The sequence below is a fragment of the Bartonella sp. 1-1C genome, from assembly GCF_002810325.1.
GTDB classification, from domain to species: domain Bacteria; phylum Pseudomonadota; class Alphaproteobacteria; order Rhizobiales; family Rhizobiaceae; genus Bartonella; species Bartonella rochalimae.
This window is the reverse complement of record NZ_CP019489.1, coordinates 1,094,388-1,200,000: the sequence shown is the minus strand read 5'-3', so window position 1 is coordinate 1,200,000 and position 105,613 is coordinate 1,094,388. Positions and strand designations below refer to the sequence as shown.

Below are 105,613 nucleotides of genomic sequence, written 5' to 3'. Positions count from 1 at the left end.
GCAGCCATCATTTAAAGAAAGCGTAACAGCTCACTGGTCTAAATAAGGGTCCTTGCGCCGAAAATGTAACGGGGCTCAAGCCATACACCGAAGCTGTGGATTTACTCTTATGAGTAAGTGGTAGCGGAGCGTTCCGTAAGCCTGTGAAGGGAGACTCGTGAGAGCTCTTGGAGGTATCGGAAGTGAGAATGCTGACATGAGTAACGATAAAGGGAGTGAGAGACTCCCTCGCCGAAAGTCCAAGGGTTCCTGCTTAAAGTTAATCTGAGCAGGGTGAGTCGGCCCCTAAGGCGAGGCCGAAAGGCGTAGTCGATGGGAACCACGTTAATATTCGTGGACCTGTGGGAAGTGACGGATTGCGTAAATTGTAAGGTCTTATTGGATTGATCTTGCAGTGAAGGAATCCCAGGAAATAGCTCCCACGTATAGACCGTACCCGAAACCGACACAGGTGGACAGGTAGAGAATACTAAGGCGCTTGAGAGAACTACGTTGAAGGAACTCGGCAAATTGCACGCGTAACTTCGGAAGAAGCGTGACCCTTTAGCGGGCAACCGTTAAAGGGTGGCACAGACCAGGGGGTAGCGACTGTTTACCAAAAACACAGGGCTCTGCGAAGTCGCAAGACGATGTATAGGGTCTGACGCCTGCCCGGTGCTGGAAGGTTAAGAGGAGATGTGCAAGCATTGAATTGAAGCCCCAGTAAACGGCGGCCGTAACTATAACGGTCCTAAGGTAGCGAAATTCCTTGTCGGGTAAGTTCCGACCTGCACGAATGGCGTAACGACTTCCCCGCTGTCTCCAACGTAGACTCAGTGAAATTGAATTCCCCGTGAAGATGCGGGGTTCCTGCGGTTAGACGGAAAGACCCCGTGCACCTTTACTATAGCTTTACACTGGCATTTGTGGCGATATGTGTAGGATAGGTGGTAGACTTTGAAGCAGGGGCGCAAGCCTTTGTGGAGTCGTCCTTGAAATACCACCCTTATCGACATGGATGTCTAACTGCGGTCCGTTATCCGGATCCAGGACAGTGTATGGTGGGTAGTTTGACTGGGGCGGTCGCCTCCTAAAGAGTAACGGAGGCGCGCGATGGTAGGCTCAGAACGGTCGGAAATCGTTTGTTGAGTGCAATGGCATAAGCCTGCCTGACTGTGAGACTGACAAGTCGAGCAGAGTCGAAAGACGGTCATAGTGATCCGGTGGTCCCGTGTGGAAGGGCCATCGCTCAACGGATAAAAGGTACGCCGGGGATAACAGGCTGATGACCCCCAAGAGTCCATATCGACGGGGTTGTTTGGCACCTCGATGTCGACTCATCGCATCCTGGGGCTGGAGCAGGTCCCAAGGGTATGGCTGTTCGCCATTTAAAGCGGTACGTGAGTTGGGTTCAGAACGTCGTGAGACAGTTCGGTCCCTATCTGCCGTGGGTGTAGGAATATTGACAGGATCTGTCCCTAGTACGAGAGGACCGGGATGGACGTATCTCTGGTGGACCTGTTGTGGCGCCAGCCGCATAGCAGGGTAGCTATATACGGACGGGATAACCGCTGAAGGCATCTAAGCGGGAAACCCACCTGAAAACGAGTATTCCCTGAGAACCGTGGTAGACCACCACGTTGATAGGTCAGGTGTGGAAGTATGGTAACATATGAAGCTTACTGATACTAATCGTTCGATAGGCTTGATCGTTCTCATTCCCTCTATTCATTTAAACAAACAGAACAAATTAAAATAGCAATAAGACAACTTCTCTTTTCTTTCTATGCTCTTCGCTGACTTGGTGGTTATGGCGGAGCGCCTGCACCCGATCCCATTCCGAACTCGGCCGTGAAACGTTCCAGCGCTGATGGTACTTTGTCTTAAGGCACGGGAGAGTAAGTCGCTGCCAGGTCTGCTAAGCGCATAGAAAGAACTCTTCAACACTCTTTAAAAAAAGATCTAAAAATCGTCGTGTTCTTTCTGCGACAATTCTTCGGTAACGCGGGGTGGAGCAGCCCGGTAGCTCGTCAGGCTCATAACCTGAAGGCCGCAGGTTCAAATCCTGCCCCCGCAACCAGTCTTGTATTAATAAAATAATCCTTAAAATAAGCTCGACAAGAGATCGGTAGGCGATCCAATACAAAAAAGGACTGCTTCCTCTTTGGAGCGGTGTTGTTGGGGAATAATAAAAAACCACTGGAAAAAGATCCTTCTTAGATGAGATGTCCATTTTGAAGGTATGGATGCATCATGAGGGAAAATATCTAGGCCGCTTCAAATCAATGTGCCAGACGTCAAGAGAGAAACGGGAAGAGGATCCGTCTCAGATGAGTGGTCCGTTTTGATGGCATGGATGCATCATGAGGGAAAATATCTAGGCCGCTTCAAATCAATGTGCCAGACGTCAAGAGAGAAACGGGAAGAGGATCCGTCTCAGATGAGTGGTCCGTTTTGATGGCATGGATGCATCATGAGGGAAAATATCTAGGCCGCTTCAAATTAATGTGCCAGACGTCAAGAGAGAAACGGGAAGAGGATCCGTCTCAGATGAGTGGTCCGTTTTGATGGCATGGTGCATCATGAGGGAAAATATCTAGGCTGCTTCAAAGAAAAAGGGTCTTTAATAAAAAAGCTGCACATGTGGTGCAGCTTTTGTAAAGCTGGTTTTGCTTTGTAGAGTTCTTATAGGCTGACAAGCCTTTTTTTGTTTCAAAATCGAAATTTTACAATGTGTAAGAATGAGAACGTCTCTTATGACCATAATATCCAGAAATGCTGGCAATTACTGCACCAAGAAGGCTCGCAAAAAAACTCCATAATCCAATCTTAGAAGCTGTGCTTATGGCCTTATCCGCAAGCTCAAAACTGTTTTTGGCTCCTTTCTGAACAGTACCATTCTGTGAGAGAGCTTCTACCTGTTTGTTCAGCGATTGAATAGCTTCTTTAGTTTTTTTGTTCGCTGTTTGATAAATATCAATCGCACGCTCTGCAGTATTTTCTGCTTCAGCTTGTGATAGCCCATTGTTTGTCAACTGATGGATAACATCGCGACGATCAATCTGGGTATTGAGCTTTTTAACACGATCCGAAAGGCGTTCGCCGAGTTGTTTAACCAAAAGACGATAGTTAGAAGGATCATTCTTAAAAGATGTGATGGTAGAACGGAGGTCTTTGACTGATTCTCTATAAGCGTTATAGAGATTGTCCGGATTGAGGGCTGGAATATCACTTTTATTTAAAAGTGCCTGTAAGTCATTGCTGAGTTTGTTAAAATCAAACAGAGCATTACCTTTATCGTTGAAAAAATCCTCAAAATTTTTACGGTCTGTGAGAGGAACAAGTTTGCCACCTTCTGAACCAAAATCACTGATCGCTTGTTTCGTTGTTGTTGCAACTCCTGAAACAGTCTTAGCGCCTAAATGAGCTGCGCCAGAAAGTAAAATTGCACTTTGAAGCGCCACAAAAAGCATAAAAAGAGCCCAAGTCAAAAAACCGTGAAGCGCTCCTGAGTGATCCGAAAAACGACCAGCAACATAACCTCCAAGACCAAAGCTTAGACAAAAAATAAAAATCGAACTCACTCCAACAGAGAGAAAACTCTTCTCTAGTGAAAAGGGAGAAAAAAAGGTCATTTGGTTTAAGCCTAAGGCGGCTAACAAAAATGAAAAACAAACCGATGTTGCTAAAAGCGTTAGTAATCCAGCAAAAATCGAGGACCAAGATAAAACAGACGGCCTATAGTGACAACTCTCCGTCTCTAAAGAAAATTCGCCTGTAAAATGTCGCTCTAAGGGATGCTTCGTTGGGATCCGCGTTTCCATATCTCTCTCTCCTTCAATAATTCTTGAAATTAAAATGAGAAAAAACAATGCAAGTTCCAAAAAAAATGAAAAAAACAATCATTTGGTAAAATCACTACTTTCATCCGAACACCCCAAAAAAATATTTTATGCTAAAATAGTCAAAAAATAGTCATGAAGTTTTTTTAAAAGAATTTCCAAATGGACGTGTATATTTTTGGCTATGCTCAAAAGATCGGTGGGGGTTCTGTGTAGAGATTTAGCTGTAAGTTGCGTTATTTAAATAAATAATAGAAAAATAGATGGTGCGGTTTTGTACCGAGCGGGAGTGTAGGGGGGAGAGTTTTGAGAGCTTTTTCCGTGATTGTATAGAGAAATCTACTTTTAGTAGTAGGTGTGATTTAGATTATTTAATTGCTTTCAGAACTAAGCATATTAAGTGTGAAGCTGTAATCAATAATTTTCAAGAGTAGTACAAATCCTAGCATTGTACTCAGTCTGTTGTGATTGCGCAATGGTTATGGGTCGATTAAACGAAAAGGAGGAGTTTTATGATGTATCAGATTGATTACAATAGTTATCGTTCTGTAAAAAGCTTTAATCGTCGTGTCTGTTTCCTCGTTATGCATTACACTGCAATTGATTTTAAACAGTCGGTTGCAATTCTCACAGGTACTAAGGTTAGTGCACATTATCTTGTTCCTGATCCTTTGGAGAAAACGTATATTGAAGCGGGATTTAAAGATATGCGTATTTTTAATTTGGTTTATGAAAATGAACGTGCATGGCATGCTGGTGTTAGCTCATGGGCTGGGAGAAGCAATCTTAATGATACATCTATTGGAATTGAAATAGTCAGTGTGGTGACTGATGATATGAATGGAATGCCTATATTTCCTCCCTATAATCCTATGCAAATTGATGCGGTTAAAGAGCTTGCATTAAATATTCTACAACGTTACCCTGATATTACGCCAACCAATGTTGTTGGTCATAGTGATATTGCTCCTGATAGAAAAAGCGATCCAGGTGCAGCTTTTCCATGGAAAGAGCTTTATACAGTAGGTATAGGAGCATGGTATGACGATGAATTGAAGAATTGCTATCAAGCGCAATTCTGTAAGAGTCTTCCTGTTAAAGCAGATATTATTGCTAAATTTAAGCGATATGGGTATGATACTTCAATTGTAAAAACAGAAGGTGGGTATAAGGCACTAATCCGAGCATTTCAGCTTCATTTCCGGCAAAACAATTATGATGGGATTTTGGATGCCGAAACAGCAGCGGTTCTTTATGCATTGGTAGACAAGTATTTTTCTTAAAATAGTTTAGTTCATTTTCATTAAAATATTTGCGATTACGATAATAGTGAGTTGAGGGTGTTGATTTATTGATATTTGGCGGAGAGAGAGGGATTTGAACCCCCGATAGAGTTGCCCCTATGCCGCATTTCGAGTGCGGTGCTTTCAACCACTCAGCCATCTCTCCATATCTTAGGATACAATAAATTTTATTTATCTCGCTTCATTTAATGACGGTGTGATAATCTCCAATTTCTTCGAATACAAGTTCTTTTTTGCTTTTTAATGGGCTTTTCTTGACATAGAATAGAAATTCTATCATATATATTTGCGTTTGAGCGTGAAGTAATTTGCGCATATTTGTGTTTTATAGGTGTTTTCTATACCTTTTGAAACCATTAAGACTGATAAAAAGCAGCCTATTTTCTCTGTTGATAAAGTAAAATAAGAGCTGGATCGAACGAAAGGATAAAAAATGTTCGCAGTCATTAAAACTGGTGGTAAGCAATATCGTGTTGCTGAAAACCAAGTCATAAAAGTTGAGAAAGTTATTGGTGATGTGGGGAGTGTTATTGAATTAAACAATATATTGATGCTCCATGAAGGCGATAACGTGACTGTTGGTACGCCTGTTGTTGCGGGTGCTTTGGTTAAGGCTGAAATTGTAGAGCAGAGCCGTGCACATAAAGTTATTGCATTCAAAAAACGTCGTCGTCAAAATTCAAAGCGTACTCGTGGTCATCGCCAAGAATTGACAACGTTGCGTATTTTAGAAGTTTTAAGTGATGCTTCTAAAGGACAAAAAATAGCTGAAAAGCCCGTTAACAAGAAAGTAAAAGAATCAAAAGAAACGAAAGATTCTGCTTCTCTTAGCAAAACTGCTAAAAAAACTACTGAAAAAAAGGCTACGACAAAAAAGGTAGCTTCCAAGACATTAAAAGGTGACAAGAATTAAAGGAAGACAGTTATGGCACATAAAAAAGCAGGAGGTTCTTCGCGCAATGGTCGCGATTCAGAATCAAAACGTCTTGGCATTAAAAAATTTGGTGGGGAAGCCGTTATTGCTGGAAACATTATTGTTCGTCAGCGCGGTACACGTTGGCATCCTGGTGATAATGTTGGTATTGGAAAAGATCACACTCTTTTTGCTCTTTCAAATGGAATAGTTTCTTTTCGCAAAAAAGCAAGTGACCGTTCTTATGTTTCAGTTATTCCTATGGCAGAAACTCCAAAATAAGCAAGATATAAACATATATAGGATTTAAGCTTGCACGTTATTTCTCTACAGGTAGAGTGTAAGTCTTTGGAGAGGTGGCCGAGTGGTTGAAGGCGCACGCCTGGAACGCGTGTATATGGGAAACCATATCGAGGGTTCGAATCCCTCTCTCTCCGCCAAATATCAATAAAATTATGTTTTATCTAAAAGCTAGGGAATTTTGATTTTACTCTGTTTTTTCTATCCTATTCTTCATTTTTAATGACTTCTCTTTGTTTTCTATTAGCCGTTTAAGTTTAACGCAATGCCATGCTCTTTTTTGTTTAACTAAAGCTTTCATTTCGAAACCGTAGTGCCCGCGTTAGTAGGATGTATTGCTCCTAATTTCTCAATTCCTGAACTGATTTTAAATATCTACTGCATTGCTTATTTTACGCAATAAATTGCCTAAATTTTCTTTAACGAGATTATTTCCGTTTTTCTTACGCATAAAATTTTACTTTCTAATAGAACCATTTTGTCAATTCAGTGTGCAGTACTCTGAATGCTCTACAGAAATATTTTTTGTAAAAGGTAAGAAGCTATAAAATAGTAGTCTTTAGTATATAAAATTGGAAGAGCATGTCTTATGTCTATAATAAAATTATGGAAAGTTTGAGGGGTAGTTACATCTTCTATATTGCTTGCATTCCTTGATGTTTTCACTTTGCTGAAGATATTAAAGGTGGTTTAGCTCTTGATAAGAGGGATTTGGTTATGAAATCATAGGTATTTCTTAGCTACATTCTTGGTGAATTGTTGGCCAATGTAATTTTTCAGCAGATTTTGCTGACGAGGATATCGAATGGTTTGATGTTGAACCTGTTAATTGAGAGCTTTTGTTAATAAAGCGGGGAAAAATCTGGTTTATATAGCTTGAGGCAGCTTCGGCTTACGATCAAAAAGAAATATTCCTCGTGCTGATTTTATCACCGGAAGCATTTTACATATTACGAAAAATACCAGTTATTTTTTCCATTGTAAGGGAGGACGTTTTGCTAGAATATCAGATTTTCTGTCTCATTAGTAGGAACAAGATTATAGACAATATAGGTGGTACATTGTGATCAATCACGTGCTTTCGATATAGAAAGTCTATCTTGAAAAGAGTAGAAATAGGCTCCTCTGTGATTATCAATGAAGTCCTCGTCAAGCTATCGATATTTTTTCCTTAATTTCTGAATGTATTTATATAAATGGTGCTAAAAAGATTCCATTATATTATATACTCTTTGAATGTCAGTACAAAATTGCGGTACCTTTTTAATCAGTTCACCATAAGAAGGCATAGTAATTGCTGCATCTATTGTCGATATTAGATCTGCTATTTGTGTTTTTGGGGTCATACCATTAGGAGAAGTAAGGAACTTTTTTGCATACTGAAACATTGGGTTTGTAGGTTCATTGGACGTTTTTTGCGCCAAAACGAAAATATTTTCTTTCCAGTTATAATTATAGCGTAGTGTGTGTATGTGTGTTGGTAAATTTGCCCATGCCATCTCTTTATTATAATCACCTTGTAATAAGTTTGCATAACGCCCACACAAAGTCATAAGTATGTGACGGTGGCGCACGGGATGAAATCTTGAAAAAAAATCATCGTAGCCACGAGAGTATATATATTCTGATGCTTTTTGCATCTTGTCAGCGTGTTCGGAATTTTCGTATTTTGTGCTTACATACTTTTCGTAGAGTGCATCATATTGATCTAAATTATCTACATTCGTACATCCAAATAATATTAAAGTAGATAATAAAATTATAAATTTGACGATGTGCAGCATAAGACTCCCCCTTTTTTTATTACATAATCGATTCGTTTAGCTGATACAATTATAAGTAGTTAGTTTTTAAAGGTGCAAATTGAGATATAAACACAATATTTAGTGTTTTGTGTTGATGTTGAGAGTATGCTTTATTTAGTTTTGAATGACATTATTACATTTAGTCGTGTTGTCTCCAAAATTGAGTGTATTAATTCTGTAATTTCTGAAAATACGGCTTTTTTATTATCTAAAGGGTGTATTGCTGATGTCAGAAATACATCTCAGACTCTAAAATACCCCTTAAGCGCAATCCTTCAAAAGCAGGAAGTGGTGGTGTCAAAAGCATTCCGAATAAAATGACGTATATTTTGAAAGAGATCGTAATTAAAATCGCTGAGAATGCAAAAAATAAGAAATGATGGAATTTCTTCATTTAGAAAAGCAAGCTGTCAGTTGCAAAGTCGTTTATTTATTGCTTCTTGGCAGGGTTTTACCGTTACGGGTTATGGGTGAGAATGGTCGTGCTATAAAGATGATAGGGCGTATAGAAATAGCTTCTTTGGTTAATGGTGACATGCCGAATTAAGATTGTTCTCAACCTTATTCCTATTTTACAGGTAAGGTATTGGTTTGTACGGCTTGGGGAAGTATAGAATTGGGTCGGATCAGATCCTTTGTTTGATAGCTGTTTAAAGGGCTATCAGTTTATGATGTGTGGATTTCTAGCACTATTCTGTGTGTTCGTCAGTTTTAGAATTCGCTTGATGAGAGTTTTTTGAAAGAAATTAAACGTGCGGTAGAAACCTATGATTTTTAAAGGGATTATTATAAGGGAGGTGAAGAATCAAATTAAGTCGAAGGATGATCGTATAGAAGATTTTCAGTTTTATGTGTTTGATCGTAATGTCGCGGCTATCAAATTGATAGGTTGATTTTTGCGGAGTTGGGTTGATGAGATCGAGTCTGTTAAGGATACAGCTTGGTAAACGCTGATAGCAACTTTGCATGAAGAAGGAGAAGTATAGCATGCAGAATTATAGAGCACATGGATCCTTTATGAGAATATGCTTCTATTGAGAGAAAGTTTCGCTTTTCCGAACGTGAGGCTGATGTGCATGCTGATCTTGCTTAGTGGATGTACAATTAAATGAATGCGCGTTCTATATTGATTCGTCTCTAATGTATCTGGAGAGAAAAACTTCATTGTTATAAATCTAGATTTGGCAAGACGAATTTTAGAGCATAAAAAACAAAGTGAATACTTATTTGTGCGAAAAGATGGTTTACAAATCAAGTGATCAAGGTTAATAAAAGACAGATTGATCATAATAAAGGCAGTTTTTAAGTTTAAATTCGATTTTTTATTGTTAATTAAGTAGCCTTATACAATTTATTGAGGAACGATATGGAAAGGAATTCAACCTTTAATCATACATTTGAAGAAGAAAGTGGTGTAAAAAGTACAACAAGGAACTCTGTTGAAAGTCGTAAAGAAATTGAGAGGTTATCAGAACGTGTTTCTGGAGATCCGAAGCTATTAGCTTCAGATCTGGATATGATACAGAGAAGTTTAGCTCTTGGTGAACATGATGTACAAGAGAAACGTTATATGGAGCATATCATAAAGTCTTTAAAGACTCGATTAAAGGAAAGATATCAAGTTAAAGACGATTCCAGTCTTTTAAAAGAAATTGATAATTATGTCAGTTTTGTTAGACAAGAGTGTAGTGAAAAGGCAGTTGCAGCAAAAAGTATAACAAGGAACTCTGTTGAAAGTCGCAAAGAAATTGAGAGGTTGTCAAAACGTATTTCCGGAGATTCAAAACTATTAGCTTCAGATCTGGATATGATACAGAGAAGTTTAGCTCTCGGTGAACGTGATGAACGAGATACAATTTATATGGCGCATATCATAAAGTCTTTAAAGGTTCGATTAAAGCAAGAGTATCAAGTTGAAGACGATTCCAGTCTTTTAAAAGAAATTGATAATTATGTCAGTTTTATTAGACAAGAGCATAGTGAAAAGGCAGTTGCGGCAAAAAATATAACAAGGAACTCTGTTGAAAGTCGCAAAGAAATTGAGAGGTTATCAAAACGTATTTCCGGAAGTTCGAAACTATTAGCTTCAGACCTAGATATGATACAGAGAAGTTTAGCTCTTGGTGAACATGACGTACGAGATACAATTTATATGGAGCATATCATAAAGTCTTTAAAGACTCGATTAAAGGAAAAGTATCAACTTAAAGACAATTCCAGTCTTTTGGAAGAAATTGATAATTATGTCAGTTTTGTTAGACAAGAGCATAGTGAAGAGGCATTTGCAGCAAAAAGTATAACAAGGAACTCTGTTGAAAGTCGCAAAGAAATTGAGAGGTTATCAAAACGTATTTCCGGACATTCGAAACTATTAGCTTCAGATTTAGATATGATACAGAGAAGTTTAGCTCTCGGTGAACGTGATGAACGAGATAAAATTTATATGGAGCATATCGTAAAGTCTTTAAAGAATCAATTAAAGGAATGTTATCAAGTTAAAGACGATTCCAGTCTTTTAAAAGAAATTGATAATTATGTTAGTTTTGTTAGACAAGAATATAGTGAAAACGGAGTAAAAATTTCTAGCCAAGGCGAGAAAAATGCACGCGTATCGGGAAATAGAGAACGCAAAGCTGGTAATTTCAAAATAAAAATGCCTTCTTTCTTTCGGTAAAAAGATAAGGCCCTACACTTTTTTATATTCATGGGGGGAATATTAGTTTAAAATATTTGTATCTATTTCGATTTTGATAATCTAAGGCGCAATAATTCTTTAAAGAAAGATCGATTTATAATTTGTTTTACAAAAGGGTAATGTGGAATCTTATTCCCTTACTTTGATTTTGTTTTCCCTCACCTTAAAAAAAGATATATAAAATCAATAAGTTATATGTTGCTAAAAAGTACATGGTGCCCAAAAGAGGATTCGAACCTCCACGCCTTGCGGCACAGGTACCTGAAACCTGCGCGTCTACCAATTCCGCCATTTGGGCTATAAAATTCATCTAAGGTTATGGAATTCTTCTGTCAATGTCATTGCACTTAAATTTTGTCAAATCTTTCAAAATAGTTTCATTTGCAGTCTCCTAGTGTAACTTTATATACTTTTTTAGATCTCTTATATTTTATGTGTTTTTGTAAAAATGAATTGAAAGATATGTATTTAATGAACTCTAAAATAGAGACCTGCTTCTATTCTAGAAATCGAATTCTTCAAGGGTATCAAGGAGAATGAAGCTGTGCAGAAAAATGGTAGAAATGCTTTGGAAGTCCGTATAAGATATCCTTAATGTATTAGGAGATATTGATATAGAAATTTTAAGTTTCGATCCTTTGCTTTACAAAGCCTTTTAGGATTTTATAGGTCAAATCAACCCTTTTTTTCACTAAGCAAGTCTAAAGTAAGTGATAATAATAATTATAGGGATTTGCTAAAAATATTAGCAGATCATTCAATAAAGCAAGACAAATTACAAAAATTATTAAGAAAACCAAAGAAGTACGTCAGAAAGGAAAATACTCCAAGTTCATTGTTTGGAAACGATGGCTGTGGTTTTAAAGTAAGGTTTATATTTTTTATAGTCATGGAGAGAGCTGTTATTGGACATATTCATTTGAAATAATTTTCTCTATATGCATTTTAGGAGTTTAAGGCGTAATGATTTCTTTTGATTTAATTGTTGAATCACTATTGAATTCATAAATAATAGGAATTCCGGTTTCTAATTCCTGCAACATGATTTCTTCATTATTGAGACCTTCAAGTGCCATAATAAGAGCACGAAGAGAATTACCGTGTGCTACGATAAGAACAGTCTGAGAACGTAAAATATGAGGTTGAATATGATGAAGATAATAGGGCCAAACACGTGCACCAGTATCGCGCAAACTTTCTCCATTAGGGGGAGCAATTGTGTAAGAACGACGCCAGATGTGCACTTGTTCGTCTCCCCATTTTTGACGTGCTTCATCTTTATTCAAACCAGATAAATCACCGTAGTCCCGTTCATTCAATGCTGTATTTTTCACTAAGTGCAGATTTGATTGCTCTAATTGTTCTAAAATATGTTCTGCAGTTTTTTGAGCTCGCTGTAAGACAGATGTATAAGCAATATCAAATTTAAATCCGGCTGCTTTTAAATTTTTCCCTGCTGCTATTGCTTCTTTATTGCCTTTTTCTGTCAACGCTGGATTTTTCCAGCCAGTGAAGCGATTTGCTAGGTTCCATTCGCTTTGTCCATGACGAATTAATACAAGTTTGCGTCCCACGTTGAAATTCCTATGATGATTGTTGATTATGAAAATTAATCTTTTAATCCTAGAACATCAAGCATTGAATAAAGGCCATTTTTACGTTCTTTTGCCCATAGTGCTGCTTTTAATGCGCCATGAGCAAAAATAGAACGTTTTTGCGCAAAGTGTGAAAGAACAACGCGTTCATTTAAACCTGCAAAAGTAACACTGTGATCGCCAATAACTGTTCCTCCTCGTGAGCAGATAAAGCCAATAGTGCCTTTTTTACGTTTACCTGTATAGCCATTGCGTTCGCTAATACTGACATCTTTAAGTGTAACATTGCGTCCTTTAGCTGCTGCATTGCCAAGAAGAATGGCGGTCCCAGAGGGAGCATCAACTTTTTCAGCATGATGCATTTCATAAATTTCAATATCAAAATCGTCAGCCTCTAACGCTTTAGCTGCTTTCTTTACGAGATTGGCTAAAAGATTAACGCCAAGACTCATATTTCCAGATTTGACAATGGTTGTGTGTTCTGCAAAGGCAGCAATTTGTTCTTCCTCTTTTTTATCAAATCCAGTCGTTCCAATAATGTGGATAAGACCTTTTTGGGCTGCATAATCTGCATAAATGATACTAGCTGCTGGTTGAGAAAAATCTAAAATACACTCTGCCTTAGAAAAGGCCTCTTCAAAATCATCAGTGATGCGAATGTTCAATGAGTTTGAACCAATCAATATGCTCGCATCTTTTCCTACAAAAGGTGATCCTTTGCGTACAATTGCAGCACTTAGTTTTACATCTTGCCTATCTTGGAGTGCTGTAATCAGTTCTCTTCCCATTTTTCCATTAGCACCAACGACTGCAAGGCGCATATTTTTCTCCTTATAATGTTCTACTTTTAAATTATAGGCAAAGTTTCTTTTTTTTTCCAACTGTTCTTTTATTTATATAAGGATAAGGAAACATCTTTATATAGTGTTTTATTACAGATTGCTGAGTTATTTATTCTCTTATTTTGTTATTTTAGTCGTTATAATGATATCCTAAATTTTCTTTTGAAAGATTATTATTTCCTTTTAAAAAAGGGAATCTTCATTTGATATTAAAGAGATAGAAGTTTCCAATCTTTTTAGAAAGAATGGTAGTGAAACAATGATGAGAGTTTCAGAGATAAGCTTTGCATAAAAGGTATAGGATTTTTTAAAGCGGATAGAATATTTATGTATTACAACGGATCTAAGCGAGAAAGTAATCTCTAGTTTAATAATTAATATATGTTTTCAATGATTGATTTGATTTATACTGTTGTTTTCACAAGCGCTTTTATTGGAAAATTGAAGAAAAACTTTCTTTATATGAAGGCAGTTTTTAAGAATGATATGCAATGGTTCAATAGATATCGCTTTTAAGATTAGACTATATGCTTCTAGTTAAAAGTCGAGATCAGTATAATGAGAACTAGGAGCAATTCCCCGAATGCGATCCATTAAAAGAGGTCGAAAAGAAGGACGAGATTTAATTCGCGTATACCATTCACGAGCTGCAGGAAAAAGTTTCCAGTCAATTTCTGCTAAAAAGTCAAGTACTGAAATAGAAGCTGCAGCTGCTAAATCGGCATAAGATAGTTCAGATCCAGCGAGCCAATCGCGGGATGCACAAAGCCACTCTAGGTAATTCATATGTGGCGGAATATTAGCGCGAGCATTGCGTAAAATTTGCGAGTTAGGTGCTCCACCACCAAGAGTTAATGGCATTTCACGTTTATAGATTCGTTCTCGTACAATATGGCGGGTCGCTTCATTTTCAAATTTGTTTAAAAACCAATCAACAAGGCGGCGTACTTCGGCTCGCTCTAAAGAAGTTTCGGGGAAAAATCTCTTTTCTTGCCGTAAACTACCACGTGTTTCATCTAAATACTCGTAGATTACAATGGCACCTGATAATGGAACTTCACGTTCAGCAAGAAGAACTGGTAAATGTCCTGCTGGATTAAGTGCAAGAAACTCACTCCTCCTCGCCCATTCATGTTCTTCAATGAGTTGAGTTGCCACAACATATTCTTCAAGAATAATGCGTATAAAACGGGAAGCGGAAGAGAGAGGATAATGGAAAAGTGTTAGCATAATTTATATGATCAGATAGAGTCGATGGATTCTTTCAAATAATAAAATATTTTATAAAAGCGTTTGGCTATAAGCACAAGACTATTAACCATTACCAGCTATATTTATAATACATTGATTAAAGATATATTGTTATGCAATGGCTTGTATAATAGCTGCGCGTAATTCTTCTAAACCAGAAGCTTTTTCTGCTGAAGTTACTAGAATTTCAGGATAAGCTGCTGGATGTTTAAGAAGTTTGGTTTTTGTCATTGTTATTAGAGCTTCAAGCGTATTGAATTTTATTTTATCACTTTTTGTTAAGACAATTTGATAAGAGACCGCTGCTTTGTCAAGGAGATTAAGGGTATCAGTATCGTTTTTTTTTATTCCATGGCGTGAGTCAATCAAAACATAAACCCGTTTGAGGGTTGTACGACCCCGTAAATAGTCAAAAATTAAATGTGTCCATGCATTAACGAGATTTTTAGGAGCTTTAGCAAAACCATAACCTGGCATATCTACAAATGCTACAGGAGGAAGATTGTGTGTTTGTTCATTAAAACCGTCGGGTATGAAATAATTTAATTCTTGGGTACGTCCTGGTGTATTAGACGTACGTGCTAAATTTTTTTGTTGAACTAACGCATTGATAAGAGAAGATTTTCCAACATTGGATCGTCCTGCAAATGCAATTTCTGGTGGTCCTTCGGGTGGTAGAAATTTCATTGTAGGTACCCCACGAATGAAAATCCAATTGCGGACAAAAAGTCCAGAAAGGTCAGGATATTGCATCATTTGTGTATTTCTTTTTTAGAATCTTTTTGCACAATAGCTTTCAGATTATCAAAAAATTCAATTTTGACGCCTTGACATTTCATGATGATACTTTGCTGAATAATTGATAATATATTGTTCCATGCCCAATAGATGACAAGGCCAGCTGGGAAAGAAGCGAGCATAATGGTGAAGATAATCGGCATCCATCTGAAAACGACAACTTGCGTTGGATCTTGAGGAAGCGGATTCATTTGCATTTGTAGGAACATTGTTATCCCCATAATTAAAGGCCATGCTCCTAGAATAAGAAACGTTGGTACTGCATAAGGTAATAAGCCAAATAAATTAAAAATAGAAGTTGGATCAGGTGCTGCTAAGTCTTGAATCCATCCAAAGAAAGGTGCGTGTCGCATTTCAATGGTAATATAAAGAACTTTATAGAGAGCAAAAAATATAGGGAATTGAATCAGTATGGGCCAGCAACCCGCAAAAGGATTAATTTTTTTAGTTTTATACAATTCTATGATTGCTTGTTGTTGTTTATTCCGATCATCTGCGTACTTTTCTTTAATTTCTAGCATCATTGGTTGTATAACTTTTAGACGCGCTATAGACTTATAAGATTTATGAGCAAGTGGGAATAAAAGTATCTTCAAAAGTACTGTGATAAGAAGGATAGCAACACCAAAATTTTCTGTATATTTATAAAGTATGTCAATAAGAGCAAACATCGGTTTGGTAATAAAATCGAACCAACCCCAATCAATGAGAAGACTAAATTTATTAATTTTTAATTGATTTTGATAGTGATTAATGATTTCAACTCGCTTTGCACCAGCAAAAAGACGGTTGGTAATAGTTTTTGTTTCATGGGGTGGAACTGTTAAGAGCGCACTTTGCAGATCGGATTGATAATGGGTATTTAGTCGATCAAAATAAACAAAACGGCTTGTATATTCTGTGTCTTGTGGAGGAATAACTGCTACAGCCCAGTATTTATCGGTTATACCAATCCACCCTCTTGTAATGTTAGGGAAAATCACACTTTTCTGACCATTTTGAGGATTAGGGCTAAGTTCTGCTAAAGCTGTGTATTTTTCAGTTTTAAGCGAGTCACCGGCAATACCAATCATACCTTCATGAAGTAAATAGGTTGCATTTGTATCTTCTGGTGGAGCAGCGCGTGCAATTCGAGCATAAGACGAAAGATATACAGGGCTACTACTTTCATTGCTAATAGAATCTTTAATGGTAAACATGTAATGTTCATCGACTGAAAAAGTGCGGTGAAAAATTTGTCCCTGTCCATTATTATAAACTAAGGTGATGGGTGTTGAGGGTGTTAATGTTGTATTATCACCTTCAAGTTGCCATTTTGTATTGGATTGTGGCAAGGCCTGTGCTGGTAAGGATGAACTCGTAAAACCGAATTCAGCAAAGTAAGTTGTTGGAAGCCCATTAGGATTCAACAGAATAATTTCAGGTGATTTTTTATCTACTTTGAGACGATATTTTTTGAGCAGAAGATCGTCAAATTTCCCACCAACAAGATTAATAGAGCCTTCAAGCTCATTGGTTTTGATCAAAACACGATTTGTTTTGGCTAATTCTGCTTTACGGACTTCAGGTGTTATAGGACGATTGGCTACAGGTACTGTGTCATCTGTCGATGCATTATGAGAAAAATATGGATCATTTGTGGGAAGTGCTGCATTATGGTTTGATAATTTTTGTGTAGTTATTTTTGATTCTTGTAATTTTGCTTGTTGAGGAACAATGTACAAAAAATGCCATGCAACGAAAACCACAAAAGATAGCCCAATGGCGATAAAAAAATTACGATTATATTCCATCTATATTATCCTACTGCCGTTGTGTTTTTCGTCTTATTCGTCGGCTTAATTCACTAATGAGAGACGTGAAAGGTACATGGAGAACATTACGGTGGCCAATAATAACGTAATCAGTTCCTGCTTCCATCTCATTTACTAGTCCAACTCGAACAGCTTCACGCAGACGTCTTTTAATACGGTTACGTTGGACAGCGTTGCCATTTTTTCGTGTGACAGTAAAGCCTACGCGTGCGGTAAGAGGAGCTTTAGTCTTTGCTGTTTGTTCACGGGGCTTTATTTCAAGTAAAAACAAAGGACCACGCCGCTTTTCTCCTGTACGTGCAGCCAAAAAATCTACTCTCTTGCGAATGCGACAAGGGTGCTTTTGTTTCATATAAAAGATTCTTTGCAGTTTTGCTAAATGCTTATTCTATAAATCTGTATATTTGATCTTTATATACAAAAGCAAATATTCTGGTTCATTGGTGAAATTTATAATTAAGCAGATAACCGCTTGCGGCCACGAGCACGCCGAGCTGCAATAATTTTACGTCCACTAGCGGTTGCCATACGAGCACGGAAACCATGACGACGTTTACGAATAAGTTTAGAGGGTTGGTAAGTACGTTTCATTTATTTAAATACCGTGGTGTACGGCCCTTCTTGGTTCTATTATATATTTGCTTGATAAATAAATTCATTTATCAAAAATTTTTAAAGTGAACACCGTTTTCAATAAAAGAAAATATGAAAAAAGTCAATTGTAGAGTATTTGTTAGAAATGTGAAAACAAACTGTTATTGAATGTGCATTGAGTTCGTCGTTTTATCGAGAAAATGATGATATAATTTGGATATGCAATAAATTCACGTGGATTTATAATGCGTCCTAAACGATCAAGAGTAGAGAGTTTAACAAGTTTTTCTACTTTTTCAGATAAAAGTTTATCAAATTTAAAGCAGCAGAAGGATTATCTTGTGCTCTATATTCACGTATCTTTTTGCGATCAGTATGTACTCTTTGCGTCCAAATAAGCTTCATAAAGTTTATCTATTTCTATTTAGTTTACTTTGTGTTTCTAAGCACCATTTTTCTGCTTCTGTTTCGATTTCTTCAGAAGATATTATGTGGCCTGCATTAGCAGACTTTATTCCAAGTTGCACCTGTTCCCTAAACCATAAATTATGTGCACTTTATTTCTTTTAAAATTAGAATTGAAAGTAGCTAAGCTTAAAGGTTGAAGTAAGGAAGATCGATCGTATTTTACTGATATGATGACAGGAGCTATAGACAAATATAAAAGTTTACAACGGTTCCTTAACATTACCGAGAAAGATGATACGATCATCTGTATGTAAATGGATAGGTTCAGGCGTAATACTGCAGATATGATTTATATATTGTTGATGTCTATTATAAATAAAGGCATTGCTTTTGGACAATGGTCTGAGTATCATAGATATTATAGGAAAGATGATTATTCAGGTCTTGGGTGCTGTGGCAGACGTTGAGCATATACATATTTTAAATGGATCAACAATGGAAGAATTGCTGCTATGGCAGCAAGGTTAAAATTCAGTTGAAAGCCTTGACGAAAAATAGAAATGGCTTTGTTTATAATTAGGCAAGGATTTTCTTCTAAAACTATTAAAGAAAAAAAGAGATATTTCTCGTTCTACTTAATTTTAAGATTCAAATGATAAATCTCTATAAATAAACTATAGAGATCTCTTATATTTGCAAACTACAGAGCAAAATTTTCGATGTAAAAGATAAATTTGTGACATGATTGTTGATTTTATTTCAAAGTAATGGCTAATACGTCTTTTGCTGTAACGTTACCACTCTGAAGGGTTACTACTACTGGTCTGTCTAAAATCATTGCGATTTTAGCTAGATCCAAAATAGCTTTTCCAGGTATGCTATTACAGTTCCATTTTCCTAATTGTTGATCACCTGGTGATGTTTTGTATATTATTGCTAAAGTGCAATAATATGTAGATACATCGGCCTTAACCCAACCTATATTGCAAATTATAAAGCGTTTTTTAATTTTGAAAATTTAAAATTATAGTGTTTCCAAGCGCTATTCCTCTGCTTCTGCTTAGATTTCTTCAGAAGATATTATATCGACTGCATTAACAGAATTTATTCCAAGTTACACTTGGTCCCTAAACCATAAATTATATGCACTTTTTTCTTTTTGTTCTTTTACGATATCACGCATATAATCTTGCAAAAGTTGTGCATCAGATTTATCATGTGCTTTTGCTGCTTTAGAGAATTCATTTTTTAATCCATCATCAACGCGAAAGGTAAATGTTGTTTTAGCCATTTCACTCTTACCTTGTATATTACAATATAATCAAAGGCGTAACACAACAATTAAAATGTAACACATTTTAAACATTAGAATATTGTCTAAGAACATGATCAATTATCTGTTAATTTATTTTTGTTTTTTGCATTATAATAAGCATTCAAAAGATTGAAATGTAAGATAAATTCTATATTGTTTTTGTATTAAGAAAGAAGGATTTTATTTTTCATAGCTTTATATTTTAAAATTGTTTGTTTTCAAATTATCGGATGCATTGTGCTTTTGAATACAGTATCATTATTTTTAATAAGAGAGAAATTAGGTAGGCGGTTAATTTGAAAATTTTTCATCCTTATTGCCGTATTATCTAGCATTTGTACAGAGAGGAAAGAGCGTGGTTTCTATTACACGCGAGGCTATCCGCAAAGAATTACATAAAGTTAAAGGCCCTAATTTTGAGAGTGATATTGTATCATTAGGACTTCTTTCAGAAATATTTATTGTTGATGGAAAGGTCTTCTTTTCGATTACTGTTCCTGATGGATGTCTGCAGGAATTTGAATCATTGCGTTGTGCTGCTGAAGAAGTTGTGTCTGCCATGGAAGGCGTTAAAAGCGTTATAGTTACGCTTACAGCAGAAAAAAAATCGAAGACATTTTCTTCTCAGGTCAATAAAAATACAACTGTTCATGGGCCAAAACGTAAAGTAGGTGGCGCTTTACTCAGGAAAACACCGATAGAAGGTGTGCGACATGTCCTTGCAGTTGCTTCTGGAAAAGGAGGCGTTGGTAAATCTATAATGGCAATGAATATTGCATTAGCTTTACAAGATGCTGGTTTTAAAACGGGTTTAATGGATGCAGATATTTATGGTCCCTCTCTGCCACGTTTGACGGGGCTTGTTAATCAACAACCAGAAATGATTCATGGTAAAAAGCTACAACCTCTTGAAAAATTTGGTCTCAAATTAATGTCGATGGGTTTTTTGATTGAAGAAGAAAAACCGATAGTATGGCGTGGGCCTATGGTAATGGCTGCGGTAACTCAATTACTGAGAGATGTTTTATGGGGGCCTCTTGATGTTTTGGTAGTTGATATGCCTCCAGGGACAGGAGATACCCAATTAACGCTTGTTCAACAAGTTCAGTTAACAGGGGCATTGATTGTTTCGACTCCACAAGATTTGGCTTTGATTGATGCGCGCAAGGCTATAGAAATGTTTATGAAAGTTGAAGTTCCTATTTTAGGAGTTATTGAGAATATGAGTTATTTTATTGCTCCTGATACTGGAAGACGCTATGATATTTTCGGCTATGGTGGAGCACGATCAGAAGCAGAAAGTCGGGGAATTCCTTTTTTGGCAGAAGTGCCACTTGATCCAGTTTTACGATCTTCTTCAGATGATGGGGTGCCAATTTTTGTTGCTGATCCTAGAGGAGAGCACGCCCAGCTTTATCGTACAATGATTCACCAAGTGAAAGATAAACTTTCTTGAATTTTTGTTTTTTTCGTATGATTCATTGAGACCGAATAATGATGAAATCTAACGGAGTATTTTTATGAGAGAGACAATGGATGGACGTCTTATTGTTGGGTTAGATGTTCCAGATATGAAGCAAGCAGAAAAAATAGTTACACAATTAGGTGATTATATCAGTTTTTATAAAATTGGTTATCAGTTTGTTTTTTCTGGAGGAATGGAATTCGTTAGAGATCTTATTCAAGCGCGAAAAAAAGTCTTTTTTGATATGAAACTCCTAGATATTGATTATACGATTGCGAAAGCTGTAGAAAATATTGCAAAATTGGGTGTTTCAATGCTAACGATTCATGCTTATCCAACAGCCATGCAAGCAGCTGTTTCAGCAGCTCAAGGAAGTGACTTATGTTTGTTGGGGGTGACGGTATTGACATCAATGGATGAAGTTGATCTGAAAAATGCCGGTTATAAAGAGAATTTAGCAGATTTGACAATTAAAAGAGCTGAACAAGCTCGAGAAGTAGGGATGGGTGGAATTGTTGCATCCGCCCGTGAAGCAGCCAATTTGCGGAAGATTATTGGAACTGATATGGCCTTAGTAACACCAGGGATTCGTCCCGCAGGAAGTGATAAAGGTGATCAAAAACGTGTGATGACTCCAAAGGAGGCATTAGATGCTGGTGCAAGCCATCTTGTGGTAGCACGTCCGATTGTTCAAGCGATTAATCCTTTAGCTGCAGCTCAAGCAATTTTAGCAGAAATGGTTGGTCATCATCAGTGAAAGCTATAGGTGTAATCTTGTAGAAAAAGAGAATACCTAGGATAAAGGAAGAGCATGAGTGAAAAGGCGTATTTTATAGGTGCTCACGCTTATTCTGCACCTGTTATCGAACAAGGGCTTTATTTGGTAGCAACCCCTATTGGCAATCTTGCAGATATAACCATTCGTGCTTTACAAGTCCTTGCAGGGGTTGATCTTTTAGCTTGTGAGGATACACGAGTAACGCGTGTTTTATTGGATCATTATGGTATTCGGAGAAAACTCTTTCTTTATCATGAGCATAATGCACAAAAAGCACGATTGAGGTTGTTAGCAGCATTGGCAGAAAATAAAACGGTGGCACTTGTATCAGATGCTGGAACTCCTCTTATTTCTGATCCTGGATTTAGATTGGTAGAAGAAGCACGGAAAGCAGGTCATAAAATTATTCCGATTCCTGGTGCATCAGCTCTTTTAGCAGCGCTTATAACGACAGGTCTTCCTACGGACAGTTTTTTCTTTGCAGGCTTTTTGAGTACGAAAAAAACGCAACGTCAGAAGCAGTTAGAACAATTAAAGGCTGTGCCTGCAACTTTAGTTTTTTATGAATCACCTCACCGCCTTTTAGAAGCGTTACAAGATATGGTTCTTATTTTTACAGCTGATCGTCCAGCGGCCATATGTCGTGAATTAACCAAAAAGTTTGAAACAGTGGATGTTTCTACTTTAGGAAATTTAGTTGAAAACTATCAAAAGAAAGATCGTATTCGTGGGGAAATTGTTGTACTGGTCGGAGAAGAAACCAATTCTTTCGAAGCAATAAGCCCTCATGAAATTAATAAGATATTGCTAGACTTAGCAAGTGTTCATCCTGCAGCCAAAGCAGCTGCTTTAGCTGCAAAAAAAACAGGGTATAAAAAACAGGAACTTTTTCAGTGTTTAACTCTTTTAAAGGGAAAAAGAGATGAATCAACAAAAACGTAGACAAGTCTCTTTTTATTGGGGTATTCGTGCAGAAAAATTGGCAGCTTGGTGGTTGCGTTTGAAAGGATTTCGTATTGTTAAAAGGCGATTTAAAACAAAATGTGGTGAAATTGATTTAATAGCAAGACGTGGAAATCTTGTTTTAATTGTTGAAGTCAAAGCACGTTCAACATTGGCCGAAGCAATGACTGCTGTTTGTCGAACAAGTGAAAAGCGTATTGAGGCAACAGCTGATATTTGGCTTGCTCAACAAAAGGATCGTTCCCTTTTATGCGTCCGTTTTGATTTGATTGCAATTTTGCCATGGTGTTGGCCTCATCATGTGCCGGCATTTTTTGAGCCTTCTCAATAAATATATTTCACCATAATTGCCAAAGCTATTCTGTCTTTATGCATATAGACTGAGAGAGAAGAAGAGATATTTCTCAAGATGAGGACAAGTATGGATGATTATGAAAAGTTTGCAACGGGATTACTCGTTGTTTTTGGAATGTTGATTATTAGTGGTTTAATGGCAGTGCATATTGTGACTATGAATAAACCAGGTTTTTTGTTTGCATTATTGGCGGCTATTATTGGTTGGTTTTCTGCTTTTTCAATTTTATTGGATAAACCTAAAATTTATTTAGGAATGATTATTCTTGCTATTTTATCTGTTGCTGCTTCTATTGGCTATTATATTCAATGAAACAGATCGCGCTAAAGTGATTTTTGTGTATGCTCGCCTATCCGTTAGGATGCATTGTATACACAGATAAAAGATTTTTAAAGATAAGAACAGAAAAAGAGTATGTTCATTTTTCATCACGCTATAATGTTTAGATTAAACTATAGAGGTTTTTATAGAACAAAGTTTGTTTTCGAAGAAATGATCCATTTTTATTGGAAAGAACTTTGCGTGAATCTTGGGTAGTAATAAGCTTTATTTATGATGACGAGGATGAGAAATAGAAATGAGAATTGGTTTTCTTGGGACAGGTACAATTAGTGCTGCAATGGTGGATGGTTTAATGGCAAGCACTTTTGATGTACAGTCAATTATCGTTTCTCCGCGTAATGAACAGAGGGCAGAGCATCTTGCGCGTATGTATGAGAAGGTGACAATTGCAGAAAATAACCAAAAATTATTGGACGTGAGTGATTGTGTTTTTCTGTGTTTGCCTAATCAAATTGCAGAAGAGGTCTTACGTGGTCTTTCTTTTCGTTCGAATCAGCTTGTTGTTTCTGTTCTTGCGATGGCACCAATGGCAGATGTTGAGGAATGGATCAATCATAAAGTTTATCGCGCTGTTCCATTGCCTTTTATTACAGAGTGCAAAAATGTAACACCAATCTATCCAGATCATCCATTTTTACGCAGGATGTTTAATGCGTTGGGGGGTGCGCTTATCCTTAATGAAGAAGATCAGTTTAATCTTTTTATGACGGCGGGTTCATTGATGGGGGTTTATTTTAATTTTATAGAAACAGCGCATCAGTGGTTGATAAATAAGGGATTAGATCCGTTTTATTCAGCAAATTTTCTTGCCATGATGTTTGGTAATCTTTCCGATGAAATGCGCAAGCAAATAGAAGGTAATCATTTAACAGCTGTTGATTTTTCTTCCTTTGAAAGAGAGTTTTCAACGAAAGGAGGAACCAATGAGTTTTTATCAAACTGCTTTTCTCATCAAGGAGGGCAACACGCTTTAACAATGGCTCTTGAGAAAACTTTGCAAAAAATAAAAGCTTGTTGATAAACTCAATAAAAACTTGATTAATCATTTTTTATTTGATACCAATAACTGCAGTGATAGGTTGAATTCTATTCTATTTATTCAATAGGCATGATGTCGTTCTGTCACTCGCTGCGTAGAACAGCATGTCCCTTTTTTATTTTTTCGTTATGGGGACGATATTATGGGTACAAGTTTACTTACAAATAAATCCGCAATGACTGCATTGCAAACTTTACGTAACATTGATGCTAATTTAGATCGGTCGAAAGATCGCGTTTCGACAGGCTTGCGTATCAATAATGCTTCTGAAAACACTGCATATTGGTCAATTTCATCAATGATGAGACATGACAGTAACACGATGAGTGCTATTGTAGATGCAATTAATCTGGGTAAAGAACAGGTTGGTATTGCTGATACAGCAATTGGTCTTACCAAAGAAGCTCTTGATGATATTCAAAAATCAATGGTTTCTGCTCGTGAAAAAGGGAGCGATGACATTGCTAAGATTCAGGACTCTATTTTAGGAAATATGAGAAATATTTCTAATGCAGTTCAATCAGCTTCTTTTGGTGGAAAGAATATTCTCTCCAATGGAGGTCAGACTGTTGGTATGGCAGCAGGGTATCGTCGTGAAGGTACAGCTGTTTATGTTGATATGATTGATGTTGGTGGTCCAGAATTGAATTTTGGTGTTATTGGTCCTGATGGTGCGATTGATATGTCTCAGGGTGTCTTGGCAGGTATCTTTGGAACCAGCAAGGGCGAAAGTGGAGAAGATGTCGTTGCGAAGGGAATTGAAGAATTCAGTACTGCGCATACTAAGTATAAGGAGTTAGAAGACGCCGTAACGAAGGCAAAGGCTGATCTTGCCAAGGCAGAAGCTGTGCTTGCTGCCAATCCTGAAGATGCGGCTGCTAAAAAAGCTGTAGAAGACGCTAAAACAGCTGTAAAAACTGCTGAAAAAGCTGTGGACGACGGCCAAAAAGAATACGGTGAAGCAAAAAGTGCATTCCAAACTGTGCTTAATGGTATGACTTTAGCTGATTTTACTGAATTGAAAGGTCTGGGCGAGTTGCACTCAGATATCCAACGTATGATTTTGACGAGCGTTCAGAATACAGTACGTGATGCAGTTAATGTAACTTTGACTGCAGGTTCTAAAATTGGAGCTGCTGTTAATTTGGTGAATATTCAGTTAAACTTTGTTAAAAAGTTGCTCGATAATATTGAAGTAGGTATTGGTGCACTTGTTGATGCTGACATGAATGCAGAATCTGCTAAATTGGCTGCTTTGCAAGTTCAGCAACAGCTTGGTATTCAGGCTCTTTCCATAGCTAATCAGGGAAGCCAGAATATTTTAGCCTTGTTTCGTAATTAGTAATTTATTGAGTATAGTTTAGTAAATGTAGAGTAGAAAGGCTATGCGTTGCATAGCCTTTTTTAGGTTTTTAAAAGAGAGTCAGTGATGAAGTTAGGTTAATTTACGAGCAATTATCCAAGGCTTATATTTGAAGATATGATGTACAATGTTTTTCGCTTTGTTTTAGGAGTTGAGTCCATCAATCTTGCACTATTAAAAATATTAAGAATTTTTTTGAATAAAATGCATTCTTGATTGAATTTAGAATATCCAATTTTTTTGGCAGAAACCTTTCATTACATATTTTTGTAAATAGGCCCTTCATTTCCCTGTGGACAGGTCCAATGGATGTTTTGATTAGGATCTTTTATATCACAAGTTTTGCAATGTATGCAGTTTGAAGCATTGATCATATAAGTTTCATGATCATCCTGTTTGATCCATTCATAGACGGCGGCAGGACAGTAGCGTGTTGAGGGACCTCCATAGATTGCATATTCAGAGTTTTTTTGTTTTTCTATGGAAATGATTTTGAGATGGCAAGGTTGGTTCTTTTCGTGGTGTGTGTTTGAAAGAGCTACACTAGAAAGACGATCAAAGGTTACAATCCCATCTGGTTTAGGATAAGAAATAGGATAAAATTTTTCTTTGGGTTCAAGACATGCATAGTCTTCTTTTCCATGAGGAAGTGTTTTAAATAAAGAAAAACCGAAAAATTGTTGCCACCATAAATCAAGACCCGCTAGCATGATACCGTATTTTGTCCCGTATTTTGTCCAGAGTGGTTTAACATTCCGGACTGTATAAAGATCTTTGCCAATAGGGCCTTTGCGCCAGTGGTCTTCAATTTCTGTAACTTCATCATGGGCGCGACCTTGGGTAAGAGCCATGGCGATTTTTTCAGCTGCTAATATGCCGGATAATATAGCATTATGTGAACCTTTGATACGAGGTACATTGACAAAACCAGCAGAACAGCCAATCAGCGCTCCACCAGGAAAGGTGAGTTTTGGAACAGATTGCCATCCTCCTTCACTGATGGAGCGTGCACCATACGCGAGACGTTTTGCACCTTTAAAAAGCTCATAGAGTTTAGGATGCATTTTAAAACGTTGAAACTCTTCAAAAGGAGAGATATAAGGGTTTTTATAATCCAAATGCACGACAAAACCAACAGAAATCAAATTTTCTGCTTGGTGGTAGAGAAAACCTCCACCACCGGTATAATTATCCAATGGCCAACCAGCGAAATGTTGAATTAAACCAAGTTTGTGCTTTTGAGGATCAATTTCCCATAATTCTTTAAGACCGAGACCAAATTTTTGTGGTTCCCTATTTTTGCTAAGATTAAATTTTTTTATGAGTTGTTTAGCAATGGAGCCACGTGCCCCTTCTGCAATCAGGGTATATTTTGCCAACAGAGCTGTACCTGGTATATAATTTGTTCCAGGAATTCCATCTTTTTCAACACCCATATCTCCTGTAAGGACACCAATAACAGCTCCGTGATCATTGCAGAGAATATCGGATACTGGAAAGCCAGGATAAATTTCAACACCCAATTCTTCAGCTTTTTTGCTTAGCCAACGACAGACATTTCCGAGCGAAACAATATAGCACCCATTATTTGATAAAATGGGAGGGCGGAGAATATTAGGAAATATTCGGGCATTTTTTGATGTGAGTAGAAAAAATTGATCACTACTGATCGGTGTTTTGAAAGGGTGACTTTCCTCATTTCTCCAGTCTGGCAAAAGTGTATCGATACCAATGGGATCAATAACTGCTCCTGACAGAATATGCGCTCCTATTTCTGTGCTTTTTTCAAGTATTATAACAGAAAGTTCAGGATTGATCTGTTTTAAACGGATAGCAGCAGAAAGTCCTGCTGGTCCTCCACCTACAACAGCAATATCACATTCTATCGTTTCACGCTGGGTATGTCTCTCTGTATTCATGATTTACAAAGCTTTTTCCAGTTCAGGAATAATATGATGAAGATCACCTACAAGAACGTAATCAGCAATATGCATAATCGGAGCTTCCTCGTCATTATTAATAGCAACAATGATTTGTGCATCCATTATTCCCGCTAGATGTTGGATAGCACCAGAGATACCAATAGCAATATAGAGTTTAGGAGCAACGACTTTTCCTGTTTGTCCGATTTGCCAATCATTAGGGGCATAGCCTGCATCGACGGCTGCTCGGCTTGCTCCTAAGGCAGCACCGAGCTTGGTTGCAAGCGGCAAAAGGAGTGCTTTAAATTGCTCTTCCGAACCGAGGCCTCGTCCACCTGATACAATAATGGGTGCTGACGTAAGATCTGGACGATCACTTTTGTTTATTTCTTCTTTGACAAAGAAAGAAAGATTTGGATTAGGAGCTGGTGTTATTGTTTTAATAGGGGCAATATTTCCTTTGGGTGTTGGCGAGAAAGAAGCCGTACGCACTGTTATAATTTTTTGACGATCATTTGTGCGTACAGTTTCAATAGCATTACCAGCGTATATTGGTCGCTTGAAGGTATCAGGTGCAACAACAGCGATAATGTCTGAAATTTGCATGAGATCAAGAAGAGCAGCGACGCGCGGCATGACATTTTTTCCAGTGGTTGTTGAAGCTGCCATGATCACGTCATAAGCAGGTGCTTGTTCAACAATTGTCGCTGCTACGGGTTCAGCTAATTGATATGCTAAATAGTCAGCTTCGGCGACAAGTACCTGTCGAACGCCAACCAATTGAGCACATTGTTCAGCAACAGCATGAACTTTCATACCACAAACAAGAATGTCGATATCATTCCCAATGGATTGAGCAGCAGTGAGAGCTTTCGCTGTTTCTTCTGCTAAGGAATGATTATTGTGTTCAGCTAATAAAAGAATTGCCATAAGTTGTTGCCCTTTTATGCGTTATTACTTTTGATCATTTGTTAGCGCATTTTAAATGCAATTTGTTTTTTTGAGTGCACTAATAAGTTCAGTGACATTTGCTACTTTTATACCAGCTTGACGGGGTTTGGGTTCTTCAACACTAAGCGTTGTGAGACGCTTTTGCGTATTGATACAAAGATGAGCAATATCCTTTTGTTCGATGGGTTTCTTTTTAGCCTTTATAATATTAGGCAGGGAGGTATAGCGTGGCTCATTAAGCCGTAAATCAACAGTCATAACCATGGGAAGAGGAAGGCAAATAGTTTGTGTGCCGTTATCTACTTCTCGGGTGATTTGAGCTTGTCCATTTTCTATATTTAAATGTGAAGCGAAAGTTGCTTGTCCCCAACCAAGAAGGCCTGCGAGCATTTGGCCAGTTTGATTGCATTCATCATCAATGGCTTGTTTCCCTAAAAAGACCATATCTGGTTTTTCTTCAAGAATAATAACTTTTAAAATTTTAGCAATTGCTAAGGGTTCGAGTATTTCATTAGTTTTTACGAGAATAGCGCGATCTGCTCCCATTGCAAGTCCTGTTCGTAAGGTTTCTTGCGCTGCTTCTGGCCCAATTGAAACAAGAATAATTTCTGAAATTTTTCCAGCTTCTTTTTGTCGAATTGCTTCTTCTACAGCGATTTCATCAAAAGGGTTCATAGACATTTTAACATGGGATAAATCAACACCTGTGCTATCAGATTTAACACGTATTTTGATATTGTGATCAATAACACGTTTGACAGCGACAACTATTTTCATGATGATCCTCTTTGTTTATATGCCTACGAGTTTATAGTAATAATTATGGGAAACCAAATCATTTAAAATTGAATTTTATCATAGCTCTTTATTATTTATATAAGCTTCTCTGTGTTTATTTGTATTTTTCTCTCTATTTTTAACGCATAGTTTTTGTTTCGTCTCAATATTTATTCTATTTGGTTATAAAAATACGTTTAGCCTCCTTAATCTTATACAATTATTTTCAATTTTTTTACTATTCTTAAAACTCTATTTACTAAAATAGGTCACATTTTTCATTAATTAATATGATTCATATTGAATGTAGGTAAGGGGTGGGATCTGTGAGTATAAAACACGATGTTCTGAAGCCAGTTAAGCATAAACATTGTTCTCCTTCTACTGTTAATAAAATTCAAGAAATACAAGCACCTTATGGAATAAGGATGTCAGATATTTCTGCTAAGTTACGGTATGTTTATGAAAAAATGCAGATAAAAAAAGCGCATGATCGGCTGGCTAAGCAGGGCCCTGTAGATGATAGTATAGAGTCTTATTTAAATGAAATTAGTCGAGCGATTTTGGCTGAGCATTACGCTCGAAATCAGAAAGAAGAAAAACTTTTTGAGGATTTAGAGCAGATTAAAATACTCGTTCAAACTCTTCTTTGTGAAAAAGAAAATTTACAAAAAACAATCATAAAACAGTGTAAATCATCTTCAAAATCAATTAATGCGGTTGTGTACTATCTTGCACATATAGTTCGTGAAAAAAATAAGAATTCTCAATCTTATGAAACGTCCAATATTTTGAGAAAAGGTAAAATGCAGCCAAGACAAAAAAATACTGATGATATATCAAAACAAGAGAATATAAGTTCCTTATCAACGAATTCTGCAGAACCATTGAAAAATTCTCTAACAGATAAAAATTCATCCGATGTTCACTTCTTAAGTGGTTTCTTTACAGGGGTTCGGCGTGCATTTTCTTTCAAAGAATAGTTTTTAGAATATACTTTTACGTTATTATGTAATCTTATCTATTATTAGTTTTAGTGTGTTGCTATTCAGTTACATGAAGAATATAAGAGATGTGTTATGAACACTCATGTATATCTTTGCAGCAATATGTGTGATGTCAAGGTTGTCTTATAAAGATAAAAATAAAAAATATTGAAAGAAAAAATTAAAAACAAATCTTAAATTTTTGAATATTTTGAATTAGTGAGTATTTATTTACCAATTGCTGAATTGTCATTGAGTATGCTAATTTTAGTTAGCATGGGGGCAATCGTTGGTTTTTTTTCAGGCCTTTTTGGAATTGGTGGTGGTTTTTTAATTACGCCTTTATTGATTTTCTATAATATCCCTCCTACCATTGCTGTTGGAACAGGAGCTAACCAGGTAATTGCGTCATCTGTAACGGGAGCAATTACGCATTTCAAAAAACGTACTCTTGACATTAAACTTGGTATTCTATTGGTGATTGGAGGGGGAGTTGGATCTTTGGTCGGTATTCAAGTTTTTTCTCTTCTCAGAAAACTAGGGCAGTTAGACTTTATGATTGCACTTCTTTATGTCTTTCTTCTTGGAAGTATTGGAAGTTTGATGATGGTTGAAAGTTTATGTACTATGATGCGATGGCGTAAAAAAGAAAAGGTCATGCCTCATTCTCCTCGTTATTATAATTGGATCGATCGATTGCCGTTTAAAGTTTATTTTCAAGCATCGATGATTTGTGTAAGTATTATTCCAGTTTTAGGAATTGGTTTTGTTGTGGGATTATTGTCTTCCATTATGGGTGTTGGTGGTGGATTCATTACAGTGCCAGCACTGATTTATCTTTTACATGTTCCTACCAGTGTGGTGGTTGGAACTTCACTTTTTCAGATGACATTTGTATCAGCCTTTACGACAGTTCTGCAAAGTGTAAGTAACCAGTCAGTTGATATTGTTTTAGCTTTTTTACTTACGATTGGAGGGGGGATTGGAGCCCAATATGGAGTAAGGACTGGACAAAAGTTAAAAGCAGAACAATTACGTCTGGCACTTGCGTTTCTTGTTATAATTGTATGTATGCGCTTAGCTTTCCAGTTATTTATACGCCCTGATAATCTTTTTTCTCTTGTTATTCTTATGGGATGATAATGGGTAAATTTTTCCTCTTATTTACCGTCTCAAGCTGGTTTTGTGTTGTTTCTTTCTCTATAGAGGCACAGAGCAGTGAGGAAATTGTATCAGAAAAGAAGGAGGTTATGCAGATTATTGTTACAACAAAAACGATCACAGTTGGTGCAAATTTTTCCGGTCATGATCTTTATATTGCTGGTGTTTTGGAAAATATGAATCCGTTATTCCGCCAACAAAATCGTTACGATGTTATTGTTAGTTTAGAAGGGCAAACTCGATCGATCATTGTAAGAGAAAAGAAACGTAAGTTAGGAATATGGGTTAACGCAGATTCCGTAACTTTTAAAAATGCTCCTCTATTTTATTCAATGGTAACAACGCGTGAAATAGAGAATATCACTGATGATGAGAGTTATAAACGTTTAGGTCTAGGATTACCTTATTTTTTTCTTTCAACCAGTGAAAAAGATCAAGAAAAAATACAAAGTTTTCGGAGTGAGTTGATAAAGTTGCAGAAAGCTAAAAATCTCTATCATGAAGAAGTGGGTGGTGTTTATTTTGGTTCTGGTTCCTTATTTACAGCACATTTTCAATTACCTGCAAATGTTCCTGTTGGACGTTATCATGTGAATGCTTACCTTTTCCGTGATGGGCAGTATGTAAGTAGTGCGACAACTACTCTTGAGATTGTTAAAGCACATGTTGTCTATACAATTTTTCATGAAGCACGCAAACACAGCTTTTGGTATGGAATAGTTGCTGTTCTTATTGCTGTAATTACAGGATTTTTGTGCCGCTTTGCTTTTCGGAAAGATTAGGATAAAGAAAAACTGTAAGGCGTTTAATTTTTCTGTTGAATGATTATATAAAAGAAAAAATAATAATGTTTTATTGCTTAAATATAAATTTCTTTTTCTGAACAATGCTTCCATCAATCAATATTTGTATGCAATAAGAGTGAATGTGGTATTGATGTTAAAATAACATGGAAGAAATTTAAAAAATTATAATTCCTGTTGTCGGTAAAGATTTAAAAGTCTATCTTTCCTAAAAAAGATGAATAGGTTTTCTTCCAAGACGATGTGTTATGGACAAAAATAATGAAAACATATGTTATCTTATCAGTATACTTTAGTCTATCATCAATATAAGCGAATTGAAGAATACGATGGATTTGTTTCTTGAAAAATCAGTAGCAACAAATGTGGCAGAGTTTAGTGTCTCTGAAATAGCAGGAGCTTTAAAACGTATTGTTGAAGAAAAGTTTGGTTATGTACGCGTGCGTGGCGAAATATCAGGTTATCGCGGTGTACACGCTTCAGGGCATGCCTATTTTGCTTTAAAAGACGATAAAGCTCGATTAGAAGCTGTTATTTGGCGAGGTGTGGTAGAAAAACTCCAATTTCCTCCTGAGGAAGGGATGGAAGTGGTTGCTGTAGGTAAGTTAACAACTTATCAGGGATCATCAAAATATCAAATTATTATTGACTCTCTTGAGCCAACAGGGGTTGGCGCTTTGATGACTCTTTTAGAAAATCGTAAGAAAAAATTTGCAGATGAAGGCTTGTTTGACGAGGCGAAGAAAAAAAAATTGCCTTATATGCCTCGTGTTATAGGAGTCGTGACGTCACCAACGGGAGCTGTTATCCGTGATATTATTCATCGTATATCAGACCGTTTTCCTTTACATATTTTGGTTTGGCCTGTACGGGTCCAAGGAGAGACTAGCGGTCAAGAAGTGGCCGCTGCTATTGCTGGCTTTAATGCTCTACCTTTAGAGAATGCTATCTCTAAGCCTGATCTTATTATTGTGGCGCGTGGTGGGGGCAGTTTAGAAGACCTATGGGGATTTAATGACGAAGCCGTTGTCCGTGCTGTTAGTGTATCTGCTATTCCAATTATTTCTGCAGTTGGGCACGAAACAGATTGGACACTCATTGATTATGTTGCAGATTGGCGAGCACCCACTCCTACAGGAGCGGCGGAAAAAGCTGTACCAGTTAAATTCGATCTTGAAACACACTTAGCTTCACTTAGCTTACGCTTTCGCGTAGGAGCTGCGCGTTATTTTAGTTTTTATAAACAAAAATTATCTGCTGTTGTACGAGGTCTTCCTACTGCTGATCAGTTATTTGCTTTGCCGCGGCGTAGTTTTGATGAAATTTCAAGTCGGTTACAACGTGCTCTTTGTGTTAATTATGATAAAAAACGTTTTTATTTTTATACACTTGTTATCCGACTTTCCCCACGTTTGTTGAATACTAAAAAAGCACAACAAAATACAAAAGAGTATACAGTACGCCTTCATCATGCTTTTTTACGTAATGTTGAAAAAAAACGTACCCAAATAAAAATGACATTTAGACTTTTAAAAAGTACATCTTATCAAAGTATTTTAGAGCGTGGTTTTGTTTTAGCATTAGAGCAAGAGAATAAACCAATTAAACGATTAGCACAGTTTCCTAAAACAGGACAGATAAGCTTACGATTTTTTGATGGTAAAATTAATGTTTCAACTTGTAATTCTGTGTCTAAGAACGTTCCAAAACCGAAGAAGCGATTAAAACAGTGGCAGGATGATGATCAAGGAACGCTTTTTTGATAGGGTGAATATTCATGCTTGATAAAGGTCTTCTTATGGGTAAAGATGGAAAAATTCGTTGTTCGTGGGCAGGGACTGACCCACTTTATTGTGCTTATCATGATGATATATGGGGAAAGCCTGTTTTTGATGATCGTCTTTTGTTTGCGCAAATTTGTCTTGAAGGCTTTCAAGCAGGACTTGCTTGGTTAACAATTTTAAGAAAAATATCCAATTTTTATGATGCTTTTGATGGTTTTGATTTTGAAAAGATTGCACAGTATGATGAAAAAAAAATAGAAATATTGATGCAAGATAAAGGCATTATTCGCCATCGAGGTAAAATTAGGTCAGTTGTTAATAATGCTCTCAAAGCCCAAGAAATTATAGCAGAATGGGGCAGTTTATCTCATTATTTTTGGTCTTTTCAGATACTACAGTCTGAACAATATGAGAAGACAGATTTTCAGACATGGAAAACTAATTCTGTAACCCCTGCATCTATCTGTCTTTCTAAAGATTTAAAAAAGCGTGGTTGGACATTTGTTGGCCCTATTACTTGTTACGCTTTTATGCAGGCAGTAGGGATTGTTAATGATCATTGTGAAGGATGTTTTTGTCGATAAATTTGTACAATATTTAAATTTAAGCACGATTTAAATTTAAGCACGGTTATAAAATTTTTATCATACAAAATAATATTTGAATGTTTATGTAGGGTGTATGAGATCTTTCAGTTGTAAATTAATATTTTAAGAAGAAATTTTTGCATCTAAGCTTAAAAAAAATCTCTCTTCACTAGAGTGCTTAATTAGGTTAGAGATATCGATGTCGTGCACAATTTAATATTTAGAATTTTATGATATTTCTGAAAGGGAATAAATATTAAAATTAAAAAGAGTATGTTTTTGTGAAACTATATGATAGATTTATTTTTCAATGAATAAAATACATTGAGTTGTATGGTGTTTTTTGATTACGGTAATTTGGGAAAGTGATCAGAGAGATTGGTGTTCTGTATTTTATAGCGTTTTGAAGACTTATAATGCAAAGATGGCTTATTTTTTAATTTGGTTTTTAAAAGTTAGGTCCCTTTTAGTCGAAGCAGTTATTCAAAAAGATTTGATATACTTACAATACCAAACTATCATGTTACAGTCGTGCTTGATTATCAAAAAGAGATTGTGATATGGTGAGTAAAGTGTTTTTTATAGTGCAATGAAGAAATAAGTATCATTGATTAATAAAGTAATAACTATGTATACAGAGACACTTGTGTTATGTTTATTCAGTGTTTTCTGGTGTAAATTCATTGATTTATATGTAAGTGACTGATCTATATAATGAAATTCTGGAAGGAAAGTCCATGAATATGAAAAAGAATATATTTAAAGTGAGTTGTTTTTTTGTTTCTGTTCTTGCATCTATGAGCATTTCTGAGCAAAAAACACTAGCAAAAACACCTGTTGATACGTTTGTAATGGCTTGGAATCTTGATGCAATTAAAACGTTTGATCCAGCACAAATCAGTGATGTTTATAGTCATGAAATTATTCTCAATGTTTGCTCTAGCTTGGCTGATTCTTCTCCCAATGATGCAACTAAAATTGTTCCTAGTTTAGCAAAGAGTTGGGATGTTTCAGGTGAGAATAATACAGTAATTACTTTTCATTTGCGCGATGATTTGAAGTTTGCTGATGGTCGATCTGCTAATGCTCATGATTTTGTTTGGAGTATGAAACGGATTATTGAATTAGATATGGCAGGTGCAACAGCATTTAAAGAGTATGGTATTACCAAACAAACATTTGATGGTGCTATTCAAGCGCTCGATGAAAAAACTGTTGTGATGAAATTTGATAAGCCATATCCAGCGGAGCTCATTCTTAATAGTATTGCTGCTAATCGTGTTGCTCTTTTGCTTGATCGTGAAACAATTCTGAAACACGAAAAGAATGGTGATATGGGAAGCCAATATCTAGCGACTCATTCAGCTTGTGTTGGACCCTATCAGTTAATCAATTGGCATGCAGGAGAAGCGGTGTTGTTGGGTGCTAATCCTCATTATTGGGGGGAAAAACCGAAACTTAAAAAAATTCTGATCCGCCATGTTGCTGAGCCAAGTACACAACGTTTGTTACTAGAAAAAAAAGATGTTGATGTAGCTCGTGATTTGACGGTTGAGATTTTAGAAGATCTTCAAGAAAAAACAGATATTAAGGTTGAAAAAGTATTGCAGTCAGCCATGTTTTATTGGGGATTTAATATGACACATCCTATTTTATCCAATGAAAAAGTGCGTTTGGCTTTGCGTTATCTGATTGATTATGAAGGGCTTGGTAAAACAGTGTTGAAAGGTACTGGTATTCCTCGTGCTAGTTTTATGCCTATCGGAAGTTTAGGTGCTTTAAATGAAAAAGAAGGACTGCCTTTTAAGCTTGATCTTGAAAAAGCTAAGCAGCTTCTAACTGAGGCAGGGTATCCAAATGGATTTGAAATAAGTGTTCTTATAGGAGCTTCTAATTCTTTGCAGATTGTTCAATCCATTCAAGATAATGCAGCAAAGGTTGGTATTCGTCTGAACATTAAGCGTCTCGCAGGAACACAGCTTTTTTCAAAAGCTTATGCACGTGCTTTTGAAACAATTATTTTGGGATGGAATAGTGAATCTGTAGATCCTCATACAACAGCTTCACGGGTTGTTTACAACCCTGATAATCGGTTTGAAGCTAAAAATACAGCTTATCCTAGTTGGCAACATGGGTATTTTGATGAAGAGATGAATCAAAAAGTTCAAGACGCTTTGTTTGAAAAAGATCAAGAAAAACGGGCACAAAGATATGTTGATTTACAAAACGACTTTATGCAAAAAGGACCTTATGCTTTTCTGTATCAGAAATATAATGTTGTAGCCATCTCCCCTGTTATTAAAAAATGGAGTTGGAATGGTGCATCGCGCATTTTCTATCATACAATTGAAAAATAGATGTATATTGGATTATGCGATGTATAAAGGATAAGTAATTCGAGAAATCGAATATAAAGTATATTTCTCTATACATAACATAGGAAAATAAAAATAAGGTGCTGTTTTATAATTGAACAGTCATCATCGATTTTTGTTTGGAAGGGTGGATACAATACAAAATGCAAACAGAATGGCTGTATAAGAAAATGTTTAAGAGAATTTATGCTTTATTAAGATCAATTGTTTTTTTTAGTGGATTAATACCAATAATGTTGCATGCATCTCCTAAAAATACATTGGTGATGGCATGGAGTATTGATTCGATTACCAGTTTTGATCCAGCACAATCTGTAGAAGTTGTAACGAGTGAGTTATTGACGAATATTTGCAGTGCATTAGTACAGTATGATCCACATAACTCTACAGAAATTCAGCCTGCTATGGCCAAATCTTGGGATGTTTTGGATGGCGGGAAAAAAATTGTTTTTCATCTTCGTGATGATTTAAAATTTGATGACGGAAAATTAGCGACTGCACAAGATCTTGCTTGGTCAATGCAACGGGTTGTTAAATTAGGATTGAGTTATGCTCAATCTTTAAAAGATTATGGATTTACTGAAGATAATGTTGAAACAAAGATCCAAGCTCTTGATGCTAAAACTTTACAAATGCAATTTGATAAACTTTATCCTTTACGTCTTATATTGACTGTAATTGGACAATCTTATGCTTCTGCTTTGCTGAATCGGCAGAAACTCGAAATGCATGCTGTTAATGATGATATGGGAAATAAATATTTAACTACTCATTCAGCTTGTGTTGGTCCCTATAAATTAGTGCGTTGGGTTCCCGGAGAACGCGTTGTTTTAGAGGCAACACAACATTATTGGGGAGAAGCACCGAAGATTGAGCGGATTTTAATACTTCATGTGGCTGAATCTGCAAGTCAGAGATTCCTTTTGGAAAAGGGTGTTGTAGATATATCCCGTGATCTCTCTTCAGAAGATATATTGGATATTGAGAAACAAGAAGGACCTCTTGCAATTCATCGTGTTTTGCGTCCACAATCTGTTTATCTTTCATTGAATAATAAGAATGTAATTTTTGCCAATGAAAAAGTGCGTTTGGCATTTCGTTATCTAGTTGATTATGATATGCTTGGTAAAACTGTTTTAAAAGGAATTGCTATCCCTCGTGCAAGTTATATGCCCTTGGGAATACCAGGTGCTTTAGATGAAAAAGAGGGTGTGCCATTTAAGTTGGATTTGAAAAAAGCAAAACAGTTAATTAAAGAGGCAGGCTATGTAAATGGCTTTAAGACCAATCTTTTAATTGGCAGTTTGTCCTATATGTCATCTGTTGCACAGATTATTCAAGAAAATGCTCGTAAAATTGGGATTGAACTTTCCATTGAAAAAATGTCACAAGCTCAATTATTAAATCGTGTTCGTGGTGGAAATTATGATATTGCTATTATGAGTTGGAATACAGCTGACCCTGATGGGCATGCATCTTCATGGCATCATGTTTTTAATCCTGATCCGACATTTACTAAACCGTATAATATGCATTTGGCTTGGCGGGCTGGATATTATGATGCAAAGGCAAATAAAATGGTGATGGATGCTTTATTTGAAGAGGATAAAAGTAAACGCTTCGAGCAATATCGAGAACTACAAAATTATATTTTAAATCACGGTCCTATGGCTTATTTATTCCAAACATATTATACTATTGGAGTAGGCTCTGCAGTGAAAAAATGGGTCTGGAATAGTTTCAGGCTTTATTATAATAAAGCTGAAAAATATATGCAATCAAATGATGAACGAAGTCATATGTAATGTATGGTTAAAATTTGTTTGGCTGTAGGGCAAGAAATATCGCTAAACTTATGTTTCATAAGTCGGTAGGGAAATATTATGATAACTTCATCATTGTCAAAAACAGATATAGCAGCATCGCCGAATCAGAAAAATTTCTATATATCGGCCTTTTTTTTCAAAATTTTTAAACTTTTTATTTCGGTATTTGTTACGTTAATTGGCTTAATAACCATTACTTTTTTTATTGGTCGCCTTCTTCCTTTAGATCCTGTTATTGCTATTCTTGGAGATAATATCAGTCAAGAAGCTTACGATAAAATGTTCTATCGTTTGGGCCTTGATAAGCCATTGATCATTCAATATTGGACCTATCTTCAAAATATTTTTTTGTTTGATTTTGGAGATTCTTTGATTTCAGGGCGTCCTATTTTAGAAGATATCATGCATGTATTTCCTCCAACGCTGGAATTAGCAACAGTTGCTATTATTATTGGTACAAGCTTTGGTATTCCATTTGGTATCATTGCAGCAATGTATCGTAATTCACCCATTGATTATTTTGTACGTCTTTTTACACTGTGTGTTTATTCAACGCCAACTTTTTGGCTTGGATTGATGGCATTATTGGTATTTTACAATAAGCTTGATTGGATTGGTGGTCCAGGACGTATTGATTTTATTTATGAATATTCTTTTGAAGTTAAAACAGGATTTTTCCTTTTGGATACTGCAATGCAAGGGCAATGGGAAGCTTTTGGCAATGTTTTCAGTCATATTATTATGCCTGCTTTAATTCTAGCTTTTGGTGCTATGGCTTATATTAGTCGAATGACGCGTGGATTTATGATCGAACAACTCAATCAAGAATATATTATTACTGCACGTGTTAAAGGATTATCATGGCGACAAACAGTTTGGAAGCATGCTTTTCGCAATGCCGCTGTTCAGATTATTACTGTTGTTGGACTTTCTTATGCTTTTTTATTAGAAGGTGCTGTGTTAACAGAAACTGTTTTTGCTTGGCCTGGATTTGGACGTTATTTAACGAGTGCACTTTTGGCAGGTGATATGAATGCGGTTGTAGCTTGTACACTACTTATAGGGTGCTTTTTTATTGTTATTAATTTACTCTCTGATTTATTTTATAATATTTTCGATCCAAGGACACGTTAAATTATGGCAATATTGCACAAAAATGAACCCCAATTAAAACATTGGTCAAATGAGCCTGTTCCACAGTCAGTTATTCAGGCAAATATACAAAAATTTTATCATTCGTTAATCCGATTTTTTCGTAATATTTCTGCTTTATTAGGTTTTATTATTATTTTTTCTATTATTGTATGTGCGATTTTTGCACCTTGGATTGCTACCCATGATGTTGTAAGCAATGATCTTGCTCATCGACTTCTTCCACCATCTTCATCGCATTATTTAGGAACAGATGAATTAGGACGTGATATTTTTAGTCGCTTAATTTTTGGTATGCGTATTACCCTTTATATTGTTTTTCTAACTACGATTATTGTGGCACCTATAGGACTCATTGTAGGGACAACAGCCGGTTATATAGGAGGATGGGTTGATACTATTTTGATGCGTATTGTTGATATTTTTCTTGCTTTTCCAAGTTTGATTTTAGCACTTGCTTTTTCGGCTGCTTTAGGACCAGGTATTGAAAATGCTGCAATTGCGATTTCAATTGCAGCATGGCCACCAATTGCACGTTTAGCGCGTGCTGAAACATTGACAATACGCTTATCTGATTATGTTTCTGCTGTTCGTCTACAGGGAGCATCTTCTTTTCGAATTATTCTATTCCATATTGCACCGATGTGTATTCCCTCGGTAATTGTGCGGTTAACGTTGAATATGTCTGCGATTATTTTAACGGCTGCCGGTCTTGGTTTTTTAGGATTAGGCGCTCAGCCACCTAGTCCTGAATGGGGAGCTATGCTTTCAACTGGTCGTGAATTTATGATGACAAGTTGGTGGTTGGCGGCAGTTCCCGGTTGTGCAATATTGCTTACGAGCCTAGGTTTTAATCTTTTAGGTGATGGACTTCGTGATATATTGGACCCGCGCAATGAGTAAAAAATTATTAGAGATAGAAGATTTACACATTTCATTTCCTGTAACGGGTGGTATTTCAGATGTTGTGCGCGGTGTTAGCTTTTCTGCTGGGAGAGAAAAAATTGGAATTGTTGGAGAATCTGGATCCGGAAAATCAATGACTGGGCGTGCGATTTTAAAACTAAATCCGAAGTCAGCAATCGTTAAAGCTAAAAAAATGCGTTTTGATGATATAGATTTATTATCTGCGAATGAGTCTCAGATGCGTACTATTCGGGGAAAACGTATTGCAATGATTTTACAAGATCCAAAATATTCGCTTAATCCGTTAATGCGAATTGGGGATCAGATCATAGAAGCTTACCGTGTTCATTATCGTGTTTCAAAAATTGATGCGTGGAATCAGACAATTTCTATGCTCGAATCTGTTCATATTCGTAATCCTGAACATGTTATGCGGTTATTTCCTCATGAAATATCAGGTGGAATGGGACAGCGGGTTATGATTGCTATGATGCTTATTTCAAAACCTGATTTAGTCATTGCTGATGAGCCAACATCCGCACTTGATATCACAGTTAGATCTCAGGTTTTAACGGTGCTGGATGAGCTTGTAACAAAATCTGGAATGGGACTTATTTTCATTAGTCATGATTTGAATATGATTGCTAATTTTTGTGATCGTGTTTTGGTTATGTATGCTGGTCGTATCTTGGAAGAATTGTCAGCATCTGATTTATCTCGTGCACGTCATCCCTATACAAAAGCTTTGTTGGCAAGTTTGCCACGGCTTGATAATCCAGTTGATGTTTTAGCTGTTCCTGAGCGAGATCCTAGTTGGTTAGATGGACCTGCAATTGTTCATGGTGTTGAAAGAGATTAGTATGACCAATTATGAAAATATTGTTGACGTTTCTGATTTATTTGTAACCTTTGGACGTGGTTATCGAGCAACGCCAGTTGTGAAAAATGTTAATTTTCATATTAAGCGTGGTGAAGCTTATGGTTTGATTGGTGAATCAGGGTGTGGGAAATCAACTATTTTGAATGCATTAGTTGGATTAGTTCCCTGTTCTAGTGGACAGGTCATTTTTGATGGAAAAGAAGTACCGCAGAAAAAAGACAAGGCTTTTCTACGTCGTATTCAAATGGTCTTTCAAGATCCTTATGCATCGCTTCATCCAAGAAAAATGATTTATACTGCTCTTTCTGAAGCTCTCTCCATCCATAACATGGATAATAAAGAAGAACGGATACAGAATATTTTGGATTCTGTTGGTTTAGGTTCTTCATTTTTTTATCGTTATCCACATGAGTTATCTGGAGGTCAACGTCAGCGTGTTGCTCTTGCTCGTGCTTTGATTATTGAACCAACGGTTTTATTACTTGATGAACCAACATCTGCATTGGATGTATCTGTGCAGGCTGAAATTTTAAATTTACTAAAATCATTACGGCAAGAAAAACGTTTGACTTATTTAATGGTTTCTCATGATCTTGCTGTTATTGCACACATATGCGACCGTGCCGGGATTATGCACAAAGGTGTAATTATTGAAGAGTTAAGCAATAACGATTTGCGTCATTTACATGCAAAAGATGACTATACAAAGATGTTTTTTAAATCCAGTATTGAGGCTATTGTTCATAGAGAGGAGAGAGCATTATAAGTATTATGAGGAGACCAACTCCCTTTTTTTAGATAGCCTTTTTCAAAACTAGGTATTAAAAAAAATATAGGGTAAAAAATTAATTTAAATGATAAGGTTATGTGCTGTGTATATGATTATTACATGACTTCATTATAAATCCGAGCAAACAATTCTAAATAACGCGTATTATTCTTTGTATTAATACTGCTTTTAATCATTTTATTATAAAAATTGAAAATAAAAAGATGCAGAAAAATAATAATTCATTTTTCTATATAATTACATTAAGTCCTTGAGTGATTAAAGAATAGTATTGCTATAGAATTTATATATTTTTTATTGCATTCTATTCATTGATTATAAAAAATTATTTATAATAATTTAGCAAAATTAATTGGAGTTATATAATAAAAAATTTTAAAAAATATCATAAAATAAACATCGGTAGCGGAGGAGGGATTCGAACCCCCGACACAAGGATTATGATTCCTCTGCTCTAACCTACTGAGCTACTCCGCCAAAATAGATAAATCTGATTAAGTCATTTTATCTTTTGCGGATACTAAGAGGTAGAATAGTAAGATGTCAAGCATCGTTTTTAAGCTTTTCTCTTGTTATTCTGTTTCATCCCAGATATGGAATGAATTGAAAGTATAAATTTTATATAATTGACAGAATAAGGCATAAAAAATGGCGCCACGTGTAGCGGTTTTAGGGTGCGGTTATTGGGGTAAAAATCATATACAGACCCTTCAAACTCTTGGAGTTTTAGCAGCAGTTTCTGATACTGATGCTGATTGCGCTGCACATTTTGCAAATACGTATGGTGTTATAGCTATTACACCTGATGAGCTTTTTACTCATAAAGATATTGATGCACTTGTTCTAGCTTTACCCCCACAATTTCATACAGAAAATGCGCTACGGGCTCTTAAAAGTGGTAAGGATGTTTTGGTTGAAAAACCAATTGCTTTGAATGTAGCTGATGCTGAACTTCAAGTTCGGATTGCTCACGAATATGGGCGGATTTTTATGGTAGGTCATATTTTGCGTTTTCATCCTGCTTTTGAAAAATTATGTGAATTAATAGAGCAAAAGGTATTAGGGGATATCCGTTATATTCATTCTCATCGGTTAGGGTTTGGTAAATTTCATACACAAAGCAGTGCTTTATGGGATCTTGCTCCTCATGATCTTTCAATGATTTTAGCTTTGACAAAATGTGAACCTTCTCATGTGCACGGAGAAGGATCTGCTGTAATTAACCAGCTTTCTGATTTCGCGCATATTCATATGACATTTCCCAATGGTATACGCAGTCACCTCTTTACTTCACGTCTTAGTCCTTATTGTGAAAGGCGCTTAACAGTTGTTGGTACAAAGGCTATGCTTGTATTCGATGATATGGAAGCGTGGAATCGTAAATTAGCATTGCACCATTTTTCTGTTTGGCAAGAGAATAAAAAATGGATTTCTAAGGTTGATAAAATAAATTATATTGATGTTTGTGAAGGTTTACCGCTTACGTACGAATTACAGCATTTTCTAAATTGTGTTGAGACGCGTCAATCGCCTCGTACAAATGGGAAAGATGCTATCGCTATTTTAAGAGTTTTAACTGCAGCTAGTGTCGATCATTATGAGTAAAAGATAAAGTATGCTTTCCTATTATTATGATTATCAATGGAGTTAATATGCAATTCATTGACCTTGGAGCGCAGCGTGCGCGCATCGAAGATAAAATTAATGCTGCAATTGCGCATGTTGTAGCCAGTGGTCAGTATATTTTAGGACCGAAAGTAACAGAATTTGAAGAGAAGTTAGCAGACTATCTTGGCGTTAAACATGTTATTGCTTGCGCTAATGGAACAGATGCATTGATGATGCCTCTTATGGCTAAAAATATTGGTCTAGGTGATGCTGTCTTTTGTCCCAGCTTTACTTTTTCTGCAACGGCAGAGGTTGCAGCTTTGGTAGGAGCAGAGCCTGTATTCGTTGATGTAAGATCCGATACATTCAATATTGATGTTGATAAACTTTGTGAAGCAATCGAAATGATTAAAAAAGAGGGACGTCTTAAACCAAAGGCTATTATTGCTGTTGATTTATTTGGACTTCCTGCTGACTATAGTCAAATTTCTCTAGTGGCTGAGAAAGAAAATCTTTTTGTTATTGAAGATACTGCTCAATCAATAGGTGGTAAAAGTAATCATATTATGTGTGGCGCTTTTGGTGACGTTGCAGCAACAAGTTTTTATCCAGCAAAACCTTTAGGGTGTTATGGTGACGGGGGTGCTATGATGACCAATGATGATGATATGGCGGCCCTTTTACGTTCAATATTGTTTCATGGTAAAGGTAAAACGCAATATGACAATGTGCGTATTGGCATGAATTCACGATTAGATACAATTCAAGCCGCGATTTTGTTAGAAAAGCTTGTTATTTTTGAAGATGAGATAGAAAAACGTGCAGCAATTGCTCAACGTTATTCTGAGAATTTAAAGGATATTGTAACAGTTCCAAAAGTGGAAGAAAATGTTCGTTGTGCTTATGCACAATACACTATTAAGGTAAAAAATCGTGATCAGTTAAAAGCTTATTTACAAAAAAATGGCGTCCCTACAATGATTTATTATAGTACTCCATTACATTTACAACCAGCTTATAAAAATTTTTCCTATGTAAAGGATTCTCTTTCTATTTCTGAGTATTTGGGAAGTTGTGTTTTAAGTTTACCTATGTATCCTTATTTATCTCAAAGCGATCAAGATAAGATTATTCAATGTATAAGAGATTTTTATAGCGCGTAAAATCTATAAAAGAATCGCACTATTTATGAAATATTGTATACTGTAAGGCCTTGATTAATTTGGTTTACATCATTTTTCATATCTATTAATGATTTCATAAATGCTTTCACTTATAACGCTGATGTTAAATGAATTATAAAAGTTGAGAATATAACCCTATTTATAGAAAAAGAAACTGCAGATATTCATGCCAGTATAAAGAAAAACATATTATACTAATATTTTGATCATATTGTATATCCTAAAAGACTGTAAGAAACTTTAAAATAAGAAAAAATCATTAAAGAAATACGCTATTTTACAGATGAAACTTGAATAATAAAAGTTTATCATTTGCAAATTAGCTATTGTTGACAGTGTGAATTCATAATAACAAAGTTTTTATGGCATTTATATTAATCCATTATGTTCGTTGTTGATCTTTCAGTTATCGGCTTATTAAAAACGTCTTTTATTGTTTAGCTGTAATTAATTTTCAGGGAGGAGAGTTTTTTTAGTATTAGTAATTTTTTTGCGAATATAAGATGCAAGGTCGTTTTTGTTTTTAGAGCCTTTAATTAACTTATGAATAGATGAGTCTTTACCCTCTTTCACAGCGATATGAGCAGTTATCGTGGCTGCTAATTCTTTTGTTTCTTCACATAATTCATGCAGTAATTGATCTTTAGTAGTAGTATCAAGCTCATCGATTTGAATATTTTTTAAGCGTTTTTTATAATGTGCTATTTTCTCGTGCATAGCTTTAATTTCCTTTATGGAAGTATTTGTTGCAAAAACATTATTTTTTCTCTCTACCGATTCTGCTTGAGAAGAGAGAAGGGATGTGGACTGCGGTGGAAAATATGAAGAGCAAAGCTGTTCTTTTTGGAGGCTAAGTTGTATTTTTAGTTGAGCATATTTTTTTTGTAAAGAATCATATTTTTGTGCATGACGCGCCAATTCTACGGCATGCTGGGCACAAAGAAAGTTTTGGTTTGCTTGTATTTCAATAAGTGATAACGGAATTTTTGCAGAAACAGATTTGTATGCAAAATGAAGAATTTTACGCCAAATGAGAGGGGAAATCAGCACTAATAACCAAGAAATGGTTGCAATTCCGAGAATAAAAAAAAGAATTGATTGAATAAACATAATACCTCTTTTCAGTCAGAGTGTTAAAATGGGTTCCATGTTGGTGTGGGTGTTAATTTTAAATATCCCATATTGATGCCAAGCCTTGCGCCAATGCCTGTGCGTATCGGAATTAACAGAGTATTATCCCGTTTAAGAACATGAAAGCCAACTCCTGCAATTAAATAGGCCGAACCTGAAATACCTCCATAGCGTCCCCATAAATTATTTATCTTATTAAGATCATAAACTAAGATCATTAAACGGGATCCTTGACCCCCAAAGTCCCATCCTACAGAAGGTCCTTGCCAAAAAACTTTATGCTGACCATAATTTTTTGTGAAGATTTTTCCTTCACCATAAGTTAATCCGGCAAAAAAAGCTCCAGATGCTTCTTCTCCTAAAATATAAGCACTTGGATGTCCATGTCGTGAAAAAATTTTTTCAATTGCAGTGGCTATGCTTCCTGCTGTTTTCCCAAAAAAATTATGACCAGAAGAAATAATTTCTTGCAACGAGAAATTTTGATCATTTTCTTCTATTGGTGCGAGTTGGGCATTTGCAATATTTGTTATTATGAATAAAAGCGATGCAAAAAGTACAATATTCATATACCAACGTGATAAAGGAGAGTGTGTCATGGGATTTTTCCCTTTTAATTTTAAGTTAATTTATACACAAATAGAATTATAATGTTTATCCAATAGATAGAAAATAAGGCATAAAGTTATTTAAATTCTTAAATTTATTCTTAAAAAAAGATTTTAATGTGATTGTTCAATTTCTGTACATGCATTAGGTGTTAAGAGTTGCAGTTGAAAAATATTCAGAATTGAGGAGCTATATAAATATGACATTAGCTATTTCTTTGAAGTCTACTGATTTGGCTGCTTTGCTTTGTAGTCGTATTTGCCACGATTTAATTTCTCCTATTGGTGCTATTCAAAATGCTATGGAACTTTATGATGAGGGAAATGCTGATGAAGATGTTTTACAATTGGTGCGTTTATCTGTTGCAAATGCTTCTGCACGTTTACAATTTGCGCGGTTGGCTTTTGGTGCTATAGGAGGGGTAGAGGACAAAATAGATACGATTTTTGCTGAACAAGTGTCTCAACAATATATGAAAGAAGAAAAAGCAATTTTGAAATGGCAGGCTGCTTCTTTTCTTCTACCGAAAGATGAAATTAAACTTTTGCTTAATTTATTATTGATTGCAAATGCAACCGTTTCTCAAGGGGGTGAAATAGGTGTTGTAATTTTACAAAATACAGATCAACGTTTATTTCGATTCGACATTCGTGGTAAAATATTACGTGTTCCTTCCCATTTTATTGAATTATATAATGGGAAAATGCCGGAGGAGCTAATTGATGCACGTATTGCTCAGTTCTATTATACGATATTACTTGCTGAGATAACAGCTATGAAAATAATTATACACGAAACCAGTGACTGCATTACCTTGGAATGTATAAAGAAACTCTGAATAAGCTAAAATTTTTCACTATATTAGAAAAAATAGCTGAGATGCTATTTAATGAATGATAATTATAGGATTTTTATTGATGGATAACAAAAAAATCTCAGCATATAATATCCGAGATTTTAAGAGTTATGATTTTTATTACTTAAGCAGTTTTTCGTATATTTTCTTCAACTGGATCACGTAATACGTAACCACGCCCCCAAACTGTATCAATATAATTGATGCCAGAAGATACTGCATCCAATTTTTTCCGCAGTTTGCAGATAAAGACATCAATAATTTTGAGTTCAGGTTCGTCCATGCCACCATAGAGATGATTGAGAAACATTTCCTTAGTAAGTGTAGTACCCTTGCGTAAAGATAGAAGCTCTAGCATTTGGTATTCTTTCCCTGTTAGATGGACAGGATGACCTGCAATTTCAACTGTTTTAGCATCGAGATTAACAGTAAGATCGCCAGTGATGATAACTGATTGTGCATGACCTTTAGAACGACGTACAACAGCGTGAATACGCGCAATTAATTCATCTTTGTGGAAAGGTTTAGTCATGTAATCATCAGCACCAAAACCAAAACCACGAACTTTATCTTCAATACCTCCCATACCAGAAAGGATAAGCACAGGAGTCTTTATTTTTTCTAACCTTAGAGTCCGTAAGACTTCATAGCCTGACATATCAGGAAGATTCAGATCAAGCAAAATGATATCATAATCATAGAGCTTACCTAGATCGATACCTTCTTCACCCAGATCAGTAATGTAAACATTAAAATTTTCTGATTTTAGCATCAATTCGATGCTTTTAGTAGTTGTTTTATCATCTTCAATTAATAATACGCGCATTTCATTCCCTCATCTGGCTCCTCCCGAATCAAGTGGAGCATTTTTATTTCATAACAGTTAGTAAAATGACTGTTCATAAAAAATAATTCAAAAAATCAAACACTTAATATTTAAGTGCTTATGAATAGCTCAGCAGTACGCGTAACAATTGCCGCTGTTTCCCCCACTATCTTAGATAGTGGTTAACAAAATATTTTTATTTTTGAAAGAGGTTAATAAAATTATTTTAGAAAAATTTCATGTTTTAAAAATTTGATAGGATAATCAGTGCTATATTTTATTAATTTGTGACGTAAAAGTTTTATAATTTACTGTTTTAAAATTTTTATATTTATTTACCGAGATTTAAGTTTCTTTGATTTAATAAGAGCATAATGTGAAGAAAAAGTTAGTACTTTTAAAATAAGACTTCGTTCACAGTAGTTTAAAAATATTAAAGAAATTTAAATTAAAAATTACTTTTTGTTTTCGATGAAAAGAGTGAAAATAAAGGTATAGAGGGTATATGTGAGCACTAATTTGAGTTTTTGTGTAGTTTAAGGAGTATGGGGTATGAAATCACGGCAGAATATGGTGCAATTAAAGATGTTTCAAGTGCGAGAGAAGCGTCGTGAAATTGCACAGCTTGAAATGATGATTACAGAATTTGAACGAATGGTATTAGAACTCGAAGAACAAATTGTTAATGAAGAGCGTAGATCCGGAAATAATGACATTCATCATTTCGCTTATTCAGCTTTTGCTCGTGCAGCACGACAGAGGCGTGATAATCTCACAGATTCAATTCGTGGCTTAAAGTTGCAGGAAACAAATGCTAAAATTGCCTTAAAAGAAATTGATACAGAGCTTCAACGTGCGCAAATTATTGAAAAGAATGAGGATAAGACAGCAACAGATGATCATCATACTTTTGTCCAACTCCATTCAATGGTTGGGTAGTTAAAATTCCAGATTCTATATAGATTTTTAATTTTTATATACTGAAAGAAAAATAAGCCAAGCTTTTTTAAGCTGGGCTTATTTTGAAATAAAATTTTGAATCGACATCATTATTTAATGCCTATATTGTTGAGTTTTAGTTGTCCGTAATCCAGCTAAACCGTGTTCATCAATCGAACTTTGCCATGAAAGAAATTCTTCTATAGTCAAAGTGTAGCGTTGACATGCTTCATCCAAACTTAACAATCCACCTCTAACAGCTGCAACAACTTCAGCTTTGCGTCGGATAACCCAGCGCTTTGTTGTTATAGGTGGTAAGTCGGTGATGGTGAGTGGACTTCCATCCGGACCAATAACATATTTTATTTGTGTTTTTATCAAATCAGTCATTGTATTTTCTACTGTAATATTTAAGACCTAGAGATCTTAATATAATGCATGAGTTTTAAAAAAGAACTAAACTTGTTAAAAGAAAAAATTAATAAAATCATTTGCAGATATTATAAATAAAACAATATGTTATAGTATTTATAGTAATTTTTTATGAAAGAACCTCTATTTTAATTGATTGTTTTTTACTTTAAGCTCCTTCTTTGACAGTCTGATATCACTCGTTAGTTGTAGGGAAGACAAAAAAATAATATAAACGGATCATATTGCATATATTTAGCAGGTATTTTAAAAAATAGAGAGTGAATGTATGTTTTTAAATAGTCTTGATTTGCCAGGGCATCCTAAAAATTCTCGTGTTGTTGTTGCGATGTCTGGAGGAGTTGATTCGTCAGTTGTTGCGGGCCTCTTAAAAAAAGAAGGTTATGATGTAGTAGGGATCACGTTACAATTATATGATCATGGCGCTGCAACACATCGTGTAGGGGCTTGTTGTGCAGGACAAGATATTGAAGACGCGCGTCGTGTAGCGGAAACTTTAGGTGTGCCTCATTATATACTGGATTATGAAGAACGGTTTCGCGAGGCTGTTATTAATCCTTTTGCAGAAAGCTATGCGCATGGAGAAACACCCATTCCATGTGTCTCTTGCAATCAAACTGTTAAATTTTCTGATTTGTTAACAACTGCATATGAGTTAGGTGCAGATGCTTTAGCAACAGGCCATTACATTCGCAGTCGTGTTCATGGTGCACATCGAGCATTATTTCGTTCTCTTGATGCTGATCGTGATCAGAGTTATTTTTTATTTGCTACAACACAAGAGCAAATTGATTATTTACGCTTTCCATTAGGTGATCTTTCAAAAGAGCGTGTGCGCGAAATAGCAACCGAAATGGGTTTAGTTGTTGCCAATAAACACGATAGCCAAGATATTTGCTTCGTTCCACAAGGAAAATATTCTGATATTATTACAAAGTTACGTCCAGAGGCTGCAAATCCTGGAGTTATTGTGCATATTGATGGGCAAATTTTGGGAGAACATTCAGGAATTGTTAATTATACTATTGGCCAGCGTCGTGGAATTGGTGTCTCAACTGGTGAAGCACTTTACGTCATTTATCTTGATGTAGAAAATGCGTGTGTTATTGTTGGTCCGCGTGAGATGTTGGAAACGCGTAAACTTTTTTTACGTGATGTGAATTGGCTTGGTGATGAACAGTTAGATAATTTTCCTCTTGACGGTATTGAGGTCGCAGTAAAGGTTCGTTCAACGCGTCCTCCACGTTCAGCGCGTTTACATTATAAACAAGGGTCGTTTTTTGTTGATTTGTTGGAAAGTGAGAGTGGTGTAGCACCAGGTCAAGCCTGCGTTCTTTATAATGATAATAGTCATGAAGCACGTATTCTTGGAGGTGGATTTATTACATGTGCAGAACGTGCCGCTGACACTGAAAAAATGTTGAAGAGAGTTTTATGTAATTTGAAAATGAAAACTTCCTCCTTTTTCAAAGGTGAAACATCCTTTGTATGTAAATAAATGTATAAGATAAACAGGATATCGTTTGATAATTTATTTTAAATATGAATGTGTTAATTCAATTTATCGAAATCAGCAAAATGTGCGAGGGTAAGACCTGATACTGTAGCAAGGTTGATACTATCAAATCCATAAGCCATAGGAATCCGCAAAGTCTCTGATTTTTGGAGAATATGTGTTGGTAAATCATTCCCTTCTATTCCAAAAATAAGTGCTGTGTGTTTTGTTGCTTTTGCATCTTTAAGATAGCAGGTAGCAGAAGGGGAAAGCGTGTAAAGCTCAAAATTCGCATCACTTAAAGCTGTTATAATGCTCTCAATATCATCTCCTCGTGTATAGGGTACGCTTAGAGCTGCTCCAGCAGAAGCTCTGATTGATTTTCTATAAAGAGGATCACAACATGTTTTATCAAGGATAATACCAGTGCTCGCAAAAGCCGCTGCATTACGAAAAATAGCTCCCATACTCTCATAATTAGAGATGCCACATAAAACTGAAATCAAAGCTTTTTCTGGAAGATTTTGTAAAAACTTTTTTAATGATGGGAGTTTTTTACGTTCCCCAATGCCAAGCATACCACGATGAACATGAAAACCAGCAATATCATCCATGATTTTTTGCGGAACACAATAAATAGGGCATGTTGGTTTTGTTTCTTTTAAAATGGGCATAATACTTAAAAGCCGTGCCGCAACAACAAGCAATGATAAGGTAGAAAATTCTTTTGAATGCAACAATGATGATAATATCGTTTTTCCTTCGGCAACAAATTGATGCTGTCGTCCAACGAGATCTTTTTCACGAATATTACGGTAAGCTTCCAAACATGGATCATCGGCTTCGTGAATTGTGGTGATATTCAGAATCATATAAAATCTTTAACATTATTTTTTTTAAATCACTAGGTATTGAATAGAGAGATAAAAAACATTATTTTTAACTTTAAAGTAGAATATTATTGACAATATACAACTATTGATATATAAAACGTATACCGAGTGTGGCAAATATATTGTTTTCATATCGGGTACAGGATCTTAGGTCCCCGCTATTTCCTAAGCCTGTAAATCCTTATTAAAAGGAAAAAGAACCTGGGTTCCCAATGCCCAGGTTCTTTATTTTTATATTAGGAAATGTTTATTCAAACTTATTTTCTTCTATTTCAGGGGTGATTTTAACAATTATTTTTCTGTAAAATTATTTATAGTGGTTGTTGCATTTAAAAGTATAAGAGAAAAACTGGATTGAAATTCTTAGTTTTTTGTATTTTTTGATGTCTATTCATGCCATAAGAGTAGTGTAGGCAATGTATTAGGATAGCCGTATTTAAGTATAAAAGTTGTTCATTTTAGTTAAAGGTAATAGAGAGAAAGCTGTTTAATAAGCTATTAATAGTCAGATTAATTGTATTTGATGTCTGGAGAAAATCAACTTTTGATAAGTATTATCTGAACCACTTTTTTATAAAGTAATATGTATCAGAACTGTGGAAAAGTGACGGTAAATTATAAAAATTAGTTTTATTTTCTCTCAATATTTCTTTTTATTTTAAGAGAGTGTTGGAAGATATATTAAAAATATTATTGCTCATTATAATAAAAAGATCATTGAGTTATGGATACAAAAATACAGATACAAAGATTGACTATATTGTCTATTGGAGTGGCTTGTATTGTATTTTCTTTGAAATATTGGGCTTATTATATTACGAATTCAGTTGCCCTTTATTCTGATGTATTAGAATCTATTGTAAATATCCTTGCCGCTTTAGCGGCGTGGTGGGCAGTTAAAATAAGTATGAAGCCTGCTGATCAAGATCACCCTTTTGGACATCATAAGGCAGAGTATTTTTCTGCTTTTCTTGAAGGTGTATTTATCATTATTGCGGCAATTTTTATTTTAAGAGAAGCATGGCTAGCATTCATAACAGTTGAAGCACCAAAAAAACCTGGAATATGGCTTTGTCCTTATTTAGCAGCATGTATTATCAATTTTTTTTGGGGATGGCTTCTTATTCGGCAAGGAAAAATTCACCGTTCTCCTGCTCTTAAAGCTGATGGAGTCCATTTAATGACAGATGTTTTAACTTCATTTGGCATTTTAATTGGGTTGGTTTCTGCATTTATAACTGAATGGGCTGTTATAGATCCAATTTTGGCAGTAATTGTCGCTATTAATATTCTTTTGCAAGGAGGTAAGGTAATTTATAATGCTATTCAGGGACTTATGGATGTTGGAGTTGAATTAAATGAAACGATGCGGATTCGTAATCTTATTTCAGTTAGTGCATGTGGTGCAATTGAAATCCATGATTTAAGAACGCGTGTTGCTGGTAGAGTTACTTTTATAGAGTTTCATTTAGTTGTACCAACTGACATGCAAGTAGGAGAGGCACACCAGATTTGTAACAATATTGAGAATGCACTTGAAGCGGAATTTAAGAATGTTCGTGTTACTATTCATATAGAACCTGAAAATGAAGCCAAATTACATCTTGGCACAGCGTTTGTTCCTTTTGTGTAAGATTTGATTGTGTTATCAATAGAGCGACTCTCAAAGAGGGTGTGGATATATGCTATGTTTATTGATATTTTTCTATGATTTTAAGAGGCATTGCAGAAACACACAATTTTTTTTAAAAGGTATAACAAGAAAATTATTTCGAATATTTCTACAATGATACTGAATTTCAGATTTATTATTGTATTTGGAATCAATAACAGTTTTCACCAAAGAGATTATGAATTGTTTCTTTTCGAAGGAAAATACTTTAAATTGTTACTGCTTATTTCAAGGAAGATAAACAGAAAGATAGCGATTTTAAATTTCTTTTTTGTTTGTATTTTGAATTTCTCCATCCTTATGAACAGCATCACTGACCATAATCTCTATAAATTAGTGAATGAGGCTAGTTAGTTTATGTGTTCCTATTGCTTAATGTTGAGTTATATTTTTGATTATTTTCTTTATTCAGAATTTACTCAAGAGAAATTTTATACAAGAGCTAATTATTATAAAATAGTATATTTTCGTAAAGAACTTTTTGTTTTTCGAAATATTAAAGATCAATTTTTTCAATACATGCTATTTTATTATTATGATTAATAATACCATAGCGCTGCAATTGGCAGTGCCATTGATGATGCAAATATTTAATAGCAAATAAGTTAAAACTTGCAGGGGGCTTTTTACTTCCGAAAGATTGTGAGGCTGAAGAAACACCAACAACAGGAATCTTGCTTATTTTTTCTTCAATAATATTCAACGTAGGTAAATGAGTATGACCATGGAGAATAAGTTCGCAACCATGGTGTTTAACCACTTCTAGAAAACGCTCTATACCCCATAACTTTTTATACCAAGAAGTAGCATGGTGAAAAGGAGGGTGATGAATCATCACAACACGAAAGAAACCCTGTTTTGCTGCTTCATTTAAGAACTGGGATAAAATTTTTGCTTGTTTCTTACCAAAGTAGCCCGAAGCTTGAAAAGGTGGTGTGGCAATAGCTGAAGAAGCGCCTATAATCGCTATATTATTACGAATACGCATATAAGGGAAAGGATTTTTTTGTGAGAAATCACTTTTAATCCAAGGTTGGAAGTAAGTACAGGCTTTTTGAAATGCTCCACGAACATAAGCATCGTGATTTCCAAATGTTAGGGAAATATTTTCAGGATTATTTTGAGCAAGTAACCAGTTGCGAGCTTGCGTAAATTCTTTATCCAAAGAAAGATTAACGAGATCACCAGAAATAACAATATGGTCAGGCTTTTTTTGTTTCAATGCGTGCATTAACGTTTCTAAAGCATCTGACTTCATTTGATTGTTACGTTTTTTTTTCCAATTCAGATATCCAGTTAGACGCTTCCCGCAAAGTTCCCATAAGGAAGGCTGTGGTAAGGGTGAAAGATGTACATCTGATATATGAGCAAGATAAAACATAGACGTTAGCATAGCGTTGAAAAAAAATTAGGCAATAAAAAATAGGCAAGGTAATCCAGTTGATTGTTACAGATAATAGATAATTGAACAGTTCATTAAGGATATTAGACAGATTTTTGAATATTGATTGTGATAGAACAAAATGCAAAATAAACGGTTGCTAGGAGGAGACAATATTCTATGAAAAATAAGCGAGAAAATCAAAGCGTTTAAAATAAAACCATTTGGTATTTTTGACTACATATGAATTTTTCTAATTATTCTTCATGACAGATACATCATTTTTTTCTCAGTCTTTTTTTCTGCAACTTGTAATGCAATTAATTATTGTTCTGAAACAATGGAATATGAGGGTCCGATTGAAAAAATTAAGCAGATAATTTGGGGCTCTGGTCCATTTTACGTGTGCAAGTTATTTGCTAAAAGAAGATGGAAAACATGATTATCAACTTTCTTTTGTAGTTTGCAGTAGAGATTTTGTTATTGGTTTAGTGAGGATGACGCTTATAAAAATACAACAACGAATTTCTTATTTATTAGGGCTTCTTGTCGTGCACTCTGATTATACAAATATTGGTGTGGGAAATAGCTTAATGCATTTAATATGAACAGGAGTGGAAAGTTGCATTGTTGCTTTGGTGATTGTGATTGGAAATGAAAACTATTATAGTTGTTTCGGATTTAAAGAAATAAAACATGGAAAAATACAAATATTTGCATCCATAAAACTAGAGCGATTTTTCGCTTTGGAATTACAAGAAGGTGCACGAAAAAGGGCGCAGGGTAAAGTATATTATTGTGCGTGCTCAATAAGTATAAAACTGCATTCAAGAAGTTATCAAGTTACTTTGAATTTTTAATGATTTTCACGATACCATACACTGCTCAACAATAAAAAACAGGTAAGTAGCGCTAAAAATCCGGAAAAAATAGGAAAGTGAGAAATATTAATCAAACGAGTTTCTGTTGCTTCTTTCAGAACAATTGAATGAGGAGAAGATGATACTTTTCCTGTTTGCGATTGAACCAGTTTAATGGGAGGAAGATGGATATCATTTTTTTCTTTATTCCATAAGCGCATAACATGACCACCCGTTTGTTTACTGATAGGAGTCAGTTTTTCTTCTGTTGAAATTAAATCAGACAATTCAGGATTATTGACTGCTCCTACAGTAGAAAGTACTGTTTGATTACCATTACGAACAGTAAAGATTCCTGTTTCATCGGTCTGAATATTACCTGTAAAGACACCTTCTTGTTCTTTCGTGAGAGTGATGTTCTTTTTTTTGCCAGAGGGAAAAACTACTTCGACTGCTTCTGGGTGATCTTGGAGTGTTTGTCGACGAATTGTTAAATGATGATGATGACTCAAAGCACTTAATTTTTCTTCTTCAAGTTCTGGTTCTTTCATAAGCCAGTGGGCAATTCTACGGTAAAGAGCTGCATAAGGACCTCCACCTTCAAAACCTCGCGCCCAAAGCCAACTTTCATCGGAAAGCAACATTCCTACACGACCTTTACCAATATGGGAAAGAAGCAAAAGTGGTTGTTCATCAGCTCCTTTCATGATCACAGTCGCTTTTGCTGTATTTTGGACTACAATTTGTCGTAACCATCGTCCCCATTGATGAGCAGGATGAGCAGGGGTTGCAAGACCCCGTGTAACAGGATGGCGCTCACCTTCTTTAGTGAGGGTAGGGCGAAAAGGTTTTTGAATTATGGTGCCATTTGGTAGCGCTGGTAGAACACTTATTAGAGGCGTTTTAGCTAATGAGAATTCTGTAGTAAACTCAGGTCCTGTTACTATCAGCAATGCTCCACCTTGTTGGACATATTGGGCAATATAATCATAGTAAATCAATGGAAGAACGTTGGAATATTGGTAGCCGTCGAGAATAACAAGATCAAAATTATTGATTTCTTCAACAAATAATTTGGTGGTAGGGAAGACTACAAGTGATAATTGGTTGATAGGTGTATTGTCAGCTTTTTCAGGAGGACGCAAAATAGTGAAATGAATGAGATCGATATTAGAATCACTTTTTAAAAGGTCACGCCATGCACGTTCACCATTATAGGGTGCACCTGAAATCAGAAGAACACGCAGATTTTCTCTAATGCCTTCAATAACAGTTATGGCACGATTGTTATTAAGACTTAATTCTCCTTCATGTGTGTCAGTTGTAACTTGAATAATGTTTTTTTCTGCATGATATAGGGTGATTTCAGTTTGAAAGACAACACCAGGTGTTACAGAATGATGACCGACTTCTTGACCGTTAATGCTTACGGTAATATTTGCTTGTGTTGGTATGGGCTTTTTAGGATGTCCTTTATCTTCTACTAAAATAGAGAGAATAAATGGTTTATTGATAAGAGCAAAGCGGGGAGGAGAAATGAATTTAATTTGGCGGTCAAATTCATCTGCTTTCCCTGTGATCAAAGCATTAATTGGGGCATCATGGTTAAGTTTTGATAGCTGTGGGATGTCATGTACTTGTCCATCCGTGATTAAAATCGTTCCTGCATAGCGAGAGGGTGGTATACTGGATATACTTTGTGTTAAAGCGTGAAACAAATTTGTTGACGGTGCATAATGATTATCAGAAAGTTTTCCAGCTTCAATAAAGCGTGGTTCGAATTGTGGGTAATGTGCTAGCGCATTTATTAATTGTGTATGGGCTTTATTTCTATCTTCCTCACGTGTTCCAAATGTTTGGCTTTCGCTATGATCAAGAACAATACCTACAACACTTTTAACAGATTCACGTTGTTCTTTTGTGATCATTGGATTAAGGAGTGCAAGGATAAGAGACGCTAGTGCTAGAAGGCGTAAAAAAGCTCCGCGGCGTTTTGTAATAAGCCCAATAACTATAAAAAAAGCGGGGAGCCCTCCTACAAAAAGAAGCCAAATGCTAGGCAAAAAAGGCTGAAAGGTGAGAGATTGTGTCATTGCCTTCTTTCTCTATTAAAACGCTCTAATAATGCAGGAACATGAATCTGATCGGCTTTATAGTTTCCCGTAAGTATATAAATAACAATATTCAATCCTGCACGAAATGCCCATAAACGTTGCATAGGATCATTGGGAATAAGTGGATATTTCCACCTGCCTTGTTCGTTTAGCGCCCAAGCAGCAGCAAAGTTATTTGCAGTGATGAAAAAAGAGCTAACATTATCCCCTGCAGTGATAGAGTTTTTGTTTTTTTTGTTTATTGAAGATGACTCGACCCATAAAGGGGAACCACGATAAAGTCCTGGAAAATCAGGCATAATATAAAAAGAACGGGCAATAACATGCTCAGTTGATACTGGTTCCATCGTTGGAATATTTAACCCGTTTAATATAGTACGCAATCTTTGTGTGGCTGGGGTAGCTGTTTCTTCAAGGGTAAGATTGGTATTTATTTGATCACGAGTGTCAAATAAAACTGCACCACCATTTTTCATGTAGGCATTGATTTTTTCAAGACTTTTTTGTGTTGGCATAGGGCTATTCGTATCAATTGGCCAGTAAATAAGAGGATAAAAACTGAGCTCATCCTTATCAAGGTCAAGCGCTACAACAGAACCAGGTGAAAGCATTGTACGTTCTGATATAAATTGGCTGAGTGCTTCTAGTCCACTTTTACTCGTTGTATCGATTTCATGATTATTGGTTATGACATAAGCGAGATGAGTAGTCCCTGCTGCTCTTATGATAGTATCATCATAGTTTTCTACAATTTCTGCTTGCATAATTGATGGATATAGAAAAAAAGCAATAAAGACTGCTATGAGAGGGAGAAGAAGTAGCATACTGCTTTTCCTATTAAGAAGGAGAGCTCTGCCTGTCCATAAAACCAAAAAACTATCGAGGGCTAGTAATAAACTAGTTAGTCCTAATAGAGATCCAGTGAAATGTTTTTCTTGTGTATCATAGGGTAGAGTTTTATCACTTAAGAAATAAGGTGATGATGATTGTCTTGTTAAGTGTGATGCATGATTGAGTAGATTGAGAGCATAGAGATTGTTTTGAACACCATAGAGTCCAGGTGGAGTATGATAGGATGGAAGGGGAGCTTTTTGTTCATCAGTAATGAGTGGAATAACATGAGAGGGAGCTGTTTGTAACTGACCGTTGGCATTGAGTGTCTGCCAAGGATTGTATATTGTCGCTGTTTTTATTTGCTTTTGAGGTTCTTTTGCATGTGTACTAAGCGTAATAAGTTTTTGTAACATTTGTGTAAAAAAACCGGAAAGAGGAAGATTTGACCATGTAGGATCAGGTGCAATATGAATAAGAATGAGCATACCCTTACCATGGTTGGCAGCAGTAATAAGTGGAGTGCCATCTTCGAGACTAAGCCATGTTTTTTCAAAAAGATCTGAATTTGGTTCTGCAAGAATTTGGCGTGAAACAGTGATATTTTCTGGAAAAGGAAGGTCAAAAAAGAAGCTGTTTTTTGCAAAAGGTGCTAATTTCTGTGGTTTCGTCCACGACATAATACTGCCAAGTAAGCGTTCACCAGAACGTAATGACACAGGTAATAAGCTGTCATAATGTTTTGCAGAACTCAGATTCTCTCCAGCAAAACGGATAAGTATTCCTCCTTTATTTGCAAAATGAGATAGCCTTTTTTCTGCTTCTTTTGATATATTAACTATGTCACCCATAATGAAAACAGATGGATTTTGGTTCAGTAAACGATCAATATCACTTGAAAGCTCTCCTCCTCCAGTTGTTATAAGTTGTGCATGACCTTGTAATGCTTTGATAACGTAGTACATTGGAGAAAGTAAGGGCTGTACCATTTCATTGATGTTGGGTGATAAAAGGGCAACGCGGTTTATTCGGCTACGGTTGTCGATTAAAAAGGTCGCAGCAGCTTGGGCTTGGTCATCAATTTTAATCCAAGCAATGTGATTACGTAATTCAAGTGGTAAATCAAAAGGAACAAGAGCTGTTGTTTCTCCTTCATGAAAGTTTGTTGTAAAACGAGCAAGGAGTTGACTTTTTAAATCATAAAGGCTGAGTGTTATTGGAGTCTCACCATAAGGAGTTATACGAATGACACGTGCTGCCATATTTCCATTGTTATTTTCTATGTTTGTTATGCCAGTTATGTTGGAAACATCATTCGCATACCATAAGAATGTTTTCGGCTTTAATTGTTTTATAAGGGTAAAAGCTTGACTATCTTCGTTTGTTTGCAAACCATCACTTAAGTACGCAATATCAAGAGGTTGTTCACCAATCTGTTCTATGAGCTTTTGAAGGGATTGGACGCGGTTAACAGGCCAAGGACGAGCATGTAAATGCAATAAATGTTGTTTGATGACTTCTGCAGAAAAAGGACCGATATCGTGCGCATTGTTTTCAGCTGTTGCAAGTAAATAAATATTTTTTTGTTGTTTTTCTGCTTGTGTAATTAAAGATTTGGCAACTGTAATGCGTTTTTTCCATTCTTCAGCGGATGCCCATCCATTGTCAATGATGAGCACGAGAGGATGAGAACCAGAAAATACAATCGGTTTTTGAATCCAAGTAGGACGCGCTAACGCTATTATGATCAGTGCGGCTATGGTTAGTCGTAATAATAATAACCACCAAGGTGTATGATTGGTAGTCTCCTGTTGATTAGTTTGTTTAAGCAGAAGGCGCAAAGGGGGAAAAAGTTCTTTATGAGGTTTTGAGGGTGTTGTTCTTAACAACCACCAAATAACTGGTAAGGCCAAAAGTCCAAACAAAAGGAAAGGAGCGTCAAAACTCAAAGTGATCTCCTTAGGTAAGATTTAGAAGATTTCATTTTCTTTGTGAAGTGCACAATAACTTCTGTTAAGGGACGATCCGTTGAGCTAACCTGGTAAGTCCATCCTTGATGTAAGCAAAAGTCTATTAATTTTTGTCGTCTTTCTTGGTAGAGCTTGTGATAATTCTTACGCAAGTTTTCTGCTCTTCTCACGAGGAGTTTTTCTTTTGTCTCAGGATCAAAAAATTCTATATGGCCTGTGTAAGGGAAATGTTCTTCTGCTGGGTCGGTAACTTCAATGAGATGTGTATTGACTTGTTTTGTCTTTAAAACTTTCAGATGATCAATAATTTTTTCAGGATGATCAAGAAAGTCACTCATTATGATGGCTTGTGAAAAACGCGTTACAGTTGAGAAATTTGGAAATGAATTTTCAATTTGATGATTCGTTAAAGCTAAAGCCATACGCTCCATGACATTGGAGGACATAGTTGGAGCCATTAAGTCAGGAATAGCAATATATTCTCCACTTTTTGCAAGAATTTTTGCTAATGCAAGGGAAAGAATGATGGCATGATTGCCTTTAGAGATTGTTGAAAAGCATGAACAATATTGCATAGAAGCACTTTGATCGGGCCAAATCCAAACAGTTTGCATCCTTTCCAATTCACGTTCACGTAGGTAGGTATGTTCATCACGCGCTGAACGACGCCAGTCAATATGTGTGATGGATTCACCTTGCACATAAGGACGAAATTGCCAGAAATTTTCTCCATTGCCGTGTTTGCGTTGGCCATGTCTTCCGGTTATTAATGTATTGGCAAGACGATTTGCTTGTAAAAGGAAATAGGGCATATTAGCTGCATCTTTCTGTAATGTTGCAGCAAGTGATTTTGGGCTTTCTTTAAAAGTTTGTTTGCCAATAGCCATCAGAGGGAATCTTTCATAAGATTAGCAATAATTTCTTTTATAGTTATATTTTCAGCATGTGCAGAAAAATTAAGTGCCATACGATGTTGTAAAACAGGTTGGGCGAGTGCTTGAACATCATCAAGTGAAGGAGCTAGACGTCCGTAGTAAAGGGCACGGGCACGAACGCATAATGAAAGTGCTTGTGATGCTCGAGGACCAGGGCCCCAAGAAATATAAGCGTTTGCAAGAGAATTATCTTTATGAGGACGAGCTGAACGCACTAACTTCAGAATAGCTTCGACAACGCTTTCAGAAATTGGCATTTGGCGGACAATTTTTTGGATTTTTTGTAATTTTTTAATAGATAAAACGGGTTTTGCAATTTGGCTTTTTTTACCTGTCGTTTCTAAGATAATACGCCGTTCTGTCGCTAAATCAGGATAGTCAATGTCAATTTGCATTAAAAAGCGATCGAGTTGCGCTTCAGGAAGAGGGTAAGTTCCTTCTTGTTCAATAGGATTTTGAGTTGCAAGCACATGAAAGGGTTTTGGTAGATCATAACGTGTTCCAGCAATAGTGACATGGTATTCTTGCATGGCTTGTAAAAGGGCTGATTGTGTGCGAGGTGAAGCGCGGTTAATTTCATCGGCCATGAGAAGCTGAGTAAAGATAGGACCTTGAATATAACGGAAAGAACGTTGACCATTCTTATCTGAATCCATGATCTCAGAACCAATAATATCTGATGGCATTAAATCTGGTGTAAATTGGATGCGTTTTGCATCAAGTCCCAAGACGATTCCAAGTGTTTCAACAAGACGCGTCTTAGCAAGTCCCGGAACACCAACAAGAAGAGCGTGTCCACCTGCTAAAATAGCTGTTAAGGTATATTCAATTACATGACTTTGTCCAAAAATAACTTCGTCAATTGCTTGTTGTAGAGTATCGAGCTCTTTGTGTGCTTCATCAATATCTTTAACAATTAATGAGGCATCATCATTGATACTCGCCTTTTCAGTAGAATGGGATAATGTATCATATTGACTCATATTTTTTCCTTAAAGCCATGTGTCGTAAAATAATAATTTCTTTTATATGATTATAAATCTTTTCATGGTTTGTAACAGAAAATAAAAAGAAAAGAAGTGTAATAAGCTGTTTTTTATCTCCTTCGCACAAGTTAAGAATATTTTTATGGAGAAAGATTATGGTTTATAAAAAATATATTATGCGTTGTATTTATTGAAATATACAAGTTTGAAAGGGAATAATGAAAATTTGTTAAAGGGTTAAAGAGTGAATGTAACACATAATTTCAAACAGGCTGCATGGTTGCAGTCTAGCAATATTCAAACACTTCTTCGTGTTTTATCATTGGATGGTGAGGAAGCACGTGTTGTTGGTGGTGCTGTACGGAATCAGCTTTTGAAACAGCCTATTAGTGATATTGATATTGCAACAACTTGTTTGCCACAACAGATTATAAAGCGTGTAGAAGAAATAGGGTTTAAAGCTATTCCTACAGGGATTAATTTTGGTACAGTAACAGTAGTTGGTGAATCATGTTCTTATGAGGTAACAACACTTCGCTCCGATATTCAAACGGATGGTCGTCATGCGGAAGTTGTCTTTAGCCGCGATTGGAAAAAAGATGCTGAACGTCGAGATTTTACTATCAATGCACTTTATTGTAATGCGGCCGGTGAGATCTATGATGAAGTAGGAGGTTTAAACGATATTGCAACTCGGACTGTTCGTTTTATTGGTGTTGCAGAGCAGCGTATTTGTGAAGATTATTTACGTATTTTGCGTTTTTTTCGCTTTTTTGCTTGGTATGGAATAGGGCGTCCTGATGCAGAAGGGTTGAAAGCGTGTACGCATTTAAAACATGGTTTACACAAACTTTCACCAGAGCGTATTTGGGGAGAAATGAAAAAACTTCTGACTGCTTTGGATCCAACACGTGCTCTTTTATGGATGCGTCAAAGTGGAATTTTGACGTTCATTTTACCTGAGACAGAAAGGTGGGGGATCGATGCAATCCACTCACTTATTAAAACAGAGCAAGCTTTTGATTGGGAGGTTGATCCGTTTTTGCGGCTAGAAAGCCTTATTCCTCCTGATGTTATGCGTCTTCATGATATGGCACGTCGTTTACATTTATCGAATAAAGAAAAAATACGGTTAAAGGAATGGGCGGAACTAGAACTGATTAACTATGACTGTCCAGATATTCTTATGCAAAGACTGATTTATTTTTATGGTCGGCAACCAGTTTTAGATCAATTAGCTTTGTCTTTAGCAGCTGCACGGGATCACACCTTAAAGGACAGCAAAGCGGTCCAAAAAGAAGAATGTTATATCAGGCTTTATCAACTTGCTCGAAAATGGCAAATTCCAACTTTTCCTATTAGTGGCAAGGATTTATTGGAAAGAGGGCTGGTAAAAGGGAAGTTTTTAGGAAAAAAACTCAAAGAATTGGAATCATTATGGGTCGAAAGCGGCTTTTTGATTGATCGTAATAAACTATTAGAAAAAATTGAGCAGTAATATTCTGTGTTTTGTTAGGAGTTTTTTGAAATTTTCTTTTTATAGATTTTTTTGTTATTTGATGTGTGATTATGCAATTTTATCGTAATGTAATTATTTGCAGCGTGAAAAATATGTTTTTGTTAATATCATTTCGTAAAGTTGTTTTAACAATAGGATAACTGAACTTAACAATTTTTATTTTTTCAATGTAATTTCTATCATCTGTTAAAAATTGTATCATTTGGTAAGATAACTTCTGTCATGAAGATTGGCTAGGCTGTAAGATTTAGTTTTATTATAAGGCTTGTCCTATTTCATTATAACCAATTTGACGAAGTGCCTCTCCTGTTACCATAGCGACGCTTATTGCAAGATTCAAAGAGCGTGCGTGTGGTAGCATGGGAATGGTTAATGCATAATCTGCTGCTTTATAAACATAATCGGGGACACCTGCTGATTCACGGCCAAAAAGTAAAACATCGTTTTTCTGATAATATATTTCTGTGTAATAGGTTTGTGCTTTTGTACTTAAGAGCAAAAGACGACGGTTAAAGCGCTGCATGGTATCAATAAAACTCTGCCAGTCAAGGTGACGTTCTAAGGAAGCACGTTCAAGGTAATCCATACCTGCACGTTTAAGATTGCGATCGGATAGATTAAAGCCTGCAGGTTCAATAATGTGTACGTGCAGACCAAAACACGCGCTAAGGCGTAAGATTGTTCCTGTGTTACCCGCAATATCAGGTTGAAAAAGAGCGATGTGAAGTGTCATATTTAGTATAGTAAACTGATTTATAAAGAAGTTATTTATAGCGATAGTGATTTTAAAGAGATAGTTTTTATTTATTGCTTCAATAGAATACAATCAGCATATATGAAAAGGTTTTTTTGAAGGTCATTTTTATGTTTATGGAGCAAAAAAGAAGGAGATGAAAAATTGAAATCAGTGAGATGTATATGATACGAAAGTAGATAATTCATATTTTTTTCAAAGCATTGCCAAAAATATCGTTAATAAGAGAGAATATGTTTTTTCCTTTATATGGGCCTCAAAAATAAGATTAGAATTTTTGGGGCCACTTGTGTTTGGTATTTATGATAAAGCGTCATCTGTGGCTCGGGTTGAAAGCAATATGTGCTTGTTGCTACGGGCTAAAGTCTGTATCTTTCCGCGATTTAAAGGCACTGGGTTATGATCAGGAAAAGATTAAAATTTTGCTAGCAATATGAAGGGGGCGATGGTTCTAATCGAGAAGAAAAGCTTTTAAATAGACCTAGTATTATATCAGATTATTTTCCTTCCCTTTTTGCTAATCTTGAAGAAGCTGAATTTATGTATAATTGTGCTAAGTTTCCTAGATTTATCATTGATGACATGGATGCGCTTTTTTCTTTATTATTCGTTGCTTTAATTATTGATGTTTGATTAATTATAATATTGCTGATTTTGATTATATTACTGCTTTTTAAGCAGGAAGATCAGGAGGCTCCAAAGGTAAACAATCGCTAAAGTTTATTGATATAGTCCTTATTTTATTGCAGGTGATATTTTAGTTATGGAGTTTCCTTTAAAGAATGGTCTTGTTTCTTATGAGAATGAAAAAACAGAAATTTGTTATGCGCATGATGTGTTTAATTTTTAACATGGGCAGCTGTTTCCCATATGGAAATTCGTAAGAAAACGGATTCTCGTATTATTTTTCGTTATTTTTGGAGTGCTTGTTTATAATATGAAAAGAAGAATTTGGCCTGATCTAGATAAAGGTTTAAAGAAAAATAAAGACACAGAATAAGCTATCTCAGAAGCGCAAAAGGGAACAAATTTTAAAATGATGCATTGAGAGTTTATAAAGTAAAAACGGAGAATTATAAAATGAAGAAAATTGTTTGCACTGCTTTCGTGTCAATTTTTATGGCTTCTGGTGCGTATGCTCAATCTTTTACAACGACAACACCTTTTGAAAAAGAGGTAATTTCGTCAACAGGTATTGTACAGATTGGTTCAGATATGGCTGCGCGTTATATTACGCCTTCAGCAACTGATTTTGTTGCTTCAAGTCTTATTGGTGCTGATGTATACAATATGGAAGATGAAAATATTGGTGAAGTGAAAGATATTATTTTGCGTGAAAATAGTGTCGAAGGAATTGTCATTGGTATTGGTGGTTTTCTTGGTATAGGAGAACGTTATATAGTTGTTTCTCCTGATACAATTCAGAAAACAAACGATTATGGTAAATGGAAATTTATTATCAATGCAACAAAAGATTCCTTAAAAGGCGCTCCAGAATTTAAATATGAAGGTTATTGGAATCGTTAATTTTGTCTTATCAGAAATAAAATAGCCGTTTATAACGCGGCTATTTTATTTGAAAGTTTTCTTAAAAACATAGAAAGAGTTGATACAAAGACGAATTTTATGGGGGATTAAGATTTAAGACTTTAAAGGAGTGTATTAAGTATTGTGCTTAAACAATATGATATCACCATCTTGCACAATATATTCTTTACCTTCATCGCGCGCTTTTCCTGCTTCTTTTGCTCCGTTTTCTCCACCAAAAGCAATATAATCTTCGTAGCTAATAGTTTGTGCACGAATGAAGCCACGTTCAAAATCTGAATGAATAACACCAGCAGCTTGCGGTGCTTTTACTCCGCGCACAATTGTCCATGCTCGTGTTTCTTTAGGGCCACAAGTAAAGTAAGTAATGAGGTTAAGTAAATCATAGCCAGTGCGAATGAGTCTATTAAGCCCGGGTTCAGAAAGCCCTAAAGCCTTAAGATATTCTAACGCTTCTTCATCAGTAAGTTGGGCAATTTCAGCTTCGATGGAAGCGGCAATAACAATAGCTTGTGCATTCTGTGTTGTTGCCATTTTCTCAACGGCTTGGGTAAAGTCGTTACCATGAGCGGCCTCACTTTCACTGACATTGCAAACATAGAGAACGGGTTTTGATGTTAAAAGATTCAAACCATTAAGAATGCACCGTTCATCGGCAGAAATATCTTTAAGCATTAACCGTACAGGGTGTCCTGTTTGCAGCAATTTTAATGCAGCTTCCATGATAGGGAGAATAGCGAGCGCTTCTTTATCTTTTCCGGTTGCACGTTTGCGAATTTGTATGATTCGTCGTTCAAGACTTTCAAGATCTGAAAGCATAAGTTCTGTTTCAACGGTTGTAGCATCAGAAATAGGATCAATGCGTCCTTCTACATGTGTAATATTTTCATCTTGAAAACATCGTAAGACATGGATAATGGCATCAACTTCGCGAATATTCGCTAAAAATTTATTTCCTAAACCTTCACCTTTTGAAGCTCCGCGTACAAGTCCCGCAATATCAACAAAACTAATACGTGTAGGAATTATTTCTTTTGATCCAGCGATAGAGGCGACTTTTTTCATCCGTAGATCTGGGACAGCAACTTCACCGGTATTAGGTTCAATCGTGCAAAAAGGATAATTGGCAGCTTGTGCTGCAGCTGTTTTTGTTAATGCATTAAAGAGAGTTGATTTCCCAACATTAGGTAATCCAACAATACCGCATTTAAAGCCCATAGATTCTCTTTCTTTGTTGATCGTAATTTATTTTTGTGGTCAAGATAAAGCTTTGTTAGTGTTTCTATAGCACGTTTTGAAAAGAGATCTAGTCTACAGTTGTTGTGATAGTATGAAAAAATAGACTGAATAATTGCATAATTTTTTTTTATATTACATTATTGAATAATGGTTGTTCTCATAAATATTAACAGTGCATTAAGTTTTTCATAGTATGCAAAATTTTCGAAAATAAGTAATCGGAGAAAATATGGGATTGTTATCTCGTCGAACTTTTTTAATAGCAACGCCTTTGGCTTTGGCTGGATGTCTTACACGTCAATCAAATATGTCTATTTTTTCTCAACAGGACCAGTATATTCCACAGGAAATACGTGATTTATATGGGCCTGTAACGAATGAACCTTATTTTTTACCTGCAGTTAATCTTTCAACAATTGATCCAAAATTTTGGCGTCAACAAGTCAATTATCATACTGATTATTCTTCTGGTACATTAGTTGTAGATACTCAAGCATGTTTTCTTTATCTGATTGGTGAAAATGGCAAAGCTTTGCGTTATGGTATTGGTGTTGGCAAAGAAGGGTTGGCATTTACAGGTGTTGGAATTATACAATATAAGCGCCGGTGGCCGAGTTGGGCCCCTACTAAGGCAATGATGGAGCGTGAACCAGAACGTTATGGCCATTTAGGGCAGGGTATGCCTCCTGGTCCTGAGAATCCATTAGGTGCACGAGCCTTTTATCTTTTCAAAAATGGGAAAGATACCCTTTTTCGTATTCATGGTTCGCATGAAGCTTGGTCAATTGGTCGTGCTATTTCTAGTGGATGTATTCGTCTACTCAATCAAGATATTATTGATCTTTATAATCGTGTTCCTGATGGTTCACGTGTAGTGGTATTGCAGGATAGAGAAAATACATTAAACGGGCTTTTTTAATCGTAATTAAGTTATAAGATTTATGAGCTGAGTTTCATATTTAACTTAACTTTGATACTTGCTTTCAGAGAAAGTTCTCAAAGAGTGCAAGTATTTCTTCTATATTTAAGAGAGATGATGCTTTATTGTAAATTTTTCCATTGCCAATGTAATTTTATTCATAAAACAATTATTGTTTCTTTTTATTAAGAGTTCCATGTTATTTGCGATTGCATCTAGTAAAGGGGCTAGCCATTCTTGATCGGATTTTGTAAAATTTCCCAAAACATACTGGTTAACTAGCTCTTTGGGACCAGGATGTCCAATCCCTAAGCGTAGACGGCAGTAGTTGGTGCCGCAATGACTATCAATAGACTTTATACCGTTATGTCCATTACTTCCTCCTCCGATTTTTATTCTTATTTTACCAGGTGGTAAATCTAGTTCATCGTAAATGACAATAAGATTATTCAAGTCTAATTTATAAAACCGCAAGGCTTCACCAATTGATTGACCAGACAAATTCATAAAGGTTTGCGGTTTTATAAGAATAATTTTTTCATCATTTATAAAGCCGTTTGAGATTTCAGCCTGAAATTTTTTTGACCATGGAGAAAACGAAAAGATTTGGTGAATAACATTAATAGCCATAAAACCAATATTATGGCGATTATTGTTATAGTGAGAACCGGGGTTGCCAAGACCAGCAATGAGCAACATGTGCACCTTCGGTAAAGTATAAGAAAGCAAAAAGTACTAAAAAGATAAGATTACATCTACTAAAGTTATTAGGTTTTTGCGTTGTTTTCATTGTTCTCTTGTTCTGAAGAATTATCGCTCGCATTTACGTTAGCAGGAGCAGCAATGGTAGCGATTGTAAAATCTCGTTCCTGAATAACTGGTACGACACCTTTTGGTAATTGTACTGCAGAAATATGAATAGAATCACCAATGGAATAACTGGAGAGATCAATTTCAATTGCTTCAGGGATAGCATGTGCTAATGCTGTACATTCAATTTCATGGCGCACAATGTTTAAGACACCACCTCGTTTAATTCCTGGAGCTATATCTTCATTAAGGAAGTGTACAGGAATATGGACATGAACGATAGATTTTGCTGAAATGCGTAAGAAATCTACGTGTATAGGAAAGTCGCGGACAGGATCAAGTTGATAATCTTTTGGTAAAACTTGAATTTTTTGTTGATCAATTTCAATCGTTGCAACAGTAGTACGAAATCCCCCAGCATGAATTTTATAGAAAATATCTTTATAGGGAACTGAAATTGCTAAAGGAGGCTGTTTATCACCATAAATAACAGCTGGAATGAGACCATTACGACGAAGTTCACGGGAGGACCCCTTACCAACCCGCTCGCGTATTTCGGCTCTAAAAGTATAGCTTTTGCTCATAACTAAAGTCCTTTTTATATAATTGGAGAATCATGAAAACCAGTAGTGGTTTTTGCATGAATGCGAAGATATACGCTGTAAAACGGCGATTACCCTATTCTGTGTTGCCTCCAAGGGTGTCTACACAGAAGTTTGTTCTATAATTCAAACCATTTGGAGATGCAAGAGTTGAAGGAAAAATCCTTGGTTTCTACTTTTACAGAAGAGGAAATATTAAAGTATGCACCACAGATGCAGAATCAATATCAATTTTCAAAAATTGAATAATGGCTTTATGAAGGTTAAGACCATCTTAGGTGAAGTGTCAAAATGTAGCATGTTGCATAAATCAGTTTCAGTACTCCTTGATTTCGAGGAATTATTGACAGCATGTTTTTTGTACAAGGTAGTTCTGATTCAAAACAATCACATCTTACTCGATGTCTTCTTGGACAGAGTTCTTCATCGACACAACAGTGTATTATTAATCTAGAAGGCTATTTTGTGACTTTGGCGAGTAAATTGAGCCGTATTATTATTGAATCTCAGCGGAAAGAAAAAATTGATACAAATTGCTCATCGTATTCGCCAATATTGAGTTTCGGTTGTGTTCAATCTTGAAGGCTTAGATATTGCACAACAGATGCATGCTGTTGATCTTTTTCTTGAAGCATTTTTTTATATTGGATGTGATTATTGGTTTTTATGTTAGTTGTAATTGATGAAGCACAGTTATTTACTCACCCTTCAGCAGGGGATGTTTCTAATGTCTTGCTTAAGATTTCGCTTAGTGCTGCTGTGATCAAGTTAATATGCCAAGGGCATAAACGTGGTCTTGCTGATGTTATTGCTACACGACGTTTAGCTAAGCTTGCAAAAAACGTGGCTGCTGAAGCATCAAATTTTTTAATTAAGACGCTTTTAGATATTGATATGTGCCACTGATCCCTTAGGAATGGAGCGTTGTTAGGCAAAAATATTGTGAGCTCTTGAGTCACTTTATTACTTTAGGATTCTCTTTATCACGGTGTTCTTTACCGGTTATTGTTGGTTCTGTTCAAACATCAGTATGTTCTTCTAGCCCGAATAATGACGTTTCCAACGGAAAGAACTAATGCAAAAAGCTTATTTTTACTGCTTCATCTGAAAAAAACGACGTCATGTCGTCGTTCACTAGAGCTCGTAAAAGAACAAAAAATTCGTGAAATATTAGAAGCGGTTGTGCACAAAAAACAAAAATTAATAAAAGAAGATAAAAGTTCTTCTCCAAAGATTTCGGTAATTAATTACGAAATGCAGAGAGAACATATCATTCGTGAAATGATGGATGAGCCTGAAGCTGGTTAACGTTCAACAGGAATCATTTATCAAGATTTTTTGATATGTTATCGTATTTATAATGTATTAGAGTTTCTTCTTAATATTTTATAATTTTGTTGTAAATTGGCTTTCATTTAGGCTTCTATTAATGAAGAAGAAGCTGTAAGAGAAAGAGTGGAAGCATATTTTACATCTATCAAAAAGTTTCGAAGATAATGTTAAGGTGTATTTTTGTGTGTTGCGCGGCAGCAGTAACCCTAAAACTCTGCTCATCAGATGTAGTTTTTGCACATCTTTCTGGAATCCATTCTTGAAGTTGTGTACATCGTTTTTTAATTTATTTAAAGAGTGTAGGCTTATTGTTATTCATACTGCTTTTAGTGGTAAGCCTGTGGTAGAGCTTTTTCTGGTTTCAATATAGAAATAGCATCAGGGGATCCAAAGGCACTCATTTAGCCAAATAGACTTGAAACGGATTGCTCTGCTGCTGTTCTTGCAATAGCTTCTCCGATTAAATCAGCAATTGGCAAGATACGCATATTATGGGCTTGTTTAATTGCTTTGGTTGGCATAATTGAATCAGTGATCACTAATTCTTTCATTTCTGAATTGGTGATGCGTTCTACAGCGTTGCCAGAAAGTACACCATGTGTAATATAAGCAGTGACGCTTTGTGCGCCATGTTGTAAAAGGGCATTCGCTGCGTTACATAGGGTCCCACCTGAATCAACAATATCATCCAGTAAGAGACAATCTTTTCCAGTTACATCACCAATGATGTTCATTACTTCTGATTCACCTGGACGTTCTCGGCGTTTATCAACAATAGCAAGTAGACTGTTTAAACGTTTAGCTAAGGAGCGTGCACGCACCACGCCACCAACATCAGGTGAAACAACAATAACATTTTCAAGAGAGTAATGCATTTTGATATCACGAGCAATAACAGGAACAGCATAAAGATTATCTGTTGGAATATCAAAGAAACCTTGGATTTGTCCTGCATGAAGATCTAATGTTAAAACACGATGAGCACCTGCTTGAGTAATAAGATTAGCAACAAGTTTTGCCGAAATAGGAGTACGTGGCCCAGGTTTACGATCTTGGCGAGCATAACCAAAATAAGGTAGAACAGCTGTAATACGACGTGCTGAAGAACGACGAAGTGCATCAATCATAATAAGCAATTCCATTAAATGGTCATTCGCTGGATAGGATGAAGATTGCAAAACAAATACATCTTTTCCACGTACGTTTTCATGCAATTCTACGAAAATCTCTTGATCAGCAAAGCGTTTTACAGTTGCTTTTCCTAGAGGAATACTTAAATAGTTTGCAACATCTTCAGCAAGACATGGATTAGAATTGCCGCAAAAAAGTTTCATAATAGAACCTCTGAATAATTATGATTGAATGTGAAACAAGTTTTAACTTTTTACTATCAGATTGCAAGTGAACAATTATAAAAGAATGCTAAATTAGCTATCATTATTTTACAATGAATGTAGTTCATTAATTTATCTGAAAGACTTACTGTTTGTAGAGTGTTTGTTAAAAATGATAAAAATAGCTAACAAGAAAAAAATTGTTTGTAAAGTAATCAATGTTATGAGAAAAAATACTCTTTTGAAGAATTTTTATTATTCATTTTTTTTACATCGATAAGCGTCTTGGTGAATGAATAAAACTTATATCACAGATTGTTTTTATGTTGTTCTTTCTTGAGAAGATCCTAGAAATATAGTTATTTGTAAAATATCTGTTTTTTTAATAGAGCAGTATAAATCTCAAAAATACAATTGTTTAATATGAAATATATTTTCGTTTTTGTTCATTTATTTCTGAAATCAGGATAAAGCTCAAAAGCAATTTCGATATCCGGGTTTTCTAATTTTCTAAGTATATATTTATGCTTCTTCGTAAAATTTTGCATAAATCTTAATCTTTTGTGAAAGAGATTGCTTGATGAGGCAATAAAAATTTATGAGAGGCTATCAGCTTACACTTGCGATGTGAATTTTCATATTAGCTATGTTGTAATTACAATAAGAACATTTTAAATAATATAAATGGCAAATTGCGAAAATACCTTTTTCTAAGATATATTGTTAAAAAATTTCTAGATATAAAATAGGCCAATTATTTATGTGTAAAAAATATGAATTAACAGATGAAGAAGTAGTGGTTGGTTCTCATAAACTTTATCGTATTAGAGCTCTTAAAGATTTTGGAAATGTAAAGGTAAATGAGCTTGGTGGTTTTATTGAAGATGAAAAGAATTTATCACATGAGAACGATTGTTGGGTTTGTGATAATGCTAAAGTTTTTGGTAACGCTATGGTTTATGATAATGCTAAAGTTTTTGGTAATGCTATGGTTTATGATAATGCCAAAGTTATAGAGAATGCTCTAATTTATGATGAAGCCAGAGTTTTTAGCGATGTTAGAGTTTGTGGTGAAAACATTGTCGCTGGTAATGCCATAATTTGGGGTAATGCTAATGTTTATAGCAGAACCAAGATCAGTCCTAGGGTTTCTAATAATGGTCGATTTCAAAAGATGTGTTTATAATGAATTAAGATATTATGAAACTAATATTATACAGCAGTTTTGAGGTTTAAATTGTCTACTAAGAGCAGTTGAAATGAGAAGGTATAACTGCAGTAAGAAATTTGATTTAATAACAATTGATAACTTTTGACATCGAAGGGTTTTTTGGAAAAATATAAGGTTATTTGCAAAGCTTTTAGAGTCTGTATGTAATATATAAAAAGAAAAAGTAAAAATAATAGAAGCTTATACAGTTTATTGAATAGGAGCTTTTTTCTTATATTTTTTAGTGTTCCTTTACAGTAAAAGACAATTTTTCTCTTTATTTTGTGAGCATAATGGCAGAAATTTGTCGCCCATCATCAGGCTCGTTACGATGTGTCGCACGTCGATAGGAGAAAAAACGCTTTTCATCTTGATAAGTACAAAGTTTTATACAGGAAGTATGAATTCCGGCGTGCTCGAGTTTGTTTGTAATGAATGTCCATAAGTTAAACTTAAAGTGGTGTACTTTATCTGTTTTTGAAAAATATTTTTCGAATTCGTTATTGTGCTCGATAAATTGGTTATAAAATTCACTTGTTACTTCATAATGACATGGACCAATGCATGGTCCCAATACTGCTATTATTGATTGCCGTTTGGCTCCTTGTTCTTCCATTACTGAGATTGTTTTTTCTAAAATTCCATTCAAGGCTCCCCTCCAACCAGCATGTGCAGCACCAATAACACCGGCGTGTGGATCAGAAAAAAGAATTGGTCCACAGTCTGCTGTAAGAACACCAATTGCTAATCCTTTTTTGGTTGTAACCAGAGCATCAGCTTTTGGAGGTTCTCCGATAAAAGCTTGATCAACAACGATAACTTCACAAGAATGTATTTGGTTAACAGTAATTAAATTTTGCACTTCAATATCAAAATAATGAGCGATTAAGATATGATTTTGCATAATATGTTCAGGATAATCGTTGGGGTTTTGTTTAACATTGAGGTTTTGATAAAAGTTTTTTGATACACCTTCTTGGCGTGTAAAAAAGCCATGTTTGATATTATGTGGGTGTAAATTGCAAAGATCTTGTGCAAGAATAGGCTCCATAAAAGCTCCTATATGATTATTTGAAACGGAAATGGTTTGCGAGTTAATTTGTTATTATTTGTGATTAAAAATAAGGTATTTGTATGTTTTTATCATTGATATGAAGCACTTTAAAAAGCTTACCCATTTGTTTTGGATCAGTTAATCGTTTGATATCTTCGTAAATTTTTTTCTTAATTATTGTGCTTTTGTTGATACTAAGCTTTTCTGCACGTTCAAGCACTCCCATTTTGATAAGAAAATCTCTTTGTTCTAGAATTTCAACGAAACAACCCTGTTGAGCGGCGATTGTTTTCAAAGAAAAAAAATCAACATGTGATGTTAAATCATGTTCACCAGGAGCAGAAAAAATATCGCAGAATTTATGTCTTGAGATGGCTTGAAGTGTATCTCCAAATGCAAAATCAGATGCACCATAATCGATAAGTAAAGCAGAGCCTTGTGTTTGCATTAAACGGCTACTAATCTTTTGTGCCAATTGGTTTCGTGAGGGTCCGTATTCTAAAATTGTTCCATTAGGCATTTGAGCGCATTGGGGTAGTAAGAAAGTAGAAGGAAACTTATGTATATCAGTGGTAAATGTAAAACCACCCTCTTTGTTAAGTGTAATACGACGCTCTTTCCATTCTCCATTAACTTTTACATATTGATTAATTGGAAGTGCATCGAAAAGCTCATTTGCAATGACAATGAGAGGTTTTAAAGGAATTTGTTCAAAACTTTCAACGCTATAAATTTTTTTTTGGTGAGCGAAAAGACGTTTTTTTTGTTCTGTTGCAAGGCGTTGGCTTATTTCAATAAGAAAGATATCAGCAGCGTTGAATGCCGTTATACAAATTTTGCGAATAGTGCGTAAAATATCATCCATAAGAGTTCCACGTCCTGGGCCTATTTCAGCTAGGATAAACGGATTAGGACAACCTTGAGCTTGCCAGCTCATAATGGCCCAAATGCCAATCATTTCTCCAAATAATTGACTTATTTCAGGTGCTGTGATGAAGTCACCAGTGCGTCCAAAGGGTTTTTGTTTTTGATAATAGCCAAATTGAGGATCAGTAAGAGCTAATGTCATATATTGGCTAACAGAGATCGGTCCATCGAGAATAATAATTTCTTTAATTCTCTCTTTTAGATTAGACATTATTTTGTAAACTTATATTTAAAAGCTTGAAGAAGTGCATAAAAACCGAAAAGAATCATTGGCAATGATAAAGCCATGCCATAGGTCAATCCAGTAGAGTGAAAGAGAGATGAAAACCATTCTGGATCCTCTTGAGGAGCACGGAAAATTTCTGAAATACTGCGTGCTATTCCATAGCTTATATTAAATATTCCAGTTATTATTCCAGGACGTTTTAATGCCTTAAAAGAAAAAATGGCAATGGCTAAAATAATAAAGAGAAGAAATCCTTCCATAAATGATTCATACAGTTGGCTAGGATGGCGTGGGAGATATTGAGGATCGTTATAAAAACAAACTGCCCAAGGAACAGTAGTCACATTCCCCCATAATTCTTGATTGATGAAATTGCATATCCGTACAATACCAATGCCAATGGGGACACCTGCGGCGATTGTATCAAACATTCCCCATACATTGATATTGTTTTTATAAGAAAACCAAATCATAGCAATGATTATACCTATAAATCCTCCATGAAATGACATACCACCATTCCATATGGCAAGGATATCGATTGGATGATTGAGGTAATAAATAGGATCCCACACAAGCACCTGTCCTAAGCGGCCACCAACCACAATTCCAATAGTTCCTAGCGTAACAAAATCACTTATTTGTTGGAGAGACATAGGCGCTTTATTTTTAGGCCACAGGGACTTTTTTTTAAGTAATTTTTGTGCATACCACCAGGCAAACAAAATGCCTATAACATAACCAAGTCCGTACCAATGAAATGCTATTGGCCCTAAACGAATGATCACTGGATCAAGAAAGAGAGGGAAAGCAATAGCTTGGCAAAGAGGAAAATCATTCATGAGCAAGAGCTTTACATTTATGAAGTTATATGATTATCAAACCATGACAGATGAATACAAAATGGTCAAGTTAGGTCAGAGGTTTGTGGTTGTTATTGGCAGGAGTAAAGGAATACTGATCAATTAAGGTAATATCTATTAGAAAAACAAATACGATCTCTCAATATTATAAAATGTATTATAGTGTGTCTATAAATAAGGAAAATTAAAGGAAAGCCTATGTATAATGGATCAAACCGTATTCTTGATGAGATAGCAAAATTAGCAACAGATGCAGCAGGTATTGCACAAGGTGTAAGGCGTGAAGCTGAAACTGCTGTTATTTCACAGGTTGAAAGGATGATCGGTAAGCTTGATCTTGTTTCACGTGAAGAATTTTATGTTGTTAAGGAAATGGTTCTTAAACTCTATGCCGAAAATGCTGATTTGAAAAAACGTCTTGATAGTTTAGAAAAACAAAACAGAAAAAAAGTTAAAACAGATTCAATTTAAGCAACTAATAGTCTTTTAAAAATAATCCCCAATTTTTCTATCCTGTGTATGAGGCATAAAAAATGCTTAGTCATGAGTCTGTTAGGGCAGATGAGCAATTTATTTTTAGTTTATTTTTTACAAAAAATTATTTTTTTTTAATTAAGGGGCTAGCGCTACGAAATTGTATCAATACACTGAGGTTGTTTGATGATTCGTTTTTTCTGTATAGAGCTATAGTGCCTTAGGAAATAGTACCATTTATTTTCTGATGTCATGTATTGGCTGCGTTTTAATGTGTATTTATTTGGTGTGAAAGCTTTGACTGTGACGCGTATTGTTACGATGAGAGTTTTTTGCATTATATTGGTAACATTCTTAATTATTGAGGGTTGATGATGAGGCTGGCCATTAAAGCCACAGAAAGAGAAGAGCATCCTGTTGATTTTATTGAACAAATTGCTTATAAGTATGATTGGTCTTTTGAGCGAAATGTACAAGATGAAATTAGCGTTTGTGTAGAAGGAAAACGAGCTTGTTATAGCCTTTCTTTTTCATGGATAGAAGAGCAAGAAGCTCTTCATTTAGCTTGTGCATTTGATCTTTTTATTGAGAATACCCGTACAGTAGAGGTACAGCGTTTGTTGTTGGCAATTAATGAGAAATTGTTATTAGGACATTTTGATTATTGGCAAGGAAACAATTCGGTTATTTATCGGCAAGGTTTGCTTTTAGCAGGTGGTGTACACCCATCCCGTATACAAGTAGAGACATTATTGATTTATGCACTTAAAATTTGTGAAAGTCATTATGCTGCTTTTCAAATGGTTGCTTGGGCTGGTGAAAGCGCTCATAAGGCACTACAGTATGCTTTATTTGAGACCGTAGGGAATGCCTAAAGTCTTCAATATATCTGCTCGTTATTCTTTAAAGAAGTTTTTCAATATATCTTATAGAGGAATATCTATAATAGCGCGCAAGCCTCCTAATGGACTATCATCTAATTGAATATTACCTCCGTGGCTACGTGCGATGTCTTGCGCAATAGAAAGACCAAGGCCTGTTCCACTTGCATCTTGATTTCGTGATTGATCAAGTCGAAAAAATGGCTTAAAAACTTCTGTACGCATGTCTTTTTGAATACCTGGCCCATCATCATCAATAGTAATAATAAAAGATTCTTGTCCGGATTTTGCTGTGAGTTGGATGGTATTTGCATAATAAAATGCATTTGATAGAAGATTACTGATCAAACGGGTAAAAGCATGTGGGCGTACTTGTATTTGTGAGGAACCTTCAATAGTATACGAGAAGTTACATCGATGAAGATCAGCATTCGTAGAGAATTTTTGCATCAAGATACTTAAATCAAGGATGCCAATATTTTCACTTCCTTCACCTCGTGCAAAAGCAAGATAACCTTCTAACATATTTTGCATATCGCTGACATCTTGCTCAAGAGGTTTAATATCAAAGTCATTACTTACTAATGCAAGCTGGAGTTTGAAACGTGTAAGAATGGTTCTGAGATCATGGCTTACACCTGAGAGCATCATAGTACGTTGTTCAATTTGGCGTTCAATCCGTTCACGCATACGTAAAAATGCAATACCAGCACGGCGTATTTCATCGGCTCCTTGTGGTTGAAATCCTTCTGGTAAAGGATGTCCACGTCCAAAACTTTCTGCGGCTTTTGCTAATTGTTGAATTGGTTTGATTTGATTACGTAAGAAGTAAATAGCTATTAACAATAAAACAAGAGCTGTTCCTACCATCCAACTTAAAAAAATACTGGTATTAGAGGCATAGGCTTGGCTGCGCATAGCAAAAACCCGCAAGATATTGTGATCAAGGTGGATACGAATTTCGACCAGATTAGAATCACCAACTGTATCAATCCAGAAGGGACGGTTAATTTGGCGCGTAATTTCTTCACTTAAAAAGTAATCAAGTATAGCAAAAAATGGTTTAGGTCCTGGAGGAGGAAGAGGATCAGGTGGGAGGAGAGAGATGTTTAATCCCATACGTTGTTGTGCAATACGCTTAATCTCTTCATAATTCTGCTGTTGTGGATATGTTTCAATTATATCGATAATAGCTGCAATGTCGTGTACAACGGTGGTTGAAAGACGTTCTGTTACCATTTGCCAATGGCGTTCCATGAAAACATAGCCAATGACTGTTTGTAAGAGTACCATAGGAGCGATAATAATGATCAAAGAACGCGCATAAAGCCGCTTGGGCATTTTCTTAGATAACCATCGCGCAATTTTTTTTGCAGGTTCGATCATCTCAGACCTATTCAATTGAAAGCTTATAACCAATTCCTCTCACGGTTTGGATCCATATAGGGGTTGTTGGGTTGCTTTCGATTTTCCGACGAAGACGGTTAATTTGTACATCAATAGAACGTGCGCTATTGTTATCGTCCATTGCAAATTTATGGCGTGGAATAGTTTCTCCTGCGTGTTCAGAAAAAATAACCATCATTTCTTGTTCTTTATCTGTCAGTTTAATAATTTTTCCTTCTTTTTTGAGTTCACGTCGTGAAATTGAAAAGATATAAGGGCCAAAAACAATTTGTTCAATTTTGGATTGGGTAGAAAATGAGCCACGTCTCAAAATAGCATTAATGCGAAGTAAAAGCTCACGAGGATCAAAGGGTTTGGCAAGATAATCGTCTGCCCCCGCTTCTAATCCTTGAATACGATGATCTGTTTCTGATAAAGCTGTTAACATTAAAATAGGAACATTTTTTGTTTGACGGAGCGAATAGGTTAGATTAATGCCATTTTCACTAGGCATCATGATATCAACAATAAGAAGATCGAAATCTAAGCTTTTAAGTTGACGTTTAGCTTCATCAGAGTTAGCAGAGACTGAAACACGAAATCCATTTTTAATAAGAAATTGAGATAAAAGGCTGCGAATACGGGTATCATCATCAATCACGAGAAGGTGGGGTGCATTATCACATAAAGTCTGAATGTGATCAGCCATAATTCAAACCTTTAATAAAAATTCAGTTTACATAAATTGTACTTTACATAAGTTATATAAAGCTGTCGAGCAGACAATTTTTTGCTTTATAAAGACAGAAGAAGTGTTATCTATAAACTAAAAGATTTTAAAATATTGAATTTTGAAAAGGATTCTAATGAGCGATTTTAGTGTGTATATTATTCCGGTTACGCCTTTTCAACAAAATTGCACTTTACTTTTTGATAATGAAAGTAAAAGAGGTGTTTTAGTCGATCCGGGTGGTGATTGGCCTAAGATACAACAAACAATTCAAAAAAAAGGGGTTATTGTTGAAGCTATTTGGATAACACATGGCCATATTGATCATGTGGGGGCAGCTATGCAGGCTAAAGAGGCATTGGATATTCAAATTATTGGTTCACACCGTAATGACAAACCAATAATGGACGATATAAGAGAAAGAGCAAAAATCTATCACATGCCTGATGCGCGTGTTTGTATTCCTGATCAATGGTTAGAAGATGGAGATAGTGTTAATTGTGCAGGACATGTATTCCAAGTTTTTCATACACCTGGCCATTCTCCTGGTCATGTTATTTATTTTAATGAAAAAAAGCGTTTTGTTTTATTAGGTGATGTGCTTTTTCGTGGTTCTATTGGACGCACTGATTTCCCATTATGTTCTCATGAAGAATTAATGAGATCAATTAAAGAAAAAGTTTTGCCATTAGGCGATAATGTCAGCTTTATTTGTGGACATGGGCCAGGAAGTCAAATAGGTTATGAACGTCAACACAACCCCTTTCTTCGAGGACTTTAATAATTCTATCATACTCAAAAAAAACCGCTTTAAAGCGGTTTTTTTAGTGTTGTTGAAAATTACTGTACTGGAGCATAACAAACATGATCTAAACCATCATGGCCTCGAAAAGTTCCTGTTCTCGGATTAAAGGAACGGTATGTTTTTTTACAATATTGATACCAACTTGTTGTATTTAATTGCTGGGAATGCTGATGTGTTCCTGTTGATATTACTTGATAGTTCGCTTGATTTGGCGATGGAGTTTGATAAACAACTTGTGGTTGTTCCGGCTCTTTTAAAGCATTTTTGATAATTATACCTGCTGTCAAAGCCAAGAGACCCGCAGCAATAACACCACCTACATTATTACTGCTACTACTACTACTACTACTACTACTACCACGGCTTACATGATGTTCATGGAAGTTGTGATGATGTTCCGTATGTTCGACACGCTCTGTTGATGTAGTGATTCGATCATAGTACTGAAAAGGACCATTAGTACTTACCTTTTGTGTACTAATTGTCTCTTTGCGTATTGTTTTGGCAGCAAGCACTGTCTCTAACGGTGCTGAAATGGCTACCGCTGATATTGCTGATAACATTAACAATTTAGCCAATTTAGTCATAGCAATACTCCTTAATACAAATTTATCTTAGTTTGCACTTTAAATGTTCTAACCTGAATGTAATCTGAACAGTGCTTGATTTTATTCTGATAGAACAAATAAAAAAGAGTTCGTTGAATCTAAACATTAATATAGTAAAATGAAATCGGGTTTTAAACCCGATTTCACAAAACGGACTTTGCTTAAATTAACTCATAACATTAATATTTATAGCTTTTGGTCCTTTACCGCGACGGTCAGGCTCTATATCGAATGATACTTTTTGCGCATCATTTAATCCACTGAGGCCTGAAGCTTGGACATCAGAAATATGAACAAAGATATCAGTACTCCCATTATCAGGTTTAATGAAGCCAAAACCCTTGTTATTGTTAAAAAATTTTACTTCGCCCGTCTGAGCCATAGAATATTTCCTTATTTGATTGCCTTTGTAAGGCAGATAGTCAAAAGCCGTATTACGCACCTTACGTAAACGGTATATTTAGGCAATTTACGATATCTGGAAAACGTTTTTTATCGTTTTTTGTCAACTTAGAAATTAGAATCATTTCTAGACGACTTTTCATAGCACCTTCCGATGTTCGCAATTTATCTAAAAAGAAAGATTGCTTGAAAATAGAATATTTGACAAGAGTTTTCTTTAGAGAATTTGTTTTATTATGTTGTTTTGAGTTCATAGTAAGTATAGTAGCTCATTAATTTGTCTTGGATAATAGATGGAAAAGAGAAATATTGTATTGATATTTTGAGCGCCAATTTTTTATGGCATACTACTATTTTCAGATTCTATTAGCAGGATTTTTATAAGAGCTAATTATTTTGTAGAAATTTATAGATTTTAGACTGTTTATTGCAAAAAGCTCTTTTCAACATTTCATTTAAAGTATTTTTTTGATCATTTTTTCTCTTTTTTGTGTTTTGCTAATAAACCAACATCTATGGTATTAGGACCCATTTGATCAAGATTTTATTTAGTGAAAAGACTTGAGTGTTTTATGGATGAATCAAGGGAATATTTATTATTTTACACTAAAGAATCATCAGCGATGCCTAATTCTATTTCTTGTAGTCGTTTGATTTCATCACGAAATTGAGCAGCTTCCTCAAAGTTCAGATCATTGGCTGCTTTACGCATGAGTTTTTCGAGATATTGAATATGGTTGGTTAGATTGTTGCCAACTTTATTATTTTGCGTGATAAAATGAGAAATCTTGATATTATGGTTATTTTCGTAAGCCGAGCTAAGAATATCATCAATATTCTTTTTAATACTAGTTGGTGTAATTTGATTCTCTTTATTATAGGCTATTTGTTTTTGTCGCCGTCGTTTCGTTTCTTGCAAAGCACGCTCTATAGAACCAGTAATTGTATCAGCATAAAGAATAACTCGACTCTCTACATTACGTGCAGCGCGTCCAATCATTTGAATAAGTGAGGTTTCTGAACGTAAAAAACCCTCTTTATCAGCATCAAATATAGCAACAAAACCACATTCTGGAATATCTAAGCCTTCTCGAAGTAAGTTAATGCCAATTAAAACATCAAAAGTACCAAGGCGTAGGTCTCGAAGGATTTCAATACGTTCTAGTGTATTAATATCAGAGTGCATATAACGCACACGAATATTTTGTTCATGGAGATATTCAGTTAGATCTTCTGCCATGCGTTTGGTGAGAACTGTTATTAATGTACGATAACCTTTTTTGATTGTCTGGTGAATTTCGTTGATGGCGTCATCAACCTGTGTTTTCACTGGGCGTATTTCTGTTGGTGGATCAATCAGCCCTGTGGGACGAATGACTTGCTCTACAAAGATGCCCTGCGATTGTTCTATTTCCCAGCGTCCGGGTGTAGCTGAAACGGCGATAGTTTGTGGGCGCATTGCATCCCATTCTTCAAAGCGTAAAGGACGATTGTCCATACAAGAGGGCAAGCGGAAGCCATATTCTGCTAAGGTAGCCTTTCGTCGGAAATCACCTCGATACATACCACCGATTTGAGGAATTGTGACATGACTCTCATCAATAAAAACAAGAGCATGGCTAGGAATATATTCAAACAGAGTTGGAGGTGGTTCACCTGGCTTTCTACCTGTCAGGTAGCGCGAGTAGTTTTCAATTCCTGAGCAGGACCCAGTAGTTTCTAGCATTTCCAAATCAAATATTGTACGTTGTTCTAAACGTTGTGCTTCCAAAAGGCGACCAGCTGCATTTAATTCATCGAGGCGTTTTACTAATTCCATTTTGATTGATTTTATTGCCTGATTTAATGTGGGTCGTGGTGTTACATAATGTGAATTAGCATAAATTTTAATGGATTGAAGATCTGCTGTTTTTTGTCCCGTTAAAGGGTCAAATTCGGTAATTGTTTCAATTTCATCACCAAACAGTGAAATACGCCAAGCACGATCCTCAAGATGAGCAGGGAAAATCTCAATTGTATCGCCTCGAACACGAAAAGAGCCACGAACGAAGTTTATATCTTGTCGCTGGTATTGTTGAGAAACTAAATCAGTCAGTAATTTCTGCTGATCGAGTTTGTCACCTTTTTGCATTTGGAAAGTCATTGCTGTATAAGTTTCTACTGAACCAATTCCATAGATGCACGATACAGATGCGATGATAATGACATCATCACGCTCTAGTACAGCGCGTGTTGCAGCGTGGCGCATGCGGTCAATTTGTTCATTAATAGAGGATTCTTTTTCAATATAAGTATCTGAGCGTGCAACATAAGCTTCTGGTTGATAATAGTCATAATAAGAAACAAAGTATTCGACAGCATTATTAGGAAAAAAGTTTTTGAATTCCCCATAGAGCTGTGCAGCTAAAGTTTTGTTTGGCGCTAAAATGAGAGCAGGGCGTTGTGTCTTTTCGATGATTTTGGCCATTGTATATGTTTTACCTGAACCGGTAACGCCCAAAAGCACTTGAGTGCGTTCATTTCTCTTAATTCCTTCAACCAAAGATTTGATTGCAATGGGTTGATCACCGGCAGGCTGAAAGGATGTTTTAATTTGAAATGGAATTCCACCTTCCGATTTTTCAGGACGAATAGGACGATGAGGTGTCCATAATGCACCATTTTTAAAAAGAGGATTACCTGAAGCAATGAGTGCAGAAAGAGCTTCAACTGTTGCTGTAATACCATTTGTTTTTGTTATGTTTTTAGATGGTTTAGTATTTATGGTTTCAAATGAAGCATTATGATTTTTCACTGTATGAAGTTTGGCCTTAGAGCACTGCTTCATAACTGCAGATGGGTCTATTGCTCTTTGATTGGGTTGTTTTTGAGTTGTTTTTGACTTTTTGTGTGACATAATAAAAATATTTTATACAGTTATTTCGATATAATTAAGAAAAAAATAAAAGCTTTTGATCGCATTTGTTTTTGAAAGTGTGAATTTTCTTTTTATCATTTGATAATGGGTTAAAATATTTTTTGTGATACGGCAGAGGCTACTATAGCTGTTTTGTGACACTGATCCTCGACAGTTATATTCTTTATATAAGTAGAATGAATGGAAGGCTAAGGCCGAGATCACGCTTTTGGTACGAGTAGATTGAGATTAGTGTTAATAGGTTCTAGAGCAATTTTTGTAATGTTTTTAGCTATTGTTTTTTGATATTAGGAGTGTGTGCTGTAATCAATAGTTTTATATACGTTTGGCAAAGATTATTTCCACTTTTATATAATGTCCTTTTTAAAATATAATAAGCAGCAAAAAAGACATTTACATCCTTTAATATATTGATAATAACAGAGAGATCGCTAAACATATAAAATTTAAGATATAAATTCACTTTCAAAGTGACTAAAGAGTACTCTGTGCTCTTTAGTATTTTTATATGGAAAACAGAATTTCTGTACTATATAATAAAAGCAACTGTAATTTTCGGGTTCCAAGAATTATCTTGGAGGCCGATTTTTATATCTTTATAAGGTCTTTCGTGTACAAGAAAGGGACGGATCATGGAAAAAGTTCCGATGACTACAGCTGGTTTTGAAAGTCTCAAAGAAGAGTTACGATGGCGTCAACAACAAGAGCGTCGACGGATTATTGAAGCAATTTCTGAGGCGCGTGCGCATGGTGATTTGTCAGAAAATGCAGAGTATCATGCTGCTAAAGAAGCACAAAGTCATAATGAAGGGCGTATAAATGAGCTTGAAGATTGTATTGCGCGAGCAGAAGTTATTAATGTTTCACGTCTTTCAGGTGATAAGATTAAATTTGGAGCTACTATTAATCTTTTAGATGAAGATACTGAAGAGAGAAAAGTTTATCAGATCGTTGGTGATCAAGAAGCTGACGTGAAAACTGGTAAGATTTCTATTTCTTCTCCTATTGCACGCGCACTTATTGGTAAGCAAGAAGGCGACGTAATTGAAGTAAATGCACCAGGTGGTACGCATAATTATGAAATTATTAAGGTCCAATATATCTAAATCATTATGCGTGTGCCTTTGAAAGAAACTGATATTATTGTTCCACATTTTAAGAAGCGTTTATCAGGGGTGACAACGACGATTATTCATCTTGTTCCATTGCAGCGAAAACAGGGCTTTTATATATCTACTTTAGGGGTAGGGCTGCCAAAAAATTTACCGGCTCTTTCTTTTACAGATCTTGTTGGTTTATGGAAAAGCCCAGTAGGAAAATCATTTCGAATTTGGCATGCACGACGCAATATTGAGATGCTTTGTGGGATTTTCTTGCGTGATGTTTTAAAAATGAAACTCAAACTCATTTTTACATCGGCATCTCAACGTTATCATAAACCTTTTACAAAATGGTTAATTCGCCGCATGGATAAAGTGATTGCTACAAGTAAACGCACTGGAAGGTATCTTGAGGTGCCTCATCAAGTTATTCTGCATGGTGTCGATCTTGAGCGTTTTTCACCACCAAAAACCATCGATGATTGTTTTTCAGCTTCTGGGTTATCTGGAAAATATGCGATAGGGTGTTTTGGACGTGTACGCTATTTGAAGGGCACTGATTTATTTGTGGATGCAATGTTAGAATTATTGCCGCGTTATCCAGATTGGACAGCAATTATTGCTGGTCGGACTACAGCGAAACATTATAACTTTGAAAAACAATTACATCAGAAAATTGCCACTGCTGGTTTAAGTGATCGTATTATTTTCCTTGGTGAGATCCAAGATACACCTTTGTGGTATCGTCGTCTTTCACTTTATGTTGCTCCCTCTCGTAGAGAAGGCTTTGGTTTAACACCATTGGAAGCAATGGCGTCTCAGACTGCTGTCGTTGCTAGTAATGCAGGGATGTATGAAGAACTAATAACAGAAGAAACAGGAACAGTTGTTCCTGCAGGAGATCAAATAGCTTTAACAGAAGCAATTGAATTGTATTTTTCTGATTTAGAAAAAACAATAATGACGGGGAAAAAAGCGTTAACCCATGTTAAGACAAATTTTCCTTTAGAAAAGGAAGCAAGAGCAATAGGGCATGTTTATAAGGAAATTTTTGCAGAGGAAATATTTTAAGTATTCTAGAGTCTATTTTAGATAGAGGTAAAATAATATTTATAAAGCAAGATATATACCATTCATAAACATAATGCTAAGATTCTAATTTTGATGTTCGTTCAACATTTTTGATGTACTGGTTTATGAAGAGCTCTTTTGGCATTTTATATTAGTTTAAATTTATATCATCATAATACTTATTCTATGAATTTTCAAATGATAAACATTAGAATTGTTCGTTCCAAAAAGAACGGGTAAAAAGGACGAAGATTGTTATAATTTCAAGACGGCCGGCAAGCATTAGAGCACTCAAAATCCATAAGGCATGATCATTAATGGTTGAGAAATTCCCAACAGGGCCAATAATGCTTCCAAGACCTGGACCAATATTTGAAAGTGCTGTTAAAGCGCCTGTACAAGCAGAAGTAAAATCAAGTCCAGTAGTGAGTAAAAGTGCAGTACCAATAAGAAGACAAAACATATAAAGGCACAAAAAAAGTAAAACTGCTTTAGTAATATCATTAGAGACATTTGAGTGATCATAGCGTACTTTTACAATTGCATTGGGAGAAAGAAGTTGTGTCATGTTTGCTTGTGCAATACGCCATAAGATAATTAAACGGTTAACTTTTATGCCGCCGGAGGTAGAACCAGCACAACCACCAGTGAAAGAAGCAATAAAGAAAATACCAAGTGCAAAAGGTCCCCAAAGTTGATAGTCTTCAGCACTGTAACCGGTGGTACTAATAACAGATGTAAGATGAAAAATAACATCAAGAAAAATTTTGTGAAAGGGAAGATGATTATAAAATCGCAACCATGTTGTTAATGCAAAGCTGAAGAGAAAAACAATACTAAGAAAAACGATAACTTGTGGGTCTATAGAACGTTTAGAGTATCCAGGAAGTAATAGTTTAATATAAAGGACAAAAGGTAATGCAGAAAGCAACATGAAGATTGTCGCAATAATTAAAATAGCTGGTTTATCAGAAAAATAACCAAAGGAGGTGTCATGGGTTGAAAATCCAGCTGTTGCTATCGTTGTCATTGCGTGGTTGATAGCATCAAATAATGTCATTCCAGCAGCAAAGTAGGAAAGCATACAAGCTAGTGTTAGTCCAATATAGGCAATAATAATGCCATTGGCGATTTGGTGGATGCGGGGTAATATTTTTTCCGATTTATCAGATGATTCCATATGGAAAAGTTGTATACCGCCAACCCGTAATGAGGGCAAAAGCAATAAAGCTAAGCCAATAAAACCAATACCTCCAATCCAGCATATAATGGAGCGCCATAATAAAATACTTCGCGATAGATGATCAAGGCCAGTAATAACTGTAGAGCCTGTCGTTGTAATTCCAGAGATGGATTCAAAAATTGCTCCTGCTAAGGAAATTGGTAGTGAAGAAAGATAAAAAGGGAGGGCTCCCACTACACTTCCTGTTAGCCATAGACAAAGGGTTAGTGTAAAGCTGAGTCGTGTTGAAAAACGACAGGTAGCTCCTCTCGTTGCTAAAAAAATAAGCGTTGCTAATACAGTTGTAATGGCACACGGATAAAGAAAAATCGTCCAATTATGATTGTTATCGCGCAAATCCGCAAGAGCTGGCAAAAGCATAGTCCCTCCCATGATTAATGCAAACCGTGCGCAAATATTAATAATAAACTGAAAAATAACCGCTCCTTGTCTTTGATTTACTTATTATAATGTTGACCTAATTAGAATTTATACGTTTATGTAATACAAATTTAATGTTTATACTAAGCAAACTATGATAAATTGGCAATGTACCTTTTAATAAATCTAGAAAAAATATGACTTTATTTATCATAAACTTATAGAGTGTAATAAAGGCTGAAAAAAGGAGTTTTATGGTGCAATTGCATATTCGTGTTCTTATTATTGGTTCTGGACCTGCTGGTTATACAGCAGCTATCTATGCTGCTAGAGCAATGCTGAAACCAGTATTGATTACTGGAACGCAGCAAGGAGGGCAGTTGACAATTACAACTGATGTTGAGAATTACCCAGGTTTTGCTGATCCAATTCAGGGGCAATGGTTGATGCAACAAATGGCAAAGCAAGCAGAAAATATGGGTACAAAAATTGTTTACGATAATATTGTAAAGGCTGATTTATCTAAGCGCCCTTTTATTTTATTTGGGGATTCAGGAGCCCAATATTGCTGTGATGCACTCATTATTGCAACAGGAGCACAAGCGCGTTGGCTTGGTTTGGAAAGTGAACAAGCCTTTATGGGTAGTGGTGTTTCTGCTTGTGCTACTTGTGATGGTTTTTTTTATCGTGGTAAAGATGTAATTGTGGTAGGTGGTGGTAACACAGCTGTTGAAGAAGCTCTTTATTTATCTCATTTGGCTAAAAGTGTAAGTGTGGTTCATAGGCGGGATCATTTTCGAGCAGAAAAAATCTTGCAAGATAGGTTGTTTTCTCGTGATAATGTTCACGTTATTTGGGATCATATAGTGGAAGAAATTATTGGTTCATCTGCTCAGTCTCTAACAGGGGCTGTTGTGACGGGTGCGCGTCTAAAAAATACAAAAACAGGTCAAAAAATGCAAATAAATGCGGATGGAATATTTATTGCCATTGGTCATGATCCAGCTGTTTCTTTGTTTGAAGGGCAATTGAAACAAAAACTAGGGGGATATTTATGGACGGCGCCTGATTCAACAGAAACAAGTATTGCTGGTGTTTTTGCCGCAGGGGATGTCGCTGATAATTTATTTCGTCAAGCTGTAACTGCAGCAGGGAGAGGATGTATGGCAGCATTAGAGGCAGAACGGTTTTTGGATTCATAGATGATATACATCTCAAAAAGGTAAGTTTTTATAAATAAAATCAAAAAGTAGGAAGAAAATTGTGTCATTGCCACTAGATTGGAATAAATTAAGAGTTTTTCATGCTGCGGCAGAAGCAGGTTCTTTTACGCATGCAGCTCAAAGGCTTCATTTATCTCAATCAGCAATTTCGAGACAAGTTTCGGCTTTAGAGCAAGATGTTCGAGTGCCTTTATTTCAGCGTCATGCGCGCGGTTTAATTTTGACAGAGCAGGGTGAAATACTTTATCGTACAGCCCATGATATTTTGATGAAGCTTGAGAATACGCGTTTGCAATTAAGTGAAAGTCGTGAAAAACCAACAGGACATTTACGCGTGACTTCGACTTTTGGAATGGGGACAGGGTGGCTTGCAGAGCATATACCTGAGTTTTTGAATTTGTATCCTGATATGCAAATTCAGCTTTTGCTTGACGATGAAGAGCTTGATTTGACAATGCGTTATGCAGACTGCGCTATTCGTTTACGTCAGCCTCAACAGCCTGATCTTATACAAAGAAAATTATTTACAGTTCATATGCATGTTTATGCATCAGAAAATTATATTGCAAATTATGGTAAGCCAGAAAAATTATCTGAACTGGATGAACATCGCATTATTTCATTCGGTGAACCTGTGCCACCTTATTTGGTTGGTTTGAATTGGTTACAGAGAGCTGGAAAAAGTGATGATTCAGTGCGCGTTTCGATTTTGCAAATTAATAACATTGTTTCAATCAAAAATGCACTTATGCGTGATCTTGGTATTGCTGTACTTCCTGACTATATTGTGAATAATGATGAGAAACTTATACGTCTTTTTCCTGATATGATTGATATTCCTTCTTTTGATACTTTTTTTTGTTATTCTGCTGCTTTGAAGAATTCAGCAAAATTGAATGTTTTTAGAGATTATATCTTTTTAAAAGCACGCAAATGGTCCTTTTAAATAATATTTTTATAGATCTATTGAAGAAGCAAAGGCTCATAATCTAGTAAGTTATGTATTTATTGCAAGGCAGATTTATTGAAGTATTTATTTTATAAAATGGGAAAAAATATTATCTCTTGATTACGTTTTCTTGAGTGCTTCCTTTAAGGATCATCCGGTTGATTTTATCTTTCAAGATCTTCTGAGTTTGCTTGGTTTTAGTCCAGCTTTTTTATTAGAGAACAATCAAAAGACGCGTAAGTGATCTTATCCTTTTAGGAATTGCTGTTATCTCTTTTTTATATGCAATCATATCTAATATAGAGGTATGAAAGTAAGCTGCTATCTTTTTTAAGAATCGGTTTGAGAAGTTTTGAGAATATCAAAAAGTACTATTTCCATTATGAACTTATTTCATTTAATGTCTAATTGAGATAATTTATGGTTTAGCTTGAAGAATAAATATTTCTTTCTTTATAAAATATATTCAATAATTCAAGCTATCATTTATTTTTAATTCATTAATACCACCTAGGCAGACGAGGATTCAGAATTTCAGGACAAGCTGTTACAAAAGCGCTGGATACGAAAACAAGCTTCTTCAACTATTTCATCTGATGTTGCGTAGGAGATACGAAATGCCGGTCCAAGTCCAAAAGCAGATCCATGGACAACAGCAACGGATTCTGTTTCCAAAAGAGCCGTTACAAAATCTTCATCACTTGTAATAATTTGACCTTGAGGTGTTTTTTTACCAATAAGCTTTGCACAGGATGGATAAACATAAAATGCACCTTCAGGTGTTGGGCAATCAATACCATAGGCTTGATTGAGCATAGAAACAGCAAGATCTCGACGTGTTTGAAAAATAGTTTTATTTTTAGTTATAAAGTCTTGTGGACCATTCAGTGCTTCTACACCTGCCCATTGTGAAATGGAACTTGTACCAGACGTTTGTTGACCTTGAATGATGTCCATAGCTTTAATTAATTCATGTGGACCACCTGCATAGCCAATTCTCCACCCCGTCATGGAATAGGCTTTTGAAAGACCATTCATTGTCAGCGTACGGTCATAGAGTTGTGGCTCTACTTGAGCTGGAGTGACAAAAGTAAAATCTCCATATGTTAAATGCTCATAGATATCATCAGTGAGAATATAAATATGAGGGTATTTCATTAAAATATCAGTTAATTTTTTTAATTCATCGTATGTGTACGCGGCACCTGATGGATTCGAAGGAGAATTAAAAATAAACCATTTAGTTTTTGGAGTGATGGCAGCTTCTAGATCTTGTGGTTGAAGCTTATAAAAAAATTCAGCTTTTGCTGCTACGAAAACAGATTTACCACTGTTAAGAGCAACCATTTCAGGATAACTGACCCAATAAGGAGAGGGAATGATAACTTCATCATCTTTATTTAAAGTTGCCATTAATGCATTAAAGAGAATTTGTTTTCCACCTGTGCCAACAATGATTTGTTCTGGTGTATAAGTAAGATTATTTTCTCTTTTAAATTTTGCAGAAATAGCTTGACGCAATTCTGGAATACCAGATATGGGTGTATATTTTGTTTCTCCACGTCGAATGGCTTCAATAGCAGCATTTTTGATATTATCTGGTGTATCAAAATCTGGTTCTCCAGCGCTTAAGGAGATGATATTACGACCTAAAGCTTTTAGAGCACGCGCTTTTTGAGCTACGGCAATTGTTGCGGATGGCTTGATGGAAGAAAGCTTATCAGCAATGAAAACCATCGTTTCAATTCCTTATAATATAGGCAAGAAATTCTTAATTATAAAAATTACAAAATACATAGAGATTATGTCGTAAAAAACACAAAACTGCAAGAAAACTGTCAGAAAATTTTATTGTAAACTTAGATTTAGTGAATTTAAGTTTTTATACTGAGGAAATTTTGAAAAATTAATTCAAGAATAAATTTTCTTTGAAGTTGATAGTAAAGCATTTATCTGATTTTATTTCTACAAGGCTTATCAAATTATGCAGACAACTTGGCTGAAAGTTTATAGTTTGTAGATGAGATTAAGCAGATGAAATTGATTGTAAAGATGACTCGTTTATTGAAGAGAAAAATAGATTAAAATTTTTTGTCTTGTAGAGCATTGTGACTTTATTAAATTTCTTATTTGTGTGGTTTTTTGTTATTATCCAATAATAAAATTTTTCATAATTACTGGTTTATGTGTCACATTTTTCTGTAAGTTTATTATAATGAGTTGTGATTAATTTAAATAAAATAGAGAAACAGCTTAATCATTATGAAAATAAAATAATCAATATTTTATAAAAAATAAAAAACTCGCCTATGAAGGCGAGATATTTTATGGAATACTTAAATTTTAAAGAGCAGAAAGATTTCCAGCAGCAAATTTTCCTGAACGACGGTCCTGAAGAACATCATAAGAGATTTTTTGTCCTTCATTTAGGTTTTGTAAACCAGAGCGCTCAACAGCAGAAATATGTACAAACACATCTGCACTTCCATCATTAGGTTGAATGAAACCAAAGCCTTTATTTGAATTGAACCATTTAACTGTTCCTTTAGACATAGGAAACTCCTTAGTATATATAATATTATGTATTGAGATTTAAATCTCAATACGAATTTAAATCGAAATTAGGCATAGGAGATTTCATCAGGAGTGCTATTGCACAGAAAAGAAAGATCGCGTAACCGAAAATACGATGAAGGGGATTATACAAGATTTTTTGATATAAAGCAAGCCCTGTTGATTTTTTATCATATTCATCAAAGATTGATAAAGAAAATAAAAGATATTACATTTTTCAGTGCGCAGGGAAAAATTTTAAGTAAAATAGTTTTGCAAAGAATATACTTCAAGATTGCTCGTTTTGAGCGCTCGGATAGCTTGTGCTGCTGATTCAGCACCAGCTACTGTTGTGTAGTAAGGAACTTTTTGCATAAGTGCTGCATGGCGCAATGATTTGGAATCTGAAATGGCGCTCGCAGTATTAGTTGTATTGAAAATTAATTGAACTTTTAGATTACGAATAGCGTCTTCAATATGAGGGTGGCCTTCTAGAACTTTATTAATTTTTTCTGCTTTAATGCCATTTTCGACAAGAAATTTTTGTGTTCCAATTGTTGCTAAAATAGAAAAACCAAGCTCGCTTAAACATTTGACAGGCTTTAAAATACGTTCTTTATCTTCATCTCTCACAGAAACAAATAAAGTGCCTTCTTTAGGAAGATCAACACCAGCTCCAAGCTGCGCTTTAGCAAAAGCAATCGCAAAATCATAATCAAGTCCCATTACTTCACCTGTTGAACGCATTTCAGGGCCAAGCAGTGTATCTACACCTGAAAAACGGGAAAAAGGAAAGACTGCTTCCTTAACAGCAATATGTAGTTTTTTCTGTGTAGATGGTATTCCACCATAAGCGTTAAGTGCACTTTGGAGATTTTCTCCGATCATGATACGTGTCGCGATTTTAGCAATTGGTCGACCAATAGTTTTTGCAACAAATGGAACAGTACGTGAAGCACGAGGATTGACTTCTAAGACATAAATTGTTCCATTTTTAATAGCATATTGTACATTCATCAAGCCACAAACATGTAGTGCTTTTGCTAAAGCTTTTGTTTGTTTTTCTAATTCATTAACTAATTTATATGAAAGTGTGCGAACTGGTAGAGAGCACGCTGAATCACCAGAATGGATACCTGCTTCTTCAATATGCTCCATAATACCAACAACGAGCGTTTCTTCTCCATCGCACAAACAATCAACATCAACTTCTATAGCTTCTGTTAGATAGGTATCAAATAGAAGCGGATTTTTAGAAAGTAATGTATTGACCTGATCTGTCTTGTTGTGGGGATAACAAGCTTTTATATCTTCTGGCACTAATTCAGGGACTATTTCTAACAAATAATGCTGCAAGTCACGCTTGTCTCGAATAATTTGCATAGCACGTCCACCCAAAACATAAGAGGGGCGTACGACCAACGGAAAATCTAGCTCATGAGCTATCCGTTGTGCTTGTTCAATTGAATAAGCAATATCATTTTTGGGTTGTGTTAAATTAAGTTTGCACAACAATTTTTGAAAACGATCTCTATCCTCTGCAAGATCAATAGCATCAGGTGAGGTGCCTAAAATAGGAATATTATTTTTTTCAAGTGCGCTTGCCAGTTTCAACGGTGTTTGTCCACCAAATTGAACGATAACTCCGACTAATTCACCTTTTTCTTGCTCTGTTTTTAAAATTGCTAAAACATCTTCAGTTGTTAAAGGTTCAAAATAAAGACGATCAGAGGTATCATAATCTGTTGAAACAGTTTCAGGATTACAGTTAATCATGATAGCCTCAAAGCCTGCATCACGCAAAGCAAAGGCTGCATGGCAACAACAATAGTCAAATTCAATACCTTGGCCAATTCGATTTGGACCGCCACCTAAAATAGCAACTTTTTTGCGTTCAGAAATATTTGCTTCTGAGCACTCCGTACCTGCAAAAGGTCTTTCATATGTTGAGTACATATAAGCTGTAGGTGAAGAAAACTCGGCTGCACAGGTATCAATGCGTTTGAAAACATGTCTAATATTTAGGGATTGGCGTAAGGTAAAAATATCATCTGGTGTTTTCCCAGAAAGATTTGCTAAGCGCGCATCTGAAAAACCCATAGCTTTTAACATGCGTAAATTATCTGCATCATGGGGAAGTCCGTGGACACGAATACGTTGTTCTGTTTCGATGATGGACGCTATTTGTTCCAAAAACCATAGGTCAATTTTGCTTATTTGATGGATTTCATTCAAGGATAGACCCATACGTATTGCTTGCGCTATATAACGTAAACGATCAGGACTTGGGATAGCAATAGCCGAACGAATAGAATTTTTTTCATCACCTTCAGCGTGTTCAGGGATTATGATTTCATCAAGACCCGTAAGACCTGTTTCAAGTCCACGGAGTGCTTTTTGTAGAGATTCTTGGAAAGTACGGCCGATGGCCATAACTTCTCCAACAGATTTCATCGCGGTAGTTAAGATAGGCGGTGAACCAGGAAATTTTTCAAAGGCAAAACGAGGGATTTTGGTGACGATATAGTCAATAGAAGGTTCAAATGATGCTGGTGTTGCACCGCCCGTAATATCATTTTTTAATTCGTCAAGTGTATAACCAACTGCTAATTTAGCTGCTACCTTTGCAATTGGAAAACCGGTGGCTTTTGAAGCAAGCGCTGAAGAACGAGAAACACGTGGATTCATTTCAATAACAATTAAGCGGCCATTTTCAGGATTGACGGCAAACTGTACGTTAGATCCACCGGTTTCAACTCCAATTTCACGGAGTACAGCAATTGAGGCATTCCGCATAATTTGGTATTCTTTATCAGTTAAAGTGAGAGCAGGAGCAACAGTGATAGAGTCACCGGTATGAACACCCATAGGATCAATGTTTTCAATGGAACAGATAATGATACAGTTATCTTTGTGATCACGAACAACTTCCATTTCGTACTCTTTCCATCCCAGAATACTTTCTTCAATCAAAACTTCTGTTGTTGGTGAAGCTTCAAGTCCACGTTCGATAATTTCGTAAAATTCAGAGCGGTTGTAAGCAATGCCGCCTCCTGTGCCACCAAGTGTAAATGAGGGACGGATAATGGCTGGAAGTCCAATAATATCAAGAGCCTGAACCGCTTTTGCGGTGGCGTGAGCTATATAATGTTGTTTGCGACTGGATTCTGCATTACGCCAATCTTGTTCAAGCTTTTCTAACGCTTGATCAATTGCATCGCCAGAAAGTTCATTTTTAAGTTTATTATATGCCTTTTCATATAATCGACGATCTTCTTCTTTGAGCTCAGTTGCATTCGCTAACGTAGAACGCGGTGTTTCTAAACCAATTTTTGCCATTGCTTTGCGAAATAGAGCACGATCTTCTGCCTTATCAATAGCGTCAGCATTGGCACCAATCATTTCAACATTATAGCGATTTAAAATTCCCATGCGCTTTAAGGATAAAGCAGTATTAAGCGCTGTTTGTCCTCCCATGGTTGGTAAAAGTGCATCTGGACGTTCATGAGCAATAATTTTAGCAACTATTTCTGGAGTGATGGGTTCGATGTAGGTTGCATCTGCTAAATCCGGATCAGTCATAATGGTAGCAGGATTAGAGTTCACCAGAATAATTCGGTAGCCTTCTTCTTTTAAAGCTTTACAGGCTTGTGTTCCTGAATAGTCAAATTCACATGCTTGACCAATAATAATAGGTCCTGCTCCAATGATAAGAATAGATTTTATATCTGTGCGTTTTGGCATGGCTTTTTCCTATAGCAAACACCTATGCGTAGTTGCGGTAGGCAGAAATTAGAATGTTGGCTAAACTCGTTTTATAGGTTAATAGATAAAGAAAGTAATCCATAAAATACTTTTTTATATTTTTTCTTTGGGGATAATGCTTGAAAACAGTGTGCTCTTATAAATAATGGTTAAATAATTTTCAAACGCAAAAGATGAAAGTATGAGTTGATTTCAGCAATGTTAGCTGAAATAGAAGATATATAAAGCGTTATTTTTGTTAATTTAACATGTATTATAAAAATATGTTTTGAAGCATTATTATATTATAAATTAGTAAATACGTTTTTTGTGTATGACTATGATGATCAGTATTATGATATTTCAAATATAACGTTTGTTTAAATATAGCTATAAAGCTAGCTTTGGCTGTAATACTGTTGAGGTGGATTTTGTACTAGATAGGTTCAAGAATAACGATAGCACTGTGTTTAGAATTATAGGAGTTTATGGTAAATTATCTTTTTATAATTACATGTCTAATAAAGTATCTTTGGTAAATGGTCGGGATTTATTCATACCAGTTTGCAGAAAATACAAGTCTTTATACGAATGATAAGGAAAATCTAAATACTAAAACTATATGATTAGGTTATTTTTTATAATCCATAATCAAGTTGCGAAAATGGTGAAAGAGATAATGACTATCTTGAGGTCCAGGCGAAGCTTCAGGATGATATTGAACAGAAAAAATCGGTTTTTCGATAATTCGAATGCCGCAGTTTGAACCATCAAAGAGAGAAACATGTGTCTCTTCAACATGTTGTGGTAGCGATGTTTTATCTACGGTGAAACCATGATTCATTGATACAATTTCGACTTTGCCAGTAGTAAAGTCTTTAACAGGGTGATTGGCGCCATGATGCCCTTGATGCATTTTTATAGTTTTCGCTCCCACGGCAAGAGAAAGCAGCTGATGACCAAGGCATATGCCAAAAAGTGGTATGTTGCAATCAATGAATGTTTTGATGGTTGGAACAGCATATTTGGCTGTAGCAATTGGGTCTCCTGGACCATTAGAAAGGAAAATACCGTCGGGATTCATAGATAAAATTTCATTTGCATTTGTGGATGCTGGCACAATAGTTATGTGTGCGCCCAAGGCCGATATAAGGCGAAGAATATTGCGTTTAATGCCATAATCAATTGCAACAATGTGAAAATTACGTTTGCTATTTACACTGTATCCTTTATTCCATATCCACGGGTTTTCATTCCATTCTATTAATTGTTTTGACGTTACTTCTTTTGCAAGATCAAGATTGATAAGACCAGACCATTTTTGTGCACGCTTTTTTAAAGCATTAATATCAAAGTTTCCATTTGGATCATGGGCAATGACCGCATTGGGTACACCTTTTTCACGGATAAGAGTGGTTAATGCTCGTGTATCAATATCGTAAAGTGCAATAATTTTTCGTTCTTTAAGCCACTGATTTAGATTTTCATGTGCACGGTAGTTAGAAGGACCAGTAATATCTGCTTTGAAAATAGCACCAACTGCACCATGGTAATTGAGAGGTGTAAGATCTTCAATATCTTCTCGATTAGTACCTACATTACCAATATGAGGAAAAGTGAAATTAATGATTTGTCCTGTATATGATGGATCTGTGAGGATTTCTTCATAGCCTGTTATGGCGGTATTAAAGCATACTTCAGCTTCAACAATTCCTGTAGCACCCGCACCTTTACCTTCGATTACTGTACCATCGGCTAATACTAAAAGAGCTGTAGGTTTATTTGTACTCCAAGGACTGGGAAGCGAGATGGTTTGTGTCATTGTTTGGGCTCACAGTTTGCTATTTGAAGGCATAATACTCAAAGTCATGCAAAAACCACGCAACTATAATTAATGCTATACATTGTAATTTTTACTTAAAGTTAAAGTATAAGTATATTTTATAAATAGGTAAAGATCCAGATTTGAGTTTTCTAAAACTATTTAGAGATATTAATTCCTTAGAATGAAGCAAAAAAACAGTAAGGAGTTATGGGGCTTGTCTCATTGGAATGATGAGAAAACCATTGTAGGATTTCGTTATATTTGAAAGAAAATTCAATACATAATATGGAAAAATAGAGATATGGTAAAGAAACGCTATGCAAGGCGTCATTATTTATAATCGGTTATGCTATAAAAAGCTGTAAACGGGACAATTATGCCCCGAGTTGTTATTGCTACAGTTTCACAATAAAAATAGAGTTTTATTTACTTTAAAAGGCAATAAAGAACACTATTTAAAAATGCGTAGGTATTTTATGATCGAACTTTTCTGCCAATCCATATAAGGATGCAGGCTCCAATAAAGCCTGAAATGAGATAACCCAGCCAACCAGCAAAATTGATTTCTAAAAAGCTCAGAAGGAAACTGGCTAATGCAGAACCAACAACACCTAAGATAATATTTAAAAACATTCCTGTTCGGCTGTTCATAAAATATTGTGCAATCCAACCTGAAAGTCCACCAATAATAATAGCTAAGATCCAACTAATATATGTATTTTCCATTCCACTCTCCTATGTCTAAACTTAAACTGTTATGTTTAACTGCAGTAGAAATTAGAGTAAGTTGTTTCAAGGTCAAGAATTATGCGTTGTGTTATTTAAAGAGAGCTTGTTTTTTAGAGCTTTATGATGGTTTTGTGTGTTGATTTTCTTAAGAAATGACTAAATCCAATCTGTACAGAAAAGATAATTATTCTTTTAAAGAAATTAAGGATTAGCTATTTATTTATGCAAAAGGATCTTTTAGATAAGAATTTTGGAGTATTCTTCGTTCTTTTTAATTGAATAGATTGTTATTTTATAGCGACAAGTTTTTTTTAAAGAATAAGCGTGATTAAAGCTCGTTATTTTGTTTTTAATGTATTTTTAACATTATAGCTTGCACGTGTTAAATCATAACCACATGGATTTTGAAAAATTTTGAGACCAAAGTCAGGAAGAACAGAATAAAGGTGATCAAAAATGTCAGCTTGAATTTGTTCGTATTCTTCCCAAATGGTGGTATTCGTAAAGCAATAAATTTCTAAAGGTAAACCATTCGGTGTAGGAGGTAATTGTCGTGTCATTACAGTTGCGTTTTTTTTGATATTTAGATGCTCTCTTAAATAAGATAACACGTAAGCGCGGAAAGTACCGATATTAGTTAAACGGCGAGTATTTGCTGGTATATCATGGTTTCTTTCTAAGCGAGCATTCCATTCATTAATTTCGGGTATTTTTTGTGCAAAGTAGTTTTCTAGGAGATTAAATCGTGCCAAATATTCCTCTTCTTTTTTTGTATGAAAGCGGATACTTGCTTGATCAATAAATAAAGACCGTTTGATACGTCGCCCACCTGATTCTTGCATACCACGCCAATTTTTGAAAGGATCAGTTACCAGTTTACGGATAGGAACTGTGGTGATTGTTTTATCAAAGTTTTGGACTTTTACAGTATGAAGGGCAATTTCAATGACATCACCATCTGCACCAAGATTAGGAATTTCAATCCAATCTCCAACGCGGACCATATCGGTAGATGAGATTTGAATTCCTGCAACAAGAGAAAGTAATGTGTCTTGAAAGATCAAAATCAAAACAGCCGCCATTGCACCAAGACCAGAAAAAAGAATAAGAGGTGATCGGTCTATTAATGTGGCCAATATAAAAATAGCAGTAAGAGTAAAAAGTGCAATTTTAGCTATTTGAATGTAGCCTTTTATTGGCTTTAACCTTGCTGCAGGTCTTTGTTCATAAAAGGTATTAATGATATTAAAAAGAGCAGAAATTGTTAAAGCAACGATAAAAATGATAAAGGCATTGGAAACATTTCGGATAATTGTACTGAGAATATTTGGCAATGTAGATATAAAATTGATGCCAGTTGAAAGAATAAAAGCTGATGCAATATGAGCTATATACTTAGTAATATTTTCAATATCAGTAATTGTATTGTGATGGAGGAATGCAGCGAGATGCTTTTTTCCGCGAATAAGTAAGATACGTGTTAAAAAATTAACTAAAAGTGCAATAAGAATCAGAACGACTAACCAAGAGATCATTTCTAGTGATGGATATTGAACGAGAAATTTAGGCACTGTACGTTATCTCCATTTTTGAATCATATTTGGTTATTCATTTATTATTTAAGATGAAGTATTGGAATTATGCTTTAAAGTCACTAAAATGCAAATAAAGAATTTTCAAACTCTGTGAGAGATAATGCGTATTCCGCCTGATTTTCTTGATGAGATTCGCGCTAGGTTACCAATTTCAGTGGTTATTGGTCAAAGGGTGAAATTTGATCAAAAAAAAAGTAAGCCTTCACGTGGTGATTTTTGGTGCTGTTGCCCATTTCATGGTGAAAAGACTCCAAGTTTCCACTGTGATGATCGTCAGGGTCGTTATTATTGTTTCGGTTGTAATACAAGCGGTGATATTTTTACCTTTCTTTGCGAACTTGATGGATTGCGCTTTTCGGAATCTGTAGAGCGTTTGGCTAATTTTGCAGGTATGAAATTACCTGTTTTGGATTTACAAAATCATAAAGATGAAATGAAAAAAAATGATCTTTATGATGTTATGAAAATAGCTACGGATTTTTTTCAAAATAACTTACATCATCAAATTGGTGCCCAAGCACGCCATTATCTTGATGAACGTGGTGTTACATTAGAACTTGCAAGGCGTTTTCAGATTGGTTTTGCTCCGATAGGACGTACAACTTTGAAAGATGCATTGAGTGCGCGTGGTATTTCACTAAAGCAAATGGAGGATTGTGGTCTTCTTATATCCGGTGAAGATATTTCTACTCCCTATGATCGATTTAGAAATCGCATTATATTCCCTATTGAAGATTTACGTGGCCGTGTGGTCGCTTTTGGGGGGCGTTCGTTAGATAAAAGTGCACGAGCAAAATACTTAAACAGTCCTGAAACGGTTCTTTTTCATAAGGGTAATATGCTTTATAATGCAGCATCTATCCGTAAAAATAGCCGTGCCGCAGAAAAAAAAGAAGCATGTTCTGTTCTGGTGGTTGAAGGCTATATGGATGTCATTGCTTTAACTAAGGTTGGTTTTGAAAAAGTAGTTGCCCCTTTAGGAACAGCATTAACAGAAACGCAAATTGAACTTTTATGGCAAATGGAGTCTGATCCGATTTTGTGTTTTGATGGAGATAACGCTGGTTTAAAAGCTGCTTTCCGTGTTGCTGATCGTGTACTTCCTCTTTTAAAAGCAGGAAAGTCTGTGCGTTTTGTTTTATTGCCAAATGGTAAAGATCCAGATGAAATTATTCGTGCAGGAGATGCACATCTTTTTTCTTCTTTTGTTCAAAAAGCAATTCCATTGATTGAGCTTTTATGGTGGCGTGCTACTTCCGGAAAACATTTTACAACTCCAGAAGCACGCGCTGCATTGGAGCGAGAACTAAAACAACAGATAGCAACAATTAAGGATAAAGATATATATCGTTATTATTTTCAAGATATCAAAAGACGACTCTTTGAGTTTTTTCGTTCATCTTTACTACAGCATAAGAAGCAAGGAGAATACATTCAAAATCAAAAAGATGGAATGTTTAAAGACCAATCTTTTTCTGCATTAGAAAATTCTAATATAGTTCGTAGTTCAAAACATTTTATTCCTTTACGTGAAGCAGTTATTTTGCTGATTTTAGCTTATTATCCTGAACTGTGGTACGAGAATTTTGACGTTTTTGCAGAATTAGAATTAAAAAATGCTCAATTAATGAGTTTGCATCAGTCCATGTTGGAAATTCTTGGAAATCAACAGTTATATGATAAAGAAACAATGACTGTACTTTTAGAAGAAAAAGGGAAAAAAAGTATTTTAGAGCATATAGATAACCTTGTGCAAAGAATTGGTATGCGGATTACTTTGGGAGGTGCTCCTGTAGAAGACGCTCGTGCTGTATTAAAACAAGCTATCTACTTGCATCTTCAAGAACACCACCTACATAAAAGACTACAAGATATCGAAGAGGAACTCATAAACAATCCTAGAGATGAAGTTTTTGATCTACTTCGTGAGGTGAAAGCTGAATTGGAACGAACACAAGCAACAGAGGCTTTAATTGAGGGATTCGGATCTTGGTTTTGCGAAAAAATAGATAATGGCAAACCAAAATAGAATAAAATGATTCGCTTTTTAAAAGCGAATCAGTCACGAAGTCTGATATAAAAACCTTATTATTGAAATGACGTTTTTGTGAAGAATAATGACTAAATTTTAGGAAAAGCGGGAAATTGGTTCTTACTATGTGGTGCAGATATTATCTCAGAAAGACTGAGGTATATTGGGTTGGTCTCTATAGTATTCCCGTTATTTTGCGTGAAAAGGTGTGTATAAAAGTATGTCTTTTTGAATAAAAGATTAATCCTGTAAACAGTGCATATAAAAAATTTTAATGCGCTAAGTAAGAATAATAAGCTGATCACATAACCTTACCTAGTGATCAAGTGGAGTTAACAGTATGGCAACAAAGGTTAAACAAAAAGATAATGTGGAAGAAATGGGCAAAGTAAGCTCGGATGGTCCTCTTCTTGATTTTTCCGATGATGCTATCAAAAAAATGATGAAACTTGCCAAAAAAAATGGCTATGTGCTGATGGATGAGTTGAATGCAGCCCTTTCTTCTGAAGAATTCACGTCTGAGCAAATTGAAGATATATTGGCAATGTTCTCTGAGATGGGTATTAGTGTTATAGATGATGAAGATGAAATTGAAGCTGAGCAATATGAGGAAGAAATAACAGTAGAAGGTGGCGATTTAGTAGAGGCCACAAATTATGCGGTTGCAACAACATCTAAACGTGAAGTAGCCGACCGAACTGATGATCCAGTTCGTATGTATTTGCGTGAAATGGGAGCTGTTGAATTACTCTCGCGTGAGGGTGAGATTGCTATTGCTAAACGTATTGAGGCTGGACGTGAAACGATGATTTCCGGTCTTTGTGAGAGCCCTTTAACATTTCAAGCTTTAATTATTTGGCGTGAAGAGTTGCAAGAGCAGCGTATTCTTCTGCGTGAAATTATTGATCTTGAGATGACTTATTCTGGTCCAGAAGCGAAGCAGGCTCCCATTATTGATGAAAGTGAAGTCAAAAAAATAAAAGAAGAAACATCATCTTCTAACATGCGTGATATGGATGATCTTGAAGAAGAGATAGGGGGCGAAGATGATGACGAAGAAGATGACGAAGTTAATTTATCGCTTGCAGCAATGGAGCATGAGTTGTGTCCTCAGGTTGTGGATACTTTAGATTTTATTGCTGAAACTTATGTAAAATTACGTGAGCTACAAGATCAACAAGTTGAGAGCAGTTTATCACATCGTAAAGCAGAACCTATTTCATCCGAACAAAGAAAACAATATACTGAATTGAAAGATGCTTTAATC

Annotated in this window: 86 protein-coding genes, 5 tRNA genes, 2 rRNA genes and 2 pseudogenes (2 of these 95 only partly in view); 49 read left to right on the top strand and 46 right to left on the bottom strand. The window is 35.6% G+C overall.

What is annotated here, in order from left to right; translation table 11 throughout:
• The 3 genes from B11cv2_RS05365 to B11cv2_RS05355 all read left to right on the top strand — a co-directional run.
• Positions 1–1,692 (top strand): 23S ribosomal RNA (locus tag B11cv2_RS05365) (it extends 1,121 nt beyond the left edge of the window).
• An 87-nt stretch (positions 1,693–1,779) separates the two neighbouring features.
• Positions 1,780–1,894, top strand: a 5S ribosomal RNA gene (gene rrf / locus B11cv2_RS05360).
• An 88-nt stretch (positions 1,895–1,982) separates the two neighbouring features.
• Positions 1,983–2,059, top strand: a tRNA-Met gene (locus tag B11cv2_RS05355).
• 646 nt (positions 2,060–2,705) lie between these two features.
• Here the strand turns inward: B11cv2_RS05355 and B11cv2_RS05350 are convergent.
• A complete protein-coding gene (locus B11cv2_RS05350) occupies positions 2,706–3,803 on the bottom strand; it encodes a TIGR04086 family membrane protein (RefSeq protein ID WP_100693646.1) in 1,098 nt (365 codons plus the stop codon).
• A gap of 533 nt (positions 3,804–4,336) precedes the next feature.
• On the opposite strand from B11cv2_RS05350, the gene B11cv2_RS05345 reads away from it, so the two are divergent.
• A complete protein-coding gene (locus B11cv2_RS05345; RefSeq protein ID WP_100693970.1) occupies positions 4,337–5,104 on the top strand; it encodes an N-acetylmuramoyl-L-alanine amidase in 768 nt (255 codons plus the stop codon).
• Between the two features lie 76 nt (positions 5,105–5,180).
• On the opposite strand, the gene B11cv2_RS05340 is transcribed toward B11cv2_RS05345, so the two are convergent.
• Positions 5,181–5,270 (bottom strand) — tRNA-Ser (locus B11cv2_RS05340).
• 288 nt (positions 5,271–5,558) lie between these two features.
• On the opposite strand from B11cv2_RS05340, the gene rplU reads away from it, so the two are divergent.
• The 3 genes from rplU (at position 5,559) to B11cv2_RS05325 (ending at position 6,478) form a co-directional block, all read left to right on the top strand.
• On the top strand, positions 5,559–6,038 hold the full coding sequence (gene rplU, locus B11cv2_RS05335) for a 50S ribosomal protein L21 (protein WP_100693645.1): 480 nt from the start codon (positions 5,559–5,561) through the stop codon (positions 6,036–6,038).
• 12 nt (positions 6,039–6,050) lie between these two features.
• Positions 6,051–6,320: a 50S ribosomal protein L27 gene (gene rpmA, locus B11cv2_RS05330; RefSeq protein WP_100693644.1), complete on the top strand. Its 270-nt coding sequence runs from the start codon at positions 6,051–6,053 to the stop codon at positions 6,318–6,320.
• A gap of 68 nt (positions 6,321–6,388) precedes the next feature.
• Positions 6,389–6,478 (top strand) — tRNA-Ser (locus tag B11cv2_RS05325).
• 1,062 nt (positions 6,479–7,540) lie between these two features.
• Here the strand turns inward: B11cv2_RS05325 and B11cv2_RS05320 are convergent.
• Positions 7,541–8,122 (bottom strand): hypothetical protein, encoded by a 582-nt coding sequence (locus tag B11cv2_RS05320; protein WP_100693643.1) that lies wholly within the window; start codon positions 8,120–8,122, stop codon positions 7,541–7,543.
• 260 nt (positions 8,123–8,382) lie between these two features.
• On the opposite strand from B11cv2_RS05320, the pseudogene B11cv2_RS05310 reads away from it, so the two are divergent.
• Both B11cv2_RS05310 and B11cv2_RS05305 read left to right on the top strand, forming a co-directional pair.
• Positions 8,383–8,690: pseudogene (locus B11cv2_RS05310) on the top strand (hypothetical protein).
• Positions 8,691–9,509: 819 nt separating this feature from the next.
• Entirely contained in the window at positions 9,510–10,817 is a 1,308-nt protein-coding gene (locus tag B11cv2_RS05305) for a hypothetical protein (protein WP_100693641.1), read from the top strand.
• A gap of 234 nt (positions 10,818–11,051) precedes the next feature.
• Here B11cv2_RS05305 and B11cv2_RS05300 read toward each other — a convergent pair.
• From B11cv2_RS05300 to B11cv2_RS05250, 9 genes are all read right to left on the bottom strand, one after another.
• Positions 11,052–11,136: transfer RNA gene (locus B11cv2_RS05300), tRNA-Leu, on the bottom strand.
• Between the two features lie 655 nt (positions 11,137–11,791).
• A complete protein-coding gene (locus B11cv2_RS05290; RefSeq protein WP_100693639.1) occupies positions 11,792–12,412 on the bottom strand; it encodes a 2,3-bisphosphoglycerate-dependent phosphoglycerate mutase in 621 nt (206 codons plus the stop codon).
• Between the two features lie 35 nt (positions 12,413–12,447).
• Complete coding sequence (gene dapB, locus B11cv2_RS05285) at positions 12,448–13,254, bottom strand: 4-hydroxy-tetrahydrodipicolinate reductase (protein WP_100693638.1); 807 nt, start codon at positions 13,252–13,254, stop codon at positions 12,448–12,450.
• A gap of 558 nt (positions 13,255–13,812) precedes the next feature.
• On the bottom strand, positions 13,813–14,505 hold the full coding sequence (locus B11cv2_RS05280) for a glutathione S-transferase family protein (protein WP_100693637.1): 693 nt from the start codon (positions 14,503–14,505) through the stop codon (positions 13,813–13,815).
• Between the two features lie 132 nt (positions 14,506–14,637).
• On the bottom strand, positions 14,638–15,282 hold the full coding sequence (yihA, locus tag B11cv2_RS05275; RefSeq protein WP_100693636.1) for a ribosome biogenesis GTP-binding protein YihA/YsxC: 645 nt from the start codon (positions 15,280–15,282) through the stop codon (positions 14,638–14,640).
• Positions 15,279–17,117, bottom strand: a complete 1,839-nt coding sequence (gene yidC, locus B11cv2_RS05270; protein WP_100693635.1) for a membrane protein insertase YidC — start codon at positions 17,115–17,117, stop codon at positions 15,279–15,281. Before yidC ends, yihA begins: the two co-directional genes overlap by 4 nt.
• Before the next feature lie 10 nt (positions 17,118–17,127).
• On the bottom strand, positions 17,128–17,490 hold the full coding sequence (gene rnpA, locus B11cv2_RS05265) for a ribonuclease P protein component (protein WP_100693634.1): 363 nt from the start codon (positions 17,488–17,490) through the stop codon (positions 17,128–17,130).
• 104 nt (positions 17,491–17,594) lie between these two features.
• Positions 17,595–17,729 carry a 50S ribosomal protein L34 gene (rpmH, locus tag B11cv2_RS05260; RefSeq protein ID WP_078673950.1) on the bottom strand — a complete coding sequence of 45 codons (135 nt, stop codon included), beginning with the start codon at positions 17,727–17,729 and terminating at the stop codon, positions 17,595–17,597.
• A 1,525-nt stretch (positions 17,730–19,254) separates the two neighbouring features.
• Positions 19,255–19,431, bottom strand: a complete 177-nt coding sequence (locus B11cv2_RS05250; RefSeq protein ID WP_245406965.1) for a hypothetical protein — start codon at positions 19,429–19,431, stop codon at positions 19,255–19,257.
• Positions 19,432–19,810: 379 nt separating this feature from the next.
• Between B11cv2_RS05250 and B11cv2_RS05245 the strand changes: the two genes are divergently transcribed.
• From B11cv2_RS05245 to B11cv2_RS07580, 7 genes are all read left to right on the top strand, one after another.
• Positions 19,811–20,911 (top strand): Mrp/NBP35 family ATP-binding protein, encoded by a 1,101-nt coding sequence (locus B11cv2_RS05245; protein WP_100693633.1) that lies wholly within the window; start codon positions 19,811–19,813, stop codon positions 20,909–20,911.
• 64 nt (positions 20,912–20,975) lie between these two features.
• On the top strand, positions 20,976–21,677 hold the full coding sequence (gene pyrF / locus B11cv2_RS05240; RefSeq protein ID WP_100693632.1) for an orotidine-5'-phosphate decarboxylase: 702 nt from the start codon (positions 20,976–20,978) through the stop codon (positions 21,675–21,677).
• Between the two features lie 54 nt (positions 21,678–21,731).
• A complete protein-coding gene (gene rsmI, locus B11cv2_RS05235; protein ID WP_100693631.1) occupies positions 21,732–22,640 on the top strand; it encodes a 16S rRNA (cytidine(1402)-2'-O)-methyltransferase in 909 nt (302 codons plus the stop codon).
• Positions 22,621–22,992, top strand: coding sequence for a YraN family protein (locus tag B11cv2_RS05230; RefSeq protein ID WP_100693630.1), 372 nt, complete (start codon positions 22,621–22,623; stop codon positions 22,990–22,992). Before rsmI ends, B11cv2_RS05230 begins: the two co-directional genes overlap by 20 nt.
• 90 nt (positions 22,993–23,082) lie before the next feature.
• Positions 23,083–23,328 carry a hypothetical protein gene (locus B11cv2_RS05225; RefSeq protein WP_100693629.1) on the top strand — a complete coding sequence of 82 codons (246 nt, stop codon included), beginning with the start codon at positions 23,083–23,085 and terminating at the stop codon, positions 23,326–23,328.
• Positions 23,329–23,593: 265 nt separating this feature from the next.
• Positions 23,594–24,376: a pyrroline-5-carboxylate reductase gene (locus B11cv2_RS05220; RefSeq protein WP_100693628.1), complete on the top strand. Its 783-nt coding sequence runs from the start codon at positions 23,594–23,596 to the stop codon at positions 24,374–24,376.
• Positions 24,377–24,539: 163 nt separating this feature from the next.
• Positions 24,540–25,739 carry a flagellin gene (locus B11cv2_RS07580; RefSeq protein WP_100693627.1) on the top strand — a complete coding sequence of 400 codons (1,200 nt, stop codon included), beginning with the start codon at positions 24,540–24,542 and terminating at the stop codon, positions 25,737–25,739.
• A gap of 278 nt (positions 25,740–26,017) precedes the next feature.
• Here the strand turns inward: B11cv2_RS07580 and B11cv2_RS05210 are convergent, their stop codons facing one another.
• Genes B11cv2_RS05210 through B11cv2_RS05200 form a run of 3 tightly spaced genes read right to left on the bottom strand, consistent with a single transcriptional unit; the run spans position 26,018 to position 29,410 of the window.
• Positions 26,018–27,679 (bottom strand): electron transfer flavoprotein-ubiquinone oxidoreductase, encoded by a 1,662-nt coding sequence (locus B11cv2_RS05210; RefSeq protein ID WP_100693626.1) that lies wholly within the window; start codon positions 27,677–27,679, stop codon positions 26,018–26,020.
• A gap of 3 nt (positions 27,680–27,682) precedes the next feature.
• Positions 27,683–28,612, bottom strand: coding sequence for an electron transfer flavoprotein subunit alpha/FixB family protein (locus tag B11cv2_RS05205; RefSeq protein WP_100693625.1), 930 nt, complete (start codon positions 28,610–28,612; stop codon positions 27,683–27,685).
• A gap of 51 nt (positions 28,613–28,663) precedes the next feature.
• Entirely contained in the window at positions 28,664–29,410 is a 747-nt protein-coding gene (locus B11cv2_RS05200; protein ID WP_100693624.1) for an electron transfer flavoprotein subunit beta/FixA family protein, read from the bottom strand.
• 326 nt (positions 29,411–29,736) lie between these two features.
• On the opposite strand from B11cv2_RS05200, the gene B11cv2_RS05195 reads away from it, so the two are divergent.
• From B11cv2_RS05195 to B11cv2_RS05145, 11 genes and pseudogenes are all read left to right on the top strand, one after another.
• Positions 29,737–30,393, top strand: coding sequence for a hypothetical protein (locus tag B11cv2_RS05195; protein WP_100693623.1), 657 nt, complete (start codon positions 29,737–29,739; stop codon positions 30,391–30,393).
• 222 nt (positions 30,394–30,615) lie between these two features.
• Positions 30,616–31,536: a sulfite exporter TauE/SafE family protein gene (locus B11cv2_RS05190; RefSeq protein ID WP_100693622.1), complete on the top strand. Its 921-nt coding sequence runs from the start codon at positions 30,616–30,618 to the stop codon at positions 31,534–31,536.
• Between the two features lie 2 nt (positions 31,537–31,538).
• Positions 31,539–32,339 (top strand): TIGR02186 family protein, encoded by an 801-nt coding sequence (locus tag B11cv2_RS05185; protein WP_100693621.1) that lies wholly within the window; start codon positions 31,539–31,541, stop codon positions 32,337–32,339.
• A 350-nt stretch (positions 32,340–32,689) separates the two neighbouring features.
• Positions 32,690–34,123: an exodeoxyribonuclease VII large subunit gene (xseA, locus tag B11cv2_RS05180; RefSeq protein WP_100693620.1), complete on the top strand. Its 1,434-nt coding sequence runs from the start codon at positions 32,690–32,692 to the stop codon at positions 34,121–34,123.
• Positions 34,101–34,728 (top strand): annotated as a pseudogene (locus B11cv2_RS05175) (DNA-3-methyladenine glycosylase I). The gene xseA and the pseudogene B11cv2_RS05175 overlap by 23 nt, the downstream one beginning before the upstream one ends.
• A 740-nt stretch (positions 34,729–35,468) precedes the next feature.
• The gene (locus B11cv2_RS05170) at positions 35,469–37,088 is read left to right on the top strand and encodes an ABC transporter substrate-binding protein (RefSeq protein WP_100693618.1); all 1,620 of its coding nucleotides are present in this window, start codon (positions 35,469–35,471) and stop codon (positions 37,086–37,088) included.
• A 188-nt stretch (positions 37,089–37,276) separates the two neighbouring features.
• Positions 37,277–38,911: an ABC transporter substrate-binding protein gene (locus B11cv2_RS05165; RefSeq protein ID WP_100693969.1), complete on the top strand. Its 1,635-nt coding sequence runs from the start codon at positions 37,277–37,279 to the stop codon at positions 38,909–38,911.
• Positions 38,912–38,989: 78 nt separating this feature from the next.
• Entirely contained in the window at positions 38,990–40,066 is a 1,077-nt protein-coding gene (locus B11cv2_RS05160) for an ABC transporter permease (RefSeq protein WP_371410311.1), read from the top strand.
• Between the two features lie 3 nt (positions 40,067–40,069).
• Positions 40,070–40,987: an ABC transporter permease gene (locus B11cv2_RS05155; protein ID WP_100693617.1), complete on the top strand. Its 918-nt coding sequence runs from the start codon at positions 40,070–40,072 to the stop codon at positions 40,985–40,987.
• Complete coding sequence (locus tag B11cv2_RS05150) at positions 40,980–41,849, top strand: ABC transporter ATP-binding protein (protein WP_100693616.1); 870 nt, start codon at positions 40,980–40,982, stop codon at positions 41,847–41,849. The genes B11cv2_RS05155 and B11cv2_RS05150 overlap by 8 nt, the downstream gene beginning before the upstream one ends.
• A 1-nt stretch (position 41,850) precedes the next feature.
• Positions 41,851–42,636: an ABC transporter ATP-binding protein gene (locus B11cv2_RS05145; RefSeq protein WP_100693615.1), complete on the top strand. Its 786-nt coding sequence runs from the start codon at positions 41,851–41,853 to the stop codon at positions 42,634–42,636.
• A 427-nt stretch (positions 42,637–43,063) separates the two neighbouring features.
• On the opposite strand, the gene B11cv2_RS05140 is transcribed toward B11cv2_RS05145, so the two are convergent.
• Positions 43,064–43,137: transfer RNA gene (locus B11cv2_RS05140), tRNA-Met, on the bottom strand.
• Positions 43,138–43,308: 171 nt separating this feature from the next.
• Between B11cv2_RS05140 and B11cv2_RS05135 the strand changes: the two genes are divergently transcribed.
• Positions 43,309–44,265 (top strand): Gfo/Idh/MocA family protein, encoded by a 957-nt coding sequence (locus B11cv2_RS05135; RefSeq protein WP_100693614.1) that lies wholly within the window; start codon positions 43,309–43,311, stop codon positions 44,263–44,265.
• 47 nt (positions 44,266–44,312) lie between these two features.
• A complete protein-coding gene (locus B11cv2_RS05130; RefSeq protein ID WP_100693613.1) occupies positions 44,313–45,431 on the top strand; it encodes a DegT/DnrJ/EryC1/StrS aminotransferase family protein in 1,119 nt (372 codons plus the stop codon).
• 468 nt (positions 45,432–45,899) lie between these two features.
• On the opposite strand, the gene B11cv2_RS05125 is transcribed toward B11cv2_RS05130, so the two are convergent.
• Entirely contained in the window at positions 45,900–46,562 is a 663-nt protein-coding gene (locus tag B11cv2_RS05125) for a hypothetical protein (protein ID WP_100693612.1), read from the bottom strand.
• Positions 46,563–46,585: 23 nt separating this feature from the next.
• Complete coding sequence (locus B11cv2_RS05120; RefSeq protein ID WP_100693611.1) at positions 46,586–47,182, bottom strand: DUF1134 domain-containing protein; 597 nt, start codon at positions 47,180–47,182, stop codon at positions 46,586–46,588.
• Between the two features lie 209 nt (positions 47,183–47,391).
• On the opposite strand from B11cv2_RS05120, the gene chpT reads away from it, so the two are divergent.
• Positions 47,392–48,030 (top strand): histidine phosphotransferase ChpT, encoded by a 639-nt coding sequence (chpT, locus tag B11cv2_RS05115; RefSeq protein WP_100693610.1) that lies wholly within the window; start codon positions 47,392–47,394, stop codon positions 48,028–48,030.
• A 142-nt stretch (positions 48,031–48,172) separates the two neighbouring features.
• On the opposite strand, the gene ctrA is transcribed toward chpT, so the two are convergent.
• Positions 48,173–48,874: a response regulator transcription factor CtrA gene (gene ctrA, locus B11cv2_RS05110; RefSeq protein ID WP_100693609.1), complete on the bottom strand. Its 702-nt coding sequence runs from the start codon at positions 48,872–48,874 to the stop codon at positions 48,173–48,175.
• Between the two features lie 552 nt (positions 48,875–49,426).
• On the opposite strand from ctrA, the gene B11cv2_RS05105 reads away from it, so the two are divergent.
• Positions 49,427–49,813, top strand: coding sequence for a flagellar export protein FliJ (locus B11cv2_RS05105; RefSeq protein ID WP_100693608.1), 387 nt, complete (start codon positions 49,427–49,429; stop codon positions 49,811–49,813).
• Positions 49,814–49,927: 114 nt separating this feature from the next.
• Here the strand turns inward: B11cv2_RS05105 and B11cv2_RS05100 are convergent, their stop codons facing one another.
• Positions 49,928–50,203, bottom strand: coding sequence for a DUF1153 domain-containing protein (locus B11cv2_RS05100; protein WP_100693607.1), 276 nt, complete (start codon positions 50,201–50,203; stop codon positions 49,928–49,930).
• Between the two features lie 310 nt (positions 50,204–50,513).
• On the opposite strand from B11cv2_RS05100, the gene mnmA reads away from it, so the two are divergent.
• Positions 50,514–51,743 carry a tRNA 2-thiouridine(34) synthase MnmA gene (gene mnmA, locus B11cv2_RS05095; protein ID WP_100693606.1) on the top strand — a complete coding sequence of 410 codons (1,230 nt, stop codon included), beginning with the start codon at positions 50,514–50,516 and terminating at the stop codon, positions 51,741–51,743.
• 53 nt (positions 51,744–51,796) lie between these two features.
• Here mnmA and B11cv2_RS05090 read toward each other — a convergent pair whose 3' ends face one another.
• A complete protein-coding gene (locus B11cv2_RS05090; RefSeq protein WP_100693605.1) occupies positions 51,797–52,612 on the bottom strand; it encodes an RNA methyltransferase in 816 nt (271 codons plus the stop codon).
• A gap of 745 nt (positions 52,613–53,357) precedes the next feature.
• On the opposite strand from B11cv2_RS05090, the gene B11cv2_RS05085 reads away from it, so the two are divergent.
• Positions 53,358–54,266, top strand: coding sequence for a cation diffusion facilitator family transporter (locus B11cv2_RS05085; RefSeq protein ID WP_100693604.1), 909 nt, complete (start codon positions 53,358–53,360; stop codon positions 54,264–54,266).
• A 535-nt stretch (positions 54,267–54,801) separates the two neighbouring features.
• Here B11cv2_RS05085 and B11cv2_RS05080 read toward each other — a convergent pair.
• From B11cv2_RS05080 to B11cv2_RS05050, 5 genes are all read right to left on the bottom strand, one after another.
• A complete protein-coding gene (locus tag B11cv2_RS05080) occupies positions 54,802–55,698 on the bottom strand; it encodes a metallophosphoesterase (protein WP_100693603.1) in 897 nt (298 codons plus the stop codon).
• Between the two features lie 844 nt (positions 55,699–56,542).
• Positions 56,543–58,639, bottom strand: a complete 2,097-nt coding sequence (locus B11cv2_RS05065; RefSeq protein ID WP_100693600.1) for a glutamine amidotransferase — start codon at positions 58,637–58,639, stop codon at positions 56,543–56,545.
• On the bottom strand, positions 58,636–61,440 hold the full coding sequence (locus B11cv2_RS05060; protein WP_100693599.1) for a DUF4159 domain-containing protein: 2,805 nt from the start codon (positions 61,438–61,440) through the stop codon (positions 58,636–58,638). The genes B11cv2_RS05065 and B11cv2_RS05060 overlap by 4 nt, the downstream gene beginning before the upstream one ends.
• Positions 61,437–62,348 carry a DUF58 domain-containing protein gene (locus B11cv2_RS05055; RefSeq protein WP_100693598.1) on the bottom strand — a complete coding sequence of 304 codons (912 nt, stop codon included), beginning with the start codon at positions 62,346–62,348 and terminating at the stop codon, positions 61,437–61,439. Before B11cv2_RS05055 ends, B11cv2_RS05060 begins: the two co-directional genes overlap by 4 nt.
• On the bottom strand, positions 62,348–63,379 hold the full coding sequence (locus B11cv2_RS05050) for a MoxR family ATPase (protein WP_100693597.1): 1,032 nt from the start codon (positions 63,377–63,379) through the stop codon (positions 62,348–62,350). Before B11cv2_RS05050 ends, B11cv2_RS05055 begins: the two co-directional genes overlap by 1 nt.
• Before the next feature lie 247 nt (positions 63,380–63,626).
• Between B11cv2_RS05050 and B11cv2_RS05045 the strand changes: the two genes are divergently transcribed.
• Positions 63,627–64,880 (top strand): CCA tRNA nucleotidyltransferase, encoded by a 1,254-nt coding sequence (locus B11cv2_RS05045; protein ID WP_100693596.1) that lies wholly within the window; start codon positions 63,627–63,629, stop codon positions 64,878–64,880.
• Positions 64,881–65,157: 277 nt separating this feature from the next.
• Here B11cv2_RS05045 and B11cv2_RS05040 read toward each other — a convergent pair whose 3' ends face one another.
• Entirely contained in the window at positions 65,158–65,634 is a 477-nt protein-coding gene (locus B11cv2_RS05040) for a tRNA (cytidine(34)-2'-O)-methyltransferase (RefSeq protein ID WP_035006929.1), read from the bottom strand.
• A gap of 1,101 nt (positions 65,635–66,735) precedes the next feature.
• Between B11cv2_RS05040 and B11cv2_RS05035 the strand changes: the two genes are divergently transcribed.
• A complete protein-coding gene (locus B11cv2_RS05035) occupies positions 66,736–67,182 on the top strand; it encodes a PRC-barrel domain-containing protein (RefSeq protein WP_100693595.1) in 447 nt (148 codons plus the stop codon).
• A 135-nt stretch (positions 67,183–67,317) separates the two neighbouring features.
• Here the strand turns inward: B11cv2_RS05035 and ychF are convergent, their stop codons facing one another.
• Positions 67,318–68,421 (bottom strand): redox-regulated ATPase YchF, encoded by a 1,104-nt coding sequence (ychF, locus tag B11cv2_RS05030; protein ID WP_100693594.1) that lies wholly within the window; start codon positions 68,419–68,421, stop codon positions 67,318–67,320.
• Positions 68,422–68,677: 256 nt separating this feature from the next.
• Here ychF and B11cv2_RS05025 point away from each other — a divergent pair, with 256 nt between their 5' ends.
• A complete protein-coding gene (locus B11cv2_RS05025; RefSeq protein WP_100693967.1) occupies positions 68,678–69,361 on the top strand; it encodes a L,D-transpeptidase in 684 nt (227 codons plus the stop codon).
• A 105-nt stretch (positions 69,362–69,466) separates the two neighbouring features.
• Here the strand turns inward: B11cv2_RS05025 and pth are convergent, their stop codons facing one another.
• Both pth and B11cv2_RS05015 read right to left on the bottom strand, forming a co-directional pair.
• A complete protein-coding gene (gene pth, locus B11cv2_RS05020) occupies positions 69,467–70,060 on the bottom strand; it encodes an aminoacyl-tRNA hydrolase (protein WP_100693593.1) in 594 nt (197 codons plus the stop codon).
• Between the two features lie 68 nt (positions 70,061–70,128).
• Positions 70,129–70,755 carry a 50S ribosomal protein L25/general stress protein Ctc gene (locus B11cv2_RS05015; RefSeq protein ID WP_100693592.1) on the bottom strand — a complete coding sequence of 209 codons (627 nt, stop codon included), beginning with the start codon at positions 70,753–70,755 and terminating at the stop codon, positions 70,129–70,131.
• A gap of 369 nt (positions 70,756–71,124) precedes the next feature.
• Between B11cv2_RS05015 and B11cv2_RS05010 the strand changes: the two genes are divergently transcribed.
• The 3 genes from B11cv2_RS05010 to B11cv2_RS05000 all read left to right on the top strand — a co-directional run bounded on the left by B11cv2_RS05010 (position 71,125) and on the right by B11cv2_RS05000 (position 72,081).
• Positions 71,125–71,355 carry a hypothetical protein gene (locus B11cv2_RS05010; RefSeq protein WP_100693591.1) on the top strand — a complete coding sequence of 77 codons (231 nt, stop codon included), beginning with the start codon at positions 71,125–71,127 and terminating at the stop codon, positions 71,353–71,355.
• Between the two features lie 84 nt (positions 71,356–71,439).
• A complete protein-coding gene (locus B11cv2_RS05005; protein WP_100693590.1) occupies positions 71,440–71,679 on the top strand; it encodes a hypothetical protein in 240 nt (79 codons plus the stop codon).
• Between the two features lie 144 nt (positions 71,680–71,823).
• Positions 71,824–72,081: a hypothetical protein gene (locus B11cv2_RS05000; RefSeq protein WP_100693589.1), complete on the top strand. Its 258-nt coding sequence runs from the start codon at positions 71,824–71,826 to the stop codon at positions 72,079–72,081.
• A 425-nt stretch (positions 72,082–72,506) separates the two neighbouring features.
• Here B11cv2_RS05000 and B11cv2_RS04995 read toward each other — a convergent pair whose 3' ends face one another.
• Positions 72,507–73,439: a ribose-phosphate pyrophosphokinase gene (locus B11cv2_RS04995; protein WP_100693588.1), complete on the bottom strand. Its 933-nt coding sequence runs from the start codon at positions 73,437–73,439 to the stop codon at positions 72,507–72,509.
• Positions 73,440–74,199: 760 nt separating this feature from the next.
• On the opposite strand from B11cv2_RS04995, the gene B11cv2_RS04990 reads away from it, so the two are divergent.
• The gene (locus B11cv2_RS04990) at positions 74,200–74,625 is read left to right on the top strand and encodes a hypothetical protein (RefSeq protein WP_100693587.1); all 426 of its coding nucleotides are present in this window, start codon (positions 74,200–74,202) and stop codon (positions 74,623–74,625) included.
• 301 nt (positions 74,626–74,926) lie between these two features.
• Here the strand turns inward: B11cv2_RS04990 and pgeF are convergent, their stop codons facing one another.
• The 3 genes from pgeF to lgt all read right to left on the bottom strand — a co-directional run bounded on the left by pgeF (position 74,927) and on the right by lgt (position 77,698).
• Positions 74,927–75,700 (bottom strand): peptidoglycan editing factor PgeF, encoded by a 774-nt coding sequence (pgeF, locus tag B11cv2_RS04985; protein ID WP_100693586.1) that lies wholly within the window; start codon positions 75,698–75,700, stop codon positions 74,927–74,929.
• Between the two features lie 64 nt (positions 75,701–75,764).
• Entirely contained in the window at positions 75,765–76,841 is a 1,077-nt protein-coding gene (locus B11cv2_RS04980) for a class I SAM-dependent methyltransferase (RefSeq protein ID WP_100693585.1), read from the bottom strand.
• Entirely contained in the window at positions 76,841–77,698 is an 858-nt protein-coding gene (gene lgt, locus B11cv2_RS04975; RefSeq protein ID WP_100693584.1) for a prolipoprotein diacylglyceryl transferase, read from the bottom strand. Before lgt ends, B11cv2_RS04980 begins: the two co-directional genes overlap by 1 nt.
• 219 nt (positions 77,699–77,917) lie before the next feature.
• On the opposite strand from lgt, the gene B11cv2_RS04970 reads away from it, so the two are divergent.
• Both B11cv2_RS04970 and B11cv2_RS04965 read left to right on the top strand, forming a co-directional pair.
• Positions 77,918–78,190, top strand: coding sequence for an accessory factor UbiK family protein (locus B11cv2_RS04970; RefSeq protein ID WP_100693583.1), 273 nt, complete (start codon positions 77,918–77,920; stop codon positions 78,188–78,190).
• 377 nt (positions 78,191–78,567) lie between these two features.
• The gene (locus B11cv2_RS04965) at positions 78,568–79,068 is read left to right on the top strand and encodes a YbjN domain-containing protein (RefSeq protein ID WP_100693966.1); all 501 of its coding nucleotides are present in this window, start codon (positions 78,568–78,570) and stop codon (positions 79,066–79,068) included.
• Positions 79,069–79,119: 51 nt separating this feature from the next.
• Here B11cv2_RS04965 and B11cv2_RS04960 read toward each other — a convergent pair whose 3' ends face one another.
• Positions 79,120–80,460, bottom strand: a complete 1,341-nt coding sequence (locus tag B11cv2_RS04960; protein WP_078673917.1) for a HAMP domain-containing sensor histidine kinase — start codon at positions 80,458–80,460, stop codon at positions 79,120–79,122.
• A gap of 7 nt (positions 80,461–80,467) precedes the next feature.
• On the bottom strand, positions 80,468–81,169 hold the full coding sequence (locus B11cv2_RS04955; RefSeq protein ID WP_100693582.1) for a response regulator: 702 nt from the start codon (positions 81,167–81,169) through the stop codon (positions 80,468–80,470).
• 157 nt (positions 81,170–81,326) lie between these two features.
• Here B11cv2_RS04955 and B11cv2_RS04950 point away from each other — a divergent pair, with 157 nt between their 5' ends.
• Positions 81,327–81,971: an MBL fold metallo-hydrolase gene (locus B11cv2_RS04950; protein ID WP_100693581.1), complete on the top strand. Its 645-nt coding sequence runs from the start codon at positions 81,327–81,329 to the stop codon at positions 81,969–81,971.
• A 59-nt stretch (positions 81,972–82,030) separates the two neighbouring features.
• Here the strand turns inward: B11cv2_RS04950 and B11cv2_RS04945 are convergent, their stop codons facing one another.
• From B11cv2_RS04945 to uvrB, 3 genes are all read right to left on the bottom strand, one after another.
• Positions 82,031–82,582: a BA14K family protein gene (locus B11cv2_RS04945; protein ID WP_100693580.1), complete on the bottom strand. Its 552-nt coding sequence runs from the start codon at positions 82,580–82,582 to the stop codon at positions 82,031–82,033.
• Positions 82,583–82,769: 187 nt separating this feature from the next.
• On the bottom strand, positions 82,770–82,985 hold the full coding sequence (locus tag B11cv2_RS04940; protein ID WP_035006956.1) for a cold-shock protein: 216 nt from the start codon (positions 82,983–82,985) through the stop codon (positions 82,770–82,772).
• 621 nt (positions 82,986–83,606) lie between these two features.
• Positions 83,607–85,901: an excinuclease ABC subunit UvrB gene (uvrB, locus tag B11cv2_RS04930; protein WP_100693578.1), complete on the bottom strand. Its 2,295-nt coding sequence runs from the start codon at positions 85,899–85,901 to the stop codon at positions 83,607–83,609.
• A gap of 653 nt (positions 85,902–86,554) precedes the next feature.
• On the opposite strand from uvrB, the gene greA reads away from it, so the two are divergent.
• Complete coding sequence (greA, locus tag B11cv2_RS04925) at positions 86,555–87,028, top strand: transcription elongation factor GreA (protein ID WP_035006958.1); 474 nt, start codon at positions 86,555–86,557, stop codon at positions 87,026–87,028.
• Positions 87,029–87,034: 6 nt separating this feature from the next.
• Positions 87,035–88,093, top strand: a complete 1,059-nt coding sequence (locus B11cv2_RS04920; protein WP_100693577.1) for a glycosyltransferase family 4 protein — start codon at positions 87,035–87,037, stop codon at positions 88,091–88,093.
• 208 nt (positions 88,094–88,301) lie between these two features.
• Here the strand turns inward: B11cv2_RS04920 and B11cv2_RS04915 are convergent, their stop codons facing one another.
• On the bottom strand, positions 88,302–89,696 hold the full coding sequence (locus tag B11cv2_RS04915) for a TrkH family potassium uptake protein (RefSeq protein ID WP_100693576.1): 1,395 nt from the start codon (positions 89,694–89,696) through the stop codon (positions 88,302–88,304).
• A 254-nt stretch (positions 89,697–89,950) separates the two neighbouring features.
• On the opposite strand from B11cv2_RS04915, the gene trxB reads away from it, so the two are divergent.
• Positions 89,951–90,898: a thioredoxin-disulfide reductase gene (gene trxB, locus B11cv2_RS04910; RefSeq protein WP_100693575.1), complete on the top strand. Its 948-nt coding sequence runs from the start codon at positions 89,951–89,953 to the stop codon at positions 90,896–90,898.
• Between the two features lie 61 nt (positions 90,899–90,959).
• Positions 90,960–91,865 (top strand): LysR family transcriptional regulator, encoded by a 906-nt coding sequence (locus tag B11cv2_RS04905; RefSeq protein ID WP_035006966.1) that lies wholly within the window; start codon positions 90,960–90,962, stop codon positions 91,863–91,865.
• 537 nt (positions 91,866–92,402) lie between these two features.
• Here the strand turns inward: B11cv2_RS04905 and B11cv2_RS04900 are convergent.
• From B11cv2_RS04900 to B11cv2_RS04875, 6 genes are all read right to left on the bottom strand, one after another.
• A complete protein-coding gene (locus tag B11cv2_RS04900; RefSeq protein WP_100693574.1) occupies positions 92,403–93,605 on the bottom strand; it encodes a pyridoxal phosphate-dependent aminotransferase in 1,203 nt (400 codons plus the stop codon).
• 606 nt (positions 93,606–94,211) lie between these two features.
• The gene (locus tag B11cv2_RS04895) at positions 94,212–94,421 is read right to left on the bottom strand and encodes a cold-shock protein (protein ID WP_100693573.1); all 210 of its coding nucleotides are present in this window, start codon (positions 94,419–94,421) and stop codon (positions 94,212–94,214) included.
• Positions 94,422–94,679: 258 nt separating this feature from the next.
• Entirely contained in the window at positions 94,680–98,165 is a 3,486-nt protein-coding gene (carB, locus tag B11cv2_RS04890) for a carbamoyl-phosphate synthase large subunit (protein WP_100693572.1), read from the bottom strand.
• A 631-nt stretch (positions 98,166–98,796) separates the two neighbouring features.
• Entirely contained in the window at positions 98,797–99,987 is a 1,191-nt protein-coding gene (carA, locus tag B11cv2_RS04885; protein WP_100693571.1) for a glutamine-hydrolyzing carbamoyl-phosphate synthase small subunit, read from the bottom strand.
• 477 nt (positions 99,988–100,464) lie between these two features.
• Complete coding sequence (locus B11cv2_RS04880; RefSeq protein ID WP_035006973.1) at positions 100,465–100,716, bottom strand: GlsB/YeaQ/YmgE family stress response membrane protein; 252 nt, start codon at positions 100,714–100,716, stop codon at positions 100,465–100,467.
• Between the two features lie 341 nt (positions 100,717–101,057).
• Entirely contained in the window at positions 101,058–102,290 is a 1,233-nt protein-coding gene (locus B11cv2_RS04875) for a mechanosensitive ion channel family protein (protein WP_100693570.1), read from the bottom strand.
• A 124-nt stretch (positions 102,291–102,414) separates the two neighbouring features.
• Here B11cv2_RS04875 and dnaG point away from each other — a divergent pair, with 124 nt between their 5' ends.
• Positions 102,415–104,343: a DNA primase gene (dnaG, locus tag B11cv2_RS04870; protein ID WP_100693569.1), complete on the top strand. Its 1,929-nt coding sequence runs from the start codon at positions 102,415–102,417 to the stop codon at positions 104,341–104,343.
• A 343-nt stretch (positions 104,344–104,686) separates the two neighbouring features.
• On the top strand, positions 104,687–105,613 hold the 5' end (the start) of the coding sequence (gene rpoD / locus B11cv2_RS04865; protein ID WP_100693568.1) for an RNA polymerase sigma factor RpoD. The gene runs 1,083 nt beyond the window's last position; the window shows 927 of its 2,010 coding nt (coding positions 1–927); the start codon lies at positions 104,687–104,689; its stop codon lies beyond the right edge, outside the window.

What these genes read in the sequence shown, in the direction of transcription:
- B11cv2_RS05200 (WP_100693624.1), bottom strand. Translation starts at nt 29,410, where the DNA reads ATGAAAATAGTTGTCGCTGTCAAACGTGTTATTGATCACAATATCAAA.
- B11cv2_RS04900 (WP_100693574.1), bottom strand. Translation starts at nt 93,605, where the DNA reads ATGGTTTTCATTGCTGATAAGCTTTCTTCCATCAAGCCATCCGCAACA.
- B11cv2_RS05010 (WP_100693591.1), top strand. Translation starts at nt 71,125, where the DNA reads ATGTTTTTTGTACAAGGTAGTTCTGATTCAAAACAATCACATCTTACT.
- B11cv2_RS05130 (WP_100693613.1), top strand. Translation starts at nt 44,313, where the DNA reads ATGCAATTCATTGACCTTGGAGCGCAGCGTGCGCGCATCGAAGATAAA.
- B11cv2_RS05170 (WP_100693618.1), top strand. Translation starts at nt 35,469, where the DNA reads ATGAATATGAAAAAGAATATATTTAAAGTGAGTTGTTTTTTTGTTTCT.
- B11cv2_RS05185 (WP_100693621.1), top strand. Translation starts at nt 31,539, where the DNA reads ATGGGTAAATTTTTCCTCTTATTTACCGTCTCAAGCTGGTTTTGTGTT.
- dnaG (WP_100693569.1), top strand. Translation starts at nt 102,415, where the DNA reads ATGCGTATTCCGCCTGATTTTCTTGATGAGATTCGCGCTAGGTTACCA.
- B11cv2_RS05120 (WP_100693611.1), bottom strand. Translation starts at nt 47,182, where the DNA reads ATGACACACTCTCCTTTATCACGTTGGTATATGAATATTGTACTTTTT.
- B11cv2_RS04995 (WP_100693588.1), bottom strand. Translation starts at nt 73,439, where the DNA reads ATGAAACTTTTTTGCGGCAATTCTAATCCATGTCTTGCTGAAGATGTT.
- B11cv2_RS05305 (WP_100693641.1), top strand. Translation starts at nt 9,510, where the DNA reads ATGGAAAGGAATTCAACCTTTAATCATACATTTGAAGAAGAAAGTGGT.
- ctrA (WP_100693609.1), bottom strand. Translation starts at nt 48,874, where the DNA reads ATGCGCGTATTATTAATTGAAGATGATAAAACAACTACTAAAAGCATC.
- B11cv2_RS05345 (WP_100693970.1), top strand. Translation starts at nt 4,337, where the DNA reads ATGTATCAGATTGATTACAATAGTTATCGTTCTGTAAAAAGCTTTAAT.
- B11cv2_RS05080 (WP_100693603.1), bottom strand. Translation starts at nt 55,698, where the DNA reads ATGCTAACGTCTATGTTTTATCTTGCTCATATATCAGATGTACATCTT.
- B11cv2_RS05005 (WP_100693590.1), top strand. Translation starts at nt 71,440, where the DNA reads ATGTTAGTTGTAATTGATGAAGCACAGTTATTTACTCACCCTTCAGCA.
- rpmH (WP_078673950.1), bottom strand. Translation starts at nt 17,729, where the DNA reads ATGAAACGTACTTACCAACCCTCTAAACTTATTCGTAAACGTCGTCAT.
- B11cv2_RS05065 (WP_100693600.1), bottom strand. Translation starts at nt 58,639, where the DNA reads ATGACACAATCTCTCACCTTTCAGCCTTTTTTGCCTAGCATTTGGCTT.
- B11cv2_RS04955 (WP_100693582.1), bottom strand. Translation starts at nt 81,169, where the DNA reads ATGGCTGATCACATTCAGACTTTATGTGATAATGCACCCCACCTTCTC.
- B11cv2_RS05280 (WP_100693637.1), bottom strand. Translation starts at nt 14,505, where the DNA reads ATGCTAACACTTTTCCATTATCCTCTCTCTTCCGCTTCCCGTTTTATA.
- B11cv2_RS04880 (WP_035006973.1), bottom strand. Translation starts at nt 100,716, where the DNA reads ATGGAAAATACATATATTAGTTGGATCTTAGCTATTATTATTGGTGGA.
- yidC (WP_100693635.1), bottom strand. Translation starts at nt 17,117, where the DNA reads ATGGAATATAATCGTAATTTTTTTATCGCCATTGGGCTATCTTTTGTG.
- B11cv2_RS04915 (WP_100693576.1), bottom strand. Translation starts at nt 89,696, where the DNA reads ATGCTTTTGCCAGCTCTTGCGGATTTGCGCGATAACAATCATAATTGG.
- B11cv2_RS05035 (WP_100693595.1), top strand. Translation starts at nt 66,736, where the DNA reads ATGAAGAAAATTGTTTGCACTGCTTTCGTGTCAATTTTTATGGCTTCT.
- rplU (WP_100693645.1), top strand. Translation starts at nt 5,559, where the DNA reads ATGTTCGCAGTCATTAAAACTGGTGGTAAGCAATATCGTGTTGCTGAA.
- B11cv2_RS05250 (WP_245406965.1), bottom strand. Translation starts at nt 19,431, where the DNA reads ATGGCTAAAACAACATTTACCTTTCGCGTTGATGATGGATTAAAAAAT.
- B11cv2_RS05225 (WP_100693629.1), top strand. Translation starts at nt 23,083, where the DNA reads ATGGATGATTATGAAAAGTTTGCAACGGGATTACTCGTTGTTTTTGGA.
- B11cv2_RS04920 (WP_100693577.1), top strand. Translation starts at nt 87,035, where the DNA reads ATGCGTGTGCCTTTGAAAGAAACTGATATTATTGTTCCACATTTTAAG.
- B11cv2_RS05320 (WP_100693643.1), bottom strand. Translation starts at nt 8,122, where the DNA reads ATGCTGCACATCGTCAAATTTATAATTTTATTATCTACTTTAATATTA.
- lgt (WP_100693584.1), bottom strand. Translation starts at nt 77,698, where the DNA reads ATGAATGATTTTCCTCTTTGCCAAGCTATTGCTTTCCCTCTCTTTCTT.
- B11cv2_RS05230 (WP_100693630.1), top strand. Translation starts at nt 22,621, where the DNA reads ATGAATCAACAAAAACGTAGACAAGTCTCTTTTTATTGGGGTATTCGT.
- B11cv2_RS05135 (WP_100693614.1), top strand. Translation starts at nt 43,309, where the DNA reads ATGGCGCCACGTGTAGCGGTTTTAGGGTGCGGTTATTGGGGTAAAAAT.
- chpT (WP_100693610.1), top strand. Translation starts at nt 47,392, where the DNA reads ATGACATTAGCTATTTCTTTGAAGTCTACTGATTTGGCTGCTTTGCTT.
- mnmA (WP_100693606.1), top strand. Translation starts at nt 50,514, where the DNA reads ATGTTTTTAAATAGTCTTGATTTGCCAGGGCATCCTAAAAATTCTCGT.
- B11cv2_RS05350 (WP_100693646.1), bottom strand. Translation starts at nt 3,803, where the DNA reads ATGGAAACGCGGATCCCAACGAAGCATCCCTTAGAGCGACATTTTACA.
- B11cv2_RS04965 (WP_100693966.1), top strand. Translation starts at nt 78,568, where the DNA reads ATGAGGCTGGCCATTAAAGCCACAGAAAGAGAAGAGCATCCTGTTGAT.
- ychF (WP_100693594.1), bottom strand. Translation starts at nt 68,421, where the DNA reads ATGGGCTTTAAATGCGGTATTGTTGGATTACCTAATGTTGGGAAATCA.
- pgeF (WP_100693586.1), bottom strand. Translation starts at nt 75,700, where the DNA reads ATGGAGCCTATTCTTGCACAAGATCTTTGCAATTTACACCCACATAAT.
- B11cv2_RS04990 (WP_100693587.1), top strand. Translation starts at nt 74,200, where the DNA reads ATGTGTAAAAAATATGAATTAACAGATGAAGAAGTAGTGGTTGGTTCT.
- pth (WP_100693593.1), bottom strand. Translation starts at nt 70,060, where the DNA reads ATGTTGCTCATTGCTGGTCTTGGCAACCCCGGTTCTCACTATAACAAT.
- B11cv2_RS05165 (WP_100693969.1), top strand. Translation starts at nt 37,277, where the DNA reads ATGTTTAAGAGAATTTATGCTTTATTAAGATCAATTGTTTTTTTTAGT.
- B11cv2_RS05125 (WP_100693612.1), bottom strand. Translation starts at nt 46,562, where the DNA reads ATGTTTATTCAATCAATTCTTTTTTTTATTCTCGGAATTGCAACCATT.
- xseA (WP_100693620.1), top strand. Translation starts at nt 32,690, where the DNA reads ATGGATTTGTTTCTTGAAAAATCAGTAGCAACAAATGTGGCAGAGTTT.
- B11cv2_RS05085 (WP_100693604.1), top strand. Translation starts at nt 53,358, where the DNA reads ATGGATACAAAAATACAGATACAAAGATTGACTATATTGTCTATTGGA.
- B11cv2_RS04950 (WP_100693581.1), top strand. Translation starts at nt 81,327, where the DNA reads ATGAGCGATTTTAGTGTGTATATTATTCCGGTTACGCCTTTTCAACAA.
- rsmI (WP_100693631.1), top strand. Translation starts at nt 21,732, where the DNA reads ATGAGTGAAAAGGCGTATTTTATAGGTGCTCACGCTTATTCTGCACCT.
- carA (WP_100693571.1), bottom strand. Translation starts at nt 99,987, where the DNA reads ATGACACAAACCATCTCGCTTCCCAGTCCTTGGAGTACAAATAAACCT.
- B11cv2_RS05050 (WP_100693597.1), bottom strand. Translation starts at nt 63,379, where the DNA reads ATGAGTCAATATGATACATTATCCCATTCTACTGAAAAGGCGAGTATC.
- B11cv2_RS05210 (WP_100693626.1), bottom strand. Translation starts at nt 27,679, where the DNA reads ATGAATACAGAGAGACATACCCAGCGTGAAACGATAGAATGTGATATT.
- uvrB (WP_100693578.1), bottom strand. Translation starts at nt 85,901, where the DNA reads ATGTCACACAAAAAGTCAAAAACAACTCAAAAACAACCCAATCAAAGA.
- B11cv2_RS05105 (WP_100693608.1), top strand. Translation starts at nt 49,427, where the DNA reads ATGAAATCACGGCAGAATATGGTGCAATTAAAGATGTTTCAAGTGCGA.
- B11cv2_RS04945 (WP_100693580.1), bottom strand. Translation starts at nt 82,582, where the DNA reads ATGACTAAATTGGCTAAATTGTTAATGTTATCAGCAATATCAGCGGTA.
- B11cv2_RS05000 (WP_100693589.1), top strand. Translation starts at nt 71,824, where the DNA reads ATGACGTTTCCAACGGAAAGAACTAATGCAAAAAGCTTATTTTTACTG.
- pyrF (WP_100693632.1), top strand. Translation starts at nt 20,976, where the DNA reads ATGAGAGAGACAATGGATGGACGTCTTATTGTTGGGTTAGATGTTCCA.
- B11cv2_RS05160 (WP_371410311.1), top strand. Translation starts at nt 38,990, where the DNA reads ATGATAACTTCATCATTGTCAAAAACAGATATAGCAGCATCGCCGAAT.
- B11cv2_RS04970 (WP_100693583.1), top strand. Translation starts at nt 77,918, where the DNA reads ATGTATAATGGATCAAACCGTATTCTTGATGAGATAGCAAAATTAGCA.
- B11cv2_RS05150 (WP_100693616.1), top strand. Translation starts at nt 40,980, where the DNA reads ATGAGTAAAAAATTATTAGAGATAGAAGATTTACACATTTCATTTCCT.
- rnpA (WP_100693634.1), bottom strand. Translation starts at nt 17,490, where the DNA reads ATGAAACAAAAGCACCCTTGTCGCATTCGCAAGAGAGTAGATTTTTTG.
- B11cv2_RS05040 (WP_035006929.1), bottom strand. Translation starts at nt 65,634, where the DNA reads ATGACACTTCACATCGCTCTTTTTCAACCTGATATTGCGGGTAACACA.
- B11cv2_RS04940 (WP_035006956.1), bottom strand. Translation starts at nt 82,985, where the DNA reads ATGGCTCAGACGGGCGAAGTAAAATTTTTTAACAATAACAAGGGTTTT.
- B11cv2_RS04895 (WP_100693573.1), bottom strand. Translation starts at nt 94,421, where the DNA reads ATGTCTAAAGGAACAGTTAAATGGTTCAATTCAAATAAAGGCTTTGGT.
- B11cv2_RS04960 (WP_078673917.1), bottom strand. Translation starts at nt 80,460, where the DNA reads ATGATCGAACCTGCAAAAAAAATTGCGCGATGGTTATCTAAGAAAATG.
- rpmA (WP_100693644.1), top strand. Translation starts at nt 6,051, where the DNA reads ATGGCACATAAAAAAGCAGGAGGTTCTTCGCGCAATGGTCGCGATTCA.
- trxB (WP_100693575.1), top strand. Translation starts at nt 89,951, where the DNA reads ATGGTGCAATTGCATATTCGTGTTCTTATTATTGGTTCTGGACCTGCT.
- B11cv2_RS05220 (WP_100693628.1), top strand. Translation starts at nt 23,594, where the DNA reads ATGAGAATTGGTTTTCTTGGGACAGGTACAATTAGTGCTGCAATGGTG.
- B11cv2_RS05015 (WP_100693592.1), bottom strand. Translation starts at nt 70,755, where the DNA reads ATGAGCAAAAGCTATACTTTTAGAGCCGAAATACGCGAGCGGGTTGGT.
- B11cv2_RS05155 (WP_100693617.1), top strand. Translation starts at nt 40,070, where the DNA reads ATGGCAATATTGCACAAAAATGAACCCCAATTAAAACATTGGTCAAAT.
- greA (WP_035006958.1), top strand. Translation starts at nt 86,555, where the DNA reads ATGGAAAAAGTTCCGATGACTACAGCTGGTTTTGAAAGTCTCAAAGAA.
- carB (WP_100693572.1), bottom strand. Translation starts at nt 98,165, where the DNA reads ATGCCAAAACGCACAGATATAAAATCTATTCTTATCATTGGAGCAGGA.
- yihA (WP_100693636.1), bottom strand. Translation starts at nt 15,282, where the DNA reads ATGATGCAATATCCTGACCTTTCTGGACTTTTTGTCCGCAATTGGATT.
- B11cv2_RS05205 (WP_100693625.1), bottom strand. Translation starts at nt 28,612, where the DNA reads ATGGCAATTCTTTTATTAGCTGAACACAATAATCATTCCTTAGCAGAA.
- B11cv2_RS04980 (WP_100693585.1), bottom strand. Translation starts at nt 76,841, where the DNA reads ATGTCTAATCTAAAAGAGAGAATTAAAGAAATTATTATTCTCGATGGA.
- B11cv2_RS05100 (WP_100693607.1), bottom strand. Translation starts at nt 50,203, where the DNA reads ATGACTGATTTGATAAAAACACAAATAAAATATGTTATTGGTCCGGAT.
- B11cv2_RS05145 (WP_100693615.1), top strand. Translation starts at nt 41,851, where the DNA reads ATGACCAATTATGAAAATATTGTTGACGTTTCTGATTTATTTGTAACC.
- B11cv2_RS05090 (WP_100693605.1), bottom strand. Translation starts at nt 52,612, where the DNA reads ATGATTCTGAATATCACCACAATTCACGAAGCCGATGATCCATGTTTG.
- B11cv2_RS05055 (WP_100693598.1), bottom strand. Translation starts at nt 62,348, where the DNA reads ATGGCTATTGGCAAACAAACTTTTAAAGAAAGCCCAAAATCACTTGCT.
- B11cv2_RS07580 (WP_100693627.1), top strand. Translation starts at nt 24,540, where the DNA reads ATGGGTACAAGTTTACTTACAAATAAATCCGCAATGACTGCATTGCAA.
- dapB (WP_100693638.1), bottom strand. Translation starts at nt 13,254, where the DNA reads ATGCGCCTTGCAGTCGTTGGTGCTAATGGAAAAATGGGAAGAGAACTG.